General features: G+C 65.5%; 97 protein-coding genes and 1 pseudogene (2 of these 98 running past the window's edge). 61 read left to right on the top strand and 37 right to left on the bottom strand.

The genetic code is table 11. The features are described 5' to 3' along the window. The 7 genes and pseudogenes from ACQR0Z_RS30945 to ACQR0Z_RS30915 form a co-directional block, all read right to left on the bottom strand. On the bottom strand, window positions 1–267 hold the 5' end (the start) of the coding sequence (locus ACQR0Z_RS30945) for a helix-turn-helix domain-containing protein (protein ID WP_434876874.1). Its footprint begins 642 nt before the window's first position; the window shows 267 of its 909 coding nt (coding positions 1–267); the start codon lies at window positions 265–267; its stop codon lies off the left edge, out of view. A 37-nt stretch (window positions 268–304) separates the two neighbouring features. Next, entirely contained in the window at window positions 305–1,291 is a 987-nt protein-coding gene (locus ACQR0Z_RS30940) for an RNA polymerase factor sigma-32 (protein ID WP_434921155.1), read from the bottom strand. Window positions 1,292–1,534: 243 nt separating this feature from the next. After that, a complete protein-coding gene (locus ACQR0Z_RS30935; protein WP_434921154.1) occupies window positions 1,535–2,671 on the bottom strand; it encodes an oxalate decarboxylase family bicupin in 1,137 nt (378 codons plus the stop codon). A gap of 174 nt (window positions 2,672–2,845) precedes the next feature. Further along, on the bottom strand, window positions 2,846–3,286 hold the full coding sequence (locus ACQR0Z_RS30930) for a fluoride efflux transporter FluC (RefSeq protein ID WP_434921153.1): 441 nt from the start codon (window positions 3,284–3,286) through the stop codon (window positions 2,846–2,848). A 2-nt stretch (window positions 3,287–3,288) separates the two neighbouring features. After that, window positions 3,289–3,689: pseudogene (gene crcB, locus ACQR0Z_RS30925) on the bottom strand (fluoride efflux transporter CrcB). A 48-nt stretch (window positions 3,690–3,737) separates the two neighbouring features. Then, window positions 3,738–6,923, bottom strand: a complete 3,186-nt coding sequence (locus ACQR0Z_RS30920; RefSeq protein ID WP_434921152.1) for an efflux RND transporter permease subunit — start codon at window positions 6,921–6,923, stop codon at window positions 3,738–3,740. After that, a complete protein-coding gene (locus ACQR0Z_RS30915; RefSeq protein WP_434921151.1) occupies window positions 6,920–8,095 on the bottom strand; it encodes an efflux RND transporter periplasmic adaptor subunit in 1,176 nt (391 codons plus the stop codon). The genes ACQR0Z_RS30920 and ACQR0Z_RS30915 overlap by 4 nt, the downstream gene beginning before the upstream one ends. A gap of 269 nt (window positions 8,096–8,364) precedes the next feature. On the opposite strand from ACQR0Z_RS30915, the gene poxB reads away from it, so the two are divergent. The 7 genes from poxB to ACQR0Z_RS30880 all read left to right on the top strand — a co-directional run bounded on the left by poxB (window position 8,365) and on the right by ACQR0Z_RS30880 (window position 17,501). Continuing rightward, window positions 8,365–10,095: a ubiquinone-dependent pyruvate dehydrogenase gene (gene poxB, locus ACQR0Z_RS30910; protein WP_434921150.1), complete on the top strand. Its 1,731-nt coding sequence runs from the start codon at window positions 8,365–8,367 to the stop codon at window positions 10,093–10,095. Window positions 10,096–10,369: 274 nt separating this feature from the next. Then, window positions 10,370–12,724: an FdhF/YdeP family oxidoreductase gene (locus ACQR0Z_RS30905; protein WP_434921149.1), complete on the top strand. Its 2,355-nt coding sequence runs from the start codon at window positions 10,370–10,372 to the stop codon at window positions 12,722–12,724. Between the two features lie 57 nt (window positions 12,725–12,781). Then, the gene (locus ACQR0Z_RS30900) at window positions 12,782–14,179 is read left to right on the top strand and encodes a cytochrome ubiquinol oxidase subunit I (protein WP_434921148.1); all 1,398 of its coding nucleotides are present in this window, start codon (window positions 12,782–12,784) and stop codon (window positions 14,177–14,179) included. Next, entirely contained in the window at window positions 14,176–15,201 is a 1,026-nt protein-coding gene (locus ACQR0Z_RS30895; RefSeq protein ID WP_434921147.1) for a cytochrome d ubiquinol oxidase subunit II, read from the top strand. The genes ACQR0Z_RS30900 and ACQR0Z_RS30895 overlap by 4 nt, the downstream gene beginning before the upstream one ends. 174 nt (window positions 15,202–15,375) lie before the next feature. Continuing rightward, window positions 15,376–15,747 (top strand): hypothetical protein, encoded by a 372-nt coding sequence (locus ACQR0Z_RS30890; protein WP_434857446.1) that lies wholly within the window; start codon window positions 15,376–15,378, stop codon window positions 15,745–15,747. Between the two features lie 337 nt (window positions 15,748–16,084). Then, window positions 16,085–16,699 (top strand): helix-turn-helix domain-containing protein, encoded by a 615-nt coding sequence (locus ACQR0Z_RS30885; RefSeq protein ID WP_434921146.1) that lies wholly within the window; start codon window positions 16,085–16,087, stop codon window positions 16,697–16,699. A 133-nt stretch (window positions 16,700–16,832) separates the two neighbouring features. Continuing rightward, window positions 16,833–17,501, top strand: a complete 669-nt coding sequence (locus ACQR0Z_RS30880) for a sensor histidine kinase (protein ID WP_434921145.1) — start codon at window positions 16,833–16,835, stop codon at window positions 17,499–17,501. A 362-nt stretch (window positions 17,502–17,863) separates the two neighbouring features. Here ACQR0Z_RS30880 and ACQR0Z_RS30875 read toward each other — a convergent pair whose 3' ends face one another. Further along, window positions 17,864–18,091, bottom strand: coding sequence for a DUF3551 domain-containing protein (locus ACQR0Z_RS30875; protein ID WP_434876886.1), 228 nt, complete (start codon window positions 18,089–18,091; stop codon window positions 17,864–17,866). Window positions 18,092–18,359: 268 nt separating this feature from the next. Between ACQR0Z_RS30875 and ACQR0Z_RS30870 the strand changes: the two genes are divergently transcribed. From ACQR0Z_RS30870 to ACQR0Z_RS30860, 3 genes are read left to right on the top strand one after another with little or no spacing between them, the layout of a single operon-like run. Then, complete coding sequence (locus ACQR0Z_RS30870) at window positions 18,360–20,399, top strand: FUSC family protein (protein ID WP_434921144.1); 2,040 nt, start codon at window positions 18,360–18,362, stop codon at window positions 20,397–20,399. A gap of 12 nt (window positions 20,400–20,411) precedes the next feature. Next, complete coding sequence (locus tag ACQR0Z_RS30865) at window positions 20,412–20,618, top strand: DUF1656 domain-containing protein (protein WP_434857441.1); 207 nt, start codon at window positions 20,412–20,414, stop codon at window positions 20,616–20,618. Beyond that, window positions 20,615–21,556 (top strand): efflux RND transporter periplasmic adaptor subunit, encoded by a 942-nt coding sequence (locus tag ACQR0Z_RS30860; RefSeq protein ID WP_434921143.1) that lies wholly within the window; start codon window positions 20,615–20,617, stop codon window positions 21,554–21,556. The genes ACQR0Z_RS30865 and ACQR0Z_RS30860 overlap by 4 nt, the downstream gene beginning before the upstream one ends. 28 nt (window positions 21,557–21,584) lie before the next feature. Here ACQR0Z_RS30860 and ACQR0Z_RS30855 read toward each other — a convergent pair whose 3' ends face one another. Then, window positions 21,585–22,490: a helix-turn-helix domain-containing protein gene (locus tag ACQR0Z_RS30855; RefSeq protein WP_434921142.1), complete on the bottom strand. Its 906-nt coding sequence runs from the start codon at window positions 22,488–22,490 to the stop codon at window positions 21,585–21,587. 233 nt (window positions 22,491–22,723) lie between these two features. On the opposite strand from ACQR0Z_RS30855, the gene ACQR0Z_RS30850 reads away from it, so the two are divergent. Continuing rightward, window positions 22,724–27,838, top strand: a complete 5,115-nt coding sequence (locus ACQR0Z_RS30850; protein ID WP_434921141.1) for a trifunctional serine/threonine-protein kinase/ATP-binding protein/sensor histidine kinase — start codon at window positions 22,724–22,726, stop codon at window positions 27,836–27,838. A gap of 44 nt (window positions 27,839–27,882) precedes the next feature. Here the strand turns inward: ACQR0Z_RS30850 and ACQR0Z_RS30845 are convergent, their stop codons facing one another. The 5 genes from ACQR0Z_RS30845 to ACQR0Z_RS30825 form a co-directional block, all read right to left on the bottom strand. After that, on the bottom strand, window positions 27,883–28,623 hold the full coding sequence (locus tag ACQR0Z_RS30845; RefSeq protein ID WP_434857437.1) for a DUF1275 family protein: 741 nt from the start codon (window positions 28,621–28,623) through the stop codon (window positions 27,883–27,885). A gap of 22 nt (window positions 28,624–28,645) precedes the next feature. Then, on the bottom strand, window positions 28,646–30,877 hold the full coding sequence (locus tag ACQR0Z_RS30840) for a molybdopterin cofactor-binding domain-containing protein (RefSeq protein WP_434921237.1): 2,232 nt from the start codon (window positions 30,875–30,877) through the stop codon (window positions 28,646–28,648). Beyond that, a complete protein-coding gene (locus tag ACQR0Z_RS30835; protein ID WP_434921140.1) occupies window positions 30,874–31,359 on the bottom strand; it encodes a (2Fe-2S)-binding protein in 486 nt (161 codons plus the stop codon). The genes ACQR0Z_RS30840 and ACQR0Z_RS30835 overlap by 4 nt, the downstream gene beginning before the upstream one ends. Before the next feature lie 11 nt (window positions 31,360–31,370). After that, window positions 31,371–32,498: a c-type cytochrome gene (locus ACQR0Z_RS30830; protein WP_434921139.1), complete on the bottom strand. Its 1,128-nt coding sequence runs from the start codon at window positions 32,496–32,498 to the stop codon at window positions 31,371–31,373. Window positions 32,499–32,779: 281 nt separating this feature from the next. Next, window positions 32,780–34,006: an MFS transporter gene (locus ACQR0Z_RS30825; protein WP_434921138.1), complete on the bottom strand. Its 1,227-nt coding sequence runs from the start codon at window positions 34,004–34,006 to the stop codon at window positions 32,780–32,782. Window positions 34,007–34,083: 77 nt separating this feature from the next. Between ACQR0Z_RS30825 and ACQR0Z_RS30820 the strand changes: the two genes are divergently transcribed. From ACQR0Z_RS30820 to ACQR0Z_RS30810, 3 genes are all read left to right on the top strand, one after another. Then, window positions 34,084–34,473 (top strand): hypothetical protein, encoded by a 390-nt coding sequence (locus ACQR0Z_RS30820; protein WP_434921137.1) that lies wholly within the window; start codon window positions 34,084–34,086, stop codon window positions 34,471–34,473. A 390-nt stretch (window positions 34,474–34,863) separates the two neighbouring features. Then, the gene (locus ACQR0Z_RS30815; RefSeq protein WP_434857432.1) at window positions 34,864–35,067 is read left to right on the top strand and encodes a hypothetical protein; all 204 of its coding nucleotides are present in this window, start codon (window positions 34,864–34,866) and stop codon (window positions 35,065–35,067) included. 31 nt (window positions 35,068–35,098) lie between these two features. Continuing rightward, window positions 35,099–36,037, top strand: coding sequence for a TauD/TfdA dioxygenase family protein (locus ACQR0Z_RS30810; protein ID WP_434876897.1), 939 nt, complete (start codon window positions 35,099–35,101; stop codon window positions 36,035–36,037). A 39-nt stretch (window positions 36,038–36,076) separates the two neighbouring features. Here the strand turns inward: ACQR0Z_RS30810 and ACQR0Z_RS30805 are convergent, their stop codons facing one another. Beyond that, window positions 36,077–36,358 carry a hypothetical protein gene (locus ACQR0Z_RS30805; protein ID WP_434921136.1) on the bottom strand — a complete coding sequence of 94 codons (282 nt, stop codon included), beginning with the start codon at window positions 36,356–36,358 and terminating at the stop codon, window positions 36,077–36,079. A gap of 363 nt (window positions 36,359–36,721) precedes the next feature. On the opposite strand from ACQR0Z_RS30805, the gene ACQR0Z_RS30800 reads away from it, so the two are divergent. From ACQR0Z_RS30800 to ACQR0Z_RS30780, 5 genes are all read left to right on the top strand, one after another. Next, on the top strand, window positions 36,722–37,567 hold the full coding sequence (locus tag ACQR0Z_RS30800) for a CmcJ/NvfI family oxidoreductase (RefSeq protein ID WP_434921135.1): 846 nt from the start codon (window positions 36,722–36,724) through the stop codon (window positions 37,565–37,567). A gap of 152 nt (window positions 37,568–37,719) precedes the next feature. Further along, complete coding sequence (locus tag ACQR0Z_RS30795) at window positions 37,720–38,844, top strand: methionine ABC transporter ATP-binding protein (RefSeq protein ID WP_434921134.1); 1,125 nt, start codon at window positions 37,720–37,722, stop codon at window positions 38,842–38,844. Continuing rightward, complete coding sequence (locus ACQR0Z_RS30790; RefSeq protein WP_315705772.1) at window positions 38,834–39,499, top strand: methionine ABC transporter permease; 666 nt, start codon at window positions 38,834–38,836, stop codon at window positions 39,497–39,499. The genes ACQR0Z_RS30795 and ACQR0Z_RS30790 overlap by 11 nt, the downstream gene beginning before the upstream one ends. Window positions 39,500–39,520: 21 nt before the next feature. Next, the gene (locus ACQR0Z_RS30785; RefSeq protein ID WP_434921236.1) at window positions 39,521–40,333 is read left to right on the top strand and encodes a class II aldolase/adducin family protein; all 813 of its coding nucleotides are present in this window, start codon (window positions 39,521–39,523) and stop codon (window positions 40,331–40,333) included. Window positions 40,334–40,592: 259 nt separating this feature from the next. After that, window positions 40,593–41,369, top strand: a complete 777-nt coding sequence (locus ACQR0Z_RS30780) for a MetQ/NlpA family ABC transporter substrate-binding protein (RefSeq protein WP_434921133.1) — start codon at window positions 40,593–40,595, stop codon at window positions 41,367–41,369. On the opposite strand, the gene ACQR0Z_RS30775 is transcribed toward ACQR0Z_RS30780, so the two are convergent. Next, entirely contained in the window at window positions 41,351–42,775 is a 1,425-nt protein-coding gene (locus tag ACQR0Z_RS30775) for an FAD/NAD(P)-binding protein (RefSeq protein WP_434921132.1), read from the bottom strand. The two genes, ACQR0Z_RS30780 and ACQR0Z_RS30775, sit on opposite strands and share 19 nt — an antisense overlap. Window positions 42,776–43,223: 448 nt before the next feature. On the opposite strand from ACQR0Z_RS30775, the gene ACQR0Z_RS30770 reads away from it, so the two are divergent. The 4 genes from ACQR0Z_RS30770 (at window position 43,224) to ACQR0Z_RS30755 (ending at window position 47,400) form a co-directional block, all read left to right on the top strand. Beyond that, complete coding sequence (locus tag ACQR0Z_RS30770) at window positions 43,224–44,819, top strand: FAD-dependent oxidoreductase (protein WP_434921131.1); 1,596 nt, start codon at window positions 43,224–43,226, stop codon at window positions 44,817–44,819. Continuing rightward, window positions 44,816–45,190: a 4Fe-4S binding protein gene (locus tag ACQR0Z_RS30765; RefSeq protein ID WP_434875627.1), complete on the top strand. Its 375-nt coding sequence runs from the start codon at window positions 44,816–44,818 to the stop codon at window positions 45,188–45,190. Before ACQR0Z_RS30770 ends, ACQR0Z_RS30765 begins: the two co-directional genes overlap by 4 nt. Then, window positions 45,187–46,404 carry an LLM class flavin-dependent oxidoreductase gene (locus ACQR0Z_RS30760; protein WP_434921130.1) on the top strand — a complete coding sequence of 406 codons (1,218 nt, stop codon included), beginning with the start codon at window positions 45,187–45,189 and terminating at the stop codon, window positions 46,402–46,404. The genes ACQR0Z_RS30765 and ACQR0Z_RS30760 overlap by 4 nt, the downstream gene beginning before the upstream one ends. 141 nt (window positions 46,405–46,545) lie before the next feature. Continuing rightward, window positions 46,546–47,400, top strand: coding sequence for an NADPH-dependent oxidoreductase (locus tag ACQR0Z_RS30755; protein ID WP_434875629.1), 855 nt, complete (start codon window positions 46,546–46,548; stop codon window positions 47,398–47,400). Between the two features lie 51 nt (window positions 47,401–47,451). Here the strand turns inward: ACQR0Z_RS30755 and ACQR0Z_RS30750 are convergent, their stop codons facing one another. From ACQR0Z_RS30750 to ACQR0Z_RS30710, 9 genes are all read right to left on the bottom strand, one after another. Further along, window positions 47,452–48,279, bottom strand: coding sequence for a MetQ/NlpA family ABC transporter substrate-binding protein (locus ACQR0Z_RS30750; RefSeq protein ID WP_434857421.1), 828 nt, complete (start codon window positions 48,277–48,279; stop codon window positions 47,452–47,454). An 88-nt stretch (window positions 48,280–48,367) separates the two neighbouring features. Continuing rightward, entirely contained in the window at window positions 48,368–49,711 is a 1,344-nt protein-coding gene (locus tag ACQR0Z_RS30745) for an LLM class flavin-dependent oxidoreductase (protein ID WP_434921129.1), read from the bottom strand. Between the two features lie 54 nt (window positions 49,712–49,765). Next, complete coding sequence (locus ACQR0Z_RS30740) at window positions 49,766–49,990, bottom strand: hypothetical protein (protein WP_434921128.1); 225 nt, start codon at window positions 49,988–49,990, stop codon at window positions 49,766–49,768. A gap of 198 nt (window positions 49,991–50,188) precedes the next feature. Next, window positions 50,189–51,142, bottom strand: a complete 954-nt coding sequence (epsC, locus tag ACQR0Z_RS30735) for a serine O-acetyltransferase EpsC (RefSeq protein ID WP_434921127.1) — start codon at window positions 51,140–51,142, stop codon at window positions 50,189–50,191. A gap of 23 nt (window positions 51,143–51,165) precedes the next feature. Continuing rightward, on the bottom strand, window positions 51,166–51,732 hold the full coding sequence (locus ACQR0Z_RS30730; RefSeq protein WP_434875633.1) for a flavin reductase family protein: 567 nt from the start codon (window positions 51,730–51,732) through the stop codon (window positions 51,166–51,168). Between the two features lie 33 nt (window positions 51,733–51,765). After that, window positions 51,766–52,995, bottom strand: coding sequence for an acyl-CoA dehydrogenase family protein (locus ACQR0Z_RS30725; RefSeq protein WP_434921126.1), 1,230 nt, complete (start codon window positions 52,993–52,995; stop codon window positions 51,766–51,768). 36 nt (window positions 52,996–53,031) lie between these two features. Further along, the gene (locus tag ACQR0Z_RS30720; RefSeq protein ID WP_434921125.1) at window positions 53,032–54,048 is read right to left on the bottom strand and encodes an NrtA/SsuA/CpmA family ABC transporter substrate-binding protein; all 1,017 of its coding nucleotides are present in this window, start codon (window positions 54,046–54,048) and stop codon (window positions 53,032–53,034) included. Window positions 54,049–54,066: 18 nt separating this feature from the next. Beyond that, window positions 54,067–54,786 carry an ABC transporter ATP-binding protein gene (locus ACQR0Z_RS30715; RefSeq protein ID WP_434921124.1) on the bottom strand — a complete coding sequence of 240 codons (720 nt, stop codon included), beginning with the start codon at window positions 54,784–54,786 and terminating at the stop codon, window positions 54,067–54,069. Beyond that, a complete protein-coding gene (locus ACQR0Z_RS30710) occupies window positions 54,783–55,640 on the bottom strand; it encodes an ABC transporter permease subunit (RefSeq protein WP_434921123.1) in 858 nt (285 codons plus the stop codon). The genes ACQR0Z_RS30715 and ACQR0Z_RS30710 overlap by 4 nt, the downstream gene beginning before the upstream one ends. Before the next feature lie 298 nt (window positions 55,641–55,938). Here ACQR0Z_RS30710 and ACQR0Z_RS30705 point away from each other — a divergent pair, with 298 nt between their 5' ends. The 7 genes from ACQR0Z_RS30705 to ACQR0Z_RS30675 all read left to right on the top strand — a co-directional run bounded on the left by ACQR0Z_RS30705 (window position 55,939) and on the right by ACQR0Z_RS30675 (window position 63,392). Beyond that, entirely contained in the window at window positions 55,939–57,033 is a 1,095-nt protein-coding gene (locus ACQR0Z_RS30705; protein ID WP_434921122.1) for an LLM class flavin-dependent oxidoreductase, read from the top strand. Between the two features lie 250 nt (window positions 57,034–57,283). Next, window positions 57,284–58,375 (top strand): ABC transporter substrate-binding protein, encoded by a 1,092-nt coding sequence (locus ACQR0Z_RS30700; RefSeq protein ID WP_434921121.1) that lies wholly within the window; start codon window positions 57,284–57,286, stop codon window positions 58,373–58,375. Next, window positions 58,353–59,366, top strand: coding sequence for an ABC transporter permease (locus ACQR0Z_RS30695; protein WP_434921120.1), 1,014 nt, complete (start codon window positions 58,353–58,355; stop codon window positions 59,364–59,366). The genes ACQR0Z_RS30700 and ACQR0Z_RS30695 overlap by 23 nt, the downstream gene beginning before the upstream one ends. Then, entirely contained in the window at window positions 59,360–60,151 is a 792-nt protein-coding gene (locus tag ACQR0Z_RS30690) for an ABC transporter ATP-binding protein (protein WP_434857409.1), read from the top strand. The genes ACQR0Z_RS30695 and ACQR0Z_RS30690 overlap by 7 nt, the downstream gene beginning before the upstream one ends. Then, window positions 60,145–61,329 (top strand): acyl-CoA dehydrogenase family protein, encoded by a 1,185-nt coding sequence (locus ACQR0Z_RS30685; protein WP_434921119.1) that lies wholly within the window; start codon window positions 60,145–60,147, stop codon window positions 61,327–61,329. Before ACQR0Z_RS30690 ends, ACQR0Z_RS30685 begins: the two co-directional genes overlap by 7 nt. 21 nt (window positions 61,330–61,350) lie before the next feature. Beyond that, window positions 61,351–62,454 (top strand): LLM class flavin-dependent oxidoreductase, encoded by a 1,104-nt coding sequence (locus ACQR0Z_RS30680; protein ID WP_434921118.1) that lies wholly within the window; start codon window positions 61,351–61,353, stop codon window positions 62,452–62,454. Beyond that, the gene (locus ACQR0Z_RS30675; protein WP_434921117.1) at window positions 62,451–63,392 is read left to right on the top strand and encodes an ABC transporter substrate-binding protein; all 942 of its coding nucleotides are present in this window, start codon (window positions 62,451–62,453) and stop codon (window positions 63,390–63,392) included. Before ACQR0Z_RS30680 ends, ACQR0Z_RS30675 begins: the two co-directional genes overlap by 4 nt. Before the next feature lie 325 nt (window positions 63,393–63,717). Here ACQR0Z_RS30675 and ACQR0Z_RS30670 read toward each other — a convergent pair whose 3' ends face one another. Both ACQR0Z_RS30670 and ACQR0Z_RS30665 read right to left on the bottom strand, forming a co-directional pair. Continuing rightward, window positions 63,718–65,106, bottom strand: coding sequence for an NAD(P)/FAD-dependent oxidoreductase (locus tag ACQR0Z_RS30670; RefSeq protein ID WP_434921116.1), 1,389 nt, complete (start codon window positions 65,104–65,106; stop codon window positions 63,718–63,720). Further along, window positions 65,103–65,516, bottom strand: a complete 414-nt coding sequence (locus ACQR0Z_RS30665; RefSeq protein ID WP_434875642.1) for a nuclear transport factor 2 family protein — start codon at window positions 65,514–65,516, stop codon at window positions 65,103–65,105. Before ACQR0Z_RS30665 ends, ACQR0Z_RS30670 begins: the two co-directional genes overlap by 4 nt. A gap of 193 nt (window positions 65,517–65,709) precedes the next feature. On the opposite strand from ACQR0Z_RS30665, the gene ACQR0Z_RS30660 reads away from it, so the two are divergent. Continuing rightward, window positions 65,710–66,504 carry a sulfite exporter TauE/SafE family protein gene (locus tag ACQR0Z_RS30660; protein ID WP_434921115.1) on the top strand — a complete coding sequence of 265 codons (795 nt, stop codon included), beginning with the start codon at window positions 65,710–65,712 and terminating at the stop codon, window positions 66,502–66,504. 4 nt (window positions 66,505–66,508) lie between these two features. On the opposite strand, the gene ACQR0Z_RS30655 is transcribed toward ACQR0Z_RS30660, so the two are convergent. Beyond that, window positions 66,509–68,050 carry a PLP-dependent aminotransferase family protein gene (locus ACQR0Z_RS30655; RefSeq protein ID WP_434921114.1) on the bottom strand — a complete coding sequence of 514 codons (1,542 nt, stop codon included), beginning with the start codon at window positions 68,048–68,050 and terminating at the stop codon, window positions 66,509–66,511. Between the two features lie 215 nt (window positions 68,051–68,265). On the opposite strand from ACQR0Z_RS30655, the gene ACQR0Z_RS30650 reads away from it, so the two are divergent. The 7 genes from ACQR0Z_RS30650 (at window position 68,266) to ACQR0Z_RS30620 (ending at window position 76,464) form a co-directional block, all read left to right on the top strand. After that, complete coding sequence (locus ACQR0Z_RS30650) at window positions 68,266–69,912, top strand: amidohydrolase (protein WP_434921113.1); 1,647 nt, start codon at window positions 68,266–68,268, stop codon at window positions 69,910–69,912. Next, complete coding sequence (locus ACQR0Z_RS30645) at window positions 69,909–70,853, top strand: CobW family GTP-binding protein (RefSeq protein ID WP_434921112.1); 945 nt, start codon at window positions 69,909–69,911, stop codon at window positions 70,851–70,853. The genes ACQR0Z_RS30650 and ACQR0Z_RS30645 overlap by 4 nt, the downstream gene beginning before the upstream one ends. An 81-nt stretch (window positions 70,854–70,934) precedes the next feature. Further along, complete coding sequence (locus ACQR0Z_RS30640) at window positions 70,935–72,530, top strand: ABC transporter substrate-binding protein (RefSeq protein ID WP_434921111.1); 1,596 nt, start codon at window positions 70,935–70,937, stop codon at window positions 72,528–72,530. 49 nt (window positions 72,531–72,579) lie between these two features. Next, window positions 72,580–73,560 (top strand): ABC transporter permease, encoded by a 981-nt coding sequence (locus ACQR0Z_RS30635; RefSeq protein ID WP_434921110.1) that lies wholly within the window; start codon window positions 72,580–72,582, stop codon window positions 73,558–73,560. Next, window positions 73,557–74,462, top strand: coding sequence for an ABC transporter permease (locus ACQR0Z_RS30630; RefSeq protein WP_434921109.1), 906 nt, complete (start codon window positions 73,557–73,559; stop codon window positions 74,460–74,462). Before ACQR0Z_RS30635 ends, ACQR0Z_RS30630 begins: the two co-directional genes overlap by 4 nt. Then, the gene (locus ACQR0Z_RS30625; RefSeq protein WP_434921108.1) at window positions 74,462–75,457 is read left to right on the top strand and encodes an ABC transporter ATP-binding protein; all 996 of its coding nucleotides are present in this window, start codon (window positions 74,462–74,464) and stop codon (window positions 75,455–75,457) included. Before ACQR0Z_RS30630 ends, ACQR0Z_RS30625 begins: the two co-directional genes overlap by 1 nt. Further along, window positions 75,454–76,464: an ABC transporter ATP-binding protein gene (locus ACQR0Z_RS30620; RefSeq protein WP_434921107.1), complete on the top strand. Its 1,011-nt coding sequence runs from the start codon at window positions 75,454–75,456 to the stop codon at window positions 76,462–76,464. Before ACQR0Z_RS30625 ends, ACQR0Z_RS30620 begins: the two co-directional genes overlap by 4 nt. A gap of 168 nt (window positions 76,465–76,632) precedes the next feature. Here the strand turns inward: ACQR0Z_RS30620 and ACQR0Z_RS30615 are convergent, their stop codons facing one another. Next, entirely contained in the window at window positions 76,633–77,562 is a 930-nt protein-coding gene (locus tag ACQR0Z_RS30615) for a 3-hydroxyacyl-CoA dehydrogenase (protein ID WP_434921106.1), read from the bottom strand. Window positions 77,563–77,773: 211 nt separating this feature from the next. On the opposite strand from ACQR0Z_RS30615, the gene ACQR0Z_RS30610 reads away from it, so the two are divergent. The 5 genes from ACQR0Z_RS30610 (at window position 77,774) to ACQR0Z_RS30590 (ending at window position 85,880) form a co-directional block, all read left to right on the top strand. Next, complete coding sequence (locus tag ACQR0Z_RS30610; protein WP_434921105.1) at window positions 77,774–77,926, top strand: hypothetical protein; 153 nt, start codon at window positions 77,774–77,776, stop codon at window positions 77,924–77,926. A gap of 159 nt (window positions 77,927–78,085) precedes the next feature. Further along, the gene (locus ACQR0Z_RS30605; RefSeq protein ID WP_434875654.1) at window positions 78,086–78,766 is read left to right on the top strand and encodes a hypothetical protein; all 681 of its coding nucleotides are present in this window, start codon (window positions 78,086–78,088) and stop codon (window positions 78,764–78,766) included. Window positions 78,767–78,841: 75 nt separating this feature from the next. Continuing rightward, window positions 78,842–80,905, top strand: a complete 2,064-nt coding sequence (locus tag ACQR0Z_RS30600) for a methyl-accepting chemotaxis protein (protein ID WP_434921104.1) — start codon at window positions 78,842–78,844, stop codon at window positions 80,903–80,905. A 795-nt stretch (window positions 80,906–81,700) separates the two neighbouring features. Then, window positions 81,701–84,532, top strand: coding sequence for a DEAD/DEAH box helicase (locus ACQR0Z_RS30595; protein WP_434921235.1), 2,832 nt, complete (start codon window positions 81,701–81,703; stop codon window positions 84,530–84,532). Window positions 84,533–85,010: 478 nt separating this feature from the next. After that, window positions 85,011–85,880 (top strand): hypothetical protein, encoded by an 870-nt coding sequence (locus ACQR0Z_RS30590; protein WP_434921103.1) that lies wholly within the window; start codon window positions 85,011–85,013, stop codon window positions 85,878–85,880. On the opposite strand, the gene ACQR0Z_RS30585 is transcribed toward ACQR0Z_RS30590, so the two are convergent. Next, entirely contained in the window at window positions 85,868–86,719 is an 852-nt protein-coding gene (locus ACQR0Z_RS30585; RefSeq protein ID WP_434921102.1) for a hypothetical protein, read from the bottom strand. The genes ACQR0Z_RS30590 and ACQR0Z_RS30585 overlap by 13 nt on opposite strands. Window positions 86,720–86,857: 138 nt before the next feature. On the opposite strand from ACQR0Z_RS30585, the gene ACQR0Z_RS30580 reads away from it, so the two are divergent. Next, window positions 86,858–87,760: a tyrosine-type recombinase/integrase gene (locus ACQR0Z_RS30580; protein ID WP_434921101.1), complete on the top strand. Its 903-nt coding sequence runs from the start codon at window positions 86,858–86,860 to the stop codon at window positions 87,758–87,760. A gap of 1,045 nt (window positions 87,761–88,805) precedes the next feature. Here the strand turns inward: ACQR0Z_RS30580 and ACQR0Z_RS30575 are convergent. The 4 genes from ACQR0Z_RS30575 to ACQR0Z_RS30560 are packed head-to-tail and all read right to left on the bottom strand — an operon-like array spanning window position 88,806 to window position 94,480. Then, window positions 88,806–90,005, bottom strand: a complete 1,200-nt coding sequence (locus tag ACQR0Z_RS30575) for a 2Fe-2S iron-sulfur cluster-binding protein (RefSeq protein WP_434921100.1) — start codon at window positions 90,003–90,005, stop codon at window positions 88,806–88,808. Then, entirely contained in the window at window positions 90,002–90,832 is an 831-nt protein-coding gene (locus ACQR0Z_RS30570) for an FAD binding domain-containing protein (RefSeq protein ID WP_434921099.1), read from the bottom strand. The genes ACQR0Z_RS30575 and ACQR0Z_RS30570 overlap by 4 nt, the downstream gene beginning before the upstream one ends. After that, window positions 90,829–93,201 carry a xanthine dehydrogenase family protein molybdopterin-binding subunit gene (locus ACQR0Z_RS30565; RefSeq protein ID WP_434921098.1) on the bottom strand — a complete coding sequence of 791 codons (2,373 nt, stop codon included), beginning with the start codon at window positions 93,199–93,201 and terminating at the stop codon, window positions 90,829–90,831. Before ACQR0Z_RS30565 ends, ACQR0Z_RS30570 begins: the two co-directional genes overlap by 4 nt. A 1-nt stretch (window position 93,202) precedes the next feature. Then, window positions 93,203–94,480, bottom strand: coding sequence for an amidohydrolase/deacetylase family metallohydrolase (locus ACQR0Z_RS30560; protein ID WP_434875659.1), 1,278 nt, complete (start codon window positions 94,478–94,480; stop codon window positions 93,203–93,205). 139 nt (window positions 94,481–94,619) lie between these two features. Between ACQR0Z_RS30560 and ACQR0Z_RS30555 the strand changes: the two genes are divergently transcribed. From ACQR0Z_RS30555 to ACQR0Z_RS30510, 10 genes are all read left to right on the top strand, one after another. Further along, window positions 94,620–95,141: a MarR family winged helix-turn-helix transcriptional regulator gene (locus ACQR0Z_RS30555; protein WP_434921234.1), complete on the top strand. Its 522-nt coding sequence runs from the start codon at window positions 94,620–94,622 to the stop codon at window positions 95,139–95,141. 421 nt (window positions 95,142–95,562) lie between these two features. Then, the gene (locus ACQR0Z_RS30550) at window positions 95,563–96,396 is read left to right on the top strand and encodes a nitroreductase family protein (RefSeq protein ID WP_434921097.1); all 834 of its coding nucleotides are present in this window, start codon (window positions 95,563–95,565) and stop codon (window positions 96,394–96,396) included. Between the two features lie 25 nt (window positions 96,397–96,421). After that, entirely contained in the window at window positions 96,422–97,276 is an 855-nt protein-coding gene (locus tag ACQR0Z_RS30545) for a transporter substrate-binding domain-containing protein (protein WP_434921096.1), read from the top strand. Window positions 97,277–97,390: 114 nt separating this feature from the next. After that, window positions 97,391–98,035, top strand: a complete 645-nt coding sequence (locus tag ACQR0Z_RS30540) for an amino acid ABC transporter permease (protein WP_434921095.1) — start codon at window positions 97,391–97,393, stop codon at window positions 98,033–98,035. Beyond that, complete coding sequence (locus tag ACQR0Z_RS30535; RefSeq protein WP_434921094.1) at window positions 98,032–98,688, top strand: amino acid ABC transporter permease; 657 nt, start codon at window positions 98,032–98,034, stop codon at window positions 98,686–98,688. The genes ACQR0Z_RS30540 and ACQR0Z_RS30535 overlap by 4 nt, the downstream gene beginning before the upstream one ends. Before the next feature lie 11 nt (window positions 98,689–98,699). Beyond that, on the top strand, window positions 98,700–99,467 hold the full coding sequence (locus ACQR0Z_RS30530; RefSeq protein WP_434921093.1) for an amino acid ABC transporter ATP-binding protein: 768 nt from the start codon (window positions 98,700–98,702) through the stop codon (window positions 99,465–99,467). Between the two features lie 24 nt (window positions 99,468–99,491). Beyond that, window positions 99,492–99,884: a RidA family protein gene (locus tag ACQR0Z_RS30525; protein ID WP_434921092.1), complete on the top strand. Its 393-nt coding sequence runs from the start codon at window positions 99,492–99,494 to the stop codon at window positions 99,882–99,884. A gap of 11 nt (window positions 99,885–99,895) precedes the next feature. Next, window positions 99,896–100,498 (top strand): DUF1989 domain-containing protein, encoded by a 603-nt coding sequence (locus tag ACQR0Z_RS30520; protein ID WP_434921091.1) that lies wholly within the window; start codon window positions 99,896–99,898, stop codon window positions 100,496–100,498. Then, on the top strand, window positions 100,495–101,304 hold the full coding sequence (locus ACQR0Z_RS30515) for an urea amidolyase associated protein UAAP1 (protein WP_434921090.1): 810 nt from the start codon (window positions 100,495–100,497) through the stop codon (window positions 101,302–101,304). The genes ACQR0Z_RS30520 and ACQR0Z_RS30515 overlap by 4 nt, the downstream gene beginning before the upstream one ends. A 12-nt stretch (window positions 101,305–101,316) precedes the next feature. Then, on the top strand, window positions 101,317–101,958 hold the full coding sequence (locus ACQR0Z_RS30510) for an urea amidolyase associated protein UAAP2 (protein ID WP_434921089.1): 642 nt from the start codon (window positions 101,317–101,319) through the stop codon (window positions 101,956–101,958). A 199-nt stretch (window positions 101,959–102,157) separates the two neighbouring features. On the opposite strand, the gene rutA is transcribed toward ACQR0Z_RS30510, so the two are convergent. The 3 genes from rutA to ACQR0Z_RS30495 form a co-directional block, all read right to left on the bottom strand. Next, window positions 102,158–103,240 carry a pyrimidine utilization protein A gene (gene rutA / locus ACQR0Z_RS30505; protein ID WP_434921088.1) on the bottom strand — a complete coding sequence of 361 codons (1,083 nt, stop codon included), beginning with the start codon at window positions 103,238–103,240 and terminating at the stop codon, window positions 102,158–102,160. Window positions 103,241–103,398: 158 nt separating this feature from the next. Beyond that, window positions 103,399–104,145, bottom strand: coding sequence for a maleate cis-trans isomerase family protein (locus ACQR0Z_RS30500; RefSeq protein ID WP_434875670.1), 747 nt, complete (start codon window positions 104,143–104,145; stop codon window positions 103,399–103,401). A 22-nt stretch (window positions 104,146–104,167) separates the two neighbouring features. Further along, on the bottom strand, window positions 104,168–105,565 hold the full coding sequence (locus ACQR0Z_RS30495; protein WP_434921087.1) for an FAD-dependent oxidoreductase: 1,398 nt from the start codon (window positions 105,563–105,565) through the stop codon (window positions 104,168–104,170). Between the two features lie 400 nt (window positions 105,566–105,965). Here ACQR0Z_RS30495 and ACQR0Z_RS30490 point away from each other — a divergent pair, with 400 nt between their 5' ends. The 7 genes in view from ACQR0Z_RS30490 to ACQR0Z_RS30460 are tightly spaced (at most 31 nt apart) and all read left to right on the top strand, a layout consistent with a single transcriptional unit that may run on beyond the window. Continuing rightward, window positions 105,966–107,342, top strand: a complete 1,377-nt coding sequence (locus ACQR0Z_RS30490) for an MmgE/PrpD family protein (RefSeq protein ID WP_434921086.1) — start codon at window positions 105,966–105,968, stop codon at window positions 107,340–107,342. A 31-nt stretch (window positions 107,343–107,373) separates the two neighbouring features. Beyond that, window positions 107,374–109,038: an ABC transporter substrate-binding protein gene (locus ACQR0Z_RS30485; protein WP_434857373.1), complete on the top strand. Its 1,665-nt coding sequence runs from the start codon at window positions 107,374–107,376 to the stop codon at window positions 109,036–109,038. A 13-nt stretch (window positions 109,039–109,051) separates the two neighbouring features. After that, window positions 109,052–110,056: an ABC transporter permease gene (locus ACQR0Z_RS30480; protein ID WP_434921085.1), complete on the top strand. Its 1,005-nt coding sequence runs from the start codon at window positions 109,052–109,054 to the stop codon at window positions 110,054–110,056. Further along, complete coding sequence (locus tag ACQR0Z_RS30475) at window positions 110,053–110,958, top strand: ABC transporter permease (protein ID WP_434921084.1); 906 nt, start codon at window positions 110,053–110,055, stop codon at window positions 110,956–110,958. The genes ACQR0Z_RS30480 and ACQR0Z_RS30475 overlap by 4 nt, the downstream gene beginning before the upstream one ends. Further along, window positions 110,948–112,732, top strand: coding sequence for a dipeptide ABC transporter ATP-binding protein (locus tag ACQR0Z_RS30470; RefSeq protein ID WP_434921083.1), 1,785 nt, complete (start codon window positions 110,948–110,950; stop codon window positions 112,730–112,732). Before ACQR0Z_RS30475 ends, ACQR0Z_RS30470 begins: the two co-directional genes overlap by 11 nt. Next, a complete protein-coding gene (locus ACQR0Z_RS30465; protein ID WP_434921082.1) occupies window positions 112,723–114,270 on the top strand; it encodes an ABC transporter substrate-binding protein in 1,548 nt (515 codons plus the stop codon). Before ACQR0Z_RS30470 ends, ACQR0Z_RS30465 begins: the two co-directional genes overlap by 10 nt. Before the next feature lie 12 nt (window positions 114,271–114,282). Then, window positions 114,283–114,966, top strand: partial view of an ABC transporter permease gene (locus ACQR0Z_RS30460; RefSeq protein WP_434921081.1) — the 5' portion only. It continues 252 nt past the right edge of the window; only the first 684 of its 936 coding nucleotides appear in the window; the start codon lies at window positions 114,283–114,285; its stop codon lies off the right edge, out of view.

Below are 114,966 nucleotides of genomic sequence, written 5' to 3'. Positions count from 1 at the left end.
CACGCTGTGATTCCGCAGCAGGTTCGTCTGCGGCGTGTTGCGGCCGCCGAGCCAGAGCTCTCCCTTCTGGTAGTCGATCAGCTCCAGCGAGAAGGCATAGCCCTCCTCGGGAGGAACATGCTCGACGAATCCGAAGCCCGGCCCGGCGATCACGCGCGCGACCGTGATGTCGTTGTTCGAGCGTCCCTTCACCAGGAGCGAGCTCACCGAGCTCTGGCCGCGCCAATGCTCGTCCAATCGCGTGCCGTACAGTTCGGCGTTGGTCATCCCGACCCTCTCTGCCGCTCGCCTTCGGGCGGCAAGCTCATATCGTTGCGTGTGCCGCGCCGCTCGCTGGCATCTGGCCGAGCGGCACCGGGAACGCCTTTAACGATCGATGGCCGTCACGCAAGGCCGCCGACGCAGCGCAGGTCCGGCGGGCGGCGGTGGCGACCTTTGCAAACGCCCGTGCTTCGATTTGCCGCGCCCGCTCCGCCGAGATCAACAGCTTCTGGCCGATCGCCTCGAAGCTCGTCGGACGCTCGCCGAGATGCCGCGCCGAGAAGATATAGCGCTCGCGCGCATCGAGCTGCACCAGCGCCTCCTGCAAGGCGCCACGCCGGCGATCGAGCTCGTCGTGGCCCGCTAGGATGGCCTCGGCATTGGGCGTGTCGTCGGCGATCAGGTCCTGCCACTCGCCGCTCTCGTCGAGATCGGACAGCGGCGCATTCAGCGACAGATCGCCGGACAGGCGCTGCTCCATCTCCATCACGTCGCGCAGCGGGACCTCGAGCGTCGTCGAGATCTCCTCCGCCAGCTCCTTCGTCAGGGCGCCGTGGTGCTCGGGCCGGATGCGCCGAAGCTCACCGCGCAGCCGGAAGAACAGCTTCTTCTGTGCCGGCGTGCGGCCGATGCGGACCAGCGACCAGGACCGCACGACATAGTCGTAGATCGCCGACTTGATCCACCAGACGGCGCAGGTCGCAAAGCGCGCGCCACGATCGGGATCGAACTTGTCGAGCGCCATCATCAGCCCGACATTGGCCTCTGCGATCAGGTCGCCAAGCGGGAAACCGTAGCGCCTGTAGTCACGGGCCAGCTTCGCCGCCAGCCGGAGATGGCTCGTGACCAGCGCATCCGCCGCGGCGCGATCGCGCTGCGTCAGCCAGCGCTGCCACAGCCTCGCTTCCTCGTCCTTCTCCAGCATGGGATAGCGCTGGATCGCGCGCATGTAGTCGTGCTCGTCGAAGGACGCGAGGCTGGTGTAGGCCGGTGCAGGGGCAGGAGCAGGGGAGGGAAGTGATGAGGCCATGAGACTCTCCACGGGTGGCGTTGTACTCTGTCGTAGAGGTAGCGAGGCCTTTCCCGAGAGAACATTAAATCTAGGTGTTAGGCGGCCAGCCGGAGTGACAAGGTGTGGCGCGGATCGCGCCGGCTTGCTTCTCATCAAGGGGCCAAATGCCTGTTTTGTGTGCGGCCTTGCCTCGCACAACCGTGCGGAGATGACGCTTGCGCGCAGTCGCCTGCACGCAAGCGGTGGGCCGGGCGGAGGACGTCAGCGCACCACGCCGCGGGGATTCGGATCGAGGGCGGCCATCGCGACGTCATCGAGTTCGAGATGGCCGCGAACCAGGTCCGGCGGGGTCAGCGCCAGCCACTGGTTTAGGGGGACGTCCTTGAACCGCGGCGTGTTGAAGACATTCAACACCCGGACCGGCGTCGTGCCGATGTTCTCGATGTAGTGCGCGAGCGTCTTCGGCACATAACCGACGTCGCCGGCGCGATAGTTGAACGTCCGCGCCTTGGAGGTGGCGTCGAACACCGTCATGCGCGCTTCGCCCTGGATGTAGTACTGCCACTCGTCGGCGTCGGGATGCCAATGGATCTCGCGCAGCGCGCCGGGCTCGAGATCGATGATCAGCGCCGCCATGTTGGTGACCGGAAAATTCCTGACATCGATGACCGTGGTGCGGCCGCCGTCCCACTGTGTCGGCCTGAGGTCCCCGCGGTGGATCGTGAACGGCATTGCGGGCCGGGTCTTCGGCAGCCTGGCGAGCACGTCGTGGAGCGGCGGCGGCACCGGCAGCGGAAAGATGTACTTCTCCTTCGCCGGGAGGTTGGAGAAATGCTGCGCGGCGACTCCGAAGTTCTTGGCGACGACCTCGATCGGCATATGCGCCATCAGCTCGGTAACCAGCAGCGTCTCGTTCTCGGAGAAATTGCCGTCGTCGAACACCAGCAGGAATTCGCAGCCTTCCGCCAGCGCCTGAATGGAGTGAGGCGTGCCGGAGGGAAACAGCCAGATGTCGCCGGCCTCGAGATCGTCGACATAGACCCCGCGATCGGGATCGACGGCGGTGACGCGGCAGTGGCCTTCGAGCACGTAGCCCCACTCGGCCTCCTTGTGCCAATGCAGTTCGCGGACCACGCCGCGGCCGAGCCGCATGTCGACGCCGGCCATGCCCTTGGCCGCCGGCAGTTCGCGCACCGTGACCTCGCGCGCCCAGCCACCCGCTTCCAGACGATTATGCGCCAGGCCGAAGGAGAATTTCAGATTCGGGATCGAGCCGTTGTCGGTCGGCGGCGGACGCAGGATATCCGGGTTCTGCCGGTCGAGCTCAACGTTGCGCGGACCGGGATCGCTTGCGCCGTAAGCGCCGCGAATGGGTTGAAGATCGGCTGATGTCGGCATTGAAATTCTCCGCTGCGGTTCGTCTCGGGGATCGAGGTGCATCGCGCCCTCGTTCGAAAGCGCATGACCGAGATGATGAGAATCGGCGGAGCGCGGTTTTCCGATTGCACGCCCGAGCCTGGAAAGCTCACGGCGCTCGAAGCACGCGGACCTCTTTTCGACGCAGGCGGACGATCAAGACAGCGCGCGGCACTCTTCGACAGCAGCGGGCGGGGTTGGGCGGCTAAATCGTCGGCCAAGTCGATATCCGCATGCGGCTGCCAGCAACGACATCGCGACGACGCCGGACACATAGGCGGCGCCACGACACGCATGATGATCGAGAATGATTATGAACGTCTCCCAGCTCATCAGCGAGCGTGTCGTGTAGCCTCCGCAGAACCCGGCCATGACGAACTGACGTGAGACCTCGCCCCTCGGAAAGGGGCCGCGCGAGTCGGTGAGCACAGCATACAGGGCGATGATGAACGAGCCGGCGACGTTGACGAAGGCCGTCGCCAGGAGGTCGCCGCCCCACAGCTCCGCCATGAGCGACGTCGTGCCGTAGCGTGACAGCGTACCCAGCGCGCCTCCAAGACCCACGGCCATGCAGAGGACGAGGCGCGAGGCCGGCATTGTCACGCTCCTAGACCCGCGACAGCAATCGTGCCGAAATAGCCGACCGCCACCGCGGCCAGACAGAGCACGGTCGATGCAATCACGTTGAGCGCCGCAAGCCCGGTGCGGTGGTCCAAAACGAGATTGACGGTTTGAAGACTGAACGACGAGCGGTGGTGTACCCGCCGAGCACGCCCGTGATGACCAGGTCATGCGTGGAGGCGCCGGCAAACACGCCGCCATGGACGCGCGCCAAAGCAACGACCATGCCGATGAGCAGGGCGCCGGTGACATTGACGACCAGCGTGCCCCAGGGGAACGTCGTGCCCCATCGCAGCGCTATGCCGTCCGACACGATGAAACGGGAGGCTCCGCCGATGGCGCCGCCGAGGCCGACGAGAAGATACGCCTCGATCGGGATTGTCTGCACGCGCGTTGATCCTCGATCGGGGACGACTTTTTGACGGCCCTAGGACGCGACGGCTTGCTTGAGCCTGCCAGGCTCCGGCGTGTCATCGCCCCCTGGGATTGCCTGTGCCGGAGCAGACTCTGCGCCGGCATCGGGCCGGCTTGGCGTCGATGGGCGCAGCCGGCTTAGCCAATCGCCGAGGGCATCGAGATAAAGGTAGACCACCGGCGTCGTGTACAGCGTCAGGATTTGCGACAGCAGGAGGCCGCCGACGATGGTATAGCCCAGCGGCTGACGCAGCTCCGATCCGGTCCCGGTCCCGAGCATCAAGGGCAGGCCACCGAGCAGCGCCGCCGTCGTCGTCATCAGGATCGGCCGGAAGCGCAAGGTGCAGGCCTGATAGATCGCGTCCGGTGCCGACAGTCCCTGGGTGCGCCGGACATCGAGCGCGAAGTCGACCAGCATGATGCCGTTCTTCTTGACGATTCCGATCAGCAGGATGATGCCGATCAAGGCGATCACGCTGAGGTCCATCTTCACCGCCATCAGCAGCAGCAGCGCGCCGATGCCCGCCGACGGCAAGGTCGAGAGAATGGTGATCGGGTGAATCAGGCTCTCATAGAGCACGCCGAGGATGATGTAGATGACGATCAGCGCGACGCCGATCAGCAGCGGCGTGCCGGACAGCGACATCTGAAACGCCTGGGCATTGCCCTGGAATGAGGTCGCTAGCGACCTTGGCTTTCCCGACGCCTGCTCGAACGCCTTGATCGCCGCGACCGCGTCGCCGAGCGCCACACCCGGTTTCAGATTGAAGGAGAGCGTGACCGAGGGAAACATGCTCTGGTGATTGACGAGGATCGCAGACGGCACGATCTTGCTCTTCACCAAGGTGCTGAGCGGCACCTGCTGTCCGCCGGACGATGGCAGGTAGATCTGATTCAGCGCGTCGGGGCCATATTGGAAGCGCGGATCGACCTCCAGGATCACGTGATACTGGTTCAGCGATGTGAACATGGTGGAGACGATGCGCTGGCCGAAGGCGTCGTTCAGCGTATTGTCGATCGTCGACGGCAGGATGCCGTAGCTCGACGCCACCTCGCGATCCACCGTAACATCGAGACGCGGCCCGGCATTGCCCTGATCGCTGGCGACGTCGGTGATCCCCGGGATCTGCTTCAGTCGGTCGAGATAGATCGACGCCCAATGGGCCAGCTCGGCCGAGTCCGCATCGGTGAGCGTGTACTGATACTGCGTCTTGGAGAGACGCGCGCCGATGGTGATGTCCTGTGCCGACTGCATGTAGAGCGCGATGCCCTGGATGCGCGCGAGCTCCGGCTTGAGCCGGGCGATGATCTGGTCGGCGCTGACGCCGCGCTCGGCGCGCGGTTTCAGGATTACGAAGAAGCGACCCTGGTTCAGGGTTGCGGTCGGTCCTCCCGGACCGATGTAGCTCGCGACCGATTGCACCGCCGGATCCTTCAACAGAACGCCGGCGATCGCCTGCTGGCGCTCCGACATGGCCGGAAACGAGATGTCCTGAGATGCTTCGGTGATGCCTACGATCTGGCCGGTGTCTTCCTGCGGAAAGAAGCCCTTCGGGATCGCGGTGTAGAGATAGAGGGTCAGCGCAATGGTCGAGAGCATCACCAGCAGCGTCGAGAGACGATGCCGGAGCACGACATTCAAGCCGCGCGCATACAGCGCCAGGAGAGAATCGAACGCCCGTTCGGACAGCAGATAGAGCCGTCCGTGCCGCGTGCGGCTCTCATCTTTCAACAGGCGCGCGCACATCATCGGGGTCAGCGTCAGGGAGATGACGAGCGACAGGATTAGCGAGGCGGTGATGGTGACGGCGAACTCCTGGAACAGCTTGCCGACATAGCCGCCCATCAGAAACAACGGAATGAAAACGGCGATCAGAGACAGCGTGATGGAGATGATGGTGAAGCCGATTTCGGCCGATCCCTTGACGGCCGCCTCCATCGGAGAAAGTCCGTTCTCGATATGGCGGACGATGTTCTCGATCACCACGACGGCATCGTCCACGACGAAGCCCACCGCGATCGACAGTGCCATCAGCGAAAGATTGTCCAGGCTGTAGCCGAGCACGTAGAGGATTGCGAACGTGCCGACCAGCGACAGCGGCACGGTCACCGCGGGAATGACGGTGGCCCAGAGGTTGCGCAGGAACAGGAAGATGACCATGACGACGAGGCCGATGGTCAAAAGCAGGGTATGCTGCACGTCCGAGACCGCGGCGCGGATGGTCAGCGTCCGGTCGGCGGCGACCGAGACCTTGATGGCCGGAGGCAGCGAGGCCTGAAGCTGCGGCAACAGCGTCTTGATCCGGTCGACGGTCTCGATGACGTTGGCGCCGGGCACGCGCTGAATGGCCAGGATGATCGCGCGATCCCTGTTGTACCAGCCGGCGAGCAGATCGTTCTCGGGCCCTGCCACGGCCTTGCCTATGTCGCGGATTCGCACCGGTGCGCCGTTGCGATAGGCGATGATCAGCGAGTCATATTGCTCCGGCTTGAGCAGCTGGTCGTTGGTGTTGAGCGTATAGGTGACGCGGGGGCTGTTGAGGGTGCCCTTCGGCAGGTCGACATTGGCGCCGGCGATAACGCTCCGAACGTCCTCGAGCGCCAGGCCACGGGCCGCCAGCGCTTCGGGATTGACCTGGATGCGGATGGCCGGCTTCTGCTGGCCGCCAAGACCGACCAGGCCGACGCCCGGGATCTGCGAGATCTTCGGCAGCAGGATGTTCTCGGCATAGGCATCGACGGTGGTGAGCGGCAGCGAGTCCGACGTCAGCGCGAGCAGCATGACGGGCGTCTCCGCCGGGTTCACCTTCCGGATCGTCGGCGGATAGGGAATGTTCTGCGGCAGGAATGGACTTGCGGCGTTGATGGCCGCCAGCACGTCCACCGCGGCGCTGTCCACGGTGCGAGAGAGGTCGAACTGCACGATCAGCTGGGCCACGCCGAGCGCGCTCGACGACGTCAGTTGAACAACGCCCGGGATCTGGCTGAGTTGCTGCTCCAGCGGCGTTGCGATCGACGAGGCGATCGTCTGCGGATCGGCGCCTGGGAGCTGGGCAGAGATCTGGATGGTCGGGTAGTTGACGTTCGGCAGCGCGCCGACCGGCAGCAGCCTGTAGGTGGAAAGCCCGCATAACAGCAGGCCCAGCATCAAGAGCGACGTCGCGATCGGCCGGCTGATGAAAGGGGCTGAGAGGTTCATGGAAGGGCATCCTGGACCGCGCTCTGCAGTTCGGCTTCGCGCGCGGCCTTGCCGTGCAATGGCTGCACGGCGCTGCCGTCCTTGAGACGGGATTGCCCGTCGACCACGACCGTCTCATCGCCCGAAAGGCCGCTGTCGATCAGCGCCTGGCCCTGGCTGATCTGGGTGACCGTGACGGGGCGCAACTGAGCCGTGCCCGAGGCTGTGACGACATAGACGTAGGAACCGCTCGGACCTTGCTGCACGGCGGAGCCGGCGACGGTGAGGCTGTTCTTCCGCGTCGTCAGCAGCAGATTGACGGTGACCAATTGGCCTGGCCATAGGCGGTGCTGCGCATTTGGAAACTCGGCCTTCAGCTCGACGGTGCCGGTCCCCTGCGCGATCTGGTTGTTCACCAGCAGCAGCTTTCCTTCGTCGAGCCTGGTCTTGCCGTCCTGGCTGTCGGCGATGACCTTCAGCGGACCCTGGGCCATCTGACCCTGGATCTGCGGCAGATCAGTCTCGGGAAGCGCGAAAGTGACGGAGATCGGCTCGATCTGGGTCACGACGACCAGTCCGTTGGGATCAGTCGGATGGATGATGTTGCCGACGTCGATCTGCCGCAGGCCGGTGATGCCGGGGATTGCCGACGTCAGTCGCGTATAGCCGAGCTGGATGCTGGCCTGGTCGATGAGCGCCTGGTCCGCCTTCACCGTTGCCTGCAGCTGCGCGACCTGCGTCTGTTGATTTTCGAGCAGCTGTGCCGTGGCAAAGCCCTTGTCGCCTAGCTCAGTGTCGCGCTTGAGATTGGCCAAGGCATTGGTGAGCTGCGCAGCGTCGCGGTCGCGATTGGCGCTGAGCTGAGCGATCTCCGCCTGATACGGACGCGGATCGATCTGCGCCAGAAGCTGACCTGCCTTGACGAATTGTCCCTCCGTGAAGTTGATCCCGGTGAGCTGGCCCTGGATCTGGCTGCGGACCACATCGGTGTTGTCAGCGACGACGGTCCCGATGCCGCGCAGATAGATCGGCACGTCGTCGCGGGCGACCTTGGCTGCGATCACCGGCACCGGAGCGGGCGGCACGGCGACAACGGCGGATGCGCCAAGTGAGTCGCCGGATGTCGCGAACCACAGGCCTCCACCCGTTGCTGAGGCGGCCAGCACCGCGGCGATTATGATCGTATTGCGCATGGTCAGGATGTCCTTGAGCTAGAGGCCGGCTGTTGCGGCCTCTTCCTATGCGTGAGAGCTGGATCGAGAGGTGAAGCGGCGGCGTCAGGCGACGTTTCGAGAACGCACGGTGCGGGGGGGCCAGATGTTCTACGAGGGGGCAGCCGGTTCGAACGCCGAGAAAGAGGGCTTGGGAAATCGCGACGGACTTTCCACCTGCCGACAGGTTCGGCCCCAGGCGATGCCGCCGAAGGCCAACGACGTCATGACCAGTCGAAGGAGCAGGGCGCATGCCCAATGTTGCGGATCGTATTGTCGAAACTCTTCACACGGCCGGAGTCCGGCGCATCTTCGGCGTGGTCGGAGACAGCCTCAACGGGCTGACGGAAGCGCTGCGCGAGCACGGCGGAATCCAATGGGTGCATGTCCGCCACGAAGAGGTTGCGGCCTTCGCTGCGGCCGGTGAATCCCAGGTCACCGGAGAGCTCGCCGTCTGCGCGGGCTCCTGCGGCCCGGGGAATCTGCACCTGATCAACGGCCTCTACGATGCGCAGCGGACACGGACGCCGGTGCTGGCCATCGCGGCGCAGATCCCTTCGGCGGAGATCGGCGGCGGCTACTTCCAGGAGACGCATCCGCAGAACCTGTTTCGCGAATGCAGCGTGTACTGCGAGCTGGTGTCCGACCCCGGGCAGTTCGACTACGTCATGGAGAACGCGATCCGCGCGGCGGTGGGTCGCCGCGGCGTCGCCGTCGTGGTCATACCGGGCGATGTCGCGTTGCGTGAAGCGTCCAAGCGGCGCGTGTCGCCGGCTGCGGGCCTGCTGCCGCCGGCGCCGCTGGTGACGCCCGCCGAGCAGGAGCTCGACGCGCTCGCCACGCTGCTGAACGACGCCGGCAAGGTCACGCTGTTCTGCGGCCGCGGCTGCGCCGGCGCGCATGCTCCGTTGATGGCGCTGGCGGAAGCCCTCAAGAGCCCGATCGTGCACGCGCTCGGCGGCAAGGACTATGTCGAATACGACAACCCCTACGACGTCGGTATGACCGGGTTCATCGGCTTCCCCTCGGGCTATCAAGCGATGCATGCCTGCGACGTGCTGCTGATGCTGGGAACGGACTTTCCCTACAAGCAATTCCTGCCGAGCCACGTGCGCATCGCGCAGGTCGACATCCGCGCCGAAAACCTCGGCCGTCGCTGCAAGCTGGAGCTCGGCCTGGTCGGCGGTGTCCGCGAGACCATCGAGGCCCTGCTGCCGAAGCTGGTCACGAAGACCGACCGCGGTCACCTCGACCATAGCGTCGCCCACTACGTCGCCTCCCGAAAAGGCCTCGACGAGTTGGCGAAGGGGACACCCGGCCGCAGGCCGATCCATCCGCAATATCTCGCGAAGCTGATCAGCGACACCGCCGCCGAGGATGCAGTGTTCAGCTTCGACGTGGGAACGCCGACGATCTGGGCGGCGCGTTACCTGAAGATGAATGGTCGCCGCCGCCTCGTCGGCTCGCTCGTGCATGGCTCGATGGCCAATGCGCTGCCGCAGGCGATCGGCGTGCAGGCGGCTCAGCCGGATCGCCAGGTGATCTCGCTGTCCGGCGACGGCGGTTTCACCATGCTGATGGGAGACCTGATCACGCTGAAGCAGATGAAGCTGCCGGTGAAGGTCATCATCTTCAACAACGGCGTCCTCGGCTTCGTCGCGCTGGAAATGAAGGCTGCGGGCTTCGTCGAGCTCGGCACGGATCTGGAAAATCCCGACTTCGCGGCGATGGCGCGCGCGATGGGAATTCATGGCGTGCGGGTCGAGGATCCCGACGAGCTGCCAGCCTGTCTCGCCGAGGTCCTTGCGCATGACGGTCCCGCGGTCCTGGACGTCGTCACGGCCAAGCAGGAGCTGTCGATGCCTCCGACCATCGGCGCCGAGCAGGTCAAGGGCTTCAGCCTGTGGCTGATCCGTGCGGTGATGAGCGGGCGCGGCGACGAAGTGATCGATCTCGCCAAGCAGAACCTGTTGCCCCGCTAGACGGCTACGTCCGCACGAGGAGGACGCGCCATCGTTCGAGCGGCGCGTCTTCGTCTGTCCGGGGCTCGAGCCTCGGGCCGATGCGATGCTCGGACAAGCGGTTCGCAAGACATCATGCGAAATGAAAACGCATCCGCCGCGAGATCTCCATCTGACGAGAGGCGGGCAACGCGTGGAAGCGCCCGCGATGGCGAGGTGTCCAGTCCGGCGAACGAAATGATGGCGCAGCCGTCATGCGCTCGCCGGCCCGTCGACAAATGTGCGGAGGCCGACCATGATGAAGCAGCGCCCGGATGGAATTCGCGACTACGAGGATCCCGCGGGAGGATGGGGCGCACTGAAGGCGCTGGCCTCGGCTCTCAAGCAGCAGCAGCTTCTCGTCGAGGGCATTCCGACGCTCCTGAAGCAGAACCAGCCGGGCGGCTTCGACTGTCCCGGCTGTGCCTGGCCGGATCCGAAGCACACTTCCGCGTTCGAGTTCTGCGAGAACGGCGCCAAAGCGGTGACCTGGGAGTCCACGCCCAAGCGCGTGGGCCCCGACTTCTTTGCGCAGCATACGCTCGCGTCGCTGTGGACGCGCTCGGACTACTGGCTCGAGGACCAGGGGCGGCTGACGCATCCGCTGCGCTACGACGCCGCGACGGATCGCTACGAACCGGTCGCGTGGCAGGCCGCGTTCGACGATATCGCCGGCAGGCTCAATGCGCTCGACCATCCCGACCAGCTCGAGCTCTATACGTCGGGACGGGCCTCGAACGAGGCGGCCTTCCTGTTCCAGCTGTTCGGCCGGCAGTTCGGGACCAACAACTTTCCGGATTGTTCGAACATGTGCCATGAGCCGACCTCGGTCGGCCTTCCGCGCTCGATCGGTGTCGGCAAGGGCACGGTCACCCTCGACGACTTCGACAAGGCCGAGCTCATCATCTCGATCGGGCACAATCCCGGCACCAATCATCCGCGGATGATGACGCCGCTGCGCAACGCCTCGCGTCGCGGCGCCAAGATCATCGTGCTCAATCCGCTGCGCGAACGGGCGCTGGAGCGCTTCGAGGCGCCGCAGGCGCCGATCGAGATGGCAACGACCTCGTCGACGCCGATCGCCTCGCGCTATCTCCAAGTCAAGGTCGGAGGCGACGCCGCTGCCCTGAAGGGGATTTGCAAGGCGCTGGTCGCCAAGGACGAGGCGGCACGCGCCGCGGATCGGGCGTCGTTGCTCGATCACCCGTTCATCGCCGGCCACACCGCCGGGTTCGAGGCGTTCTCCGCCGATCTCGCAAGTTGCAGCTGGGGCGCGATCGAGCGCGCCAGCGGATTGTCACGCGCCGATCTCGAGGCGATCGCGGACGACTACGCCGCCTCGAACAGCACGATCGTCTGCTACGGCATGGGAATCACCCAGCACGTCACCGGTACTGCCAACGTGCAGCAGATCGCCAATCTGCTGCTGCTGAAGGGCAATATCGGCAAGCCGGGTGCGGGGATCTGTCCGCTGCGCGGACATTCCAACGTCCAGGGCGATCGCACCGTCGGCATCACCGAGCGGCCTTCGACCGAATTCCTCGATCGCCTCCGGGACGTGTTCGGCTTCGAGCCGCCGCGCGCCTTCGGCCATTCGGTGGTCGACAGCATCGCCGCGATGCGCGAGGGCCGCGCCAAGGCGGTGATCTGTCTGGGGGGTAATCTGGCGATGGCCGCATCCGACCCGCAGGCCTGCTTCAAGGGATTCCGCCAGCTCGACCTCGCGGTGCACCTCGCGACCAAGCTCAATCGCACGCATCTGCTGGCCGCGAGGGCGACCTATCTCTTCCCGGTGCTCGGCCGAACCGACAACGACCTCCAGGTGTCCGGCCGCCAGGCGCTCACCGTCGAGGACTCGATGTCGATGGTGCACGCCTCGCGTGGCTTTCTCACCCCGCCCAGCGACCAGGTGCGCTCCGAACCGGCGATCCTTGCCGGCATTGCCAAGGCGACCCTCGCGGGCAGGTCGCGCGTCGACTGGGAGGCGCTCGCCGGCAACTACGATCTGATCCGCGATGCGATCGAGCAGGTGTTCCCGGAGTTCGAGGCCTACAACGATCGCATCCGCAAACCCGGTGGATTTCAGCTGCCGAATGCAGCGGCGATGCGGATCTGGAACACGCCCAACGGCAGGGCAAATTTCGCGATATTCGCCGGTGTCGAGGAGGACGCGACCAGTGCGGATCCCGAAGTGCTGCGGCTCACCTCGCTGCGTGCGCACGATCAGTACAACACGACCATCTATGGCCTCAACGACCGTTACCGCGGCGTGTTCGGCCGTCGCGACGTGCTGTTCGCGAACCCGCGGGAACTGGAGCGGCTCGGCTTCGTGGAGGGCGATGTGGTCGACGTGGTCACCGCGCTCGACTTCGCACGGCCCGATCGCATCGTGCAGGGATTGACCCTCGTCAGCCACGATCTGCCCGACGGATGCTGTGCGTCCTACTACCCCGAGATCCAGCCGCTGGTGGCGCTCGAATTCCGCGATCCCGACTGCCTGACGCCGTCCTACAAATCGATCCCCGTCAAGATCATGAGGGCCCAGGCGCCGCTGGCAGGGGATCGCGCCGTGACGCGCGACGGCATCGTCGGCCGCCGTCCCGACCCATGAAGACGCGGCGCCTGCGCTCCGTTCCCTCCTTCTCGCATGAACTGAACAGGATCAAACATGGATCAGTTGCTTCTCTCACGGCTGCAGTTCGCGTTTACGATCGGCTATCACATCCTGTGGCCGGCCTTCACGATCGGGATCGCGTGGTTCATCGTCGTCTTGAGCGCGCTGTGGCTGCGCACGCACAATCCCGTCTATCGGCATCTGGTGCGGTTCTGGACCAAGGTGTTCGCGCTCGCCTTCGGCATGGGCGTGGTCACCGGCGTCGTCATCTCCTATCAGCTCGGGCTGAACTGGTCCGGCTACGCGCGGGCGACGGCCGACGTGATCGGACCATTGTTCGTGCTGGAGGTGCTCACGGCCTTCTTCCTCGAAGCCGGATTCATCGGCGTGATGCTCTATGGCGAGGAGAGGGTCGGGGAGAAGCTGCACTTCGCGGCCTGCCTGATCGTCGCGATCGGCACGGTGATTTCAGCATTCTGGATCGTGTCGGCGAATTCCTGGATGCAGACGCCGACCGCCTTCACGCTCGCCTCCGACGGCCGCTTCGTCGCGACCGACTTCTGGGGCGTGGTGCTGAACCCGTCGATGCCGTACCGGCTAGCGCATATGCTCACGGCGAGCTTCATCACCGGCGGCTTCGTCGTGGTCGGCGTATCCGCGTTCTGGCTCTGGCGGGGGCGTCCCGCCGATCAGCCGGCGGCTCGCAAGGCCTTTTCGGTGTGCCTCGGCCTGATGGCGGTGCTCGTTCCCGCGCAGATGCTGATCGGCGACCAGCATGGCCTGAACACCCGCAAATATCAGCCGATGAAGCTCGCCGCCATCGAGGCGCGCTGGGAGACGGCGCGGCGCGTCCCGATCAACGTCATCGCCTGGCCGGATGAGAAGGCCGAGCGCAACGAATACGCGCTCGAGATTCCGCTGCTCGGCAGTCTCATCCTGACGCATTCGCTGGATGGCGAGGTCAAGGGATTGAAGGAGGTGCCGGCATCGGAGCGCCCGCCCGTGCTTCCTGTATTTCTGGCGTTCCGGGTCATGGTCGGCTGCGGCATGCTGCTGCTCGCCGTCGCCTTCACCGGACTCTATCTGCGCTGGCGCGGACGGCTGTTCACAGCGCGCTGGTACCAATATGTCTGCATGGGCTGCATTCCGCTCGGTTTCATCGCCACGCTTGCCGGCTGGGTGGTCACGGAGGTCGGACGGCAGCCCTATGTGATCTACGGCCAGTTCCGCACGGCCCAGGCGGTGTCGCCGATCGCGACCGGCGCCGTCGCAAGCTCGATGGCGATCGCCTTCGTCCTCTACAATCTGCTGCTGCTCGGCTTCTTCTGGTACGCGGGCCGGCTGGCCTGGCGGGGCCCGATGAGCGGATTGCCGACACATCCGGCCGTGCCATTGGCGACGGTGGCCGCGGCGCTCGGACAGCTTCCTCGAACCGCTGAAGGTGCGAAATGAGCATGCTCTCCAACTTCGACTTTGCCGCGTTCTTCGCGGTCAGCGCGGCGGTCGTGATCGGCCTCTACGTGGTGCTGGATGGCGTCGACCTCGGCGTTGGCATCCTGTTTCCCTTTGCGCCGCGCGCCTCCGATCGCGACGTGATGATGTCGACGCTCGAACCGTTCTGGGACGGCAACGAGACCTGGCTGGTGCTCGGCGGCATGGTGCTGCTGGCCGCATTTCCCCTTGCATTTGCGATCCTGCTCCCGGCCTTCTACGTGCCGCTGTGCCTGATGCTGTTCGGGCTGGTGATCCGCGGCGTCGCGTTCGAATTCCGCTCTCAGGGTGGCCGGCTGGAAGTCGTCTGGTCGGCGACCTTCGCGGTCGGCTCGTTCATCGCCGCGTTCTGCCAGGGAGCCGTGCTCGGCGCCTTCGTCGGACGCAGCATCACGGTGTCGAATGGCGCGTTCGCGGGCGGGCCGTTCGACTGGCTCGGACTGTTTTCGATTGCGACCGGGCTCGGGGTGGTCGCTGCCTACGGCCTGCTGGGGGCTTGCTGGCTGGTCTGGAAGACCGGCGGGTCGACGCAGAATTTCGGCCGGGAATTGATGCTGCCGACGTTGGTGGGCTCCGGCGCCGCCATTCTGCTCATCAGCCTTTGGACGCCGTTCGCGAAGCCGGAGATTGCCGGGCGCTGGTTTGCGTGGCCGAATCTCCTGTGGCTGGCGCCGCTGCCGATCATTGCGGTGGTCACCTGGTTCGGCGTCCTGCTGACGCGCTGGAGCGAGCGCGAATGGGCGCCGCTGGCGCTGTCGTTGCTGCTGTTCGTCACCTCGCTCGCCGGGCTCGGCGCCAGCGTGTGGCCGGAGGCCATCCCGGGCGTGATGACCATCTGGCAGGCCTCCTCGATGCAACGGACGCAGCACATCGTCGCGGGCGCCATCGTCGTGATCCTGCCGGTCATTCTGGCCTATATCGGCTACGGCTATTGGCTGTTTCGCGGCAAGAGCAAGCCGTCGCCGGATTTCCCGCAGAGCTGAGATCGTGCTGACATCGAAATTCAACACGTTCGTGGAAGATGATCGGTCGGTTCTCGTCGAACTGACTGATCGTCTTGATCACGACACGCGCGAACGGCCGTGGCAACACCCACTCAAGGGAGGCACCCGGCCAGCGGCCGCGGCCCCGTCTTTAGCCAAACAAGGAGTTTCGCTGTGACCCGGACAGTGACCATCGCTGCAATTCTGATCGTGTCCATCGCCGAATCTGGTCCGGCGCCGGCCAGCCAATGTGCCGGCTCGATTGCGATGCTGCAGTCGAACATCGACGCGGCCATCGAGGCGCGCTCGCTGACGCAGCCGTGGCGACCGGAGAGCCTGTCGGCCCTGCGCGGCCATCAGCCGACGCCACGGTCTCTGGCCGTTGCAGAAGACGATCCTGGACTGGTGCAGGCGCTCGGCGCGCTAAATCGCGCGCGCGATGCCGATCGTGCCGGCGACATCAATCGATGCAATCGCGAGATCGCGAGCGTGAGTGCAGCCCTGCGGCACAATGTCGACATGCCGACCGCGGGCTCGAGCCGTTAAGCCTTCGCATACCTGCGTATGATGTCGGCTCGGCCTTGTTCTCCATATAGGACGGATACGCACGTGCGACGTGTGACCGTCAATGTGGAGGTCAGTGTTGTCGTATCCGTCTTGGCAGGTCGCCGACGAATCAGGTCCCGGCAGGGCGGGTTGCGTCCAGCATCGAGCCGAAGCCCCTGATCAGCCGGACCATGAGCGGGCATCCGCGCCGTCTCAGAAGGTCGATTTCAAGAGCATCGCCGCATCGATCAGTATCGTCACCGGCGTAGATGCCGCAGCCACGGCGGCTGCGCAGGGATGGCGACACCGTGCTGCGAACGGCGGCCAAGAGACTCTCTTGAGCTTCCCGGATGTCGCGCATCGATCCTCCCACGACGGCCACCGCGTCTCCGCCGATCAAGATCCGGTCGCGACCAGACTCTCGGAGGCGCTCGCGGCCGCGGAGCGCGACCCCTCGGAGTTCTCTGCGCTCTATGCCGACGCGGTTCGGCTCGTCGCCATGGTCCGTCTCCTCAGCATCGACGGGCAAGTCGAGCCGATCCAGCAGCTGCGGCCGCCGGGGAGCGCCGGGCTTCCGAAATGGCGCCTCAGGCGGGTCTGCGATTACATTGCCGCGCATCTCGGAGAGAAAGTGACATTGGTCGACATGGCGGCTGCGGCGCGATTGAGCAGGATGCATTTCGCTGCGCTGTTCCTCAAGTCGACCGGCATGCGACCGCATCAATATCTCCTGCAGCGGCGCATTGCTGCGGCAAAGGACCTTCTCAAGGAGACAGAGCTGCCGATCGTCCAGGTCGCGATCCAAGTCGGCTTCCAGACGCAGGCGCACTTCACCACCGTGTTCAAGAAGGTCACGGGCGCGACACCGGCAAAATGGCGGGACGCCGTGACGCTGCATGGCTTGGGGGATGAGCGGGGCGCTGCGCCTGTTGAGAACAGCTTGGGCAGCTGAGCCTGTCTCTGCCGGCAAGCTGCAAGCGGCGTCGGCCAGCGTGCGAGTGAAAGGAGCTGATTTAACACCAGAGTACAGTGTCGGTTGCCGGATCGGATTGGCATAGTCGTGCCACCCATGTGGAGATAGGCAAATGATCTACGAGCGTCCGGTCGACAATTGCATGTCGAAGCTCCCGATGCCTCTGTTCGCTTCCGAAGCGAACGCCGAAAGTCATCACCGCATCGCCAACAGTCTTCAGCTGGTGGCGTCCATGATCTCGCTGGAGAGCACGCAGATCCATGATGACCGGGCGCGGCACAGCTTGAAGATGGCGGGCGTGAGAATCCAGGCGATCGCAGGCGTGCATCGCAGGCTCTATTCCGCCCCCGAAGTCGACTGCCTCGACCTCGCCAGCTACCTGACGTCCTTAATCGAGGAGCTCGGGCCTCTCTGCCTGCCGTCTCTGAATTCGGGGAAGCTGGTCGCCGATCTGCGTCCCGTGACAGTCAGACCGGAAACGGCGACGAGCCTTGGCCTCATCGTTGCCGAGGCTGTCGTGAATGCCTGCAAGTACGCCTACAGTGACGGCCGACGGGGCGATATCGTGATTCAGGTCACCCGCGCGACGGCCGATCACGGCCGCTTGTCGATCAGCGATACTGGGCGTGGCATGCCGGCCGGCGCTCGCGCGTTGACCTCCGGCTTTGGCGGCCGGGTGATCGACCTAGCGGCGGAGCGGATCGGTGCCAGCATCTGTTATGAGGACAATCGGCCTGGAACACGGCTCGTTGTCCAGTTTCCGGCTCATCCTCCCATCTGACCTTCGCCGCGGTGGTGAGACCCTACGACGCGGCGCGGCGGATCAGTCCGAGAGGCAGGTGTTTGGAGACATGCGAACCGGCGTCGATGTGCGGGCCCGGGCGATGCGCTGAGGCCGAGGTTTGCTTCGGAAAATAAAAGTGCAGGCCGGGGAGCAGTCGAGCGACGTTGCTGAACCAGGATCAGGCATTGCGCATATCTGGCGGCTCGGTGAAATAGTCGAGACGACTTCGGCGCCGCGGCAAATGAGCCATTGCTGAGATCAGCTCGGCCGATTTGACAATCGCCCGGATTGGGCTCGGGCATACAAGGAAAGCGGGAGCGCCGATGAGCTCGGCGCGTCCCGGATGCGTCTCGAGTGGCTCAGTGCGCCGTCGCCGGATGGGCCTTGGCGAACAGCAGATCCGGATTGGCGGTGCATTCTCCACCGGCGCCCGACGCGCTCGCCCGGCACTGCGCCAGCGTCTGGTACTCGCACTCGAGGCTGTTCGCCGAACCGTAGTCGACGCACCATTTGTTGGACGCAGCGGAGGCCGCAGTCGCCGTCAACATTCCGACGCCCACAATCGACAACACCAAGAGCTTCTTCATCGTTCGATCCTCGTGCAACCGGCAACCATTTGCCGTGCCGTATCACTTGCGTGGCGGTCTCGCTTATCGTTTTCAAATGTCATGACAGTCTTCGAATTCGAACGGCCGGGCAGGCAAACGAAGGTTTGTCCAGCCTCTCCTCAGCCATGGCCGCAAGGGAGCTCCGTTCATCGTTCTCGTGAAGCGATGTCGGTAAACCTTGGTATGATGGAGGTCGTTCGTCCCTGAAGCCATGTGGATTGCGTTCAGCGTCAGGGGTGCGCCCGATATGACTGCATCGTATGAAGACGGTCGCGGTGGTCGACTGAATTGGCGGGGCTTGCGGAACGCAACGCTGGCGTGGTTTCAACCGCTTGGGCCGCGGATCCTGTTCGGTCTGCGCCTGGCTGCGTCGGTCTGTTTGGCTCTGTTCATCACCTATTATCTCGAGCTGCAGAATGCGTTCTGGGCTGCAACGACGGCTGCCATCGTCTGCCAGCCGAATCTTGGTGCCTCCATTCAGAAGGGACGTTTTCGAGCGATCGGCTCCGGCATCGGCGCCGTGGTCATCGTGGCGCTGCTTGCGATCTGTCCTCAGCAGCGCGAGCCGATGCTGTTGCTGCTGGCCGTATTCTGCGGCGCATGCGCGGCGGCGGCAACCCTGCTGCGCAATCTGGCTGCCTACGCCGCCGCCTTGGCGGGCATCACCGGCGCGGTCATCTTCGCCGACACCGTGACCGATCCATCCTCCGCCGCATTCCTGGCCATCGTCCGCGTCGGAGAGATCTGTATCGGCGTGGGCGCCGCGTGTCTTGTGGCCCTGCTGACTGATCGTGGGACTGCGGGACGGCTCCTCTCTCAGACCGTCTCTCGAATCTCGGTGAAGCTGTTTCGCGGCTTCTCCGCGGATGTTGCGTCCGGGTCGGTGACAGGGAGAGGGCGTGCCGAACGCATCGAGATCGCGCGGCAGCTGGGTCCCTTGAACCTTGCGATCGACGCGGCGGTGGGGGAGCAGTCGCTCGTTGGCGATCGCGGCCAGCTGCGCAGGATTCCGATGAAGCTGCTGGATGCGCTGACGAACTGGCGCAACGCCGCCCACGGTCACGACGAAGCTGCATCGATGGTCGGCCGGGGAGAGCTCCTGGAGGTGCTCGGGACAATTGACACCGCGCGGCTCGAAAGCGATCCGGCTGGATTGCGAAGGGACTGCCAGGCCGCCCTTGCTGAGATCGACGGGTTGCGCAACCGCCATGCCGTGAGTGCATCGCTGTCGGACGCAGCGGCAGCCATCCTGCGGAGCCTCGAGGCGTCAGCCGATGGCGTGCTGGCAAGAGGCTCGCTGATCGGAACGGGGCGCGCAGGCTGGCCGGCTTTTCCGGTGATCGCCGATCCGCTTCCGGCTCTCGTCAACGGCGCCCGGACCGCGGCGGCCGTGATGTGCACCGCCTGGTTCTGGGTGGTCACGGCGTGGCCCTCGGGTCCGTTCGCGATCGTTTTCGCCGTGATCGCGACGTTGATCTTTGCGTCGTTCGGAGACTTGGCGCGCGATCTCGCACGGGACTATACGATCGGGGTCACGCTGATGGCCGTCGTGGGTGGCGTGCTCTATTTCGGAGTGTTGCCCGCTTTCTCCAGTTTCGCCGCGCTGATCAGTGTGTTGTCGGTGCTGTTCGTCTGGCTTGGCGCGATGCAGGCGGGACAGTGGCATAGCGTTGTCTTCCTTGCGATGACGATCTCGTCGCTGCCGCTGCTCGGAGTCGGCAATCCGATCGTCTACGACGCGGCCGCATACTTCAATCTCGCGCTGGCGATCGTGACGGGGAGTGCGGTGGGCGCGCTGTTCTTTGTCGCGATGCCTGTCATACCACCAGTGGTTCGCGCGCGGCGGCTCATCGCTCTGTCGGCGCGAGACCTTCGTCGTCTGATGGCCGGCGCGTGGACGCCGGATCGACGCCGCTGGACCGCGATCATGGCGCGACGCATCGAGGTGCTTCCACTGCAAGCCGCGGTGGAGGATGCCGCTGACCTGCTTGCGCTCTATGCGGTGGGCCGGGCAGCCTTGCGGCTGGAGCAGGCGGCCCCGGACGTCCGCACACAGCGAGCGGTTCGGACCGCGCTGAAGGCGTTCGCCGAGGGCCGGCCATTCGCGGCGCGATCCATGCTCGTGTCATGGTGTCGCGAGAACCGGGCCGTCGACGCTACGAATGACGAAGCGCGGATCGTGTGCCAATCGGACGCCGCTGTCATCATCGATGCGATCGACAATCATGCAGGATTGCTGGCGGAGCCGCTCCGCTTCTGGCAGCTCCCCGGCACGGCGTTCAAGTGAGGTTCAGACGAGATGTATCGGGAGATCAATCTGTTCGGCGTCTACTTCGCGCCGTTTGTTGGGATGCTGCTGCTCGCCTGGGTGGCGACCCTGCCGCTCAGCTTTCTCGGAGCGCGGCTGCGAATGAATCGGCTGGTCTGGCATCCCGGCCTCTTCAACCTATCCATCTACGTGATCGTCCTCTCCGCCATCGTGGTCGTCTCAGGAGCGTTGCAATGACCGCCGTTGATGCTCAGCAGAAGCGTCGGACGCTGCCGAAGCAGCTCCTGTCGGTTCTGGTCACGCTCAGCACGGTTGCTGTTGCCGCCTATGCGGCGTGGATGATGTGGCAGGCCTACATGGCGGCGCCATGGACGCGCGACGGCACGGTCCGGGCATACGTCATCGCGGTGACCCCGCAGGTCTCGGGCCGGATCGCGGAGCTCGACGTTAAGGCGGCGCAGTCCGTGCGCAAGGGTGATGTCTTGATGAAGATCGATCCGGCCGACTTTGAAATTGCGCTGGCGAGCGCGGAAGCAACCGTGGCCAGCGCGAAGGCCGATCTCGACAACAAGCAGGCCGAGGCCGAGCGGCGCGCCCGCCTGACCTCGCTGGCTGTCTCGAAGGAGGAGCAGCAGATCTATACGGCGGCGGCCGACATGGCGGCTGCGACCTACCGTCAGGCCCTCAGCAACCGGGACAAGGCGCGCCTGGCGCTCAGTCGCACCGTGATCGTCTCGCCTGTCGATGGATACGTCACCAACCTGGTTATTCAGCCGGGTGATTACGCGACGAGCGGCCAGCGCGCGCTGTCGGTCGTCGACAAGGACAGCTTCTGGGTTGATGCCTATCTCGAGGAGACGCTGCTGCGCAGAGTTCGGGTCGGCGATAAAGCGCGCGTCGCCCTGATGGCCTATCCCGAACCGCTGGCGGGATCCGTCGTCGGCATCGAGCGGGGGATCGCCGTCCCCAACGCCGAGTCCGATCCATCCGGCCTCGCGACCGTCAATCCTGTGTTTACCTGGGTACGTCTGGCTCAGCGGGTCCCGGTTCGGATCGCGCTCGACAATGTCCCTCCATCGGTTGTGCTGGCCGCTGGCCTGACCGCGACGGTTTCGATCGATCCGAGCAGCGCTCCCGCAGGAGCAGATCTAGTTGTCCCGTCTGCGTCGAAATAGAATGACATCGTCAGCTTAGAGCTGACGCTCAGATGCGGGCGCGATGACGAAACTCCCCCGGCGCGACGCCGACGTGACGACGAAAGGCTCGTGAAAAAGTTGCCTGCGACGAGAAGCGGCAGACATGCGCGATCGTCGCCAGAGGCAGGTCGCTGCGCTTCAGCAGATCGAGTGCATGATCGAGTCTGCGTTCACTGATGAAGCGGTACGGCGGTGTTCCGGTTGCTTCTCGGAACGCCCGGGCAAAATGGTGCTTGCTCAGGCAGGCCACGTCCGACAGCTTGGAGAGCGAGATATCTTGGTCGATGTTGGCCTGAATGTAGTCCAGGACCCGCGTCAGTCTGACGTCGTCGAGCTTGCCGTGTCCGCTGCCGTGATCGAGGTCCAATCGAGGGCCGTCGCTGGAATAGCTCGTGATGAGATGGGCGACCAGAGATTGTGTGAGACATTCGACGAGCAGCTTTCCACCACTGCTTTCCTCTTGAGCCTCGCGATAGATCCGCAGGCAGATCTGCCGCACCAGTTCGTCGTTGACATCGGCAAGATAGGCGACACTCGCCGGCGTTAGCGATCTCGAGCTCAGTTCTGACAAACTCTCGAACTGGGACTTTGCCAGAAAAATGTGCAGCACCTCCGGAAGATGCTCAGTGATCCTGATCGAATCCTCGGTGACGCCGATGGGGCAGAACCACAATGTCCCGGATCGCGCGGCCGTCTTCTGAAAGCTGCCACCGGCGCGACGCTCCACCCGTCCCGACGCAGAGCCTGCAATCGCCAGGGTGATTTCCATCTCATCAGGGATCGGAGCCGGTATGTCGCACGCAGGATGACTGCGAACCTGGAGGCCAACCCCTTGCCAACCGCGCCCTTCGGACGACAGCAGAAGGTCTGCAGCAGGGAATTTCCGGTCTCCGAACGCCTCAAGTCCCGGCATCTGGTCTAGCTCCACATCGTCGATCCGCGTTCGCAATGCCCTGCAATGTGGGCCGGGCCGGTCGCCGGATCAAGGATATCAATTCTGGCAAAAACTTCGCTGGTTCATGCAAAGACCCGGCCAGGTGGCTGATATAGGCCTGAACATCAGGTCAACGTCAGCGGTGAGATCCAAGCTTGGCAACGTGCAAGACGACATGTCAGGCCAAAACGCCCGCCGAGGACGTATCCGGCTTGGCCAGTCTCTACGAGGCTATCGATGGCCGTTGGTGGTCCGACCTTGCCCTGACGTTTGCCGGTCAGGCCGAGGGAATCGAGACCTATTTCGCCGCGGATAAAGCGGGGGAAAGGTGGCGCGTCCGGAGTGCGGCGGCCGGGACGTCGGCAGGCACGCGTTTGGAGCGCGAGGCGGCCATTGCAGCCCGGATTGGTGGCGACGCGGCCGAGCGACCTGCCTATGTCGGCCATCGAGACAAGATCGTCCTGGTCTATCCCGCCGATGTGTATCACACGCTGGCGGACACTCCTCCGGGAGAGGTCCCGTTCGATCGATTTCTTGGGATTGCCGAACGCGCGGCAATCTCGCTGATGCGGGTTCACGCGTCCGACATTGTTCACGGCGCTCTCGAGCCGGCCAAAGTACTGATTGATGAGCAGGGCGGGGTGCGTTTCGCGGATTTCGGACGGGCGCATGTGTCGGGACAGGAGCTTGCATCCGACGTCCCCGAGTTCGCCGGGACCAATTTCCGATACGCGGCACCTGAGCAGACCAGACGCGAACGGCCTGTCATTGACCAGCGCAGCGATCTGTACGCCCTCGGCGCAATCCTCTACGAATTCCTGGTTGGTCGTCCTCCCTTGCTTGCCGGGAGCATCGCCGAGTGGCTCCATGCCCATGTCGCCATCACCGTGCCGGCGCCGAGCCTGGTTCGGGCGGGGATTCCGCCCGTCATCGATCAGGTTCTGCTCAAGCTGTTGGCAAAGGAGCCGAGCCGGCGATATCAATCCGCCGAAGAGCTTCGGGCCGATGTCGCGGGCATCATTGCGTCGAAGACGAGGGCAGGGCGCGACGGCGTCTACCGCAGCCCTGAAGCGACGTTCGCAGTCAGGGAACGGCTCGCTGAGTCTCTCGTCGGCCGCCGCGCGGAAGTCGAGCGCCTCGCGCAGTCGTTCCGCAACGTTCGGCAATCCGGCAGAACCGAGATAGTGTTGTTGTCGGGGGCTCCGGGAACGGGGAAATCGTCTCTCGTCAGCCATCTGCTGAAGAGCTTGGACCGGAATGACGCCATCAGCGCTACGGGAAAAGGAGACCCGCTGCGCAAGGCGATCCCGTACGCGCCCATCGTCCAGGCGTTGCGTTCGGCTTTGGAAAGTCTCCATTCGCATGATCAGCACGTTCGAAATGCCGTGCACAGCCGCCTCGCCGAGGTGCCCGGCTGCAGCCGGTTGTTGGCCGATCTCATTCCGGATGTCGAGCTCGTGCAGGGCGGAAGCCAGCCACTCCCCGAGGTGCCAGCTCATCTCGCGCAGGTTCGAACGACGCGGATCCTGCGCGAAACGTTCGGTGCCATTGCTTCGGCACAGGTGCCGCTCATCCTGTTCTTCGACGATTTGCAGTGGTTCGATGGCGCCAGTCTGGACCTCGCAAAGGCGATGCTCGGTGCGAATTCCGCGCCCATCTTGCTGATCTGCAGTTGCCGCAGCGACGATGGTGTCGACCGTCTGTGGCGAGATTTGTCCGATGAAGCCATGGTTTCGGGTATTCCCTGCACCGACATCCGTTTGTCCTCTCTGGCGCCGGTCGAGACTGCCGAACTGGTCGCTTTTGCCTTGGGCCAGGCTGTTGATCGGATCGGAGAGCTGTCGGCAATCATCCATCGCGAGACCAAGGGCAGCCCGTTCTACATCAGCCAGCTCTTGCACAAATTCACCGACGAGCAGGTCATCGCATTCGACCCGAGACGGCGGGAATGGGGATGGGATCAGGCCCGCCTTCTTCAAGGCTGTACCGTCGTGGAATTCATGGCGCGGCGCCTCTCGGCCTTGCCGGAGCGTGAGCGCCATTTGCTTCGAACGCTCGCCTTTCTGGGCAGGCATGCGTCGATCGGTGTTCTCTCCGCCCTGATGGCGACGTCCCATGACGAGACCCTTCAGCTGGCAGAGAAGCTCATGCAGGCCAATCTGCTGGCTCGCGGCGGGGACCACCTCACCTTCTCGCATGACCGCGTTCGTGAGGCCGCTTACTCGCTCATCGACGACGAGAGTCGGCCGATCGAGCACCTGCGCATTGCTCGCCATTTCCTCGCTCATCGTGACTGCGGCTCCGACCTGACGCTCGACATCGCATCGCAGATCGAACGCGCCGATCGAAGCCGGTTGGAACATGGCGAGCGTCTTGCGTTCGCCCGCGTGCTGCTGGCCGCGGCCCGTCACTCGCGCTCCACGGGAGCAGTGGACCAGGCCTTGCGATTTCTCGACGTCGCTGCCGACCTGCGATCGGATGGCGGCGCGACGGATCCCGAGTTTCCGGCATTCGCCACGGAGTGGCTGCGCTGCGACTGCCTGCTTGCGCTCGCCCGTGTCGAGGACGCCCTGGAGGGACTCGACATCTTGCTGGATGTCGCCGTCACGCCCGTGGAAATCGCCGACACCTATCGTCTGCGGGCGTTGGCCCTGATCATCAGGTCGCAATATAATCAGGCGATCGAGGCCGCATTGCTCGGCCTCTCGGCGATCGGTATTGCCATCGAGCGTCTGCCTGCTCTGGATGATCTGGAGCGGCTCTATCAAGCCTGCTGCGTGCGGCTGCAAGAACTCACCCCCAATGGATTTCTGGCTCTCCCCGACGCCTCCGACGAGGTTGCGCGCACCGCACTTCCCCTGCTGTCGACGCTGATCTCCTCGTCCTTCGTGCCGGGTGACCTGCGCTTTCTTCACGTTCTCAAGATCGTGGAAGTCACCTTGAACCATGGCGTTACGCCGGAATCGGCCTATGGCCTCGCATGGTTCGGCGTCTACGGTGCGCATCACTTCGCGGCTTACGAGCAGGGATTGCTCTGGGCTGAAACGGCCTGCCGGATGGTCGAACGGGAAGGCTACGAAGCGCAGCGAACTGCCGCGCTCCTTGCGCTCGACCAGGTCAGCGTCTGGACCAAGCCGATGCGCTTTGCGCTCGATCGGGCCCGCGACGGCGTCCGTGTGGGGCAGGCTGCGGGCGATCTGGGGATGGCGTGCTACGCGCGCAATCATGTCGCCTCCAATCTCCTCGTGGTCGGTGAACCGCTCCCGGCCGTTCGGGCCGAGATCACGGAGGGACTGAGATACACGAGCGAGATAGGATACAGGGATATCGAGCTCATCCTGGACGCCCAGATGCGCCTCGCCACTGCGCTGCTGACGGGCGAAAATGACCGTCAGCGAGGTCCTGACGACGCCTCCGCCGCGTCAGTCATTACCCAATTCTGGGTGCATCATTACGCCGGCGTCACGGCATTCCTGTTCAATCGAGATGGCGCTGCGCTGCGCCATCTCGAAATGGCGATGGATCTATCCTGGTCCGCGCCGGCTCACATCGATACGGCGCAGTGCTGCTTCTTCTTCGCGCTGGCGTCGTGCCGATCGATCGCGGGCGGCCGGCCGGTCGACGACAAGGTGGCGCGCCTCGATGCGGCCCGCGCGCGCTTTGCTGCCTGGGCGCGATTGAACCCGGATACGTTCGAGAGCAAGTCGCTTCTGCTCGAAGCCGAGGCTGCGCGGCTGAGCGGCGACGGCGCGGCCGCGCAGAAATTGTACGAGCAGGCGGCCCGTGCCGCCGAGAAGACCGGCTTCATCCATGACCAGGCGCTGGCTCATGAACTGGCGGGGCAATATTATCTGGAGGCGGGTCTGTCTGCTCCGGCCCAGGGGTGCCTGATCGCTGCGGAGGCTTGCTACCGACAATGGGGGGCGACCGGCAAGGCCACCCATCTCGCGGTTCGCTTTCCGCAGAGGTCGGAGAGAACCAGCCTGTCGGAGGACGCCGTCAGCCAGCGGGAGCTCGATCTCGCGGCTCTGACGGCGGCGGCGCAGACCCTGGCCGAGGAGGTCGGACTCGAGCAGGTGCTGCGCACCTTGATGCGCAGCATGATCATCCATGCAGGCGCGCAGTTCGGGCTGTTTCTGCTGGTTCAGGACGGCGTGCCGGGCATCGAGGCCTCGGCGTGGGTGGAGAACCAGGGCATCCGGGTCGATCTCTACAGCGCCGTTCCGTCCGACGATGATCTTCCGATCTCGCTGCTGACATCCGTCATGAGGACGAAAAAAGCGGTCACCTTTGCGGACGTGTCCACGGATGCTCCCGAGCTCGACGCTCCCGGGCCGCGCCATCGCGGCGCCCGCTCGCTGGCCTGCATTCCCTTCATCAAGCGGGGTGATCTCGTCGGCGTGCTGTATCTGGAGAACTCTCTCTCCGCCAACGTCTTCACGCCGAGCCGGACCGCCATGCTGGAGGTGCTTGCGGCGCAGGCTGCGATCTCGCTCGATGCGGCAAGGCTGTATCGCAACCTGATCGACGAAAACAGACGGCGGGCCGAGGCGGAGTTTGAATTGCGCGAGGCCCGCGCGGAGCTGGGGCGGACCTCGCAGATGACGGCGCTCGGCAGCTTCGCCGCTTCGATCGTTCACGAGATCAATCAGCCGATCGCCAGCATCATCACGCAGACCGAGGCGGCGCTGCGGTGGCTGAACAGGGACACGCCTGATATCGCGGAGGTGACCCAAGGGCTGATCAGGATCAGGAATTCCGGCCGCCGTACCGCCGACATCGTGAAATCGCTGCGATCGCTGGGCAAGCAGGCGCCGGCCACGTTCTCGCCGATCTCCCTGGAGGAGGTCGTGGAGGAAGTCGTGCGGCTGATCGCAGATGATCTCGACGCCGGTCACGTGAAAATCATGGTCGAGCTCGCCGAGCAGCGGCGCACCATTTCCGCCGACCGCGTTCAGCTTCAGCAGGTCATCTTCAACCTCGTGACGAATGCGATCCACGCGATGGCGGAGACCGAGCAGGCCGTCCGCCGCGTGGTGATCAGGACCGTCGCCGCCGATGATGGCACGGTGCGACTCTCGATCGAGGACAGTGGCTGCGGCATGTCGGACGAGATCAGGAGCAAGATCTTCGATCCGTTCTTCACGACCAAGACGACCGGAATGGGCGTCGGATTGGCGATCTGCCGTTCGATCGTGGAACTGCATCGGGGAACGATCGGCGTTCGATCCACGCTCGGACAGGGAAGCACGTTCGACATCAGCATCCCCGTTGCGGAGGAGCCCGTCGCGTCCCGAACGGGACGCGAAGATGATCGCGTATCGTGACGCCGCCGCGAGTCCTGAACAGCATCGATCTCGCGCGCGGCCGATCATCGACCGACGGCGTCGGCCCAGAGCAGGGGATGAATGGTCAGCACGGCAGCCAGTGCGACGGGCAGGACCCATGCCCACTCCCGCATCAGCGGCATCGCCAGCGCGGCCACCAGACAGCCGGTCAGAAAGCCGCCCAGCAGATGCAGAGCCCGCCTCAGCCGGCCATCGTCCGCGCGCGTCAGGGGATGTCCGTTCGTGAGCGCGTCCATCAGGCCCAGGACGACGTTGGCGAGATTTCCGGTCATGACCGCGGTCGACACCGCCTGAGGCAGCGCCAGCCGGAGCAGCGCATATTGCGAAGCCATGGCGGCGACCGCGAGCAGTACGGCGATCCCCGCAACCGGGCTCTGCGGTGCTGCCGAAAGCCGACCCGTTACGCAGAGCAGCAACACTGCGGCGAGCAGGCCGGTCTGCAGGCCGAGCAGCAATCTCACGAGCGAGACGCCGCGGCGCTTTGAAAGCCGGGCGATGAGCCAGAGGAGTGCCAGGGCGCTCGCGAACATGGGAAGCGCCGCGAGCTGCGCCCAATAGACGGGACCGCCGTCGACGGCCGCCGCGCTCGCGACCACCAAATTGCCGGTGATATGTGCGGTGAAGACGTGGCCGAGCATGAAGAAGCCGGTGAGATCGACCATGCCGGCGATGACGCTCAAGGCCGGCGGCAGCAAGTCTTCGAGGCATCGTCGCGCTGCAATGTCGGAATCGCCAGGTGCGGAAGCTGTGGGCTTGGCGATCACGAAAGATCTCCCGCAACGTCTCTCATGATGCGTTCATGGCCTCTCTGATGCGCGCGGCGGTCAGCGGCAGGTGGTAGAGTCTCCGTCCGATGGCGTCGCGGACCGCATTGGCGAGGGCAGCACCGGTCGGGCCTTGCGCAGCTTCGGCAATGCCGAGAAAGGGCGCGCCAGGCTGATCGATGATGTGGACGTCGATCGTGCCGGGGACGCTGGCGAAACGCATCACGGGGTAGGCCGACCAATCGATCGACGTGACCCGCGTCCGGTCGAAGCTGACCTGCTCGAACAGCGTCCAGCTCGCGGATTGGATGATCCCGCCCTCGATCTGGTTGCGTACGCCGTTGGGATTGACGACCTCGCCGGTGTCGACCGCTGCGATCACGCGCGCGATGCTGATGACGCCCGTCTGGTCGTCGACGGCGATCTCCAACGCAATGGCGCAATAGGCTTCGAGGTTCTTGTATTGAGCAAAGCCGAAGCCGTAGCCGACGCCTCGTTTCAGCGCAGGCCGCGTCGACCAGCCGAACTCGTCGGCGGCTCTTTCGATGACGGCACGGCCGCGCGCGTTGTCGAGATGCAAGAGCCGGAAGGCGACGGGATCGTGGCCGGCGGCGCGCGCGAGATCGTCCATCGTGCTTTCGATCGCGACCACGTTGAGATAGCCACCCAGCGAGCGCATCGACGAACTACGAAGCGGCATCTCCGGGAGGAAATGGCTCACGACCCTTGCATTGGGGAGCTTGTACAGCGGGATCGCGTTTCGATCGCCGCCGCCTTCCGGTTGCGCGAGCGCGACCGGAGGCGCCGGCGGAAACGGGTTCGCGATGTCGCGGGCCGCCAGCAACGTTCCGGCAGGACCCGGCCGCATCATGTGCGATTGGCTCCAGACCTCGTGGTGCCAGTCGCTGATCATCCCATCCTGGCCGACGGCAGCGCGCAGCTTCGTCACCATGCCCGGACCGAATGGCTCCCAGGAATGCTCCTGCTCCCGCATCCACTGGACGCGAATGGCGCGGCCCGGCAGCGCGACGGCGAGCAGGGCGGCGTCAGCCGCCACATCGTCCGCGCCGCTATGGCCGTAGCAACCGGCGCCTTCGGCATGAATGCAGCGCACTTTGTCCGGCGACAGCCGCAGCAGTTCGGCAATCGCCTTGCGAAGCGGAAACACGCCCTGCGTATGCGTCCAGATCGTTAACTTGTCATCTTGCGTTTGGGCGACGGCACAGGACGGACCGATCGATCCATGCGCGAGATAGGGGCGGGTAAATGTCGCTTCGATCGCGTGCCCGGCTTCGCCATGTTGCCCCTGGTCGAGGATGACGGTGTCTTCCGACGGCAGGGCTATCAACGTGGTGGCAAGTCTTTCTTGATCCGGCAACGTCGCTGTTTCCCGCCACGTCGCGTGAGTGGCCAGCACGCGCATGGCCTGGACCGCCGTCCATTCCTGCTCGGCCACGACGGCGAGAAAATTGCTGTCGCGGACCACCTTCACCATTCCAGCCATCTGCTGGAGCGCCGAATTGTCGACGCGCTCCAGAATGGCCCCCGGACTTGGTGGCCTGATCACCCGCCCGTGCAACATGCCGGGCAAGCGCATGTCCTGGACATAGGCCGCTCCGCCCGTGACCTTGGCGGGGATATCGACGCGATGCACCGGACGTCCCATGACCTTGAAGTCCGCGGTTGCGGTGAGCTTCGAGCTTGGCGCGGCGCTGACTTCGAGGAGATGATCGCTGACGAGGTTGCCATAGGACAGGCGAGCTCCGTTGCTGCCGACCACCGCGCCATTCTCGGCGTGGAGCATGGCCCGATCGACATCGAGGCGCCGGGCCGCTTCGCCGATGAGTATCTCGCGAACTTGCGCCGCCGCGTTGCGGATGGCTGTGCCCGAATCCTGAACCGAATGGCTGGCTGCCGTATAACCCTCGTCCGCGGTCAGGCCGGTATCGGCCGTGACCAGCTTGAGTGCGCTCGGCTCGACCTTGAACTCCTCCGCAGCGATCTGCAGCAGCGCCGTCTTCAGCCCTTGTCCGAGTTCGGCCTTGCCGGTCAGGATCGTGATATCGCCGGTTGCATCGATACGGATCCAGGCATCGAGCCGCGGTGTGCCGGCCAGGCTGCCGGGCAAGGATGGTTTTGGCGGAGCAGCGGACGTTGCCGTTTGGCTCCAGGCCCGTCTGGAGGCAATGCTGAAGGACAGAACCAGCGCGCCGGCGCCGGCCAAGACATCGCGGCGTGTGACGATCGTGCTCATGGCGCGACGTCCGCCGTCGTCGAGGTCGCAACCGCCTTGGCGGCACGCTGGATGGCTCGCAGGATCCGCATGTGCGTTCCGCAGCGGCACAGATTGGGTTGGAGCTCTTCGCGGATCAACGCGTCGGACACCACGGGCACTTTGTCGAGAAGCGCCTTGGCCCGCATCATCATGCCGGGGATGCAATAACCGCACTGCGCCGCCTGCTCGTCGATGAAGGCCTTCTGGAGCGGGCCGGGATGCTCGACGGTCCCGAGACCTTCGAGCGTCGTGACCTCGCGGTCGGCCGCCAGCATCACCGGCGTGATGCAGGAGAAGATCGCATCGCCGTCGAGGATCACGGTGCAGGCGCCGCATTGACCGAGGCCACAGCCATATTTGGCGGCATTCAGGCCGAGCTCATCGCGCAGCACGTAGAGCAGCGGCGTATCCGGCGAGGATCTGATGTCGCGCGGCGTACCATTCAGCGTGATTGTGAGCATGGCGATACCCCTCATCGATCCGAGTTGAGTCTTTGGGCCCTGGCTTTCCGCTGTTCGGCAATAGCCGTTCGAACGGTGTCGTCGACGTCGGCCCAGGGCGCGGCGGTGGTGAAGCTGCTGCGGAGATAGCGCGCGAGGTCGGAGATCTGCCCCGCGCTCATCGCGCTCGAGAAGCTCGGCATGATCGGACCGGCCGTGCCGTTCGAGGCAGGAATTCCGCTCAGGATGATGTTGATCAGATTGTCCGGGCTGTCGTCCGTGATCGCGGTCGACAGTGAAAGCCGGATCGCACCCAAGGGGAGGGGGCGGTCGCTGGCGTGACAGGACGCGCACGCAGTCGCGTAGATGCCGGCTCCATCTGCCGTGCCGGCCACGGGCGTGGGCGCCTGGGAGCCCGCGGATTGCGGGACAATTCCTGGGCCCTGCTCAGGCAATGGTTGAGCCGGTTGGGCGTTTGCTTCAGCGGCTTCAGGCTTCGACAGCGAGGCCATGTAACGGGCCATGGCAATGATGTCCTGCTGAGAAACTTGAGCGAGGTTCGCGACCACGGGGGCCATAGGTCCGCGGGCGACGCCGTGAAGCGGGTGAAAACCACGCGACAGATATTGCGCAAGCGCTGCTTCATTCCACGGCGTTGGCGCTTGAGAGGCTGCGCCGAGGGCGTAGGCCCGCCAGCCCTCGGCTTCGCCGCCCGCAAACGCACGCGACGTCTTCTCGGCTCCCATCACGTTTCGTGGCGTGTGGCAGCCGCCGCAATGGCCGAGCCCTTCAACGAGATACTTCCCGCGATTCCAAAGCTGGTCACGCGATGGGGCGGGCTCGAAGCGGCCGCGATCGAGAAACAGCAGCTTCCATCCCGCGAGGACGAGGCGGACATTGATTGGAAACGGCAAGGCGTTGGGCGGAGGCGTCGACGTCACGGGCTCGCGCGACATGAAGAAGGCATAGAGCGCCCGAACGTCGTCATCGGAGATCAACGTGAAATGATCGTAGGGGAATGCCGGGTAAAGGTGCCGTCCTTCGCGATCGACGCCCTCACGGAGAGCTCGCGCGAACGCGGCCTCCGACCACTGCCCGATACCTGTCTCCGGATCGGGGGTGATGTTCGTCGAGTAGATCGTTCCGAACGGCGTGGGCATCGCGAGGCTGCCGGCAAAAGTGCGGCCGCCGGGCGCGGTATGGCAGGTCTGACAATCGCCGAGCAGGGCGAGCTCGGCGCCCCTTCTGACAAGTGCCTGGTCGAACGTGGCCGGAGCCGGCGGCGTGATCGGTGCAAGAGCCGGCTGCCACGCATAGAACAGAGCGGCTCCAGCTCCGACGATGCCGATCGCCGCTGCTGCGATGACAACACGCGCCCTTCTCATGCGACGTCGCCTTCCTTGATCGAGCTCGGGGAGTGCCGGTCAGCTGAAGTCATCCGTCAGACCTCGCTGCGCCCTTTGATCGGAGCGCCGCTCGTCCCGGCCTTCCGGCGAAGGAAATTCCTGGCCTGCGCCGCTGTCGCCAATCCGGCGAGCACCAGTCCGAGCATCGCGACGGCGGGCCAACCGCCGGATTGCCAGGCAGCCGTCACAGCCGCGGAGCCGAATGCGCCGCCCAGGAACATGCAGCCCATCAGCGCGGTGTTCAGCCGGCCGCGCGCCTCGGGCCTCAAGGCGAAGACGATATGCTGGTTGCCGACCAAGGCCGTCTGCATCGCCAGATCGAGCAGGATGACGCCGACGACCAGGCCCGTCAGCGACGACCAGAGGCCGAACACCGCCCAGGAGACCAGCGTCAGGATCGCGCCGCCGAGAACGGCGAAGGACGGACCTCGCTGATCAGCAAAGCGCCCGGCCAGCGGAGCAGCGAGGATGCCAATGGCGCCGACGATCCCGAACAGGCCAGCGACATCGGCCCCGAGCCCGAACGGAGGGGCCTGCAGCCGGAAGGCAAGCACGGTCCAGAACGCAGTGAAGGCGGCAAAGATCAAGCCTTGCGTCACGGCGGCAAGCCGCAGCTCCGGAAACTCGCGCCACAGATGACCGATCGAGTTGAGGAGCTGCAGATATCCGAGCTTCGAAGCGGCGGGGCTGTGCGGAAGCGTCAACGCCATGAGGCCTCCCGCGCCGAGCGCCAGGGGGACGCCGAGCCAGAACATCTCGCGCCAGCCGGCATGCGTCGCGACCAGGCCGGCAAGGGTGCGGCTCAGCAGGATGCCGGTCAGGATGCCGGCGAGAATGGTGCCGACCGTGCTGCCGCGGCGCTCCGGGGCCGCCAGATGCGCTGCCAGGGGAACGATCTGCTGCGCGACGGTCGAGAACAGGCCGACGGCAAGCGAAGCGAGCACGACGAGCAAGGCGTTCGGCGCGATCGCGGCGAGGACCAGCGAGGCGGCCAGGAAGGCGAATTGCATGATGATCAGCCGGCGGCGCTCGACGATGTCTCCGAGCGGGACCAGCAGGAACAGTCCGGCGGCGTAGCCGAGCTGCGTCGCTGTCGGGATCAGCCCGGCAAGACGGCCGGGCAACTCGGCTTCGATCAACGCCAGCATCGGCTGATTGTAGTAGATGTTGGCGACGGCGATGCCGGCGGCGCTCGCCATGGCAAACATCAAGCCTGTGGACATGCCCGGGGAGAACGACGTCTTGGCCGATGCCTGGCTCATTGCGATTGACCTTCCAGCGCGATAGCTATGGGCCATCAAGTATCGCAAGCCGCGCGCGAGCGTAGACACCTCAAAGTATGATTGAAGCTCGGCGCGATTTGATTGTTGCTTGCGAGCCCATCGCGATCTGGACGCAGGCGGCGGGAGCGAATCCGAAATGTGCAAAGTCGCCTCGCGGCGTGCTTCCGCGTCCGAGCTTTGCTCTCATCTGGTGCAGGCCAATTCTGCAATCCAGCGTGGTCAAGTCGGCGCTGGCACCAATGGCTACCCACGGCATCAGAGGCCGCCGCGGCCTGAGCGGGGTGTCGCTCAACACACTTGTTCTGTTCAACGCGCTGCCCTCTGCCTGCATCGTGGCGCGGCTCCTGGGTGGTGACCACCGCGTCGCGGCCGGCATCATCAGCTTTCAGACGCTGGTTGCCGCGTTGACCATGCCGCTGTTTCTCGCGCTCACGACCTGGCAGTAGAAGGTCCCACGGTGCGGGTTATCCGTCGCATCCTGCATCTATGCGTTGCAAATGGGTTGCAATCCGATTTCGCGCCGCTCTGAATGATTATTCGCGTCGATCTGTGTCGCCATGAAACAAATGGCGCGCGGCGCTCTGATCTTTGAATGCCCATTTCATTTGACCAAAACGCATCCTGCGCAGATATTCAGCGCCGTCATCGCTCAACCGGGACTCGCCAAGATGAGAATGAGATCCGCAGCTCGCCGCCTGGTGCGCAAGCGCCTCGCCGGACGCTGCTTCTCGGCGGCGACCGGGGCCTGTTGCTGATCGCTGCAGCCGAATTCACCTCAATCATCGATTTGCAGATCCGACAGGAGCGCCGCTGCGCAAGGCGGCGAATGATCAGTCATGCCGACAGCCTTTGTCATCGAAGTCTTCAACCGGACCGCGGGCATCGTCACGGCCGACGAGCGCGGCTTCAGCTTCTTCTCGTCCGAGCGCGCGTTCGACAGCCTGGAAGGGCAGTCCTTCACATCGGCGCGCGATGCCGAGCGCGCAGCCCGTGCGCTCGTCACCAGCGGTGGCGGGCGGCTGCGCCGCGGCTCCGTCTAACTCATCCCATCGCCATCGAAGGATATCGCTCATGAGCTTCTACAGGGACTTCAACGACAAGCTCGCCATCCAGGCCTGGAACGGCCGGAAGCGCGAACCCTATGAGACGATCGAGGTCAGGCAACTCGGTCCGACGGTCGGCGCTGAGATCGGCGGGGTCGATCTTTCCAAGGATGTGCCGGAGGCGCAGTTCGCGGAGATCCACCGCGCGCTCGACGAAAATCTGGCGATCGTGTTTCGCGATCAGGACATCTCCAAGGAGGACCACAAGCGCTTCGCGCGCCGCTTCGGCAAGTCGCTGCATCGGCACGAACTGGCGGCAACGCGTTTCCGTCATGATGGGCCATTCGATCCGGAATTCCTGTCGTGGAAGACCGACGCCAATTCGCGCTTCACCGCCGGCGACGGCTGGCACCCGGACGTCTCCTGCGACCCGAGCCCGATCGCGGTCTCGCTGCTGCGGGTGACCAAGACGCCGCCGCTCGGCGGCGACACCGCCTTCGCCAACATGTATCTCGCCTATGAATTCCTGTCGGATCCGATCAAGCACCTGCTCGACGGCCTGACCGCGATCCATGACGGCTCCCTGGCCTGGACCGCCGGCTACGGCGCCAAGCCCGATCCCGGCAAGACCTATCCTCAGTCAGAGCATCCGGTGGTCGTGACCCATCCGCGCACCGGCCGCAAACTCCTTTACGTCAACGCGTCCTTCACCTCGCACATCGTGCAGCTGACGCGTCGGGAGAGTGACGCGCTGCTGCAGCTCTTGTTCCGCCATGTCGAAAGCCAGCTTGCGCTGCAGACCCGCGTGCAGTGGCAGCCCAACTCGCTGCTCGTGTGGGATAATTGGGCGAGCCAGCATCATGCCGTGTGGGACTACTATCCCGAGGAGCGCTGGGGTGAGCGGGTGTCGGTGGTGACCGGCGAGAGCCCGCGGGCACGGCTCGATCTCAGCGAGGCTGCGGAGTAGGGCGTTCGCGCCGCGGCGAGAGCGATCTCTCCCGCGGCGTCAGCCCGGGCCGAGATGAACCAGGAGCAGGCGACAGACCGCGTCGTCGGCCAACTCGTCGGCGCGGTCGAGATAGATCGCCGTCTCGCCATGGGTCGCCTCGCGCAGCGCGAGCCGTTCTGCCTGCGCGGGACGTTTGAGCCGGCAGAAAGAGTCGATTGCCCGCAGCAAGGCCGGTGATCGCACCACGCTCTGCGCCGCGATGTGATCCCTCGCGGCAAACACGAAGGCCGGGTACGGGCCCAGGTCGATGGCGAAGACCTGCGAAGCTGCGGCTGACATTTGCGTCGGATGGGTGCTGTTGGTCGGGAGCGCGTTGCAATATCGATCAGTGTAGGAGCAGGGTGAAGGTCGTCAATGAAATGGGACAGGCGAATTTCGGTGTGATCGTGCAACAATTTGCTGCTGGGTCGACGCGACCGCCGGCAGAGTCTCGGTTGCGGCCATGTCATGCCAGCCATGCCCTCGCGTGGGAGGCGGCGAGCGGAAGAAAACGACGGTTGCAAGCTTCAATCGGTGGGCAAGCTCCTTCTACGCCGGGCCGCCTCGGAAGCAGAACCGTTGCTATTTCGAGCATCGACTTGTTCTGTCCGCCGGCGCCGATCAAGCTCCATGCAATCGCATGAAATTGCCCGGAGACGTCCCATGAGCCTGGTCGAGAGAAAGATCGAAGCGCTGCCCTTCGTGCTCGCCGAGCTGAACTATCTGGCGCCTATTGCGTCCAAGCCGCGGACCTACGCGTTCGATCCGCCACCGGGCGAGCCGAAATCCACGGCGCTGCCGGAGCCGCACCGGGTGCCGGTGTTCGACGGCCGCCCGATCGCGTCATCCTTCTCGCTCGACCGCGAGGGCTTTGGGCTGGTGCGGCACCCGACCTTCGTGCGCGATTTCACCAACGAAAAGGAAGTCCGCTCCGTCTACTACCCGGCGGCGGAGGCCTTCATTCGCGCGACGTTGCGCGCCGATCGTGTCGTCATCTTCGATCACACCGTGCGCAAGCGCGTGCCCGGCGCCGCCGATGTCCGCGATGGCGGGCCGCGGCAGCCGGCGACGCGCGTCCATGTCGACCAGACCGTGACATCGGGCGTCAATCGGGTGCGCGAGCACCTTGGTGACGAGGCTGACGCGCTGCTGCGAGGGCGGGTCCAGGTCATCAATCTCTGGCGCCCGATCATCGGCCCGCTCCGCGACAGCCCGCTCGCGATGTGCGATGGCACCACCGTCGCGCCGGAGGATCTCGTCGCCTCCGATCTGATCTATCCGAACCGCAACGGCGAGACCTATTCGGTCACATACAATCCGGCGCATCGCTGGTTCTATTTTCCGGAGATGACGGTGGACGAGGCGCTGCTGCTGAAATGCTACGATTCGGCGACAGACGGCCGCACGCGGTTCGGACCGCATACCGCCTTCGTCGATCCGACCACACCTGCGGATGCCACGCCGCGCGAGAGCATCGAGCTGCGGACGCTGGTGTTCCATGACAGCTGAGAATGCATCGGGGAGCATGATGTTTCACGACGCGCCATCGCTCGAGAAGCTTCGTCCATGACTTCAGGCATTTCTGAAATTGCGTCGGGGCTTGTCGCGGGCGATGGTGAGCTGAATGCGTGCGCTGCAGCACGTCAAGTCAAGGTCCTCTCATGAATGCCCACTCGTCCCTCGCTGTCGCCGAGCCGATCCGGCCGGTGGAAGCGGTCGTGCCCGAAGCAGCCGTCGCTGCGCCGATGGTCCGTTTCGAGGCGCTCTCCAAGACCTATCCCGCCTATCGCGACAAGCCGGCCGTCGCGGCGCTCAAGGAGATCGATTTCGCGATCGCGCGCGGCTCGATCACCGGCGTGATCGGGCGCTCCGGCGCCGGCAAGTCGAGCCTGGTACGGCTGATCAACGGACTGGAGAAGCCGAGCACGGGCCGCGTCATCGTCGATGGGCGCGAGATCTCGGCGCTGAGCGGACAGCAGCTTCGGCTGGCGCAGCGCTCGATCGGGATGATCTTCCAGCACTTCAATCTGCTGTCCTCGCGCACCGCCGCCGACAACATCGCGCTGCCGCTCGAGATCGCCGGCTGGACGAAGGCCGATATTCGGACGCGGGTCGGCGAACTGCTCGAGCTGGTCGACATCGCCGACAAGCACGACCGCTATCCGTCGGAGCTGTCCGGTGGGCAGAAGCAGCGCATCGGCATTGCGCGCGCGCTGGCGACGCGGCCGGACGTGCTGTTGTCGGACGAGGCGACCTCGGCGCTCGATCCGCAGACGACGCGCGCGATCCTCGACCTGCTCGCCAACATCAACCGCGAGCTCGGCGTCACCATTGTCCTCATCACCCACGAGATGTCGGTGGTCCGCCAGCTCGCCAAGGAGGTGGTCGTGATCGATGACGGGCGCGTGGTCGAGCGCGGCCATGTCGCCGACATCTTCACCCATCCGAAGCATCCGACGACGCAGGCCTTCCTGGCCGAAGCGCTCGGCGATGCCGTTCCGGTGTCGCTGGCGAGCCGGCTCGTGCAGGAGCCGACGGGAATCGGGCAGGCGGTCATTCGCGTGCAGGTGCGCGGCACGGATGCCGGCGACACCTTGGTCGCGCAGCTCGCCCGCGAGCTGTCGATCGACGTCGCGCTGCTGTCGGCGCGCATCGATGAGATCGGCGGTCAGCATGTCGGCTCGCTGATCCTCGGCATCCCCGGTGGCGAGGCTGCGGCGCGGCAGACGCTCGCTTATCTCTCTCAACAACAGTTCGCAGCGGAGCGTCTCGGCTATGTCGCCTGAGCTCATCAACCTGATCGTCCAGGCCACCGGCGAGAGCCTGTTCATGGTATCGACCGCGGCGCTGGTCGCGACCGCCCTCGGTCTGCCGCTCGGCATCTTCCTGGCGACCAGCCGCAAGGGCGAGCTGTTCGCAGCGCCCGCCGTCAATGCGGCGCTTGGCGTCGTCGTCAATGCGACGCGCTCGACGCCCTTCATCATCCTCGTCGTCGCGATCATCCCGTTCACGCGGCTCGTGGCCGGCACCTCGATCGGCTCGGGGGCTGCGATCGTGCCGCTGACCGTCGCAGCGACGCCGTTCATTGCACGGCTGGTCGAGGCGGCCATCCGCGAGGTCGATGCCGGCCTGATCGAGACCGCGTCCTCGTTCGGCGCGACGCCGCTGCAGATCGTGTTCAAGGTGCTGATCCCGGAGGCGCTGCCCGGCCTCGTGCTGGCGCTGACGCTCGCGGTGGTCAGCCTGCTCGGCTACTCCGCGATGGTCGGCGCCGTCGGCGGCGGCGGCCTCGGCGATCTCGGCATCCGCTACGGCTATCAGCGCTTCATGCCGGAGATGATGCTGGCCGTGGTGGTCGTGCTGATCGCACTGGTGCAGACCGTGCAGACGGTCGGCGATCACCTTGCGCGCCGGCTCAATCGGCGCTTGAGGCAGCGCTGAGCTGACGCAGACACGGTTTCAATCGACAAAGCCGAGCAGGAGGAAACGACCATGAACGAGATCGTCGAACGCCCCAGGAAGTTTGCGCTGGTCGAACGTGCGCCCGCAGCCACCTTCGAGGAGGAGCGGCTGCATCGCAAGCAGCGCCTGGCCGCGACCTTCCGGCTGTTTGCGCGCTACGGCTTCGATCAGGGTCTGGCGGGCCACGTCACCGGGCGCGATCCGGAATTCCCCGACCGGTTCTGGATCAATCCGCTGTCGACGCATTTCAGCCAGATCAAGGTTTCCGACCTGCAGCTCGTCGATCACGACGGCAACATCCTGATCGGCAACAAGCCGATCAACCAGGCCGGCTTCGTCATCCATTCCGCGATCCACGCCGCTCATCCGCACGTGATCGCCGCCGCGCATACCCATTCGACCTATGGCAAGGCGTTTTCCGCGCTCGGAAAGCTGCTCGATCCGCTGACGCAGGATTCCTGCGTCTTCTACAACGATCACGTGCTGTTCGATCCATTCACCGGCGTCGTGCTCGATGCCGAGGAGGGCAGGAAGATCGCGGCCGCGCTAGGCACCAAGAAGGCTGCCATCCTGCAGAACCACGGCCTGCTGACGGTCGGCCCGACCATCGAGGCGACGGCGTGGTGGTATATCGCGATGGACAATGCCGCACGCACGCAGTTGCTGGCCGAGGCCGCGGGGCCCACAAAACCCATTCCGCACGAGATCGCCAAGCACACGGCGGGGCAGGTCGGTACCCACAAGGGCGGCTATTTCAGCTTCCAGCCGCTGTGGGACTGGATCACGGCGCAGGAGCCGGATCTGTTCAACTGAGTGAGGGCGCGTAGCCCGCATGAACGTCAGCGACATGCGGGGTCTCCTCGGCAGCTTGTGCGACCCCGGATGTCGCTGACGCTCATCCGGGCTACGCGGGGATAGAACAAATCGATCGGCAAGGAGCCGAATAAAGAACATTCGTACACAAACATTGATGTCGGAAGCGCGTCCATTGTTTTGTTCGCAGCTGCGATTGATCCTTTGCGGCACCAGGGCTAGTCACCAGCGGAACTCTTTTGTTTGGTTGGAGACTTGAATGTTACGTTTCGTTGTCGCCTTGGCCGCCTTGCTGTCCGTCGCGCTTCCCGCGCAGGCCGAAACCATCCGCGTCGGTGTCACCGCCGGCCCGCATGCGGAGATCATCGATGTCGTGAAGAAGGTCGCCGCCGAGCGCGGACTCGACATCAAGGTCGTCGAGTTCACCGACTACGTGATTCCGAACCAGGCGCTGGCGTTGAAGGATCTCGAGGCGAACTCGTTCCAGCACGAGCCCTATCTGAAGAACCAGATCTCCAAGACCGGCTGGAAGATCGTCAAGGTCGCCACCACCATCGCCTCGCCGCAGGGCGTCTACTCGCAGAAGTACAAGACGCTCGCCGAGCTTCCCGAGGGGGCCAAGGTCGCGATCGCAAATGATCCGTCGAACGGCGCGCGCGGGCTGATGATCTTGGCGCTGCATGGCGTGATCAAGCTGAAGGATCCGAGCAACGTCGCCGCGACGGTGGCGGACATCACCGACAATCCCAAGAAGCTGAAATTCGTCGAGCTCGACGCCGCGCAGCTGCCGCGCGCGCTGGCCGACGTCGACCTCGTCTCGATCAATAACAACTACGCCGTCCAGGCCGGGCTCAATCCCGCCAAGGACGCGATCGCGCGCGAGAATGCGGAAGGGCCCTGGGTCAACATCCTCGCGGTGCGCGAAGAGGACAAGGACAAGCCCTGGGTCAAGCAGCTGATCGAGGCCTACCACTCCGAGCCGGTCAAGGCATTCCTCGACACCCGCTTCAAGGGCACCTACATCGCCACCTGGTGATCCCTGGCTGCGGCCAGCGCCGGCGCATCGACCTTCGGCACGGTGATCTGGCGGGCCTGCAACAGCCGGCCCGCCAGATCGGCACATTGGCTGCGGATGTCGGGGATCGCGATGATCTCCCAGAACGCGGCCCGCGTCAGCGGGCCGATCGCGAACAGCCGCTGCGAGGGCGTGCCATCGGCGCCGACGATGGCACAATCGGCCGTGACCTCGATGCCGATCCGCAAGGGATCGCAGCGCGCCAGCCCCTGGTCGAACAGGCTGCGGACTGCGGGATTGGCGGTGGCGCGGGGATCCTTCACGATGCCCGTGCAGTCGATGACGGCGCCGACCTCGAGCGTCTCGATCTCGCTGCGGCCGCGCCGGCGATAATGCGCGCGGGCGCCTTGCGTGCCGCCGTCAATCTTGACGAGCTTGGCCGCAGCGATGCGGAGCTGGCGGTCTTCGATCGCCTTGGTGATGCGCGCCTCGACCTCGGGCGCCATGCGGTGGCGATGCACGTCCCACCACGCCCGCGCATGCTCCAGGAAGCTGCGCTTGGACGCCAGCGGCAGGTCCTGCCAAAGCCGGTGGCTGAACGGCCTCACGGCATCGATGACGGCGCGCCAGTCGCCGCCCTCGGCGACGTGGGCCTTGATCCGCTCCCGGAACCAGCGCAGCAGGACGCTGCCGCGGGCGCCGAACGGCACCTCGTCCTCGCTGATCCTGCAGGGGCTGATGCGACGATGACCCTTGGCCATGAGGCCACGGCGCGAGATCGCGAGGATCGGTCCGCGATGGCCCTCGCGCAGCAGGGACAGCACGTAGTCCGCCATCGTCAGGCCGGCGCCGAGAATGAGCACCGCCGAGTCGCGGCTGAAGCCGGGAACGGACGGGTTGATCCAGGGATCGGCATGCCAGGCCGAGCGCGGGATCGCGGCATCGTGGCCGGTGGCGAACACCGCGACCTCGCCGAGCTGGCGCGTGCCGTCGGCGAGGCTGACGGTGACGCCGTCGCGGCCTTCGCTGACGGCCACGCATTCGCCCTGGATGATGGCAAGCCGCCGCGCACCGTTCTCGGCCGCGAGGTGCGGCGCGATCAGGCTGGCGATGTAGTCGCCATAGAGCCGGCGGGGCACGAAGCAGAACGGATCGGGACAGAGCTGAAGGCCATGTTCGTGGGTCGATAGCCAGCGCCAGAAATGGTCGGGATCATCCGGCAGCGCGCTCATATTGGCGGCGCGGACGTTGAGCAAATGATCGGCATTCCCGGTGTGATAGGCGAGCCCGCGGCCGACTTCCGAACGCTTCTCGATCAGGGTGACGCGGACATCGGATTCCGGGCGTTGCAGCAGCTGATAAGCCAGAAGCACGCCGGATGCGCCGCCGCCGACGATGATGATGTGTCGTTCCGGAAAACGGCTCATGCAGAGATGCCTTTTCTCTCGCGCGCGGACGATGCGTAACGTTCATAATCTAGCACGTAAACCGGCGGCCGGATTCGGAAAGACAAATCTTCCAAGTCTCGGCATGTTCCGGTCGAATTTGTTCCAGGAAAGTGCGGATTGTTGTCGCAAGTATGTCGTCATGAACGACGGCACATGAGAATTGTCATAAGCGCCGACTGGAAGGCCGGGCGACGACAGGGCCGGGAACGCGCAACCGAATTCTTCTCCGATCACGGATCGCGGCGAGAACAGAGCGTTCGAAAATCGCGCAATTCTGAAATTGCCAGCGGCGGTTCACTGGATGACCATGCCCGTACATGTGCGTCGTTTGCGCGCAGGGCTGCGGAGTTCGGACCATGATTGTGCGAGCGATACTGACAAGACCAACGGGAGCGCGAAGCTTGCGGGTGACGCGTCGGATCGCCTCGTGACAGCTAACGTGACTGATCCACTCGTGCTCACCGCCGATGTGCTCGTGATCGGCGGCGGCATGGCCGGCGCCTGGGCTGCGATCTCGGCCGCGCGTGCCGGCGCGCAGGTGATCCTCGTCGACAAGGGCTATTGCGGCGCCAGCGGCGTCACGGCTGCGGCCGGCCCGGGCCATTGGTGGGTGCCGCCTGGTGCGCGCGCGCAGGCCGTCAGCCAGCGTGTCGTCGCCGGTCTCGGACTCGGCGAGGCCCCATGGATGCACGCGATCATCGACGAGACCTGGCGCACGCTGCCGACGCTCGCGAGCCATTATGCGTTCGGCGTCGATGACGATGGGCAGACCAATTATCGCGCCGTTCGTGGCCCCGAATACATGCGGGCGCTGCGCGCCGTCGCGCGGGAGAGTGGCGTCACCATCCTCGACCATTCGCCGGTGCTGGAGCTGCTGGCGCGCGGTGACGGCACGATCGGCGGCGCACGAGGCCTTCGCCGTCAGGACGGCGACCGGCCCTATCAGATCGCGGCGGGTGCGACCGTGCTGGCCGCCGGCGGCACCAGCTTTCTCTCGCACCTGCTGGGATCGCGCACCAACACCGGCGACGGCTATCTGCTGGCCGCGGAAGCAGGCGCTGATCTCTCGGGCATGGAGTTCACCGCCGCTTACACGATCGCGCCGGCGCATTCGACGATGACGCGCAGCATGGCCTATGCGTTCGCGACCTATTACGACGCGGACGGCCGCGAGCTCGATCTGCCGTTCGGACCGCACCAGACGATCGGGCTGGCGAGAGCGCTGCTCGGGGGTCCCGTGTTCTGCTCGCTGCATCGGCTGCCCGACGACATCAAGGCCCGGCTGCATACGATCTCGCCGAACGTGCCGCTGGTGTTCGATCGCTGGGGCATCGATCCCTGGCGTGATCGCTTCGAGGTCACGCTGCACAATGACGGCACGATCCGCGGGCTCGGCGGCGTCAGGGTCGACGATGTCGATGGCCGCACGTCGGTGCCCGGGCTGTTCGTCGCCGGCGACAATGCCTCGCGGGAGAAGGTGGCCGGTGCGATCTCCGGCGGCGGCAACATCAATTCGGCCTGGGCGCTGACCTCCGGCGTCCTTGCAGGACAGGCCGCCGCGCGGCTGGCGCGCAGCATCGGTGCGAAGTCCTCGCTCTTGACGCCGCTTGGGCAGGCCGGCCTGCGGCCGCACTTGCGGACCCGTGCGCTCGATCACGACGCCATCAGGGCCGGCGTTCGCGCCGAGATGCATCCCTTCGACAAGAACCTGTTCCGCAAGGAGTCGACGCTGGCGGCGTCGCAGCGCGCGCTCGATGGTCTCTGGCGCGAGATCTCCGACCATGCGGGAAACGATCCGCTGCGCTCGCGCGAGACGGCGGCCCTGGTCGCCACGGCACGCTGGTCGGTCGCGACCGCGCGCCGCCGGACCGAGAGCAGGGGCCTGCATCGCAGGATCGATCATTCCGGCCTCGACCCCAGCCTGGCGGTGCGGCTCGTCAGCCGGGGCCTCGATCGCATCGAGGTCGCAGCCGATACGCGCCCCACGGTGGAAGCTCCGATCGCACTGGAAGCCGCGTCATGATCGAGCTCATCCTTGCCGATCGCTGCACGGATTGCGGCGCCTGCGTCGAAGCGTGCCCGACCAATGTGCTCGACCGCGCATCGCCGGGACCGCCGCTGCTGGCACGGGTGGAGGACTGCCAGACCTGCTTCATGTGCGAGCTGTATTGCCGGGCGGATGCGATCTACGTCGCGCCTGATTGCGACCGCCGCCTCGCGATCACGCCGGAGGAGGCGGTGGCCTCGGGGCGGCTGGGCCAATATCGCAAGCATTCCGGCTGGGACGAATGGGCCGGGCAGTTTCCCAACGAGCAATGGCTGATGGAAACGGTCTTTCGCCGCGCCGGCGAGGCCGCGCGCGCAGCCGAGACGGACGACACGAGGACAGCATGACGATCATCACCCACCGGCCGGGCGCCCTGGTCGGCCTCGACGGCTTTCCGGGACCGGCCGACCGCCCGGACAGCCCGTTGTCGCAGGCGCTGCAGCAGCCGCTGCTGCTCGGCCTGTTCCTGCCGATCCAGGCCGGCGGCTGGAGCGCCTCGACCTTGCCGCGCACGACGTCATGGCATTTCGACTACAACCGCGACCTGGTGCTGGCGGCGGAGAACCTCGGCTTCGATCTGGTGTTCGCGCTGTCGCAATGGCTGCCGAAGGGCGGCTATGGCGGCGTGTTCACGGGCGAGGCGCTCGACTCCTTCATGACCACGGCCGCGCTGACGAGCCTGACCAAGCGGATCATCCTGATCTCGACCCTCCACGTGCTCTACGGTCCGATGCACCCGCTGCATCTGGCCAAGTATGGCGCGACGCTCGACCACATCTCCAATGGCCGCTGGGGCATCAATGTCGTGACCGGCCATCGTGCCGCCGAGCACGAGGCGTTCGGCCGGAGCCGGATCGATCACGACCGCCGCTACGAGCTCGCGGCCGAGTTTCTCGAAGTACTGCAGCGGCTGTGGGGCGACACCGAGAACTACTCGTTCTCCGGCCAGTCGTCCTGGAAGCTCAACGGCGCCTTCGTGACGCCGAAGCCGCGCTTCGGCCGGCCGGTGCTGGTCAACGCCACCGGCTCCGATGCCGGCATCGCCTTTGCCGCGCGCTATTCCGACATCGTCTTCATCACCAGTCCGGCCGGCTCGAGCTTCGAGAGCGCGATCCCTGCGCTGCCGGCGCATACCGCGCGGGTCAAGCAGGCGGCGCGCGACATCGGCCGCGAGGTGCGCACCCTGCTCAATCCGATGGTGATCTGCCGCGAGACCGAGCGCGAGACCTGGGCCTATCACGACGCCATCGTCGCCCATGCCGACCCGGTCGGCGACTTCCATCGGCTGGACAGCGACGCCCATGCCTGGCGCGGCCGCGTCGGCGTCGATGCGCCCAAGCGCCGGGCGATCGGCGGCAACATCGAGGTGATCGGCACGCCGGAGCAGGTGGTCGAGCAGTTCGTGCAGCTCAAGAAGGCGGGTGTCGACGGCCTGCAGCTGTCGTTCTACGACTTCAAGCCGGATCTCGAGGTCTTCGGCCGCCGCGTACTGCCGCTGATGGAGCAGGCGGGCCTGCGCCAACCGGTGATTGATCCCACTGCGGCGCAGGCGGCGGAGTAGCAGGGCCTTTCGACATCGCGCGCATGATCCGCCGGGGGATTGCCGTTGTCCTCGGGGTCGGCTTTGCTGGGCGTCGACGCGCACGCAACTATCGAACATCGGCCGTGACAATGGCGTACCGGCCGGCATGGGGACTGAGGAATGACGATCATCGAAACGAGGGCACCGATTACTCCGAGCGACGACATCACCGCGGCGCTGCGCAAGCGCTACGGCGCTGACATCCCCGCCATCGCGTCCGGCGCCGAGGAGATCCTCGGGCAGCTCCTGGCGCACCGCTCGATCCGCAGCTACCGCCCCGATCCGGTGCCGCCGCACACCGTGGAGACGCTGGTGGCTGCCGCGCAGTCGGCGGCGTCGTCGTCGAACCTGCAGACCTGGAGCGTCGTCGCAATCGAGGACCCCGCGCGCAAGCAGCGCCTGTCGGAATTCGTGGGCAACCAGAAGCACGTCCGCGAGGCGCCGCTGTTCCTGGTCTGGCTCGCCGATCTGTCGCGCGCCGAGCGGCTGGCGCGGCGGGAAGGGCGCCCCGATGACGGCATCCATTTCCTGGAGACGCTGTTCGTCGCGATCATCGATGCAGCGCTCGCCGCGCAGAATGCCGTGGTCGCTCTTGAGGCGCTCGGGCTCGGCTCTGTCTATATCGGCGCGATCCGCAACCGTCCGCAGGCGGTGGCCGAGGAGCTCGGCCTGCCGCCGAACGTGCTAGCCGTGTTCGGCCTCTGCGTCGGCTATGCCGATCTGGCGGCCGGCGAGGACGTCAAGCCGCGGCTGCGACAGGGCGTGGTTCTGCATCGCGAGCGCTATGCGCCGACCGACGAGATCCACGGCATCGCCGCCTATGACGAGACCTTGCGCGCGTTCCAGACCAGCCAGGGCGTGGCGCCCGTCGGCTGGCGTGACACGGTGCTCAACCGGCTCGGCTCGGCGAAGGCGCTCAACGGCCGCGACAGACTGGCCGAGGCGCTGCGCGCGCTCGGCTTCGGCCTGAAGTAGCTGCGGACCCGGAGAGATCGGCGGCGGCCCGGGACGGACCACCGCGATGGCTCACTTCATGTAGTCGGGCAGTGTGAAGCCGTCATAGAAGCGGTCGGCCAGGATGGCGGCCTTGAAGCCTGGTGACTTGTAGCCGTCCACGATGTCCTTGGCCCAGGCGGTCTCGGCATTGCCGCGCTTGACGGCGACGACATTGATGTAGGGCGTGGTCATCTTCTCCAGCGCGAACGCGTTGGTCAGCTTCAGGCCGCTGAAGATCGCGAAATTGCCCTGGATGGCGGCAAAGTCGACGTCGTCGAGTGCGCGCGGCGCCTGCGCCGCCTCGAGCGGGACAATCTTGATGCCGCCGGGGTTCTTGATGACGTCGAGCTCGGTGACGTCGATCGGCTTGGAATCGCGGATCTCGATCAGGCCGAGATCGCGCAGGATCCACAGCGCGCGCTGCAGGTTGACCGGATCATTGGGCACCGCGATCTTCGCGCCCTGGCCGATCTTGGTGCCGAGCGGATGCTTCTTGGAATAGATCCCCATCGGCGGCGTCGGCACGTGCACGATGCCGGTGAGGTCGGTCTTCTGCCGCTCGTTGTAGGAGTTCAGAAAGATCGTGTGCTGCATGACATTGGCGTCGATCTCGCTCTTGAACACGGCATTGTTGGCCTCGAGCCCGGTCGAGAACTCGACATAGCGGATCTGGTAGCCCTTCTTCTGCAATTCGGGCGCGACGCCGATCTTGAACTCGTCGATGTAGGGGCCGGGTACGAAGCCGACCTTGAGCTCCTTCTTCTCGGAGGCTTGGGCCAGCGCGCCGCTGCTGGCGGCGATCGAGAGAAGGGAGGCGGCGAGCAGGCCGACGAATTGCGATCTGGTGATGTGATGCATGTGACTTCCAAGGCTTGATATGGCTTGAACCAAACGAAAGGCGGCGCGGGCGCCCGGCTCGGCGTCCGCGCCGCCCGTGAAACGGCGCTCAGGCGATCGCCTGGACCGGATGGCTGTAGAGGCTGGCGGGTCGATCCAACCCGTAGTGCTCGCGCAACGTCCGGCCCGTGTACTCCGTGCGGAACAGGCCGCGCTTGCGCAGGATCGGCACGACGTGCTCAGCGAACAGGTCGAAGCCGCCGGGCAGCCAGGGCGGCATCACGTTGAAGCCGTCGGCGGCGCCGTTCTCGAACCATGCCTGGATGTTGTCGGCGATCTTCTCCGGCGTGCCGGCGATCACCCAATGGCCGCGGGCGCCGGCGAGGCGCTGGATCAGCTGACGGATCGTCGGCTTCTCGCGGTCGACGATGTCGACGACGAGCTTGAAGCGGCTGGCGACGCCGCGCGCGCCGTCGGTCTCGATCAGATGGCGTGGGAATGGCCCGTCGAGATCGAAGCCTGAGAGATCGAGCCCGAGCATCTGGCGCAACTGCACCAGCGAGTATTCGGGCTGGATCAGATCGTTGAACTCCTCCTGCAGCCGGTCGGCTTCGTCCTGGGTCGAGCCGATGAAGGGGCTGATGCCGGGCAGGATCTTGACGTGATCGGGATTGCGGTCGAGCGCGCGCGCCTGATGCTTGATGTCGGCATAGAACTCCTGCGCGCTGGCCAGCGTCTGGTGCGCGGTGAAGATGGCCTCGGCAAAGCGCGCGGCGAAGGCGCGGCCGTCCTCGGACGAGCCGGCCTGGACATAGACCGGTCGACCCTGCGGCGAGCGCGGCACGTTCAGCGGCCCGCGCACGCGGAAGTATTTGCCGACATGATTGAGCGGATGGACCTTGTCGGTGTCGGCGAAGATGCCGGACGCGGGGTCATTGACCACGGCGTCGTCCTCCCAACTGTCCCACAGCGCGGTGACGACATCCAAGAATTCCTTGGCGCGCTCGTAGCGCTCGTGATGTGGAGGGTGCTCCGGCAGGCCGAAATTCTGCGCGGCCTGCGCCGCACTGGTGGTGACGATGTTCCAGCCGGCGCGGCCGCCGCTGAGATGATCGAGCGAAGCGAACAGGCGGGCGAGATTGTAGGGCTCGTGATAGGTGGTGGATGCCGTGCCGATCAGGCCGATATGGCTGGTGGCGGCGGCGATCGCCGATAGCCAGGTGATCGGCTCGAAGCGGAAGCGCTGCGCGTAGCGGACATTGTCGGCGAGCGCCGGACCATCGGCAAAGAAGATCGCGTCGAACTTGGCATGCTCCGCCGTTCGCGCCAGCTGCTGGTAATAGCCGATATCGAGCGCGCGGCTGGCGGATGATCCCTTGTAGCGCCATGCCGCCTCGTGATGGCCGCCCGGATAGATGAAGAGATTGAGGTTCAGTTGACGACGCTGGCTCATGGGGCGCTCGTGGGCTGGATTGTCGGGGAGGCGGAGCGATCGCTTGGAGAATGGCTATCGCGGCGTGTCGGGCACAACGCGGCTCGGCGATTGCGGCCACCGCAGGCGTCGCGCGAGCTCGACGGCAACACGGCCGATGCCTGCGCCGAGATCGCGACCGCGCAGGTCAAGCTCGCAAAGCAACGGGCTCGTCTCGGCACGCGTGCTGTCGCGGAGCACATCGCTGCAACCCGTGGGCGGATCCTGGTGCAGGCTGATCATGGCGAGAGGGTCGAACATCACGGCATCCGTCGAGGCGCGACCATCACGGCATCGTTGATGCAGGCCGCGCGAATGCGAAAATCTAGCTTTTGTAGGACGATGCTGTCGATGAAATGGATTTGCATTGTTGTCCGCGGCACGAGCATGAATCCGTCGTGCTCATCAGCAACCGGGGATCGCCATTTCGATCGCCCGTTCCAGCAGATCCACGTCTGCTCAGGAGGTCTGCAGGTTCGGTCCGCCAACCTTGTTGCGGAGCGTGGCCTGGGTGACGACGCTGTTGGGCGGAACATCATGCGTCAGCCAGACATTGCCGCCGATCGTCGATCCCTGGCCGATCGTGATGCGGCCGAGGATGGTGGCGCCGGCATAGATCACGACGTCGTCCTCGACGATCGGATGACGGGCGTCGCCCTTGATGAGCGTGCCGTCCTCCTCGGTCGGGAAGTGACGGGCGCCCAGCGTGACCGCCTGGTAGATCCGGACATTGTCGCCGATCACGGCCGTCTCGCCGATGACGACGCCGGTGCCGTGATCGATGAAGAAGCCGGAGCCGATGCGAGCCCCCGGATGGATGTCGATGCCGGTCCTGGTATGGGCGATCTCGGCGATCAGCCGCGACACCAGGCGTGCACCGAGACCGTAGAGAAGGTGGGCCAGCCGATGATGGATGATCGCCGTCATGCCGGGATAGCCGATCAGGATCTCCGGAAAGCTCTTGGCGGCGGGATCGCCGACGAAGGCGGCGCGCAAGTCGCTGATCAGGATGCCGCGCAGCGCGGGCAATTCTTTCGCGAAGCTGTGGGTCAGTTCGATTGCCTCGGGCTGACGAAATCCAGGGATCAGCTCGTCGCCGACGAACAAGGCGGCGCGGTGGATCTGGTCGGACAGTAGGTCGAGGCCGACGCTCAGCCGGTGGCCGACGAAATAGTCGATGTTCTCGCTATCGAGGTCGTACTGGCCATAGTGTCGCGGAAACAGCGCCTCGGTCAGGGCGGCGACGACCTGCGCCAGCTTCTCGCGCGAGGGCGGCCGGTGGATGACACCGTCCTTCCGGATGCTGTGCGTCTCCTCGCGCGACACGCGCAGCTCCGCCACCAGCCGACCGAGGCCCCAGCGTTCGCCCGCCGGGGCCGGCGTCTCTGCGCCGGAGCCTGGACGATGTCTCATACCGTCTCCCCCATGCTGCGCCGTCACCGCACATGCGCCGGCGGTACGCCGACCTCGGCGAGCAGGTCGAGATCGGCATTGCGGTCGACCTCGACATACTGCTCGTTCCAGTACAGCAGGCTCGACAGCCGCGGCGCCAGCTCGATCGTGTCGGGACGTCCGACGATGATCGCATGGTCGTAGCGCTCGATGATCTCGTCGACCTCGCAGGCGATCGCCGCCTGCGCATGCTGCAGCACCGGCACACCACCCGCATGGCGCGACCACTCGACGCCCTCGAATTTCTGCCGCCCGGCGAGATGCGGACTGCTGAAGCGGTCGGCGAGCGTGAGCTGGTCGGAACTGAGAACGTTGATGCCGAACCAGCCGTCACGGACGATCAGGGGAAAGGCCGACGTTTGCCGGCCGAGATTGATCATCAGCCGCGGCGGCTCGACCGAGAGCGAGACCAGCGAGGCCGTGGTGACGCCGGTGATGTCGTCGCCGCGGCCGGCGGTTACGATGCTGACGCCGGCGGCGACGCGGCGCAGCGCCGAGTAGAAGTGCGGGGGAGTGGACGCCGTCAGGAGATGCAGTCCATGCTTGCTCATCCGTCGCCTCCTTCAGGGGGCTGCGCCTGCCGGTCAGAAGAATCCCTTGGCCGGAAGCGGCGTGCCGTTGATCAGATACTGTCCGATCGCCCGCTCTTTGTAGGTGACCGGATTGTGTGACGACAGCGTGCGCGCATTGCGCCAGTGGCGGTCGAAATTGGTGGCCTTCTTGGTCGACGACGCGCCGCCGACGTCGAAGATGAGCCCGCCATTGCGGATGGCGGCGTCGTCGGCGACGATCTTGGCTTGCGCCGACAGCAGTGCGGCCCGATGCGCAAGCGCTTCGGCGTCGGCGCGGCCCGCGTCGAATGCCTCGGTAGCGGCGTCGAGCGCCTCGGCGGCGACGAGCACCACCGTTTCCGCGGCGTGCGCGGACGCCGCGATCTGGCCGATCGTCTGCTGCAGCAACGGATCCTCGGTCGGCTTCTCGTGCGGCGCGTAGTAGAAGGTGCGCTTGCGCGAGCGGACCAGCGCGATCGCATCGCGCAGGGCCGCGCGGCTGATGCCGGCGACGGCCGCGGTCAAGAACAGCTGCGCGAACGTGTTGGAGTAGGGCACGCCGTAGCCGATGTCGGGCGCGTCGAACACGATCTCCTGCCGCTTGACCCGGACGTTGCGGAAATGGGTGGTGCCGGTGGCTGTCAGTCGCTGGCCCATGCCGTCCCAGTCGTCGATCAGCTCGATTCCGGCGCGGTCTAGCGGCAGGATGGTCGCGCCGGGACGCCCGCTGGGATCAGCCGCGCGCACCAGGACCAGATCTGAGTAGAGCGTGCCGGTGCTGTAGTACTTGGTTCCGTTCAGCAGATAATCATCGCCATCGGGCGTGAAGGTGGTGTCCGGCGTGATGTTACCGACCTGCGGACTGTCGAGCTCGGTGGTTGCGAGGCCGATGATCGCGCCGGCCGCGACGCGCTGCTGCCACTCCCGCGCCTGGTCGTCGCGGGGGATGCGGACGAGACGCTCGACCACGCTGAAATGATTGCGCAGGATATGCGCGACATTGGCGTCGGCCTCGGCAAGCCGGACCACGATCTCGAACAGGCCGCGGATCGTGCTTCCGGCACCGCCGGCGGCCACGGGCAGGCGCAGCGCGCCGAGCCGCGCCTGCTTGATCATCGCGATCTGCTGGTGCGGCAGGATGCGCTCGCGCTCCCGCTCCGACTCACCATCCGCGATGGCGGCGAGCAGCTGATCGAGCGTCTCTGCCGCCAACGGCAGCGACGTGTCGGCGATGAGAGTCTTGGTCGAGACCGGCTTGTTCATGACGAGTCCAGGCGATTGAGTGGGAACGATCGGTGCTCAGCGCTGCGGCGCCGGGTCTTCGATTGGAGCGAGATGATCGGCAACCTTGACCGGCTCAGGCAGCACCTTGCGCTCGACCAGCCAGTCGGCCGCCTTCTGAAGGTCCGTGACGAACTGCTTGTCGTTGACCGAGAAATAGCGGTACTTGCGGTTCAACGCGATGAACTGGTCACGCACCTGGTCGCTGTATTTGCCGGCCTTCTGCGCGATGTATTCGGCATCCTTGCTGTTTTCCGAGATCCATTTGCCCTCGGCGCGGAACGCGTCGTTGACGGCCCGCACCAAAGCCGGGTTCTCGGTCGCGAATTTGCGAGTCGTCAGATAGGACGTGTAGTCGATCTGGAATTCGAGATCGCGCCCCTCCAGGAAGATGTCGTGGGCCTTGTAGTCGAGCCGGGCGATGTCGACGCCCGGGCTCCACATCGACCAGGCATCGACCTTGCCGGAGGCGAGCGCGGGTGCTGCATCCGGCGGGTTGAGATAGACGAACTTGACCTTGGAGCGGTCGACCTTGTGCTTCTCGAGCGCTGCGACCAGCAGGAATTCACCGAGGCCGGATCGGTTCACGGCGACCGACTTGCCGACGAGGTCCTCGACCTTGTTGATGCCGGAATCGTCGCGGGCGATGATCGCGGTGGTGCGCGGCTCGTAGACGACGAATTGGGTGAACACCAGCGGCGAGCCGGCGATGATGGCGGCGAGCGCCGGCGTCGTCGAGCCGCCGAAGGAGAAGTCGGCGGTGCCGCCGGTGACGGCCTGCAGCGTCGGGGCATGGTTCGGGAACGGCCCGAGCCACTCCACCTTGATGCCGTCCTTGGCGAGCAGCTTCTCGAGTTCGCCACGCTCCTTGGCGATCAGGTTGAGGCCGGAGAGTCCCCAGGTCAGCCGCACGGTGTCAGTGACACGGCCGGGCGCAGCCCAGGCGTCATCGGTCAGCGTGAGGCCGGCGAGCGCGCCGATGCCGAACGCGGCAGTGCCCAGGAAATGGCGGCGGGACAGGTCATCCGAAGACATGGTCGATCCTTGAGGAAATCAGGTGTGAAGGAGGGGGTTGAGCACGCCGAGTTCGGCCAGCAGGTCGCTGCGCGCGACCTCGCCACCGGCGGCGGTACGATGCTCGAAGGCGATCCGGCCGTCGCGCATCACCAGGATGCGGTCGGCGAGCGCGATCGCTTCGTCGACGTCGTGGGTGACCAGCAGCACGCCGGGACGATGAGTGGCGACGAGCTCGCGCACCAGCGCATGCATGCGGATGCGCGTCAGCGCATCGAGCGCGGCGAATGGTTCATCGAGCAGCAGCAGCTCCGGCTGCTGCACCAGCGCGCGGGCGAGCGCGACGCGCTGTGCCTGGCCACCGGAGAGGTTGCGCGGCCAGTCGTCGAGACGGTCGCCGAGGCCCACCTCGGCAAGCGCGGCGGCCGCGCGCTGGCGCGCATCGGGCACGTCGAGGCCGAGCGCCACGTTGCGCCAGAGGCTGTCCCACGGCAGCAGGCGGTGCTCCTGAAACACCACGGCAGGACGCTTTGGCGCGATGATCCGGCCGGCCTGGATCGGGTCGAGCCCGGCGAGGGCGCGCAGCAAGGTCGTCTTGCCGCAGCCGCTTTCGCCGAGCAGCGCGACGAACTCGCCGCGCTCGATGCGCAGATCGAGGCCCTCGATCACGATGCGCTCGCCATAGGCGCGGCGCAGGCCGTTGACGATCACCGCCGGCGCGGGGGCGCCCTGCAGCGGCGGCGCGAACTGGATCGTCATCGGGCAGCTCCATAGTTCGGATGCCATGCCAGCAGACGCCGCTCCAGCCAGCGCGCGATCAAATCGGCGCCGACGCCGATCAGGGCGTAGATCACGATCGTCAGCACGATCACGTCGGTGCGCAGGAATTCGCGCGCGTCCATCGCCAGGAAGCCGAGGCCGGACTGCGCGCCGATGGTCTCGGCCACGACGAGCGCGAGCCAGGCGGTCGCCAGCGCATAGCGGACACCGGTGAGGATCGAGGGCAGGGCGCCGGGCAGGATGATGCGTCGGATCAGCTGCAGGGTCGACAATGCCTGGACGCGGCCGAGCTCGAGCAGCTTCGGATCGACCTGGCGGATGCCGAGCGTGGTGTTGATGTAGATCGGGAAGGTCACGCCGAGCGCGACCAGGAAGACCTTCTCGGCCTCGCCGACCCCGAGCCAGACGATCACCAGCGGCAGCACGGCCAGGAACGGAATCGCGCGGATCATCTGGATGCTGCGGTCGATCAGCGCCTCCGCGATCCGCGAAAAGCCGACGAGAATGCCGAGCGCGAAACCGACTGCTCCGCCGATCGCAAAGCCGGCAGCGGCGCGCAGTAGGCTGACGCCGAGATCGTTCAGCAGGGTGCCCTGTGTGGTCAGCTTGAAGGCGGTGCGGACGACCTTGCTGGGCGCCGGCAGGACTTGCGGCGACAGATAGCCGCCCTGCGCCGCCGCTTCCCAGATCAAGATCAGCAGAACCGGCGCGAGCCACGACAGCGCCTGCAGCGCCAAGGGACTCAGCGCGCGGTTTTGCCCGGTGCCGGGGCGCGCGCCACTGGTGGCCTGCGGCAGCTCGATCGTTCCGGCCGCTTGTTCGAGATTGCTCAAGAGTGCGTCGTCCTCGCGCTATCATGGCTCCGCGGATCGCGATCGCGCCGCGGAGGTATCTAAATCGATGCGCGCAGGTGGCGGCGTGACGCAGCCTCGTTGCGCGCCGGCAAACTGTCCCACGAAACAAGGCTGATCGAAATAGAGCCGTTTTCCAATTCTTGTTGCATTGGGAGGTTTTCGATTTCCTGCGCGGGTGAAAAGCGGCAAGAACTTCTTTTCCGGATTTGTTAGTACGTGGGCTGATGACCGCGCATCGCAGAGAGGCGACGCGCGACGCTGATCGTGAGGCTCGACCATGACACATCCGCTTCGCTTCGGGATTTGGGCCCTGGTGCATGGCCCGCGGGCCGCGCATCAGGATCCGGAAGAGCCGTATGATGCCTCCTGGGAGCGCAATCGCGATCTCGTGCTACAGGCCGAGGCGCTGGGATTCGATTCGACGCTGGTCGCCCAGCACACCATCAATCCGCATCAGGAGGATCTCGATCAGTTGGAGGCCTGGAGCGCAGCCGCTGCGCTTGCGGCGCTGACCAGCCGGATCGAGATCATCACTGCGATCAAGCCGTATCTTTATCATCCCGTCGTGCTCGCCAAGATGGCGCTCGGCATCGAGAACATCAGCCGCGGACGGTTCGCGATCAATCTCGTCAACGCCTGGAATAGACCCGAATTGGAGCGCGCCGGCATCGGCTTCGCCGAGCACGATGAGCGCTACGCCTATGGCCGCGAATGGATCCACGTAGTGTCGCGGCTGCTGCAGGGCGAGCGGCTGACCCACAAGGGCCGCTATTTCGATGTGCAGGACTACGCGCTGCGGCCGAAGGACCTCTATCGCGCGAGGCCACGGATCTATGTCGGCGGTGAATCGGAGCCGGCGCGCGCGCTGGTCGCCGATCACGGCGATGTCTGGTTCATCAACGGACAGCCGCTCGATGACGTTGCCAGCCTGATCCGCGATGTCGCGGCGCGGCCGAGGGGCGCGGCGCCGCCGCTCCGTTTCGGCCTCTCGGCGTTCGTGATCGCGCGGCCGACCGCCGCCGAAGCGGAGGCCGCTCATCAGCGGTTGCTGCGTCTCGCCGAGAAGGATGCGCCGATGAAGGCCATCCAAAAGGCAAACACCGATCCCAAGGTCGTGATGATGCAGACCATGCAGAAGAGCGCGCGTGTCGGCAGCAATGGCGGCACCGCGGCTGGGCTGGTCGGCAACTACGAGGAGGTGGCCGATCGCATCATCGACTTCCACGCTGCCGGAATCGAGCTGTTCATGCTGCAGTTCCAGCCGTTCGAGGCGGAGATGACGCGGTTCGCCGAGGAGGTGATTCCGCGTGTCCGGCAGCGGCAGCGTAATCTCGGTCTGGGGAATCCCGAGTCCGGTCGTCGCGTGGGATGATGTCGCCCGCAAGGTGCGCAGAAGAACTGATTGCTTTGCGAAGCTCGTCTCGTGGGGACATTATCGCTCGCTGCCACCCCACATTCGAAATTCCATTTCATTGACGATGTGCAGTCGCGAACGCATCATCCGTTCATCATTGGGGCGCTGACGACAGCGCAGGTTTAACGACACATCGATGCATTCCGCTAAGGGAGTGCGGGCGCTGCACGCCCGCGCAACGGCGGAGCTTTGTCGGCAGGAGAGGGCGATGGACAACACGGACAACATGGGCGCAGTCACCCGGCGTCGGCTGCTTCAGGCGGGGGCCGGTGCCGCTTTGGTGGCGCCATTCGGCGGCTTGGCCGCGCAGGCGCTATCGCTGCGGGCCGCCCCGGAGATCGATCTGTCGCAGTTTCCGATCTGCCGGACGGCGGCCGAGGCGCCGGCTCTCACCGGCGCGCCGCGCAAGCTGAAGCTGTCCTGGAATGCCGGTGCGGTCTGCCTGACGCCGGTGCCGGTGGCGATCGACCAGGGCTTCTTCAAGAAGTACAATCTCGACGTCGAGCTGATCAACTACTCCGGCTCGACCGATCAGCTGCTCGAGGCGATCGCAACCGGCAAGAGCGATGCCGGGCTCGGCATGGCGCTGCGCTGGCTGAAGCCGCTGGAGCAGGGCTTCGACGTCAAGATCGCCGCGGGCACCCATGGCGGCTGCATGCGGGTGCTGGCGCGCACGGATTCCGGGATCAAGACGCTCGCCGATCTCAAGGGCAAGGCGGTCGCGGTCGGCGATCTCGGCGGTCCGGACAAGAACTTCTTCTCGATCCAGCTGGCGCGGCTCGGGATCGATCCGGTGAAGGACGTCGATTGGCGCGTCTATCCCGGCGCGGTGGTCAACGTCGCCGCCGACAAGGGCGAGACGCAGGCGTTCCTCGCCTCCGATCCGCTCGCTTATCTCTGGCTCAAGGATCCCGCCTATCGCGAGGTCGCCTCCAATCTCGACGGCGAGTATCAGAACCGCGTCTGCTGCATCCTCGGGCTGCGCGGCAGCCTGGTGCGCGAGGAGCCGCAGGTCGGCCGCGCCATCACGCAGGCGCTGCTCGATGCCGCGATGTTCACGGCGCAGAACCCGGTCGAGGCGGCGAAGTCGTTCCAGCCCTATGCGCCGAAGCAGGCGACGCTGGCCGATCTCGAAGGCATGGTGCGCTACCACACCCATCATCATCATCCGCATGGTCAGCCGCTCAAGCAGGAGCTGAAGGCCTATGCCGACGACCTCAAGGTCGTCTCCGTCTTCAAGCCGAGCACCGACACCAGCAAATTCGCCGAGCGCATCTATGTCGACATTTTCGCTGTCTGAGGTTGCCAACGGCGAGAGCGCACGGAGCAGCGCGCTTGCCGACAAGCTCCGCGACATCGCGCCCGGCATTGCTGCGGCGCTCGCCTGGGCCGCCTTCGGCGCATCGTGCCTCGTTCGTGAGGACGTCGGCGACTGGTCGCGCACCAGGGATCTCGCGATCGCGGCCTTCGTGATCGCCGGGCTCGTGCTCGTCGCGAGCGTTGCGGCTGCGCAGCTCGGCCGCGCCGGCTCGGCGTTGCGCAAGCGCAGCCCGTGGCTGCTCGCGCTCGGCGTGTTCCTGACGCTGTGGGAGCTCGCCACTGCCAAATACGCCTGGTTGCCGCTGCCGTTCTTCCCGCCGCCGCAGGCGATCATCGAGGTCTACACCGACGATCTGCCGAAACTGCTCGACAGCGTCGTCGCCTCGATCAAGCTGCAGCTCGGCGGCTATCTGATCGGCGCGGCCACCGGCTTCATCACCGGCGTGTCGATCGGCTGGTCGACGCGGATCGGCTATTGGGTGCATCCGGTGCTGCGCTTCATCGGGCCGCTGCCGGCGACCGCCTGGCTGCCGATCGCGTTCTTCGCGTTTCCGACCAGCTGGAGCGCGTCGACCTTCCTGATTGCGCTCGCCACCGGCTTCCCTGTGACGGTGCTGACCTGGTCCGGCGTCGCCAGCGTGCCATCAGCCTACTACGATGTGGCACGCACGCTCGGCGCCAGGCCATGGTTCCTTGTGCTGAAGGTCGCGATCCCCGCAGCCTTGCCGCATGTCTTCGTCGGGCTGTTCATGGGCCTCGGCGCCTCGTTCGCGGTGCTCGTCGTTGCCGAGATGATCGGCGTCAAGGCAGGACTCGGCTGGTACCTGCAATGGGCGCAGGGCTGGGCCGCCTATTCCAACATGTATGCCGCGCTGCTGGTGATGTCGCTGCTGTGCTCCGGCGCGATCACCTTGCTGTTCAAGACCCGTGACCGCGTGCTGGTCTGGCAGAAGGGAGTCGTCAAATGGTAGCCGCTGCCGTGGCCGTCCGGGCGCAAGTTCCTGGTGCTGCGATCGACATCGCCCATGTGGACCATGCCTTCGATATCGACGGTGCCGAGCTGAAGGTGCTCGATGACGTCAGCCTGATCGTCGAGCCCGGCGAGTTCGTCGCGCTGCTTGGTCCCTCCGGCTGCGGCAAGTCGACCCTGCTGCGCCTGATCGCCGGCCTCGACAAGCCGCGCAGCGGCAGCCTGCGCGAGGACGAGGTCAGCATCAGGGGGCCGCACCCGTCTCGCGTCGTCGTGTTCCAGGATCCGACGCTGTTTCCCTGGCGCACGGTGTGGGACAATGTCGCGCTCGGCCTTGAAGCGCAGGGCATCCTGAAGAAGCAACGTCATCGCGTCGATGCCGCGCTCGATCTCGTCGGCCTCACCGACTTCAAGAACGCCTATCCGCATCAGCTCTCCGGCGGCATGGCGCAGCGCGTCGCGCTGGCGCGGGCGCTGGTCAACGATCCCAAGGTGCTGGTGCTCGACGAGCCGCTCGGCAAGCTCGATTCGCTGACCCGCATCGCGATGCAGGCGGAGCTGGTGGCGCTGTGGCAGCGCAAGGGGTTTACGACCCTCCTCGTCACCCACGACGTCGAGGAGGCGCTGGTGCTCGCCAACCGCGTCATCGTGCTCAGCGATCGTCCCGCGCGCATCAAGGCCGACATCGTCGTGGACCGGCCGTATCCGCGGCATCGCGGCGATCCGCATCTCGCCGATCTGCGCCGGCAGATTCTTGGTCTCCTCGGGTTGGAAGCGACATGGTAGCCGTCATCGAAAGCCTCGCGCCACGCCAGACCGGCGCTGACAACGAGGACGAACTGATCGCACGCGCGCTGCGGCTGGTTCCTGTGTTCGCCGAACGCGCGCCGGCGCATGATCGCGACCGCAGCTTTCCGTTCCAGAACTTCACGGATCTGTTCGAGGCGGGTCTGCTGTCGCTGACCGTGCCGACGGCGTTGGGCGGACACGGTGCGGGCGCGGGCCTCACGGCGCGCGTGCTCGGAATCATTGCCGAGGCCGATCCGTCGACGGCGCTGGTGCTGGCGATGCATTACATCCAGCACTTCGTCATGGCGCGGAGCCAAGAATATCCGCCGCGGCTGGCCCGCAAGCTCCAGCGGGACTCGGTCGAGCGCGGCGCGCTGATCAACACCTTCCGCGTCGAGCCCGCGCTCGGCTCGCCGTCGCGCGGCGGCCTGCCTGAGACGATCGCGCGGCGCACCGAGACCGGCTGGCGGCTGAGCGGCCACAAGATCTATTCGACCGGCGCGCCGATCCTGTCCTGGTACTCGGTGTGGGCCAAGACCGACGAGGCCGAGCCGCGGCTCGGACTGTTCCTGGTCCAGGCCGGGCTCCCCGGAATCAACATCGTGGAGACGTGGGACCATCTCGGCCTGCGCGCCAGCGGCAGCCACGACGTCGTGTTCGAGGACGTCGTGATCCCGCTCGATCACGAGATCGAGTTGCGCAAGCCCGCGGACTGGCGGGTGCAGAACCCGACCCAGGCACTGGTTCATGCCGCCTTCGTCGGTGCCATCTATGACGGCGTCGCGCGCGCGGCGCGCAACTGGATCGTCGACTTCCTCAGGACGCGGACGCCGTCGAGCCTCGGCGCGCCGCTGTCGACCTTGGCCCGCGCGCAGGAGGTGCTCGGCGCGATCGAGGCGCGGCTACAGGTCAATTCACGCCTGATCGAGAGCGCCGCGCGCGACTTCGACGAAGGCCGGGTGGTCAGCCCGGTCGAGGGCAACATCATCAAGCTCACCGTCACCAACAATGCGGTGGCGGCGGTCGAGGATGCGCTGTCGCTGTCGAGCAATCACGGCCTCAGCCGTACCAATCCGCTGGAGCGGCATTATCGCGACGTGCTGTGCGGCCGCGTCCACACCCCGCAGGACGACGCCACCCGCATTGCCGCCGGCCGTCAGGCGCTGGGACTCTAGGAACACAAGGAGACAGGACAGATGTCCGAGATCGAATTCATCGGCTTCATTTCCAACAACAACTCGTCCGAGATCATCGTCCGCCAGGGGCCGGTGCTCGATCCCGTTCACATCGAGACGGTGGCCAAGGCGCATGAGAATGCCGGCTTCGACCGCGCGCTCCTGGCGTTCCACTCGACCTCGCCGGACAGTTTGCAGGTGGCCCAGCACGTGCTCGGCGTCACCTCGCGGCTCAACGTGCTGATCGCGCAGCGGCCGGGCTTCACCTCGCCGACGCTGCTGGCGCGCCAGTTCGCAGTACTCGACCAGTTCTCCAAGGGGCGCGTCGCGCTGCACGTCATCACCGGCGGCAACGCCAATGAGCTGCGCCAGGACGGCAACACGCTCGACGACAAGAGCGAGCGCTACGCCCGGACCAGCGAGTTCCTCGACATCGTCCGCGCCGAATGGACCAGCGAGAAGCCGTTCAGCTACGCCGGCAAGTACTACCAGGTCGAGAACGCGTTCGCGCAGGTCAAGCCGTATCGTAAGGAGGGCATCCGGATCTATTTCGGCGGCGCCTCGGATGCGGCGATCGACGTCGCGGGCAAGCATGCCGACACCTATGCGCTGTGGGGCGAGTCCTACGCGCAGGTGCGCGAGCAGGTCGCCCGCGTCAGCGCGGCGGCGGCGAAGCACGGCCGTCCGGCGCCGCGCTTCTCGCTGTCGGTGCGGCCGATCCTCGCCGACACCGAGGAGAAGGCCTGGGCAAGGGCGCAGGACATCCTGGAGCGCGCCACCGCGCTGCAGCACCAGACGGGCTACCGCAAGCCGGCTGATGGCCACGCCACCGACGGCGCCAAGCGCTTGCTGGCGATCGCCGAGCAGGGCAAGCGCGTCGACAAGCGGCTGTGGACCGAGATCGCCAAGCTCACCGGCGCCAACAGCAACACCACGGCGCTGGTCGGCACGCCGGAGCAGGTGGCGGAAGTGTTCGGCGACTATTACGATCTCGGCATCAGTCATTTCCTGATCCGTGGCTTCGATCCGCTGATCGATGCCATCGATTACGGGCGCGCGCTGATCCCGGCGACGCGCGCGCTGATTGCGGGCCGCCAGCGTGCCAAGGGAGTGGCGGCGGAATGAAGCGCGTACTCATTGCCGCGGGCTTGCTGTTCGCATTCACTGCATCCGCGCTTGCGCAGGCCAGCTTGCGCGTCGGTGACCAGAAGGGCAATGCGCGCGCCGTCATGGAGGCGGCGGGCGTCCTCAAGGATGTGCCCTACACGATCGAGTGGAAGGAGTTCGTCGCCGCGGCGCCGTTGCTGGAGGCGCTCAGCGCCGGCGCGATCGAGACCGGCCTCGTTGGCGATGCGCCCTTCACCTTCGCGGCGGCCTCCGGCGTGCCCGTGAAGGCGATCGCCGCGATCCGCCAGACCCAGGAAGGGCTGGCGATGCTGGTGCCCGAGAACTCGGCCATCAAGAGCTTCGACGATCTCAAGGGCAAGAAGATCGCCACCGGCCGTGGCTCGATCGGACATCAGCTCGTTCTTGCCGCGCTGGAATCCCGGGGCTGGACCACCAATGACATCCAGCTCGTGTTTCTGCTGCCCTCCGATGCCAAGGTCGCCTACACCCAGGGCTCGGTCGACGCATGGTCGACGTGGGAGCCCTATGTCAGCCAGGAGGAGGTGCTGTTCAAGTCCCGCCGCGTCATCACCGGCGAGGGGCTGACGCCGGGCCTCAGCTTCCAGGTCGCCACCCCCACTGCGATCAAGGACAAGCGCGCTGCATTGGAGGATTTCGTCCAGCGCCTGACGGCCGCGCGCGCCTGGTCGCTCGGCAATGTCGAAAGCTACGCCGAGACCTGGGGCCGCCTGATGAACATTCCGCCCGCCGTGCCGCTCAATTGGCTGAAGCGCGCCAAGGTGCGCATCGTGCCGGTCGACGACGCCGTCGTCGCCGACGAGCAGAAGACCATCGACCTCTACACCCGCACCGGCCTCATCAAGGAGCGGCTCGATGCGACGGCGATTCTCGACCGGTCATTCACCGCGGCGATCGCAAAGGGTGCGGGGCTCTGAGCTGCCGTCTCGTACGCGCCATGGGGCTGACGAGCATGGTCCGCTCGCGGTGATCTTACGGTCAGCTTTCACAAGCTTCACGGCTGATGGTGCCATACCAGCAAAGCCGTGAGGCGGCTCGTGCGCAGCGTCTTCGCCTTGGTCTCGAGTGTGCCGTCTTTGTCAGACTCTCCCCTGCAACGACCAGGCGCGCACAGGGCGGCCCGGTCGCCTGGCGGCCGGTCGAGCGATGGGCGCAAGGCCGAGCGGAGTCTGGCTGCCCCCCTCAGCATCGTTAGGTGTCAACTGCTGCGGCGCCCGCCGGATCTTGCCGAGCGGCAGGGGCTCAATTTGCCTCGTCGCGCAGATGATACCAGCGGTAGAGCATCCGCTGTCCGATGCGTCGGAATGGCGCGAACGGGTGCGTCGGCAACGGCGAGGTGAAGATCGGCAGGTCCTGTGCCTTGAAGGATTGGCCTGCGATCATCTGCGCCATGCGGCGGCCGGCCTGGGCCGAATAGGACACGCCGTTGCCGCCATAGCCGAGCGCATAGACCAGCTTCGCCCGGGGATCGGGGCGCACGATGCGCGGCATCATGTCGTGGCTGACATCGACCCAGCCCCACCAGGAGTAATCGATCTCGATGCCGTTGAGTGCGGGGAATTTGCGATGCAGGCCGTCGACCAGAAGCTGGAGGTGGCGGTCATGCGTGGCGTCGGCGCCAGTGATGGCGCTGCGGCTGCCGATCTGAACCCGGTCGTCCGGCAGCAGCCGGTAGTAGAAGCGCAAGGTGCGGGTGTCCGTGATGACCTGCCGCGTCTTGAAGCCGGTCGCCGCAAGTTCGGCCGCCGTGAGCGGGCGCGTGACCAGTGAGTTCGACAGGATCGGCATGCAGCGGCCGGACAATTCCGGCGTCAGCCCAAGCGAGGTATAGGCGCCGGTGGCGATGCCGACGCCGTTGACGCTGACGGCGCCGCCGGGCGTATGCAGCACGAATTTGCCGTTGCGCTGCTCGATGCGCGTCACCGGACTCGCGGTATGAACCCGCACGCCGAGCGCGCGCGCCATCTGCAGATAGCCGAAGGCGAGCTTGGCCGGATGCACGCCGGTTCCGAGCGGCTCGTGCACCGCGCCGACGGCCTCGGCCTCGTTGACGAAGTCGCTCGCCAGTTCCGCACGCGAGATCACGCGCGAGGCGTAGCCGAACACGTCATTGAGCACCTTCGATTCAGCCGCGATCTTGTCGAGATTGCGCTGGCGGTGAGCAATGTAGAGATGACCGCCGCGTTGCGGCTCGACATCGACAGGGCTCGACCGCACCAGCTCCTCGAAGGTCTCGAAACCCTCGGTGACCTCGGCATGCATGCGCTTGGCGACGTCGAGCCCCCAGCGCTTGATCCATTGCGAGCGGGTCAGCCGGCCCGAGGCATTCTGGGCCTGGCCGCCATTGCGCGTGCTGCAGCCCCAGGCCACGCGATTGGCCTCGAGCACGATCGCCTTGATGCCGTGCTCACGCGCCAGGAAGATCGCGCAGGCGAGACCGGTATAGCCCGAGCCGATGATGGCGACGTCGGCCGTCGTGTCGGTCGTGATCGGACCGTCGCTCTCCGGCGGCGTGCCGGCGGTGGCGATCCAGTAGGTCGGAGCGTAGTCGCGATTGCGACCGGGGCCGTCGGCGACCAGCGGGTCGTAGTGCGGGTCATAGGCGGCCGTTGGCAGGGCATGCATGTTCATCGCGCGGCACTCCCGCCCGCGGCCGGCTGCGGCGGCCGGTCCTTGCGGAAGGCGCTCTTGGTGCAGATCTTGTCGCCGCGGAAGCCGAACAGGTCGCAGCCCTGCACCTCGATGTGCCGGCCATCCGGCGCCGTCGCGCGGAAGATCCATTCGGACAGGCCCCGATCGCCAAACACCGCATGGCGCGTGCACTCCCAGCTGACGTCGGGCATGCCGCCCCAGGTCGCCTCGAACGCGGCGCGCACATCGGCCGCGCCGCTGATGCGCCGGCCGCAGCTGTCGGGGCCTGCGGCCGCGTCGAAGATGATGTCATCGGTCATGCAGGCCATCACGCCCGCGCCATCGTGTCGGTTGAAGGCGGCGAACAGCGTGGCGAGCAGTTCGCTGCGGACGGTTTCGAGATCGGCCATGTCATGTCCTCCGCGGCTGGAGCTTGGCTCGCATGTGCCATGCCGGCGGCTGGAGGCCCTAGAACCAGAGCGGGCGAGCTCTGTAGCCAGAACTGGCCCGGTGGTCGGGCGCGGCTGGCCCTTTCCCGACCATGGCGATCCTGCTGACTGGGCGCATGACGCCGTCTTTTTGTCCTTACATCACACCTTGACGATGGCCCTGCAGGAACTGGCCGTCGCGGTCCATGACATCGCCGCCACCTCGCTGCCGAGCGCCCCACTGGTGCTCGCCGCGGCGCTGTCGATCTTTGCCGCGGCGCTGGTGCGCGGCTTCACGGGGTTTGGTTTTGCGCTGACGGCCGTGCCGCTGCTCGGCCTGTTCATGCCGCCCACGCAATCGGTGCCAGTCGCGGTGTGCCTGCAGCTTCTGATAGGACTCGGCGATCTGCCGCGCGCCTCGCGGGTCTGCGATTGGCCATCGCTGCGCTGGCTGATCCTCGGTGGCGTGATCGGCTCGCCGATCGGCGCGCTGGTGCTCAGCGTGGTCTCGGCATCGGCGGCACGCCTCCTGATTGCCCTGATCACGGTCGGCGCGGTCGTGCTGCTGAATACGGGGTTTCGTTTGACGGCCGCGCCGGCGCGCTGGATCACGGCGCTGGTCGGTCTCACCGCCGGTTTGTTCAATGGCCTTGCGGGCATGCCCGGACCGCCGGTGATCGTCTACTACAATTCGGGCGCATTCGGCCGGATTGCCGCGCGTGCCTCAATGATGGTGTTCTTCCTGGTCTCCTCGATCGTCGGCACGGCCAGCCTGGCATGGTTCGATCTGCTCGATCTGCATATCGCGGTGCTGACTGCGCTCGGCATCCCGGTGATGCTGGTCGGCACCTGGCTCGGCGATCTCGGCTTTCATCGCGGCAGCGACACGCTGCATCGCCGGGTGTCGATGGCGAGTCTCGCGGTCGTCGCACTCGGCAGTGCGCTCAAGGGGCTGAGCGACCTGCTGTAGCCGCTCAGGTGGCTTGCGACGATGTGTACTGGGCGAAGATCTGGCCGAGCTTGGCGATCCCCGGCGCGATCCGGTCGGTGCGGATCGAGGAGAAGCCGAGACGGAAGCAGTTGCGTGTCGCCTCCGGGCTGATGGAGAACACGTCGCCGGGCTCGATGACGACGCCTTCGGCGCGCGCCACCTCCGACAGACGCACCGCGTCCGTTCCTGCAGGGCAGGTGATCCAGTAGCTGGTGCTGCCCGGTCCGCGCGACCAGCTGCAGCCCGGCAGCGCTTGCGGCAGCAGCGAATCGAGCAGGGTGGCGCGTTCCAGCAGCACGCGGCCGACCTGCTGCAGATGCGAGCGGTAGTGCCCGAGGCCGATGAACAAGGCCGCGACGCGCTGGTTGTTCAGCGGCGGATGGCGCAGCATCAGCCGGCGCAGCGCGCGCAACTCGCGGATGACGGGCGCGGGCGCCACGACGTAGCCGAGCCGCAGGCCGGGCGCCAAGGCTTTCGACAGGCTGCCGACATAGAGCACGATCTGGTCGCGATCCAGGCTCATCAGCGGCGGCAGGCTGCTGCCCTCCGGCATCAGCTCGCTTTCGTAATCATCCTCGATCAGGACGATGTCGCGTTCGCGCGCGACTTTGAGAATCTCCTCGCGCCGTGTTCGCGACATCGCGGTCGTGGTCGGGCACTGGTGGCTCGCGGTGACATAGGCCAGCGCGCAGCGCGCGAACGCGTCGTCAGGCACCAGGCCCTGATCGTCGAGCCGAAGCGGCACGACCCGCGATGTCATCATGCCGAAGATGTTGCGCGCGTCCGGATAGCCGGGGTCTTCGATGCCGATCGGAGTGTCGGGCTGCAGAAACAGCTTCGCAATCAAATACAGGGCGTGCTGTGCTCCGATCGTGAGCATGATCTCGTCGGCGCGGGCGCGAATGCCGCGGCGCGGCAACACCTGCCGCTGCAATTGTTCGATCAGCGCCGGATCGTCGCCGTCGATCATATCGCGCGCCCAGTTGTTGATCTCGGGCACGCTGAGCGCCGCGCGCGCGCTTTCACGCCAGTCGTTGGTCGGAAACAGGCTCGGGTCGAACTGACCGAAGATGAAGGGATAGGGATAGGTCTGCCAGTCGAGCGGCTTCACGATGTTGCGCAGCGCCGACGGCTGCAGCGCGAACCGCTCGGTCCAGCGGCGGCTGTAGACCTCCGTCGCGGGCTGCTGGGCTTCGCCGATATGCTTGGGCAGGCCGGCCACGAAGTAACCGCTACGCTCGCGCGAGACCAGGAAGTTCTGATCGACGAGCTGCTCATAGGCGATGACGATGGTATTGCGGGACACCTTGAGCAGCGCGGCGAGATCGCGGCTGGACGGCATGCGAACGCCGAGCGGCAGACGACCATCCTCAATCGCTGTTACGATCATCTGTCGGATCTGAAGTTGCAGGAAAGTGCCGCCGCGGTCCAGGCCGTCAAACAAGGAGACCCAGAACAGGAGGTCGTGAATCGGAACTGTTGGCCGGTCCGCTTCGGATCGCAGCAAGGGCGCGAATTTTGCCATCGAGGTATTTGGTCCCAACCCTGTGAGCTGCTGAAATTAAAGCAAAAACCGCGCCATGGCGGAAAGTCTGCGGCCCCGTTTCGCATGGGCTGGCTCCATTTGTGCATGGCATCTGGCGCTGGCCTGGACTCGTCCGACACCGCAGGTTTCAACAGATGGCTCTTGGTCAAACGGGTCCTGGTCAAACGGGTCCTGGGAAGTTGAAGGAGTTCGCGGTGAGCTCAGATACCGTCGTCTACGTCGCCCGCAGAATCGTGACGATGAATCCGTCGCGACCCCATGCGACGCACGTTGCGGTGCGAGAGGGGCGGATCGTCGCGGCCGGCAGTGAAGCTGAGATCGCTCAGTTCGTCCCGCAGGGCGGGATCGACATGCGCTTCCGCGACAAGGTGCTGCTACCAGGGTTCGTCGAAGGTCATAGCCACATCATGGAAGGCATGATGTGGTCGCTGCCCTATGTCGGCGCGTTCGAACGGCGCTCGCCGGAGGGCAGTGCGGTGGCCGGCGTGCCTGATATCGATGCGATCGTCGCACGGCTCCGCGAGGCCGAAGCCGCGATGACCGATCCGAACGCGACGCTGTTCGCCTGGGGTTTCGATCCGCTGCATATCGGCGGCGAGAAGCTGACGCGCGAAGCGCTGGACCGGGTCTCGACGACGCGGCCGATCATGGTGATCCACGCCAGCTTCCATATCAGCGTGGTCAACACGCTGGTGCTGGAGCGCACCCAGCTCCTGCATGCCACCGACATCTCCGGTGTCGTCGCCGGAGCCGACGGCCGGGCCAGCGGCGAGCTGCAAGGCATCGCGGCACGGCTGCGGGCGTTCCGTCTGGTGGGCAATCCGCTGTCGGAGCTGCTGACAATGTCGGACGTGCAGCGCTACGCGTCGTCGGCCTGCGTGCAGGGCGTCACCACGATCACCGATCTGCACAACGATCTCACCGAGAACACGCTCGATCTCTACCGCGCGGCGACGCAGCAGGCGGAGTTCGGCGTACGCCTGGTGCCGGCGCTGGCCTCGGCGACGCATCCTCCGGACAAGGCGATCGAGAAGATCGTTGGCTTGCGCGAGTCCGGCAACGACAAGCTGCATTACGGCATCGTCAAGCTGGTCGTCGACGGCTCGATCCAGGGCTTTACGGCGCGCTTGCGCTGGCCCGGTTATCACAACGGCGCGCCGAACGGCCTGTGGTACATCGCGCCGGACGAGCTGCCGCGGCTGGTCGATCTGTACCACAGGGCGGGCATCCAGCTTCACATCCACACCAATGGCGACGAGGCGACCGAGCTTGCTCTGGACGCGGTGGAGAAGGCGCAGACCGCTCACCCGCGGCCGGATCATCGCCACACCCTGCAGCACTGCCAGATGGCCGACGCGGCGCAATTCCGCCGCATGAAGGCGCTCGGCATGTGCGTCAACCTGTTTGCCAATCATGTCTTCTACTGGGGCGATTCCCACTACGAGCTTACGATGGGACCGGAGCGGGCGAACCGCCTCGATGCGACCGGCACGGCGCAGCGGATCGGCGTTCCCTTCTCGATCCATTCCGATGCGCCGGTCACGCCGCTGTCGCCGCTGTTCACCGCGTGGTGCGCCGTGAACCGCGTGACCTCGTCGGGCCGCAAGCTCGGCGCCGAGACCGAGGCGCTGAGCGTGGAGCAGGCGCTGAACGCCATCACGATCGGCGCGGCCTACACGCTCAAGCTCGACCATCTCATCGGCAGCATCGAGGCCGGCAAGTATGCTGACTTCGCGGTCCTCGAGCAGGATCCATTGACGGTCGCGCCGGAGGCCCTGAAGGACGTTCCGGTGTGGGGCACGGTGGTCGGCGGCGTCGTCAAGGAGGCGCCGCGCGCATGACGGCATCAGCGCCCATTCCGTTCACCGTGATCGGCGGCTTTCTCGGCGCCGGAAAGACGACGCTGCTCAACCGCCTGCTGTCCGCCAGCACGGAGCGTTGCGCGGTGCTGGTGAACGATTTCGGCGAGATCAACGTCGATGCGGCTTTGATCCGCAGCCACGACGGCACGACGATGTCGCTCACCAATGGCTGCGTCTGCTGCAGCATCGGGACGGGCTTTCTCGACACGCTGGCGCGGCTGCTCGACGATGTCGGGCGCTTCGATCGCGTCGTGATCGAAGCCAGCGGCGTCGGCGATCCCTGGCGTATCGCCGAGATCGCGCTGGTCGAGCCGTCGCTGCGGCTCGACGGCGTCGTCGTGCTGGCCGATGCAACCCGCATCGCGACACAGTGCGAGGACCGGCATGTCGGCGAGACCATCCGCAACCAGTTCGCCAGATGCGACGTCGTGCTGCTGAGCAAATGCGACCTCGCCAGCGAGAGCCAGCGCGAGGCGGCGTGCGCCGTCATCGGCGCCATCCGTCCGGATGTGCCGATCGAACCATTGTCGTCCCTGAGTCCCGTGCAGCAGGTCGTTTTCGGACGAGGGCGGCTCGCGCGATTCCGCGCCGAGCCGGTGGCGGAAACGGTGGATCATGAGAGCGATTTCCGTCGCTGGACCTATCGGCGCGCCGGCCGTTTCGATCGCGACAGGCTGGCGGCCGCGGTGCACGACCTGCCGGGCCAGTTGCTGCGGCTGAAGGGAATTTGCCGGGTCGACGGCGACGACCGGGCGCAGGTGTTCCAACTGGTGTCGCGCAACTGGTCGCTGACGCCGGCGGATGATGCTGCGCCGGCTGCGGCCGAGACCATCACGCTCGCCGGCGTGGGTACCGCGAATTTGCCATCGGATCACGAACTCGACGCGATCCTCGACCGCGCCCTGACCGCTGCGGCGTGATGCGATGACAGCAGAGCACATCGGACCACCAAGCGACTTTCTCATCATCCACCCTGTCGTAAATCAGGAAGCGGGATAGCCATGTTGATCAGACGACATTTCGTGCTCGGAGCTCTCGGTCTCGTCGCGGCCACGACCGCCTCGCCCGCGGCGCAGGCTCAGTCATCCAGCGGCAACACCTTGGTGGTCGCGACCACGCAGGTGCCACGGCATTTCAACGGCGCCGTGCAGTCGGGCATGGCGACGGCGATGCCGACCGCGCAGATCTTCGCCAGCCCGCTGCGCTATGACGACAAGTGGAATCCGCAGCCCTATCTGGCGCAGTCGTGGGAGGTCGCGCCTGACGGATTGTCCGTCACGCTGCACCTGGTGAAGGATGCCGTCTTCCACGACGGCCACCCCTTGACGTCGGAGGACGTCGCCTTCTCGATCATGGCGATCAAGGCCAATCATCCGTTCCAGACGATGCTGGCGGCGGTCGACAAGGTCGAGACGCCCGATCCCGCGACCGCGATCCTTCGCCTGAAGAACCCGAGCCCGTCGCTGCTCCTGGCGATGTCGCCGGCGCTGATGCCGATCCTGCCCAAGCACATCTATGGCGATGGCCAGGACCTCAAGACCCACCCGGCCAATCTGAAGCCGATCGGCTCCGGGCCGTTCAAGTTGACCGAATACAAGCAGGGCGAATACTACACGCTGGAGAAGTTCGACAAGTTCTTCATCCCCGGGCGGCCCAAGCTCGACAAGATCGTGGTCAGACTGGTGTCGGATCAGAACGCGGCCGTGGTCTCGCTGGAGCGCGGCGACTTCAGCGCGTTTCCCTTCATCGCCGGCGCCCGCGACATCGATCGGCTGCAGAAGTCACCCAACCTGGTCGTGACCGACAAGGGCATGGCCGGCGTCGGCCCGCTCAACTGGCTCGCATTCAACACAAAGAAGAAGCCGCTCGACGACGTCCGCGTGCGCCAGGCCATCGCCTATGCGGCCAACCGCGACTTCATCGTCTCCAAGCTGATGGGCGGCAAGGCCACGCCAGCGCTGGGGCCGATCGCGCCGGATTCGCCGCTCGCCGAAGCGGCCGTCGAACCCTACAAGGTGGACTACGCCAAATCGGCGGCGTTGCTGGATGCCGCGGGCTACGCCAAGGGGGCGGACGGCTCGCGCTTTTCGCTGACCATCGACTACATTCCGGGCGGCGACGAGCAGCAGCGCAACGTCGCCGAGTACATGCGCTCGCAGCTCAAGCGGGTCGGCATCAATCTCGAGGTGCGCGCCGCGCCTGATTTTCCCACCTGGGCACAGCGCGTCTCGAACTTCGACTTCGACCTGACCATGGACACCGTCTACAACTGGGGCGACCCGGTGATCGGCGTCAACCGCACCTATCTGACGTCGAACATCCGCAAGGGCATCATCTGGTCGAACACGCAGCAATACTCCAATCCGAAGGTGGATGAGCTGTTGCAGGCGGCGGCGGTCGAAACCTCACCCGAGAAGCGCAAGGCGCTGTACTCGGAGTTCCAGAAGATCGTCGTCTCGGATGTGCCGATCTACTTCATCAATGTCAGCCCGTACTACAATGCGTTCGCCAAGGGGCTCGGCAATCTCCCGAACTCGATCTGGGGCATGATGTCGCCGCTCGACGAGCTGTACTGGGAAACGCCGCCGAAGACCTGAGGCGGGTCTGACATCGGTTCGCGAGAGCCACGAGGAGACGTGCTGCATCATGGCATTCGCCACCCATCTGGCCCGGCAGATCATCAATGCGGTCGCCCTGCTGATCGCCGTGCTGGTGCTCAACTTCTGCCTGATCCACCTTGCTCCCGGCGATCCCGTCCAGGTGATCGCCGGCGAGATGGGCGGCGCGTCGGCCGATGTCGTTGCGGCGCTGCGCGCCAAATACGGCCTCGACCAGAGCCTGTTGCAGCAGCTCTCGATCTATCTCGGCAACGTCGCGATGGGCGACTTCGGCTACTCCTACTACTTCAACCAGCCCGTGCTCGGCCTGATCCTGCAGCGGCTGCCGGCGACGCTGTATCTGACCTTGTGCGCGCTGTCCGCCGCACTCGCGATCGGGACCTTGCTCGGGGTGGTCAGCGCCCGGCGGCCGAACGGCTTGTTCAGCCACGCCGTCACGGTGGTCTCACTGGCGGGCTATGCGGCGCCGATCTTCTGGACCGGGCTGCTGTTGCTGCTGCTGTTCGGTTCGGTCTGGCCGATCCTTCCCGTGGTCGGCATGGCCGACGTGGTCAATCCGAAGTACGGGGTCGCCTATATGCTCGACGTCGCCCGCCATCTGGTGCTGCCGTCGCTGACGCTCGCACTCGTGTTCATCGCGCAATACAGCCGGCTGGCGCGCGTCAACATGATCGAGGCGCTGTCGGCCGACTATGTCAGAACCGCCCGCGCCAAGGGGCTGCCGGAGTGGCTGGTGGTTGGCAAACACGCGCTGCGCAACACGCTGATCCCGATCGTGACCGTCGCCGGCCATCAGTTCGGCAACCTGTTCGCCGGCGCCGTGCTGGTCGAGACCGTGTTCAGCTGGCCCGGCATGGGCCGGCTGGTGTTCGATTCCATTCTGCGGCGCGACTATCCGACCTTGATGGCCGTGCTGTTCTTCTCTGCGCTGATGGTGATGACCGCCAATATCCTGACCGATGTGGTCTACCGCCTCGTTGACCCGCGAATCCGGACGGGGCGGCGATGACGGTGATCGAGAGCACCGCGCCGCTGCCGACGTCGCCGGCCGATCTGCCCACGCGGGCCGCCGCCTCGCCGGGACGTCTGGCGCTACGGCAATTCATGAAGAGCCCGTCCGGCGTCGCCGGCGCCTGCATGCTGATTCTGATCATTCTGGTGGCCGTGGTCGGGCCATCGCTCTATCCGGTGGATCCGCTCGATCTCGTCGGCGCGCCGTTCATGCCGCCCGATGCCGATGCCTGGTTCGGCACCGACTATCTCGGCCGCGACGTGCTGGCCGGACTGATTTACGGCGGTCGCGCCACGCTCGCGGTCGGCGCCGTCGCCGCGCTCATCACGATCGCGATCGGCCTCGTCATCGGCGCGGTCGGCGGCTACTTCGGCGGCGCGATCGATGCCATCATGGTCAAGATCACCGAGTTCTTCCAGATCCTGCCGCCCTTGCTGTTCGCGATGGTGCTGGTGACGCTGTTCGGGCCGAAGCTGACCACCATCACGCTCGCGATCGGCGGCGTGAGCTGGACCTCGGTGGCGCGGCTGACGCGGGCGGAATTCATGCGGCTGCGCGACCTCGACTTCGTCAAGGCGTCGCGCGCGGCGGGCGCCTCCAATGCGAACCTGATCCTGCGCGTGCTGCTGCCGAATGCGCTGCCCGCGGTGATCGTGTCGGCGACGCTGGCGATCGGCGTCGCGATCCTGTTCGAGGGCGGCCTGAGCTTCCTGGGCCTGGGCGACCCGAACGTCATGAGCTGGGGACTGATGCTGGGCCAGAACCGCAACTACATTCTCGACGCCTGGTGGGCGGTGATGTTCCCGGGAGCGGCGATCTTCCTCGCGGTACTCGCAATCAGCCTGGTCGGCGACGGCCTCAACGATGCGATCAACCCGCGCCTGCGGCGGAGGTCGTGATGGGTGCGCTGCTCGAAGTCGATGATCTCAACGTCAGCATGCGCAACGGGGCCGGCCGCCTCGTCCCCGTGATCGAGAACCTGTCGTTCACGGTCGCGCTGGGGCAGACCCTGGCGCTGGTCGGCGAATCCGGCTGCGGCAAGAGCATGACGGCGCTGGCGCTGATGCGGCTGCTGCCGGAGGATTTCGTCATTACCTCGGGCCGCATCATGCTGGAGGGCAGGGATCTGCTGGCTCTGTCGCCGAAGGAGATGCGGAGCCTGCGCGGCAGCGCCATGTCGATGATCTTCCAGGAGCCGATGACGGCGCTCAATCCGCTGTTCACGGTCGGCGACCAGATCGGCGAGGTGTTGCGCTGGCACGAGGGGCTCGATCGCGCCACCGGGCGCAAGCGCGCTATCGAGCTCTTGCGCGCGGTGCAGATTCCGGCCGCAGAGCAGCGGGTCGACGCCTATCCGCACCAGCTGTCGGGAGGCATGCGCCAGCGCGTGATGATCGCGATGGCGCTGGCCGGGCGGCCGAAGCTGCTGATCGCCGACGAGCCGACCACGGCGCTCGACGTGACCGTGCAGGCGCAGATCTTCGATCTGCTGGCCGAGCTGCAACGCAGCACTGGGACGGCGATCCTGCTGATCACCCACGATCTCGGCGCGGTCGCCGAGCTCGCCGACGAGATGCTCGTGCTCTATGCCGGACGCTGCATCGAGGCGGGGGCGTCGGATGCAATCGTGGCGGCGCCGCGTCATCCCTATACGCGGGGCCTGCTCAACTGCGTTCCGCACCTCGCCCTTGGGGAGCCGCCAAAGCCCTGGGTCGATCTCGGCGAGATCCCCGGCATGGTGCCGCCGCTCGGCGCGCGCGGCGCCGATTGCGCCTTCCTTGCAAGATGTGCGCAGGCTTGCGACGTCTGCCGCGCGAAGCCGCAGCCCGCGCTCGAGCCGATTGCGCCTGATCACGCCGTGTCCTGCTGGCGCAAGACGGAGCTCGTGGCATGAGCATGGCCGAAGCGATCCGCGGCACAGGCCCCCGCGAGGTGCTGCTCGACGTCAACGACCTCGTCGTGCACTTTCCGGCCGGGCGCCGCAACGGCAAGCCGTCATTCGTGCATGCGGTCGACGGCGTCAGCTTCCGCGTTCGTCGCGGCACCACCTTCGGCATCGTCGGCGAGAGCGGCTCGGGCAAATCGACCACCGCGCAGGCCGTGATGCGACTGGTGCCGACGACATCCGGCCAGATCGTCTTCGGCAACCGCGACATCGCGGGCCTCACCGGCCGGCCCTTGCGCGAGGTGCGGCGGCATCTGCAGATCGTGTTCCAGGATCCGTTCTCGGCGCTCAATCCGCGGCGCCGCGCGGGCGATCAGATCCGCGAGCCGCTCGACCTGCTCGGGATCGGAACGCGCAGCGAACGCGACGAGCGGGTGCGCAGGCTGCTGGCCGAGGTCGGCCTGCCGCCGCAGGCCGCCGACCTGTATCCGCACCAGTTCTCCGGCGGCCAGCGTCAGCGGCTGTGCATCGCGCGGGCGATGGCGCCCGAACCCGACCTGATCGTCTGCGACGAGGCGGTGTCCGCGCTCGACGTCGCGATCCAGGCGCAGATTCTGAACCTCTTGAAGCGGCTGCAGCGCGAGCGCGATCTCACCTACATCTTCATCTCGCACGATCTCGGCGTGATCCAGAAATTCTGCGACGAGGTCGCGGTGATGTATCTCGGCAAGATCGTCGAGCAGGCGCCGGCCGCCGACATCTTCGCCGCGCCCCGTCATCCCTACACCTGGTCGCTGATCGCCGCCGCCGCGCCGCCCGGACCGCTGCGAGATGATCTCAAGCGCCGTTATCTGGTCAAGGGCGATCCGCCGAGCCCGGTCGATCCGCCGCCCGGCTGCCGCTTCGCGCAGCGCTGTCCGGCCGCGATCGATGTCTGCTCGCAGCGTCTCCCGGTGCTGGATGCGATGGGACCAGACCATTATGTCGCGTGTCATCGTGCCGCCGAACTGGCTTGACGCGGACGCACTGCGAGCGCGTCATGCCGTGCATGTGCACCGACCGTAGCGTATTGCAGCCGGCATGTCGTGCTGACGCTGCGATCAGCGCGTCGCAGATGAAAAGCCATAACGCTCAGCGCGGGAAGCCCTGGGGCTTCGCCCGATCTTCACGAGCGCTGCGCCCTGTCAGATCTTTCGAGCGATCTCTGCGTAGGCGATGCCGGTGAGGTTGCCTTGGCCGAACAGCAGGCTCTGCAGGTCCGAGCCGTCGAGCCTGGCGACGTACAGGGAGCCTGCGAAATCCGTGACGAACATGCGGTCATTCGGCAGGTCGAGCGTGAGTCCGATCCCTTCGTTCAAGTGGCGCACCACGATCTCCGGCTCAGCGGGCTTGTTGTCGATCGAGGCGCGGTTGACGGTGTTGCCGCGCGGGGCTTCGCCACGATCCGTCCAGTAGAGCAGACGACGCCCGTGATCGAGTTCGAGATCGATCGGCTCGGACAGGCCATCAAAGAAGACTTCGATGTCCGACCGGGCCGATGCGCTCTCGCCCTTGGGAATGTCCAGGCCTGCCCGGTAGATGACACCGAGACCGCCGTTCTCCGGGCCCTTTTGCGTCCAATACATCCGGTTGGTCTCGTCGTCGATCGCGATGCCGACGCACCATCGCGTCAGATCGGGCTGCCGGAGCTCGGACGACCCTCTGTCCACCAGCGTTTCGATCGCGGAGCCGTCCATGTTGGCGCGCATGACCTTCATGCCCTCGCGGTCACACCAATAGAGTTTGCGGTCGCGCCGATGCAGGATGATCTGCTTCGGTGTGTGCGTATGCCCCTGCGGCACGATCATGGTGCGGTTTCCGCCATCCAGGTCGGCGCGTTCGATCGAGCCATCATCGAGGTTCGGAACGCCCATATTGGTCCAATAGATGTGGCCCGCATCCAGGTCGAGGGCGATGCCGTCCGGAAGACGGCAGTCTGTGACGATCGTCTCGCGGCCCGATCCGTCGATGTTCATCGTGTGAATCTTGCCCGCGCTGAGCTCGAGAACAAACAAGCGGGGAACGATCATCGTCGCATGATCATTCGGCGAGGTCGTCGCGGCTGAAACAGTCATGTTGCTCTCCTTTGAGGCAGAGCTCCCTGCCTGGATTTCCGTCCATGATCTTGAATGGGATTGCAGACGCTGGTCAGATCTTGCCAGCGCGACGAGCGTTCGAACGTGGCATCGTCCGGGGCAGGTGCGCGGAGCCTGACAAAGTCAGGTGTCGTCGGGAGATGGTTCGGAGCAGTGCCGTCGACGCTGCAGCGAGCGCTCGGTTCGCATCATGTCCGCGCTGCGCGTGCCGATGGATGCAGGCATTGCATCGTCATCCATCGGCTCATTCGCCCGCTTTTTGCTTCACTGCGCGATCAGCACGCAAGTGATCGTTTCGGCTGACGATCATCGGCGAATGCAGCAGGCATGCGTTCGCATGTGACGTGCCATGCGCTCTCACACCTGCGCGAGCGCCGTCACTTAAACGTGTCTTAAGGGGTATCCAGATAGTCAGGTCAGCATGCGTAGTTCAACGAGACGACAAGGCGACAAGATGCGGAATGCGATGGGACGGCGTCAGTTTTTGTGCGGGTGTTGCGCCGTGCTGGGCGCCCAGGTCATTGGCGCCGCCGTGCTGCCGGGACGCGCGAATGCGGCAGGCGAGCCCGAGATCGTGCCGATCGAGTTCGCGAGCTTCCACGATCAGACCTTCAAGAACGAATATCTGCAGTTCATGAACGTCACGATTCCGGCCGGAGGCATGGCGGCCTATCACAGCCACACCAGGGATTTCGCGCAGGTCTATCTCGCCGTCTCGAATGCGGAGGGGACGCCGCTCGGCGGCAAGCCGCTGATCGTGCCCCGCAAGGTCGGCGAGGTGCTGTTCACCAACTACACGAAGAAGCCGGGCGTCCACCAGGTCGTCAATGTGGGCGACGGCGACTTCCGGATTGCGGGCTTCGAGCTGTTCGACTCCGAGCCGGGCCGCTTCACGCCGGCCGCGCGTCCCGAGCCCTATGTCACGGTCATGGACAACCATCGCCTTCAGGCCTGGCGATTGATCCTGCAGCCTGGCCAAACCGCGCCGGCGATGCGTCAGGCCGCGCCGGGCGTGCGGATCGTGGTGCAGGGTGGCGAACTCATCGAGGGCCGCGAAGGCAAGCCGGATCACAAGCTGAACCTGAAGTTCGGCGATTTCGCCTGGCAGGACATCGGGCCGGCGCGGACGATCCGGAATACGGGCAAGTCGACCATCGAGCTGGTGGAATTCGAACTGAAGTAGAGCAGGGCCTTTCGCGATGGTGCGCTCGGCGCGCCATCGTGATCGGGGTGTCCTGGGGAATGGGGAGTCGAGGACGTGTCCATCAAGCGGACGGGAATTGCTATCGCGGCGTTGATGTCGGGCGTCATCGTCCTGACATCGGGCCTTCAACTCAGCGAGCGCTGGGGCGCCTATCAGAACGCCATCGCGGCGCACGCCCTCGAGACGCGGCTGGCGGCCGGCTTCGAGGCGGTGGGAGCACTGACTGTCGAACGCGGTCCCGTCAATCGCGCCCTGAGCGGCAAATCTCCGGCTGATGGTGCCGTGCTGAAGGAGTTCGCCGACAATCGCCGCACCAGCGACGAGGCGATGGCCAAGCTGGCTGTGCTCGCGCGCGACGACGCTGATCTGTCGCAGCGGGTCCAGGCGGCCGTGGCGAAGATCGCCGCCGTGCGCAATGAAGCGGCCGCCAACTGGAGCAAGCCGCTGGCCGAGCGCGGAAGCGGCATCGCCGCCAAGGCGATGCGCGACTACGCCGATGCGATGGCGAGCCTGAACCAGCTGCTCGAAAGCGGCATCAAGGAGACGATGCTGCTGAGCACAACGGCCGGCAATCTGCTCGACGTTGCCCAGAAAGGCTGGGTGATCCGGCAGACGGCAGGCCAGGTGTCGCTGCTGATTTCAGGGCTTGTCACGGCGGGCCGGCCGGCTTCTCCGGCGGAACGGGACGAACTGAATTTTGCGACGGGGCAGATGGCGCAGCTGTGGGCCGAAATCCTCGACCGCGGCGACGACACCCATGCGCCCAAGGCGACGCGCGCGAGCGTCGGTGCGGCGCGCGAGCGTTATTTCGGCGCGGATAAGACGCTGCGCGAGGGGCTGATCAAGGCGGCCTTCAATGCCACGCCTTACGAGGTGTCGATCGACGATTGGCGCAGGCAGGCCACGGCCGCGAACGCGTCGCTGCTGGGCATTCGCGACGCCGCCTTGCGCGATGCGCAGGCTGTCGCCGAGCAGGATGAGGCCGATGGATTGAAGGGTATCCTGTTTGCCGGCGCAGCCATCCTGTTCGTGCTGGGATTGTCGGCGGCGTCGTCCATCCTGCTGGTGCGCCATCTGCTCGATCCGATCGCGAAGCTGTCGGAGGTGATGACCCGGCTGGCGCGGAACGACGAGGCCGAGGTGCCGTTCGCCACGCGCAAGGACGAGATCGGCGGCATGGCGCAATCCGTTCAGGTCTTCAAGGAGGCCATGCTCACCACCAACCGGCTGGCCGGCGAGCAGGCCGCCGAGCGCGTCGTCAAGGAAAAGCGCGCGGCGCGTCTCGAAGGCCTGGTGCGCGATTTCGAGGCCAAGGCCGGCGCCATGGTTGCGCAGCTCGCCTCGGGCGCGACCGAACTGGAGACGACGGCGCGGTCGATGTCCTCGACCGCGACGCAGACCAAGGGGCAGGCGACCACGGTGGCTACTGCCGCCGAAGAGGCAAGCATGGGCGCCAGCACGGTCGCCTCCGCGGCGGAGGAACTGACGGCCTCGATCACCGAGATCAGCCGCCAGGTCGCGCAGTCCTCGATGATCACCGGCCGTGCCGTGGCCGATGCCCAGCGCACCGACAAGATCGTGCAGACGCTCGCCGAGGGCGCCGAGAAGATCGGCGAGGTCGTCACCCTGATCCAGGCGATCGCCGCCCAGACCAATCTGCTCGCGCTGAACGCGACGATCGAGGCGGCGCGGGCCGGCGAAGCCGGGCGCGGCTTTGCGGTGGTCGCTTCCGAGGTGAAGATGCTGGCGACCCAGACGGCGTCGGCGACGGCGGATATCGGCGGGCAGATCTCGCAGATCCAGGCCGCCACCAAGGAAGCCGTCGACGCCATCCGCGGCATTGCCGGGACCATCGAGGAGGTCTCCTCGATCTCGCACGCGATTGCATCGGCTGTCGATGCGCAGGGCGTGGCGACCGGGGAGATCGCCCGCAACGTTCAGCAGACCTCGCAGTCGGTCAAGGACGTGACGGCGACGATCAGCGGCGTGAGCAAGGCGGCGACCGAAACCGGCATCGCCGCGAGCGAAGTGTTGAACGCGGCCGACGGACTGTCGCGGCAGGCCGAGCAACTGAAGACCGAGGTCGGCAGCTTCGTCGAGGAGGTCCGCGCCGCCTGATCGGGGCGGCCTGGCGCGTCCCATGCGACTGCGGCGCGCGCCGCCGAACTACTCAAATGTGTCGTCGGGCAACACCGCCACCTTCTCGCGCATCTCGGCTTGCTGAAGAGGGACGTTGCGCGATCGTCACGCGCGTCGAGCCTGGCTATGGCGCGCATTCCCGGTGATGAGGTCATGTGCCGCATGAACTTTCCCGGTTCGGGACATGTCTCTGACCTTCCCGAGGCGGGATAGGGATCTGGTGCGCCTGCGCGGAGCGCTTTGAGATCTTGGTGCCCTCGACGATCCGAATCCGCTAATTGTCGTCAGATTCGCCGGACGTTCGTCCCGGCATCCTCAACGACACACGAGCCACCATCTTTGCCCTCAGTTCTTCGTAATCCCCGCAGCTCGGTGCAGCGGAAGACGCCCTCACCAAAGCACGCCGCATCACGAACGAAGCCGGTTCCGCGCAAGACGATATCGGGTGCGCCAAAGAAGGTGGCAGCCGCGAAGCCTGCCGTGTCCTCCGCGTCGCCTCTGGGGCTCTTGGCGCTGCACCTGGTGGCCGAGTGGCAAGCGAAGGGGCGAAGCGGACTTGCGTTTCTCGCCAAGAACGAGCGCCGCGCCGAGCGATTGGCGTCCATCATTCAGGTTCTCGATCCCGCCTGCGACGTGCTCGTCTATCCACGGCTGAACACCCTGCCGTTCGATCTGCTCGAGCCGTCGCGTGACATCGCGGGCCGGCGAAGTTCCGTGTTGAGGCGTCTCGCGCGGGCGAAGAAGCCTCTGCTGATCACGACCGTGGAGGCGATCATGGAGCGCGTGCCGCGGCCGGCGGACTGGTCGGGAAGTGGCATGCTGCTGCGGGTCGGCGAAAGCTACTCCGAACAGCATTTTGAAGCTCGCTTTGCGGCGCTCGGATATGACTCGGACGACAGCCCGGATTATCCCGGCGGCGTGCTGTTTCACGGCAACACGTTCGAGATCTTCCCGGCCGGGGCGCGTGGCCCTTTCAGGGTCGAGCATTCAGGCGGGAGGATACGACGGATTGCCACCTTCAATCCGTTGGATCAGGAAGTGATCTCCGAGTTCAAGGAGCTCCAGATCGATCCGATGTCCGAGCGGCTGGCGTTCAAGGAACGAGCTCGGAACAAGGCCAGTCTGTTCGAGTACTGCACGCGGGCCAAGTGGATCGCCGATGCGGAGCTCCCCAAGCATGCGGACATCTGGCTGAGCACGATCGAGGAAGCGGCTCCCCGTGCCGAGCGTGATCGTGCCTATGTGAGCCGCCGCGAATGGGAGCAGACGGCCAAGAGAATTGCGTTGCTGTCGCCCACGGCGCCATACCGAGCGACGCCGGAGTTCTTCAAGGAGGCCACGCCCCGGAAGGCGCTGCGCGCCTTCATCGAGGAAGCCCGGCGGGGTGATGCACGCCTCGTGTTTGCCGCGGCGGCCGAGTCGGATCTGCGGCTGATGGCCGCCATGAGCGGAGTCAAAGCCGAAGGCGCCGTTGATTGGGCGCAGGCAATTGCGAGAGGCAGGCGGGAAGCAGCCTTGCTGGCCGGCTTCGACGCCGGCTTCGTCGTTCCCGGGCGGAAGCCAATTGTTGTCATCACCGCCTCCGACGTTCTCGGCAGTAGAGCGCATCAGCCGCAGCCTGCGAACTGGGCCTGGACACCCGGCTTCGAAACCGCAGATCTGCCCGAGGCCGGATCGGTCGTCGTGCATCTGCAACGTGGGTTGGCCCGGCTCGGCGGATTGCGGGCGATGGGCGCCGCCGGTGTCTCCGCGCGCGAGATGGTCCGCCTGGTGTTCGCCGGAACTGATGCGGTCCTCGTGCCCCTTGCGGAGCTGGCCCTGATCTGGCCTTACGCGGCTGAACTCGGCAACACCTCGCTCGACAAGGCCGACGGCAGTTCGTGGCGGCCGCGGCGCGCCGCCGCCGAGACCGAGATTCACATCGTCGCCAAGGAACTTGCCAAGCAGATCAGCCAGCGGCGCCGGCGGCCGGCTCCGAAGCTCGTGCCGCGGCCCGCGAGCTACGAGCAATTCGTCGCGCGCTTCCCGTATTTCACCACGCCGGACCAGGCGCAGGCCATCCGCGAGGTTCTGGATGATCTGGCATCGGGGCATCCGATGGACCGGATCGTCTGCGGTGACGTCGGCTTCGGCAAGACCGAGGTGGCGTTGCGCGCGGCCGCGGCGACAGTTCTGGCCGGCAAGCAGGTCGCGATCGTCGTCCCGACGACGGTGTTGGCGCGACAGCACGTCGAGACGTTCCGCAAGCGCTTTGCGGCGCTCGGCATCGAGGTCGGAAATCTTTCCCGTATCGCTTCGACGGCCGAAGCGCGCAAGGTGCGCGAGGGCTTGAAGAGCGGTGAGCTGAAAGTGGTCGTCGGCACGCTTTCGCTGGCGTCGAAGGACGTCAAGTTCGCTGACCTCGGGCTCGTCATCATCGACGAGGAGCAGCATTTCGGCGCGGCCGACAAGGCCATGCTGTCGAGCCTCAACAAGAACGGTCACAGGCTCTGGATGAGCGCGACGCCCATCCCGCGCACGCTGGCGGCCGGTCTGACCGGCCTGCGCGACCTCAGCGTGATCGCGACGCCGCCCGTGCATCGTGTGCCCGTGGTGACCAAGGTCGCGCCGCTGTCGGATATCGCGATCACCACCGCCCTGGGGCGCGAGCATCGCCGCAACGGCCAGAGCTTCGTGATCTGTCCGCGGATCCAGGACCTGGATCCCATGCGGGCCCGCATTCACATGCTGGCGCCGGAGCTTCGGATCATCACGATTCACGGCAAGCTGCCTGCGGATGAGATCGACGAGCGGCTGATGGCGTTCGTCGAAGGCAAGGCCGACGTCCTGCTCGCGACCAACATCGTCGAAAGTGGCCTCGACATACCGCGGGCGAACACGATCGTCGTGTGCTGGCCGGAAAAATTTGGCCTGGCGCAATTGCATCAGCTCCGCGGGCGAGTCGGTCGCGGCGGCATCCGGGCATTCGCGCATTTCCTGACCGAGGGCGGCTCGGACCGATCGGAGCAGCGGCTCTCCGTGCTCGAGGAACTGAATCGTCCGGGCGCGGGCTTTGCCATCAGCGCGCGCGATCTCGACCTCCGCGGGAGCGGCGACATGCTGTCGGATCGCCAGTCCGGTCACGTGCAGGTATTTGGTCCGACACTCTATGGTCATCTGCTGACCTTGGCGCTGGAAGGCGATCGCGACGGGATGTCGGCCCTCTGGGTCCCGGAGCTGAACCTGCCGATCGCCGAGCTGCTTCCCTCGGACTACGTGCAGTCGGAGGCGGTCAGGCTCGAGATCTATGCGCGGGTGGCCCGGTGTAGGACTGACGATGAGCTGGAAGATATCGAGGATGAAACGCAGCGTCGGTTCGGAACGTTGCCGCCTGCGGCCAGCAATTTCTTCGCCATTGCCAGGCTCAGGATGAGGTGCAGAGAGCGCGGAATCATGCGCCTCGACGTAGGGCCGGAAGCAATCGCGGCCACGCTGCTGCCGGGACGAATCCGGAGGTCGTGCTCACGGCTGCTGCAGCGCGACGGCAATCGGGTCATCCATTGCGACCAGAGTGCCAGACCGGTGCTGCAGAAGGTCGAGCGGTTTCTTGATCTCCTGGACGAATAGGGGAGCCATACGCCGCGCAAATTCCGGCCGCCAGTCTCAGAGCGCTCAGGCCAGCCGGCGCGGGTCATGGGTGAAGTACGAGCTTCTAGACGCCGAGCGGATCGCCCTCATCGGATAATCGGTCGCGTGTGTGGGGCGCGGTCATCCGATGCGCGTATTCCCGCTTTCTCCGCGGGTGTGCCGTCGGTCCTGAAAGATGTGGGATCGCGGGGTCGTGAATTTGCAAGAGAGAGGTCTTTGACAGCGGATTGGCGGTTACCGGGTATTCTTGGACCTGCTCGGTCACATCTTCCCGACTGGAAACTATCGTCGGTCTCCCTTGGTCGATGTCCCGGACCGTAGGGCCGCCTGCGAGGCACGCCGCCGCCCACCTCACCAAACCTCCGCGTCCGGGATTCAAAATTATAGGTTGAGGGATTGTTTTTTGCTCTCCAGCCGATAGCATGCTCGGCATTTCAACGAAACATAACTCGGAATTATGTCACTCCAAACAGAATTGCTGTGGAAGCCCTTGCTAGAGGCTGCGGCTCAAACGATTGTTGGCGCCATCGGCGGCTATATGTTCACTGCTGCAATAAAGCGGGCAACCCGACATTCCACATTCGATGGCCCAATGGATCTTTGGCGACGTGGCTTGCACGAGAGAATAATCGGCGACGGTGATAAGCTGATACTTCAGGGGATTATCTCTCCCTACTCCCAGTTGTTCCCAGGTGATCCAATGCTGAACGCTACTCGCTACAACAAGCTTTACAGCTTCCAAGGAAAGATAAGTAATGAAGAATTTCAGGCTATGGAGTTCTTCGCTGGCTCTGATGCGGCACTGCGAATCGGAAGCCTGAATGGCGAAACTCTTGTTGGCCTCTACGCCCGCTACGGCTTCATCGGCGAAGGGCTTGTTGGTGTCGTTCCAACAAAGATCTTACTCGACTCGATTCCGGACTTTTTTCATCGGAATTATTTCGGCGCGAATGCTACCATATACGGGCGCCTCGCTAAATGTCCTGCCCAGCACGGTTACGTTGCGCAAAGTATTGCACGCAAGTCCGGAATCGATATCGATATCTCTAGTTATAAGGACATATACTACCTTCAAATCAACAAGATCGTTGTCGCAACGCGGCCAGATCAAAAGACGTGCACCTTACTGGGGTCGGGTTGGGCGGTGACCGAAAGCAGTGCTGATCAATACTTGATACAATACGGATATTTAAGTGAGTCTGCGGAGCGAAAAGCCTGCAATTCTCGCATATTGGACTCTCGCGCATGGAAGCGGGCCAAAGTCTTCTATGACGACCTAAGCGCCCCCTCGAATGAGTTCTCTTTCCGGCGCAATTACATCGCATAGGCTTTCTCGCGCCTAAGGTAAGGCGGAAGATAAAGATAGTGCGGAAGAAATTGCGGATTGTAGTACTCTAGAGCCGCGTTAGATCCGGGCCTACGCCAAGAGCGTTGAACCAGATTTCTTGTTGTTCGCAACTCTTGCGAGATGTGCTTGCCGCCCCAGCAGGCAAGCAAATGAAGGACTCCTGGATATTCTGGAACAGCAATCAATGAGAGTGCGTAGGAGCCAAGGTGGGACAGTTCAGTCAATGTTTCTTCGCGGTGTCGTTCCTCAAAGATATGCCTGTATATGACATCGGCGCAAGCGCCCTGTGGCGAAACGTGGTCCATCATCAACTTGAAGGGTGATGCGCTGGACCTCCTAAACTCGGCCAAAACATCAAAGCAATCATTTATCACCAAGTCGTACTTCTCTTCGGACCGTATCAGGTATTCTAGTGCATCATCATTCACATGAGTGAACCTTGCGTCATTCATGACCGCTCGTGCATGGCCGTAATGTCTCGCCATCAGGTCAAGGACTGCCGGATCATGATCGATGAGTGTGCAGCGCCTAACTGTAGGATAGAGAAGTGCTTGCGAGGCAGCAAAGAGTGAGCCGCCCCCTAGTATCAATACGTTTCGCACCTCACGAATAAATGCTGAGGGAATGTGTACCAATGCTTCATGATAAAGGGACGACCAGCGCTCTACGTGTTGTACTTCCTTATTTATTACGAGGATCTTCCCGAGATTATTATGTCGATACAACTCAATGCGCTGTACATGGCTCTCGATTGCCTCAATCCGTTCTAGATTTGTAAAGTTGACCGCAAGGTCGACTCTTTCCCGGAAGCTGCTCATAATTCCGAGTTATGTGCCGTCCTGAGCGCGCAGCCGCGAAATTGGCAGCTCAGGAATTAACCAACTCAGCCGGTACAACTCTACGGCGCTGACATCGCTCTCCGTGCGAACGTAAAGTGCGGACGTCGGAGGAGTGACATGCGCGTCGGCGTTGCTGTTGATGAATTTCTGCGATACTGCGCGGTCGAAAGGCAGCTTTCTCCGCATACGATCGAGGCCTACACGGCAGACCTCAAGGAGTTTGGCCGGTATCTCCGGGAAGATCCGCTCGTATCATCCATCAATGAGGAGACTCTCGCAGGATATCTTGTCGATCTGCTGGAGAGTAGGAAATTGGCGTTTGGGACGGTCCGGTGTCGCTTCGCATGTCTGCGGGCCTTCGTACGGCGGTTGGCTAAGGCGGGAAGCCTTACCGATCCATTCGCAAAGTGGCAGCTCCAGCTTCCTAAGCGCAAGAGACTCCCCCGATCCCTATCTCGGCCAGAGGTATCGATGCTCCTGGCCAGCTTTGCGGTGTCGAAAGCGGCGGGAAAAAGGGCATCTCACACGTTTGTCGCCGCGCGGTTGATGATTGCGACAGGCATACGCGTGGGCGAGCTATGCAGGATATCGGCGCAAGATGTCGTGTCCGATGGGGGGGCGATCCGGATCTACGGAAAGGGGGCGCGGGAGCGGATCGTGTATATATCCGATTCGTCACTCCGAGCTGACCTCGTTGAGATCGTCGCTTGTCATCGCGAACAGGGGCGTCTGGCCGGAAGTCTGTTTCTCAATCGCCGGGGCGCGCCTCTCAGACCTCAATCGATGCGGCTGGTGCTGCGCCGCCAATACGAGCAAAAGAACGGGCGCCGAATTACGCCGCATATGCTCAGACACACCGCGGCGACGCTTCTCATGGAACGCGGGGTCGACATACGGTTCGTTCAGCGTCTACTCGGTCACTCGAGTATAGCGACGACCGAGATTTACACGCACGTCTCTGACGAAGCGTTGAGATCCACGCTAGAACGGGCCGATGTCCTCGCGCAGGTGGCTGCCTGAGGTGTCGGTCTATGCTGCTTGCAAGAGCGAGAGTGCAGGCGGCTTGGCTGTGACGAGTTGGAGGCGGCGAGCAACGATGCAGGTAGCTCGTTGCTCGACGGGCACTATGGACGCTGGCACCGCAGGAATCGCGTAAGTGCATTGTTGCGCCTGCGTTTGAGACTGCCGACCGTTTGGCGTGCTCCGGTCGGGCAGACGACATTGAACCCCTCGCCGTGAGCAGCCCGCTGAGGGCGGGTGTCTCGAAGGGTGAGGCCCAAGCTGCGGCCTCATGTTTCGAGACGCGCCGCCTTTGGCAGTCGTCGTGGAGAAGCTGCGGAGCACGGCGCGCCTCACCATGTCGATCAGGCGCCGAAGGCGGCGCTCCACGTGGGATCATGAGCACGCCGATCGTTCAACTGATCATCCGCCCGACGGGCAACCCGCGCATGCCCCGCATGCGCGGTTTGCCCGTCGTGCCAGTTTGCCGCGGTCTCATCCCTTGCATCGTCGGGCAAATCACCTCCACATTCTCGGACATCCCGGCTCGCTGAAGAGGGACGTTTCGCGATCGTCATGAAGCGTCGAGCCGGAGAGGCGACGGGCGCGTTGCTCTGCAGCCGGGTGTCACAGCCCGTGCCGACGAACGGAGCGAGGCGACGGCGAAGTGGTGTGGTCCTGGTCTCCCGACGCTGAGACCAAGCCGGTGGTGATGATCCGCTGGCGACGGGGGCAAGACAGCCGGTCCCCGGGGAGAGCGCCTATAAGCCGCAAAACCGCCGCGCAGGGAAGGCCGGATATTGGGCTGAACCTGTGGTTCTGCCGCGTGCTTGTTTGCTGCACGCGGACCGCGGGTGTCAGTCGATACCCGGTCTTCCCTGCGCCTCTTCATTGGAGGAAGAGGTCGATCGATGGCAAAGCTCGGGCGGATCTCGCCGCGAGACGGCGAAGGCATGCCTGCTGTTTGAAACGTAGAGACAGGTGCCGTTACCATGTGTCGCGCGGGTGTTCGGCGCTGATGTCACGGCTGGTCGTGAGACAGGCAGTTCGCTGGCGCGCGGCGCTCTCATGGCCCGCGCAGGCGCTGGGCCAAGCCGGTGAGGCGTTGGCGCGCGACGTCGAGCAGCAGGGCCAGCGCGTTGAGGCGCTGCGGCTCTGTCGTCTCGGTCAGGCCCGCCGTGCCGTTGAGATGCTGCTCGCAGTTCTGTGCGAATGTCGTCGTGAGGCGCGATGCCAGATCGCGCACCAGCCCGTCGCGCGCGATCTGCGCGAGCGGACCGGACAGGCTGTAGCCGATTGCGAGATCGACGCGGGTCCCCCGTCCGTCGTCGATCGCGACCATGCGCCAGGCGATCTGCCCGGAGGTCGAGGTGCGGCTCCGTTGGTCGCGTCCCGTACCGATCAGCCGACCCGACAAATCAGCAGCGTTGCGGTCGATCCGCGCGGAGCCGCGAAAGGCGGCCGACAGCGGACCGATGGCGACCCTGATCTCGCCTTCGATGCGATCCGGAGCCGGGATGTCCGTGATGGTCGCGCCGGGAAAGCAGGCGGCCAGGGTCTTGGGTTGGCCGAACAGCGCGAAGACCTGCGCGGGCGCCGCCTTCACAGTGAACGACGCATCGAAGCTCCTGGCGGGCATGACTTCGGGAGGATCGAGCGAAGCCAGCGCCGCGCCGCGCGGGAGCTTTGTGTCCTTTGCCGCTGGCCGCGCGGGCGAGACCGCGATGGCGATGGCGCCAGGCTGCGATCCCACCGGGCCGAGCGATGTCCGACCCGCGCCGGTCACGGCCGCGATGCCGCGCTGCCGTCGCGCGGCAATGACGGCGCTGATCGCGCGCACGATCCCGGCATAACCGGTGCAGCGGCAGAGATTGCCGCTCAAGCCGACGCGGATGGCCTGCTCGTCGGCGTGATCGAGGCGCAGCACGAGGTCGCGCGCCGACATGATCATGCCGGGCGTGCAGTAGCCGCATTGCAGGGCATGCTCGCGCGTGAAGGCGTCGCGCAGCTCGGCTGCGATCTCGTCCTCGTCCAGGCCTTCGATGGTTGTGACCGTGGCGCCATCGCAGGCCACGGCGAGCGTAATGCAGGAGCGGGCCGGAGCCCCGTCGAGCAGCAAGGTGCAGGCGCCGCAGACGCCATGCTCGCAGCCGAGATGCGCGCCCGTCAGATCGAGCTGGTCACGCAGGGCGTCGGCGAGATGGGTGCGGGGTTCGATGCTGGCTTCGGCCGCGCGGCCGTTGACGGTGAGTTGGATCGTCGTCATGCGGCTGTCTCCGCGATCGCCCGCGCGAGCACGCTCAGGTGGATGTGGCGGACGGCCGGATCGGTCACGCCGGCCTGCATCAGCAGGCGGCTGGCGAGGTCGCGATCGAAGCGTTCTCGGAAATCGGTGATTCCTCCGCCGAACAGGGATGAATCGTCGATGAAGATCGGCGCGGTGTCGATGGCGCCGATGACGACGCGACTGCGTGCCAGATCCGGCTCGATCAGGACCGCGGCCATCGCATGAGCGAATTCTCCGGGCTTGCGACAGGCCTTGGCGTAGCCGAAGCGGGCCGTGGGCGAGAGCGAGGGCAGGCGGATGGCAGTGACGAGCTCGCCGGGACGCAGCGCGGTCTGCAGCGCGCCCCGGATGAACTCCGCGACCGCGAGTTCACGTTGGCCGTCGGCGCTCGTCAGCTTCACGCTGGCGCCGAGCGCCGCGAGCGTGGTGACCCAATCGGCAGCCGGATCGGCATGGCTGAGAGAGCCCCCGATGGTGCCGCGGTTGCGCACGGCGCGATAGGCGATGCCGCGGGCGATCCGCGGCAGCACGCCATGGGTGACGTCGGGAATTCGTCCATCCTCGATATCGGCATGGGTGACGCAAGCGCCGATCACGAGAGCCTCGCCATCGCGCTCCACGGCGCGAAGCTCGGCAAGGCCGGCGATGTCGACGATGCGCGGCGGCTGTACCAGGCGCAGATTGAGCATCGGGCCGAGCGACTGGCCGCCGGCCATGATCCGGGCTTCGCCATCAGCGTCTGCGAGCAGAGCGAGCGCGTCGCTCACGCTGCGAGGGCGCTCATAGGCGAAGGATGCGGCCTTCACGTCGCGCTCGCCTGTTTCGCGGCGAGCACCGCGGCGACGATGCGGCGCGGCGACAGCGGCGATTGCATCAGCTCCGCGCCGAGCGGCCGCAGCGCGTCGTTGACGGCATTGGCGATCGCGGCCGGCGGCGCGATCGCGCCGCCTTCGCCGATGCCCTTGACGCCGAACATCGTATAGGGCGACGGGGTCTCCATGTGAAACAGGCGCGGCGCAGGAACTTCGGTCGGACCCGGCAGCAAATAGTCGGCCAGCGTCGTCGCCAGCGGCTGCGCGGCCTCGTCGAACGGCATCTCCTCGTACAGCGCGGTGCCGATGCCCTGCGCGAGACCGCCGAGAATCTGGCCGTCGACGATCATCGGATTGACGAGAACGCCGCCGTCCTCGACGATGACGTAGTCGAGCAGCTCAACCTCGCCGAGATCCGGATCGACCGCGACCGTCACCGCATGCGCCGCATAGGAGAAGGTGCCGCTGTCGCGCACCGGCTTGTAGCCGCCGGTGACCTCGAGCCCGGAGGGATCGACATCGTTGGGCAGATCCTGCGGCCGGCGGTACCAGGTGTGGGCGATCTCGGCGAGGCCGACGCTACCGTTCGGCCCGCAGACGCGACCGTCGCGCCAGGTGACCGCCTCTGGCGCAAGCTGCAGCAGCTTGGCGCCGATGCGCGTGGCGCGCGCGACGAGCTGTTCGCAGGCCGTGCCCACGGCGCCGCCGGCCATCACCATCGACCGCGAACCCCAGGTGCCGGTGGAGTAGGGCGTCATCGCGGTGTCGCCGAGGATGACACGGATCTTGTCGGGCTCGACGCCGAGGATCTCGTGCGCGACCTGGGCCAGCGTCGTCTCCAGCCCCTGGCCGTGGGAATGCACGCCGACGCGCAGCTCGAGCCCGCCGTCGGGCGTCAGGCGTGCCGTGGCCTGCTCATGGCCGGGCACCATCGGGATGCCCCAGCCGGCATAGACCGAGGTGCCATGCGCAGCCTGCTCGCAATAGATCGAGACGCCGGTGCCGATCCGCCGGCCGTCCGGCTCGCCGCGCTGCTGGCGCACGCGCACGGCGGGGACATCGATCGCCGCCAAAGCCCGCTGCAGCGCGCCGGGATAGTCGCCGCTATCGAAATGCTTGTTGGTGATGTTGTCGAACGGCATGTCCTGCGGCTGCACCAGATTGCGCAGCCGGACCTCGCCGGGCTCGAGCCCGGCCTCGGCCGCGACGGCGTCGAGCAGCAGCTCGAGCGCGAAGCAGACGCCGGTGCGGGCGACGCCGCGATAGGGCAGGATCGGGCATTTGTTGGTCGCGACCGAGTAGGTGCGGCAGCGATAGGCCGGCATCCGATATGGGCCCGGCAGGATGCTCGCGATCTGCGCCGCTTCGAGGCAGGCCGAGAATGGATAGGACGAGTAGGCGCCGGAATCCACGATCGCCTCGCAGTCGATGCCGCGCAGGCGGCCGTCGCGATCGGCATAGACCGTGATCTGGTAGGCGTGCTCGCGGCAATTCGCGCTCGCGCTCAGATGCTCGCGCCGGTCCTCGAGCCAGCGTACCGTCATGCCCTTGTGAAGGGCGAGCCAGCTGAGGCAGACCTCCTCGGGCAGCAGGATGCCCTTGTGGCCGAAGCCGCCGCCGATATCCGGCGCGATGATGCGGATGCGGCCCTGCTCGATGCCGAGGCAGTCGGACAGGCCATTGCGCACGATGTGCGGCATCTGCGATCCCGTGTGCAGCGTCAGCTGATCGAGCCGGTGATCGAAGGTGGCGACGACACCGCGCCCTTCCAGCGGTGCCATGCACTGGCGTGCGGTCGTGATCTCGCGCGTCACCTTGATCGGCGCGTCCAACGCCGCGCTGATGTCGACCTCGAAATTGGTCTCCAGGAAGACGTTGTCGCCCCAATGCTCATGCACCAGCGCGCTGCCGGCCGCGCGCGCCAGCCGCATGTCGTGCACCGCCGGCAGTGGCTCCAGGTCGAGCTCGACCGCCGCTGCGATGTCCTCGGCTTCGGCGCGGCTGCGCGCGACGCAAATCGCCACGAGCTCGCCGACATGGCGCACCTTGCCGGTGGCCAGCACCGGCTGCTCGGAGACCTTGAAGCCGGGCAGGCCGGAGACAGCGCGGATCGGCTTGATGCCTACGAGGTCATCAGCCGTGAACACGACGTCGCGATACGCGGCGGGAATATGGATCGCCTTGATCCTCGCATGCGCCACCGGGCTGCGCACGAAGGCCACGTCCTTCAATCCCGGCAGTCTGATGTCGGCGACGTATTGACCGCGGCCGCGCAGAAAACGGTCGTCCTCCTTGCGCGGCAGCCGCGCGCCGACGCCACGCGGCGCGGCCTGTTGCGAGACGGTCGGCGCCGCGTGGGTCACGTCAGGCCGCGACCGCTGCGGGCAGGATCGGCGCCGTCGCATCGTGACGGACGCCGGCGCGCAGGCAGAACACCGGCTGCAGCAGTTTCTCGGCGATCACCTCGGTCTTCTCATTGTCGCGCAGCACGAAGCGGCCCTGCTGCTCCCGGAGCACACTCACATCGGCCGCCATCCCCGGCCGCAGCGCGCCGATCTGATCCGACAGGCCGAGCATTGCGGCGGGGTTCGACGTGACCATCGGCACGACCTGCTCGAGCGTCAGACCGAGCGCCACCAGCGAGCTCATCGCCTGCACCAGGCTGAACTTGGCCTGGCCGGCAAACGGGTGGTTCTCGTCATCGGCAGGTTCGTCCGGCGTGCCCGCGGGCGCCGGCACATGCGTGTTGTAGCCGTGGATGTCGGCGCCGAGCGTATGCGGCACGATGCCGGCGTCGATCGCCTTGCGCGCCAGCCGGTAGGAGAAGTGACTGCCGTGACCGACGTCGACCTTGAGCCCGCGATCGAGCGCGGCCTGGATCACCGGATGCACCTCGCCCTTGGTATTGACGAAGCCGCCGGGATGGCGCGTGAACGGATGCGCCAGCACGTCGCCCGGACGCAGCAGCGGGATCACACGCTCCAGGATCGTGTCGACGTCCTCGCCATTGGTGCCGCTCGCGGGCAGGCCCCAGAGCTGGCCGAAATGGACATAGACAGGGAGTTCGGCGCGGCGGCCGATCTCGGCGGCCATCTCGATGACGCGGATGCCCCAGCGAGCGAAACCGCCGATCTCGGCATGCGCCTTGATGCCGCGCACGAGGTCGCGGTTGGCGACCGCGGATTTCACGGTCGCGTCGATGTCGACACAGTCGGGGCGATAGAGGTCAGGGTAGTAGTGGCCTTCGAGGCCGCCGACCAGATAGGCCGACAGGAACGCATAGACGCGCGATTGCGCGGGCTCGGCGACGAAGTGCCGGAAGCCGGGCAGGGTCATGCAGGACGGGCCGCCCTGGTCGATGAGGCTGGTGACGCCCGACTGCACGCCGACCATGTCCGCATTCATGCCGAAGCGGCCGGTGACGTATTGATAGACATGGGCGTGGGTGTCGATCAGTCCCGGGAGAACGAGCTGGCCGGTGACGTCGACGACGTCCTTGGCGCTCGATGGCAGAATGTCGGACTGGACGGCTGCGATGCGGCCGTCGCGGATGGCGACGTCTCTCAAGCCATCGACGCCGGAGGCGGGGTCAATGACGCGGCCGCCGCGCAGCAGCAGGTCGAACGAGGCGCTCACGGACATGCAAGCTCTCCTTATCCGGGCTGTTTGTTTGTCCCGGTCAAAGCCGTCCCCGACAGGCCGGCGCGGATCGTGCGCCGACCGATTTACGAAGCATACTTCGCATTACATCAAGATCCGTGCCATAGACAGCTTCAAATTGATGCAGCATGACCAGCGCTTATGCGGGAGCCGTTCGATGGCTGGAAGGAATAAGACGAATGCAGATGTGTCGTGGCCGCTCGAGGAGCGCCCGGGTTATCTGATCCGGCGGCTGCACCAGATCCACGTCGCGCTGTTCCAGGAGAAATGTGCGGCCTATGAGATCACGCCGTTGCAGTACAGCCTGTTGACGGCGCTGGCGAAACGGGGAACGGCAGACCAGACCGCGCTGGCGCAGGACATCGTCCTCGACCGGACCACTACGACCGGTGCGTTGAAGCGGTTGCAGGCGCGCGGCTTGGTCGATCGCAGCGTCGGGCCGCACGACCGGCGCTCACGGACCTGTCGTTTGACCCGCTCCGGCGCGGCATTACTGCGCAAGATCGAGCGACCGGCGCGGGCGGCGCATCTCGCGACGGTTGCGGATCTGACCAAGGCCGATCAGAAGCGGTTCATTGCCATGATGCAGGCGATTGTTGCGGCGCAGGAGCAAAGGCTGGACGCGACACGCTTGCCGGACTGACCGCATCGCGCTCCGATTAGATAATGGGCATGGTGCTGCCCGAAAAGCAGCGCGTCGCCGGTGCGCGGTATCCAGTCAGGGCGAGGGCGCCCGCAACTACGAAGCATGCTCCGCATTTCGCGCTGCGGCGTTTTGTCTGCAAACAGCGCTGTTGGCTGCTCAATTTCAACTGATGTCTTCAGGGAAGCGAGTGCGCGGACGGTGCGCTGCGCCGAGCTCTGCGAATTCTGGCATGTCCCTTGCTGACATCCCCTAGCAGCTGCGCAGAAGTCGCGGCGAGATGAATCCGGGCGGCGACATCGATGTCGCGGCGCATGGAGTGGGCGATGCGATGTCTGCCGCGGCGGTCTCCGCCGATCTCTGCTCTGTCCGACGGCCGTCGTTGGACGCGTGCTGCGCGTGATGAAAGAAAGGCGCCGTGATGTCCGAGCATGCTGATGCGATCGCGACGCGCTTCGGAGACGGCGGGCCGGATGGCGGCGACACCAAAGCCAGTGAATTCCTGCGCGGCGTGCTGTCGCGCAAGACGGTCCGCCGCTACAGCGACCGGATGCCGGAAGAGGGGCTGCTCGACCTGCTCGTCGCCAGCGCGCTGAGCGCCTCGGCCAAGTCGGACTTCCAGCAGGCCTCGGTGATGCGCCTGCGCGATGCCGACAAGCGTGCCGCGATCGGCAGGCTGTTTCCAAGCATGCCCTGGATCGGGGTGTCGCCGGTGTTCTTCGTGTTCCTCGGCGATGCGCGGCGGCTGCAGCGCATCGGTGAACTCCGCGGCAAGCCCGTCAAGAACGGAACGCTGGAGGGCTTCTTCAACGCCTCGGTGGACGCTGCGCTGGCGCTGCAGACGATGATCCTGTGCGCGGAGTCGGTGGGTATCGGCACCTGTCCGATCAGCGTGATCCGCAACGAGATCGATACCGTGGCCAAGGTGCTGGAACTGCCCGACATGGTGTTCCCGGTCGCCGGGCTGTGCCTCGGTTATCCCGCGGCAGAGGGGCATGTCAGCCTGCGGCTGCCGCGCAGCATCACCACGCATCTCGATCGCTATGGCGACGATGCGCTGCCGGCGGCGCTCGACGATTACGACCGGCGGCGTCATGCCCGGCATGCGATCCCGAAAGACCAGCAGCGCGGCAACGCCGAGTTCGGCGAGGCCGAGTTCTACGGCTGGTCCGAGGACAAGGCGCGCCAGGCGGCCAAGGCGGAAGGCGCAGCCTTTCCGCCCTATCTGCGCGCGCACGGCTTCAGCTTCGACTGACCAGTTTCATATGAGGAGATGCGAGATGACCAAGCCTTCGTTTTCCCGCTTTCAGGCGCCGTCGCGGCGCCTCGCGTTGGCGCTGCTGGCGGCCGCGCTGACCTTGCCGGCCGCGTTCAGCGCGAAGGCGGGCAGCCTGGATGAGATCAAGAAACGCGGCCTGATCGTCGCCACCGAGGACGATTTTCGCCCGTTCGAGTTCGTCAAGGACGGCAAGCCGACCGGCTTCGACAACGAGATGATCGAGGACCTGCGCAAATATGCGCCGTTCGAAATCAAGCAGCAGATCCTGCCCTGGACCGGCATCCTGGCCGGCGTCTCGACCGGAAAGTACGATGTCGCGATCACCGCGGCGATCATCACCAAGGAGCGCAAGAAGTCGCTCGACTTCACCAGCCCGATCGCCGACGCGACGCACTATTACGTCAAGCGCAAGGACGACAAGAGCATCAACGCCATCAAGGATCTCAGCGGCAAGACTGTCGGCGTCCAGGCGGGAAGTGCGCTGCTCGGCCGTCTGCCCGAGCTGAAGGACATGTTGGAGAAAGAGGGCGGCAAGCTCGGCAAGGTCGTCGAGTACACCTCCTATCCCGAGGCCTATCAGGATCTCGCGCTCGGACGCGTCGACTACGTCGTCAACACCATCATCAACATCAAGGCGCTGGTCGCGGAGAAGCCGAACGTGTTCGCGGTCGGCCAGCCCGTCTCCGGCAAGTCGTATCCCGCCTGGGCAGTCGCCAAGGGCAATACCGAGCTGGTGGAATTCCTGAATGGCTTCATTGCCAAGCAGAAGGAATCCGGCCGCTTCGCCGAGCTGCAGAAGAAGTGGTTCGGCGAGGCGTTCCCGGATCTGCCGGTCACGTTCGAGCCGGAATTCTGAAGCGACTGACGAGGTACAGCTGATGTGCGGGTGGCGATCGCTGCGCACCGGTCCGCTTGACGGCATGACGATGTTCGGCGGGGCGTGGGCGACGGGCGGTACGGACGGACAGCGATGAGCGCAGCCGACGTCCTCGCCATCCTGCAGGGCGCCGTCGTGACGGTGACGCTGTCCTTAGTCGGCATCCTGATCGGACTTCCTATCGGACTTGGCCTGGCGCTGCTGCGCTGGGCCAACGTCCCCGTCATCGCCCGCGTGGTCGCCGTCTACGTCTCGGTGCTGCGCGCGACGCCGCTGGTGACCCTGCTGCTGCTCCTGTTCTTCGCGCTGCCCAATGTCGGGATCGCGATCGGCCCGGTGTCGGCGGCGATCCTGGCGCTGGTCATGAACACTTCGGCGTTCAACTGCGAGGTCTGGCGCGCCGCGCTGATGAACTTCCCCAGGGAGCAATACGAGGCCGCGCAGTCCGTCGGCATGCATGCGAGCCTGCGGTTCCGCCGTATCGTGCTGCCGCAGATCGTGCGGGTCAGTCTTCCCGGGCTCGTCAACGAGATGTCGCTGCTGATCAAGGTCACGCCGGTGCTGGCGGTGGTCGGTGTCGTCGACATCACCCGCGCGGCGGTGCGGATCGGCGCCGAGACCTATGAGCCGCTGCCGCCGTTCCTGGTGGCGATCGCTATGTATGCGCCGATCGTGTTCGCGCTCGTTTCCCTGCAGCGCTTTATCGAGCGGCGCCAGCTCGCAGCCGAGGCGGCATGATCAGGGATTTCGCCATCGTCTGGAGCGAGCGTGATCTGCTGCTGAGCGGGCTCGGCAACACGACGATCCTCTCGGTGCTGTCGGCCATCGCAGGCCTCGGCATCGCCTTCGTACTGACGCCGGCGCTGATGTCGAAGCGGCGCTGGCTGGCACTCACCGTGCGCGTGTTCGTTGACGGCATGCGCTGCGTGCCGTTCCTGCTGTTCGCCTACATCGTCTATTACGGCCTGCCGTCGTTCGGCATCCGCCTCGACAATTGGAGCTCGGGGCTGGTGGCGCTGACCGTCTATCACGCCGCGTATCTCGCCGAGATCCTGCGCGGCGCCTGGGCGGCGCAGCCGCGCGAGCCGATCGAGGCCGGTGTCGCCTTCGGCTTCTCGGGGCCGCGTCTGTTCCGGCGCATCATTTTGCCGCCGCTGCTGCTCGCCGCGGGTCCGGTGATCGGCAACCAGATGATCCAGATCGTCAAGGACAGCGCCTTTCTCACCATCATCGCGCTGCCTGAGCTGACGCATGCCGCAAGCTCGATCCAGTCGCGCCACTATGTGCCGTTCGCCGCCTTCATTACCGCCGTGTTCCTCTATTGGGGCCTTTGCCTCGTGATCGAGGCGGGGGTCAGCGGCATCGACCGGCTGGCCGCGGCGCGGCGCTGAGGGAGGTTGGAATGACCGACGACATGCCCGTGCTCGACGTCGCCGGCATCTCCAAGCGCTTCGGCGACCTCGAGGTGCTCACCGACATCAGCTTCACGGTGACGCGTGGCGAGACGGTCTGCGTGCTCGGGCCGTCCGGCTCCGGCAAATCGACTCTGCTTCGCTGCATCAACTGGCTGGAGCGGCCCGATGCCGGCCAGATCTATCTCAATGGCGACCGTATCGGCGTCAACAATGGCGGCGTCGTGATGTCGGATCGCGAGCTGTCGCGGGTCCGCACGCGGATCGGCATGGTGTTCCAGCATTTCGCGCTGTGGCCGCATCTGACGGTCCTGCAAAATTTGATCGAGGCGCCGGTGCAAGTACAGAAGCGATCTGCGGCCGAGGTGCGCGAGGAGGCGATGGCGCTGCTCGCCAAGGTCGGGCTTTCCGACAAGGCCGATGTGTTTCCGGCGCGGCTCTCCGGCGGGCAGAAGCAGCGCGTCGGCATTGCGCGCGCGCTGGCGATGAAGCCGGACGTGCTGCTGTTCGACGAACCGACCAGCGCGCTCGACCCAGAGCTGGTCGGCGAGGTGCTGCTGGTGATGCGCGAGCTCGCCCGCGAGGGCCGCACCATGGTGATCGTGACCCATGAGATGGGCTTTGCCCGCGACGCCGCCACCCGCATCCTGTTCATGGATCGCGGCCGCGTCGTCGAGACCGGGCCGCCGGAGCGCTTCTTCGTCAGCCCGGACACCGAGCGCGCGCGCCAGTTCATCCAGCGCTACGCCGCAGGCTAGCGAAGAGATCAGCGAGGACACGCCATGGACCCGATCTATCATCTGCTTCCCGACGCGCCGAAGCCGGTCACGCCCTACAGCCATGCGGTGCAGGCCGGTCCGTTCCTGTTCGTCACCGGCCAGCTCGCGACCGATCCCGATGACGATTCGCTGCCGCTCCCGGAGGGCATCGAGGCACAGACCCGCAAGGTGATGGACAACCTTGCGCGGGTGCTGAAGGGCTGCGGCATGAGCTTCGCCAACGTCGTGTTCGCCCGCATCTATCTAACCGATTTCAAGCGCGACTACGCGCCGATGAACGCGATCTTCTCCAGCCATTTTAACGATGCGCACCGGCCGGGCCGGACCACGATCGGCGTCTGCGATCTGGCGCGCGGCGGCATCGTCGAGATCGACTTGGTCGCCTACAAGCCCTGAGGGAGAGTGCTATGCAGCCGATCGAGATTCCCGCGCGGCGCGGCAAGGCGGCGTTCGTTGCGGCCGGCCAGGTCGTCACCGTGATCAACACCAATGGTGAGCAGGTGGTCGACACCTGGGCCTTCAATCGCGCCGACCTCTCCGAGTTCATGTCCAACGAGCATACACGCGCGCATTCGCTGCATCTGGTGCCGCGGCCGGGCGACGTGCTCCGCACCAACATGCGCCGGCCGATCCTGACGATGATCGAGGACACCTCGGGCGGCATTCACGACACCCTGATCGCCGCCTGCGACCGCTATCGCTACGCGTTTCTCGGACACGAGGGCTATCACTACAATTGCACCGACAATCTGTTCGCCGGCATGGCCGAGCTCGGCCTGACGCCGCCGGAGGTGCCGAGCCCGCTCAATCTGTTCATGAACATTCCGTGGGACGCCCAGGGCACGCTCGGCTTCGCCGCGCCGCCGCGTCCCGTGCCCGGCGGCCATGTGCGCCTGCGTGCGGAGATGGATCTTGTGATCGCGTTCTCCGCCTGTCCGCAAGACATCCTGCCGATCAATGGCAAGGCCGGACAGCCTGTGGAAGCGCATTTCACGGTGACATCGGCATGAGTGCGCAGAACAAGGCCGAGCGCGCCGAGGCCAACCGCCGCCGTTACGAGGAGTTGCGTGCGGCTGGGCAGGAGCTGAAGCAGTTGCCGCCGCTGACGGCGCCGGACGGTGCGCCCATTGCTCCCGATGCGGTCATTTCGACCGAGCAGGTGCCGCCCGGATGGCACACGACGGTGCGGCTGTCGCGTGGCGAGGGCCTGCGCATCTCGGATGATCGCGGACGTTCCAGCGTTTCGCTGCTGGCCTGGCGGACCGAAGATCCATGCGAGCGGATCAACTGCGCCGACACCGTGAAGGTGCAATGGAGCGCGGCGCTGTCGAAGGGCAGGATGATCCTCTCCGATATGGGGCGCGTGCTGCTGTCGGTGATCGAGGACAGTTCGGGTGCCCATGATCTTCTGGTCGGCGGATCCACGGCGGACTCGACGCTCGCGGCGTACGGCGAAGTCACTCGCAATACCCAGGCCAATTTCATCTCGGCCGCGGCCAAGATCGGGCTGGGCCTGCGCGACATCCCGCCCTGCGTGACGTTCTTCGCGCCGGTGACGACCGATGCGGCCGGGCGGTTCGTCTGGCACCCCTCGCGCAAGCGGCCCGGCGACTTCGTCGATCTTCGCGCCGAGATGAACCTGATGGTCGCGGTGTCGAACTGCGCTCATCCTCTCGATCCCGCGCGTCCCGCGGCGCCGGCGCCGGTCACGCTGATCCGGCATCGGCTGCCGCAGCCGGCTTTTGACGATGTCTGCCGTACGGCATCTCCAGAAGCGCTGCGCGCCTACGCCTTCACCGATCGACTGTTCGTCTGAGGGGGCGCGTTGATGTCTGAGACCGATACGGACCAACCGATCTATGCCTTTGACATTCCCGCCGAGCAGCCTTGGTCGCGCGTGCTCAAGAAAGGCCAGACGCTGCGCATCATCGACAGCGAAGGCGAGCAGGCGGTGGACGCGCTGATGTATGTCGCTGCAGACACCGCCGAGCGCTACAGCGCGCAGGATACGCTGCGCGTCCAGGGCTCTGCCTATCTCGAGCTCGGTACGAAGCTGATGTCCAACCGTGGACGGGTCATGGCGCGGATCACTGCCGACACCTGCGGCCGCCATGATACCTCGGCAGGCTGCTGCTCCTGCGAGAGCAACGCCGTGCGTTTCGGCGAGGCGACGCGCTATCTCCATGCCTGCCGGGAGAACTTCATCCTCGAGCTGTCGCGCCATGGCCTGACCAAGCGCGATATCGTCTCCAACCTGAATTTCTTCATGAACGTGCCGATCGAGCCCTCAGGCAATTTTACCGTGCTGGATGGTCCGTCGGCGCCGGGCAACTTCGTCGACGTGACCGCCGAGATGGACGTCCTGTTCGTGATCTCGAACTGTCCACAGGTCAACAATCCCTGCAACGGCTTCGATCCGACCCCGATCCGCGTGGAAATCAGGGAGGCGGCTGCGCCAGCGACTCCATGATCGAGCTTGATCCAGCCTCACCACGATTAGTCGATCTCAATTGCCGTGAGCGCGCGGAATGACGGTGCAGGCGCTGCGAGTTCGCGAAGCCGCGCCCGCTCTCTTGAACGTGGAGGGATGTTTGGGTGCGGAATGTCAGGGACGTTCCGAGAGTTAGGTCCGCGCCGGCGGCGAGGCTCGCCGGCGCCATCGACCCGGATCAGGCCGCGCGGGCCAGGCGATCCTTGCGCGACTGCATCAGGGGCTGAATATGTTGGCCGAACGTATCGATTCCCGCGATGAAGTCGTCGAAGGTCAGCATCAGCCCCTTTGTCCCCGGCACCGTGGCGGCCTCGTCGAGCAGCTTCGCGACGGTGGCATAGGAGCCGACGATGGTGCCCATGTTGAAGTTGACGGCCTGCTCAGGCAGGTTGATCGTCTTGGCGGTCGAGGAGTCGGCAGCCGACTGATCCTTCGAACCCTGATCGGCCATCCAGGCCAGCGCGTCGACGTCGACGCCGTCCTTGTAGGATTGCCACTTCGCTATCGCGGCGTCGTCGGTCTCGTCGGCAATGACCATGAACAGCACATAGGCGCCGACGTCGCGCCCGGACTTGGCGACGGCCTCCAGAAGCTGCGTGTTGGTCTTGGCATGTGCGGTCGGCGTATTCACGCCGCTGCCAAGCACGAAATTATAGTCGGCATATTGCGCGGCGAACGCCATTCCGGTCGGGCTCTGTCCGGCCGCGACGATCTCGATCTTGTGCTCCGGCATCGGCTTCATGTGGCAGTCGGACATCTGGAAGTGCTTGCCCTTGAGATCCGATGTGCCGGTGGTCCAGAGATCCTGCATGACCTGGACGTATTCGGTCGAGTAGCCGTAGCGGTAACCGAAATAATCGTCGCCGGGCCACAGGCCCATCTGCTCGTATTCCGCCTTGGCCCATCCCGAGACGATGTTGATGCCGAAGCGTCCGCCTGAAATGGAATCGATTGTCGTGGCCATGCGAGCGACGATCGCGGGCGGCAGTGTGAGCACCGCGGTCGACGCGAACAGCTTGATCTTGGTGGTCACGGCGGCGAGGCCCGCCATCAGGGTGAAGCTTTCGAGATTGTAGTCCCAGAACTCGCTCTTGCCGCCGAAGCCGCGCAGCTTGATCATCGAGAGCGCGAACTCGAAATTATAGGCCTCGGCCCGCTGGACGATTTCCTTGTTGAGTTCGAAGGTCGGCTTGTACTGCGGGGATGCGGTCGAGATCAGCCAGCCATTGTTGCCGATCGGGATGAAGACGCCGAGATCCATTGCAGTCGCTCCTGGTTACGGAAGAGATCGATTGGCTCGCCGGCAAGCGCCTCGCCGGCTGATAGTCTGCTAGCAAACACGATGCCAGATATTGGCGATGCCGGAAGATGCGGCCACGGCGCGCGATCGGCAGGCGTCGTGGCCGGGAGAGCCATGGGTCAATGCTCTTCCAGCAGGCGACCGAGACCGGAGATCCTGTCGGTAATGCCGTTCTGCCGCAGGGCGTGCCAATACGTCGCGGTGTTGATCGCGATCACCGGCTTGTCGAGCCAGAACTCGGCGATCGCGGCGAGCCGGATCATGCTGAGATTGGTACCGACCTGAACGATGGCGTCGACATCGTCGCCATTGAGCTCGATCAGTCGGTCGCGCAGTGTATCCTCTGGAACCTCGGCGATGCCGGTCCAGCTCGGGCATTTCAGGCAGATGTCGCGCACCACCGTGTAGCCGGCCTCGGTGAAATAGGTCCGCACCTGATCATTGGCGACCGGATAATACGGCGTCAGGAACGCGATGCGCTTGCCTGCGCCGTAAGCCTTGAGCGCCGCCGTGCAGGCGTGCGAGCCGATGCTGATGCCGACGCCGCTTTCGCGCTCCACCTTGGCCTGGAACGCATCCGCGCCTTTGATGCCGCCATAGAAGGTGATGGCCGACATGCCCATCACGAGATAATCCGGCGAGCAGGTCATGACGCTTTTCACGGCATCGACCACGTTGTCCGAGATGATGCTCGTACCCGCCATGAAGGTTTCGTTGCTGACGGCGTGCGAGTTCGGCGTGTAGATGCGGCTGTAATGGTTGGTGACGCCGGCAGGGCGCATCGCTTCGAAATCAGGCTGGACCACCGTGTTGGTCGACGGGCCCAGCACGCCGAACTTCTTGCGCCAACCGAGAACATCACGCATCGCTTGTTCCTTATGATGCTTGTTATGCCTGTCGGGCTGCGGCCTGGCCGGCCAGCCGCCCGAGCGTCACCGCCATGCACAGGCCGGCGGCCGGGAGATAACCCCAGACGCCGGGGCCGGAAATGCTGCGCGCGGTGCCGCCGCCGGCAAACAGATTGGGCATCGGTGATCCGTCGGCGCGCAGCACGCGCGCGGTGTCGTCGACGACCAGGCCGCCCTGGGTATGAAACAAGGCGCCGGTCACCTTGGCCGCAAAGTAAGGGCCTTCGCCGCTCAGCGGAGGATTGCGGCGGAAGTCGCGGCCGAACGGATCCTCCGCCTCGCCGTTCGCGCAGGCGATGGCGTGGGCGAGGGTCGCCTGCAGCGCGGCCGCGGGAACGCCGATCAGTTGCGCGAGACTTGCCGCATCGGGCGCGGACTTGACCATGCCGAGCTTGGTGAGGGCCTGGTACTCCGGCCAGCGCAAATTGCTCTGTCGCAGCCGCTCGTCATAGACCACCCAGGCGACGCCGTTCGGCTGCGCCAGCACCTGCTTCGATTGGCCGGAAATGTCGAACAGTTCGTTGGAGAAGCGCGTGCCGGTCAGGTTGACCTGGATGCCGCCTTCCATGATCAGGTTGTAGTTGACCAGCACGCCCGATTCGATCGAGAGCGCGCCATAGCCCTGGAACGCAGCCATGTCGGCAGTGGCCGCGCCGAGCTCCATGCCCCATTGAATGCCTTCGCCGTCATCGCCCTCGTGCCCGAAATAGGGGCTGTCGCCCATCTCAGGGATGAAGCGTCGCACCATCTCGCGATTGGCGCCGAAGCCGCAGGTCGCCAGGACCAATGCTGCGCAGCCGATGGTTTCGCGGGTGCCGTCCGGACGCAGAAGACCGACACCGAGCACGCGATCCCTGTCGTCGGCGTAGACGTCGACGACATGCGCGTTCGTCGTCAGCGACACCCGTCCTTCGCCGGCGCGGATCAGGCGACCGAGCAATTCCGTTCCGCTGCGGGATGGCAGCCCGTGCAGCCGCGGCACCGAGTGGCCGAAATCCGTGCGCCAGGCGAGCTCGACATCGAAAGGGAAATCATGATCGGCCATCAGCCAGTCGATCGTGGGGCCGGACTCGCGGGCGATGGTTCGGGCCAACCGCTCATCGGTCTGCCCGCGCGTCTTCGTCATGATATCGGCAAACATCGCCTCGGCGCTGTCGCTGACGCCCTTGTCCTTCTGTGCCCGCGTCGCGGCCGCGCAGATGAAGCCCTGCGCCATGCTGGTCGTGCCGGTCGGGCTCGCGTCGCGTTCGAGCACCATGACATCCGCGCCTGCATCGGCAGCGGCGAGTGCGGCGGTCATGCCGGTTGCGCCGGCTCCAACCACGAGCACCGGCACCGACGCGTCGAAGCTCATGGCATGGGTGCGGATGACCGGCATTGAAAATCCTCTGATCGGGCGGCGAAGCCTGGTCGTGGACGGACCGACCTCGCTGTCGGTAACCAGTGCAAGATTGTATGCACTGTTGTTCAAGTCCGTCAACGCCTTCGACTACTCATCACGAGCAATCATCCGTCGCGTTTCAGAAAATGGCTTTCCTATAGGTGTTTTGCGATCGTGATGCGGCGATTGCTGTACTAATGGGCAGGTTGCCTACGCCGTTGCACAGAAAAAGTGTATGCAATCTTTTCGAGGGCGGTGTTAGCCTGACGGCCAGACGGCAGCGATGGGGGCTGGTCTTGAGGCGGATCTTTCAACTGGTCGGCTTACGCAAATGGCGGTCTCAGCCCGCACCTGGCGCGCCGGTCTCCGCGCCACGTGCTTGCGCGCCGAGCGTCGCATGAGCGGCAGCACTGCGCTGGTTGCCTCCGAGCGCTTCGCGCTTCATGTGGTCGCGACGCGTTTTGCTCAGTTGACCTCTGACGCGATCGCCCAGGCCAAGGTTTTCATTCTCGATACGATTGGGGTCGGCATCGCGGGCTCGTCGGCCGCCGGTGCCGATCAGCTCGCTGCGGCTTCGGCTGGGTGGGGCGAGGGGAGCGAAGCGGTCGTCTGGGGGCGCCGCATGCGCGCGCCGGCCTCGATGGCGGCGTTCCTCAATGGATTTCAGGTTCATTGCCAGGAATATGACTGCGTCCATGAGCGCGCGGTGCTGCATCCGATGGCGACCCTGCTTCCGGCTGCGCTCGCTTATGCGGACCGAAGGGGCGGCGTATCCGGGCGCGAACTGATCGCCGCCGTCGCGGTCGGCATCGACGTTGCGGCCGGTCTCGGTGTCGCCTCCCGCTCAGCGTTGACATTCTTTCGGCCGGCCACATCCGGTGGATTTGGCGCGACCGCAGCGGTCGCGCGCCTCGCCGGCCTCGATGCCGAGGCCACCTGCAATGCGTTCGGCGTTCAGTATGGCCAGACCAGTGGCACGATGCAGGCGCATGTCGAGGGCAGCATCGTGCTGCCGATGCAGATCGCCTTCAATGCACGGGCCGCGCTGCAAAGCTGCGATCTCGCCGCGGTCGGACTCGTTGGTCCCCGCGATGTGTTCGAAGGACCGTTCGGCTATCTCAAGCTGTTCGAAGGGCGCTGGGATCTGGAGCCGACCTTGGAGGGTCTCGGGCGCGACTGGCTGGTCAGCGAGCTCAGCCACAAGCCTTTTCCGGCCGGACGGGCCACCCACGGTGGGATCGAGGGCCTGATCGCGTTGCGTCGTGAACACGGCTTCACGGCCGCCGACGTCGAGTCCGTGCGCGTCATCGGTCCCTCCTTGATCAAGCGGCTTTGCGGACGTCCGGACGTGCCGGCGCCGAATGCCAACTACGCGCGCCTGTGCATGCAATTCATTGCGGCCAAGGCGCTGCTGCACGGCACGGTCGATCTCGCGCATTATCGCGGCGCCGAGCTGACGGACGCCGCGACGCATGACGTCGCCGCCCGCGTCACGATGGAAGCCAACGACAATCCGGATCCGAACGCGCTGGTGCCGCAGGAGATCGTGGTGACGCTCAGGAGCGGCGAGGTGCTGCGCCGGCGCTGCGAGGTGATGCTGGCCCATCCGTCACGGCGGCTGTCGCGCGATCAGCATCTGACGAAGTTCCGCCGCTGTCTGGAGTTCGCGCAGGTGCCGCTGCATCCAGAGTCCGGTGACCGGCTGATCGACATGGTCGATCGGCTCGAAGACGTCGAGGACGTCCGGGCGCTGACCGCGCTGCTGATGCAATGAGCCGGGGATGAAGAGAACAGGAGAACGAGGGATGCGGACGATCTGGGCTGGGCTGACGATGCTGGCGCTCGCGGCAACACCGGCTGTAGCCGAAAGCCAGCTGCTGTTCCTGGCCGAGGACGTCCCAGCCGGGCTGGACTATGACGGCCCGTCGGTTTCGACCAACACCTCGCAGACCGGATTCATCAATCTGTCCGAGCCTTACATCTATTACCCCTATGGCCCGGCCAACAGCGAAGGCATCCGCACGCTCGACTACTCCAAATATGAGGGGCGCCTGGTCGAGAGCTGGGAGTTCGACGAGCCGAGCCTGACCTGGACCTTCCATCTGCGCAAGGGCGTCAAGAGCTGCGCCGGCAACGAGTTCACGGCAGACGACGTGCTCTACACCTTTGCGCGCGCAAAATCGGTCAGCGGCAAGGCGCCGATCGGCTGGTTCCTGGCCAATCTCGCCTCGGTCTCAGGCTTCACGCGCGACGTCTTCAAGCCCGGGGCGGACAAGAGCCTGGGCGATGCGGTCACCAAGGTCGACGACTACACCGTGCGCATCAAGCAGTCGTCGCCGAACCGCCTGTTCCAGATGGTGATGACGATCTATTCGACCTATCCTTACGACAGCAAGGAGATGAAGAAGCACGCCACCGAGGCCGACCCGTGGGCGCATGACTACGTCAACACCCAGAACGTGCCGTCCTTCGGGGCCTACTGCCTGGAGCGCTGGACCAAGGATGACGAGTTCGTCCTGGTCGCCAACCCGAACTATTACCGCGGCAAGCCGGCGATCGATCGCGTCGTCATCAAGAAGGTGCCGCAGAGCTCGAACCGGACGCTGGCGCTGCGCAGCGGCAGCGCGCAGTTGACCCAGCGCCTGACGGCGCGCGAGTTCAATGGCCTGCGCAAGGCCAACGGCGTCAAGGTCGCCGGCATCTTCGGTAACGAGGTTCTGATCCTCAACCTGAACTTCAAGACGCCGCCGTTCGATAACCCGAAGCTGCGTCAGGCGATCGCCTATGCGATGCCGTATCAGCAGATCACCAATGTCGGCTATTCCGGCGCGGCCCAGCACATGGACGGTCACTTCTCGCGGGCGCTGAATGCCTATGTGAAGCCGTCGACGCAATACGACACCGACCTCGCCAAGGCCAAGCAGCTGCTGGCCGAGGCCGGCTATCCCGAAGGCAAGGGGCTGGAGGCATACCCCGACGCGTTCAAGCTCGCCTTCGTCGCCGAGCGCGAGTCGCTGCTGGGGCCGATCGCCACCGTGATCCAGTCGTCGCTGAAGGATATCGGCCTTCCGGTCCAGCTCGATCCCTTGCCGCAGACGCAGATGAGCGACCGTCGAATCGTCAAGAAGGATCTGCCGATGGGTCTGTCCGATCAGGAAAAGCCCGTCGGACCCGACGTCGGCTACGCGACGATGCTGTTCTTCGTGTCGACCGCCGCGGGCGGCGTCAACAACCTCGCCAATTATTCGAGCCCGGACGTCGACAAGCTGTTCAGCGAGGCCAAGAGCGAGGTCGACGACGCGAAGCGCCGCCAGATCCTGACCCAGATCCAGGAGCGGCTGCAGACGGATCTCGCCTGGGTGCCGCTGGTCGAGACCAAGACGGAGTGGGCCTTTTCCAGCAAGCTGTCCGGCGTCACCTGGCACCCGGAGAACTCGATCCACTTCATCGATCTGCAACTGCAGAACTGACGGAGCCGGTCGCGTGATCCCGTTCGTCGCCCGGCGGTTGGCCGTCGCCATGCTGCAGCTGGTCGGGCTGCTGCTCGTGGTGTTCTTTGCGATCCGCATGTTGCCGGCGGATCCGGTGGCGCGGCTCGTCGGCATGAACGCGACGCGCGAGGCGTATCTGTCGTCCCAGCATGCGCTCGGGCTGGACAGACCCGTGCTCGAGCAGCTCCTGAGCTATGCGGCCGGCGTCGCGCGTGGCGATTTCGGCCGCTCCTGGGTGAGCGGCGCGCCTGTCATGCAGGACATCCGCAATGTCCTGCCGGTCACCATCGAACTGATCACGATCAGCTTCGTGCTCGCGTTTCTATTGTCCGTGCCGCTCGGCATGCTCTGCGCACTGCGCCCCGGCGGCGTTGCTGACAGCGCGACCTTCACCTACAGCCTGTTCGCCGGCTCGCAGCCGGAGTTCTGGTGGGGGCTTCTGTTCATCTACGTGTTCTTCGCCGTGCTGGGCTGGGCGCCGGCGCCGCTCGGCCGGATCGATCCGATGATGACGCCGCCGGCGGCGGTCACCGGATTCATCACCATCGACTCGCTGCTCGCCGGCAACATGACGGCGCTGCGCGATGCGCTCCACCATCTGGCGCTGCCGATCGCCACCAAGGTGTTCGTGCTCTCAGGCCCGATCATCAAGATGGTCCGGCAGAACATGGTCCGCGTGCTCGGCGCCGACTACATCCTCTATGCCCGCGCCTCCGGACTGCCGCCGTGGCGGATCGCGCTGGTCGCGCTGAAGAACGCGCTGGTTCCGGCGCTGACGCTGCTCGGCGTGCTCTATGGTTACATTCTCGGCGGCGCGGTGCTGATCGAGACGGTGTTCTCGCTCGGCGGAATCGGTCAATACGCCGTGCGATCCGTGCTCGCGTTCGACTATCCGGCGATCCAGGCGGTCGTACTGGTGATCGCCGCGATCTCGCTGTTCGTCTATCTCGCGCTCGATGTGGTGCATGCCTGGATCGATCCGAGGCTCGCGGCATGACCGAGTTGATCGACACGGCCGACATCGGCCAGCGAATCGTAGAAAAGCGAAGACCATCGTGGCTGTTCGGCTTCGGAACGGCGCTTGTGCTGTTGTCGCTGTTCCTGATGGTGGCGGGCCCGTGGCTCGCGCCCTACGATCCGAGCCGGCCGACGATGGAGGTGAGCGAGCCGCCGCCGGAGCTCGCGAGCGTTCCCGGATTGATGTGGAGCGCCTTGCGCGGCGCGCCGCATCCGCCGATCCATTGGTTCGGCACCGACGCCACCGGCCTCGACGTCTTCTCGCGGGTAATCGCCGCGCCGCGCACCGACGTGGCGATCGCGGTCGGCGCCAATCTCGCGTCGCTGATCATCGGCAGCCTGCTCGGCCTCCTCGCCGGCTTCGCGCGGTCATGGATCGCGGTGACGGTGATGCGGCTGTCGGACCTGATCCAGGCGTTTCCGGTCTTCATCACCGGCATGATCCTGGTGACCCTGGCCGGCCGCAGCAACAGCACGATCATCGTCACGCTCGCCTTCCTCTACACGCCGATCTATGTGCGCCTGACCCGCGCGGAGGTGCTGGCGCAACGCGCCCGCGGCTTCGTCGATGCCTCGCGCGCGCTCGGCAAGAGCGAGTTGTTCATCGCGCTGCGCCACGTGTTGCCCAATGCGTTGGCGCCATCGTTGATCCAGGCCTCGGTCACGATCGGTTTCGCGATCCTGATGACCGCCGGCCTCAGCTTCGTGGGCGCCGGGGTGCGGCCGCCGTCGCCGGAGTGGGGGCTGATGATCGCCGCCAGCGCCAATGACCTGATCCAGGGCGAATGGTGGTCGTCGCTCTTCCCGGGTCTCGCGATCTCGCTGACGGTGTTCGGCTATGCCGCCTTCGGCAACGGTCTGGAGCGCATCTATGCCGAATGAGACCGCGGTCATCGATGTCAGGGGGCTGACCGTCGCCTACGGCGCGCGTGCCGCGATCTCGGACTTCGCGCTGACCATCGCCCCTGGCGAGGTGGTCGGCCTGACCGGCGATTCCGGCAGCGGCAAGTCGACGCTCGCCTTGGCGCTGCTCGGCCTGACCCGCGGCAACGGCCGCATCGTCAGCGGCCAGATCATGATGCAGGGCACCGATCTGCTCGCGCTCGATGAAGCCGAGCGCCGCGAGTGGCGCGGCCGTGACATCGGACTGATCGTGCAAAATCCGCGCAGCGCGCTCAGCCCGCTGCACCAGGTCGGCAGCCAGATCGCCGACGTCTATCGCTCGCACCATCCGGTGTCTGCGCGGCAGGCCGAAGCGCATGCGGTCGCGATGCTGCGCAATCTCGGCCTCAATGATCCCGAGCGACGCGCCAAGGCCTATCCGCACGAGATCAGCGGCGGCATGGCGCAGCGGGTGCTGATCGCGATGGCGCTTGGATCGGGGCCGCGGCTGGTGGTCGCGGACGAGCCGACCAGCGGTCTCGACGTGACGATCCAGGCGCAGTTCCTCGACGAAATGTGGCGCTCGGTGCGCGAGGCCGGATCGGCGGCGCTGCTGATGACCCAGGATCTCGGCATCATCGCCAACTACTGCGACCGCGTGATCGTGCTGCAGGACGGACGCAAGGTCGAGGACGCGCCGACGGCTTCGTTCTACGCCGCGCCGCGCGACGACTACAGCCGCTCGATCCTGGCGCGCCGCAAGGAGGCAACGGTGCGCGCCGCAGCAGTCACGCCGCTGCTCAGCATCAGCGGTCTGCGCAAGACGTTCCCGCTGCGCGACAGCGACAAGCGGGTGCAGGCCGTCGATGACGTCAGCTTCACGGTCGGCCGTGGCGAGACGCTCGGCCTGGTCGGCGAGAGCGGCTCCGGCAAGACGACGGTCGGGCGCGCCATCCTGCGGCTCGTCGAGCCGGATGCCGGAGAGATCGATTTCAGCGGCCGCTCGCTCAGCCGCGCCTCCCCACGCGAGTTGCGGCTGCTTCGGCGCAAGATGCAGATCGTGTTCCAGGATCCGCTCGACTCGCTCGATCCGCGCTGGACGGTTGCCGATCTCCTCGCCGAGGCGATCGAGCCGAAAGCGGACCGCACGCGCATCAACGAATTGCTGGAACTGGTCGGCCTGTCGCCCGAGACGGCGCGGCTCAAGCCGCGCGCCCTGAGCGCCGGAGCGCAGCAGCGGGTCAACATCGCGCGCGCGGTTGCGGTCGAACCCGACCTGATCGTGCTGGACGAGCCGACCTCGGCGTTGACGCCGCTGGCGCGGCTCGCGATCATTAGACTGCTGCGCAGCCTGCAGGAGCGGCTCGGCGTCTCCTATGTGTTCATCTCGCACGATCTCAACACCGTCGAGGAGATGAGCCATCGCGTCGCCGTGATGTATCTCGGCCAGATCGTCGAGATCGGCACCCGCGAGCAGATCTTCCGCCGCCCGCTGCATCCGTATTCGAAGGCGCTGCTGGCGGCGCATCTCGTGGCCGACTCCAGCCATCGCCGTGTCGACCGGACCGACATCGAGGCGCTGAGCGGCGAAATTCCGAGCCCGATCGATCTGCCGCGCGGCTGCTATCTCGCCGGGCGCTGCCCGGTCGCGCTGCCGTCCTGCAGCGGCCAGCCGCAGCCGCTGCTCGCCGCGCCCGATGGGCGGCTGGTGCGCTGCGCGCCGGCCATCGCCAACGTCCTGCCAGCATCCCTCAAGGAGGCCTCATGCATCTGACGCGCCGTTCATTCGTGGCCGGTGGCGCCGCTACCATCGCCGGCGTCTCGCTGTTCGATCCCGATCTGGCCCTGGCGGCCGACAGGACGCTGACGATCGCGCTGCCCAACAATCCCTCGACGCTCGATCCGATCCAGATCTCCAATCATGACGCGATGGCGATCACCAACGCCGTGTTCGAGAACCTGCTCGAGATCGACCTCGACGGCAAAGTCGTGCCGTCGCTGGCGCGTGCCATGCCGGAGATCTCCGACGACCAGACCGTGTTCAAGTTCGACCTGCGCGACGACGTCGTGTTTCACGACGGCTCGCCGTTCAGCGCCGAGGACGTCAAATACTCCTACGAATACATGCTGGACCCGAAGAACAAATCGGTCCGCCGCTCGCTGTTCGCGCCGATCCAGGAGATCGTGATCGAGAGCCCGACCCGGATCGTGTTCAAGATGAAATCGCCGTACCGGCCGTGGTTTCAGTACATGACCAAGTTCATGGGGATCTTTCCCAAGGGCAGTCGCGAGAAGCTCGGCGACAACGGCTTCAAGACCGCGCCGGTCGGCGTGGGCACGGGGCCGGGGGCCTTCGTCGCCTGGAAGCAGAACGATTATGTCGAGTTGAAGCGGCACGACAAATATTGGCGCAAGGGAGTTCCTGTATGGGACCGCCTGGTCGCGAGGATCGTGCCGGAGGACGCCACCCGCGTCGCCTATCTGATGACGAACCAGGCTCAGATCATCAGCGCGCCGCCGCCGCACGAGTTCGAGCGGCTCAAGACGGTGCCGGGCATCGCGACCGGCAGCAAGGTCGCCGTCGGCGGCATGTGGTTCCTGCAGACCAACACCAAGCGGGCGCCGTTCGACGATGTGAATTTCCGCAAGGCCGTCTCCTGCGCCATCGATCGCCGGAAGATCGCCCGCGAGGTGTTCTATGGGCTGATGGACCCGAGCGCGGTGCCGGCGCCGACCAACGTCTCCTATTTCAATGCCGAGGCCGACAAGGCGGTGGGATACGACCCGGCGAAAGCGCGGGATTACCTGTCGCGCTCCAAATACGCAGGGAATGCCGAGTTCGAGCTGCTGGTGCCGTCGACGCCCTATCTGTTCGACCAGTCGGAAGCCGCGATCGTGATCCAGTCGCAGCTCGCCGAGGTCGGCATCAAGATGAAGATCACGGCCATGGAGATGCCGCAGATCCTGTCGCGCGCCATGGCGGGCACGCAGGTCGCCTCGGCGCTGCCGCTGATGGGACCGAGCGATCCGACCTTCATCATGCAGATCTGCTACACGGCCGATCAGATCATGTCGAAATCGTCGGGCTGGACCAGCCCGGCGCTCGATGACGCCATCAAGGAGAGCTACAAATACCAGGATCCGGCGCATCTCGACCCGCTGTTTAAGAAGATGCAGGTGATCCTGGCCGAGGACTGTCCCAACGTCTGGCTTGGTTTCGTCGGCGTCGCGAATGCCTGGCGCGCCGACATCAAGGACTTCGTGCCGAACACGGGTCTCACGATCTGGACCCGCGACGTCAAGATGAGCTGAGCGGTCGGGATCGTGATCGCCATCGCATACCGCATCATGGGCGCGATCGTGACGCTGGCAGGCGTCAGCCTGGTGCTGTTCGTGCTCGTCCATACGATCCCGGTATCTCCGGCGCGCGTGGTGCTCGGCGCCGATGCCTCCGAGGCTGACATCGCCGAGTTCGACCGGGATCACGGGCTCGACCGGCCGCTGTGGAAGCAATACGCGTCGTGGATCGGCGGCGTGGCGCGCGGCGATTTCGGCAACTCCGTGATCGACGACACGCCCATTTCGAGCCAGATCGCCGATACGTTTCCGGTCACCTTCGAGCTCGTCGTGCTCGGCTTCGCGTTCTCGCTCGCGACGGCCATTCCCCTGGGCGTTCTCTCCGCGCTCTATGAGGGGCGGGCGATCGATCAGGTCGCGCGGGTGCTGTCGGTCGCGGGCGTGTCGATCCCGAGCTTCTGGCTGGGGCTGATGCTGATCGCATGGGGCGCGGTGGCGCTGCGCTGGTTTCCCGCCGGCGGCTACGTGCCCTGGCGGGACGGGGTCGTCGCGCATCTGCAGTCGATGACCTTGCCGGCGATTGCGCTCGGCATCTACTACGTCGCCATCATCAGCCGGATGACGCGCTCGGCCGTGGCCGATGTGTTGAGGGCCGACCACGTCCGGGTGGCGCAGGCGATGGGACTGCCGCGGCGCCGCATCCTGGTCTAC

This window comes from Bradyrhizobium sp. HKCCYLS3077 (assembly GCF_051167555.1).
GTDB lineage: Bacteria > Pseudomonadota > Alphaproteobacteria > Rhizobiales > Xanthobacteraceae > Bradyrhizobium.
The sequence above is the reverse complement of the archived record's forward strand: the minus strand, read 5'-3'. Positions and strand labels throughout refer to the sequence as shown.

Bases quoted from the DNA above. Each gene is read 5' to 3' on its own strand.
- ACQR0Z_RS30700 (WP_434921121.1), top strand. From the start codon at position 57,284: ATGGACAACACGGACAACATGGGCGCAGTCACCCGGCGTCGGCTGCTT.
- ACQR0Z_RS30680 (WP_434921118.1), top strand. From the start codon at position 61,351: ATGTCCGAGATCGAATTCATCGGCTTCATTTCCAACAACAACTCGTCC.
- ACQR0Z_RS30545 (WP_434921096.1), top strand. From the start codon at position 96,422: ATGACCAAGCCTTCGTTTTCCCGCTTTCAGGCGCCGTCGCGGCGCCTC.
- ACQR0Z_RS30835 (WP_434921140.1), bottom strand. From the start codon at position 31,359: ATGCTCACAATCACGCTGAATGGTACGCCGCGCGACATCAGATCCTCG.
- ACQR0Z_RS30920 (WP_434921152.1), bottom strand. From the start codon at position 6,923: ATGAACCTCTCAGCCCCTTTCATCAGCCGGCCGATCGCGACGTCGCTC.
- ACQR0Z_RS30520 (WP_434921091.1), top strand. From the start codon at position 99,896: ATGCAGCCGATCGAGATTCCCGCGCGGCGCGGCAAGGCGGCGTTCGTT.
- ACQR0Z_RS30875 (WP_434876886.1), bottom strand. From the start codon at position 18,091: ATGAAGAAGCTCTTGGTGTTGTCGATTGTGGGCGTCGGAATGTTGACG.
- ACQR0Z_RS30705 (WP_434921122.1), top strand. From the start codon at position 55,939: ATGACACATCCGCTTCGCTTCGGGATTTGGGCCCTGGTGCATGGCCCG.
- epsC (WP_434921127.1), bottom strand. From the start codon at position 51,142: ATGAGACATCGTCCAGGCTCCGGCGCAGAGACGCCGGCCCCGGCGGGC.
- rutA (WP_434921088.1), bottom strand. From the start codon at position 103,240: ATGGATCTCGGCGTCTTCATCCCGATCGGCAACAATGGCTGGCTGATC.
- ACQR0Z_RS30860 (WP_434921143.1), top strand. From the start codon at position 20,615: ATGACCGCCGTTGATGCTCAGCAGAAGCGTCGGACGCTGCCGAAGCAG.
- ACQR0Z_RS30940 (WP_434921155.1), bottom strand. From the start codon at position 1,291: ATGGCCTCATCACTTCCCTCCCCTGCTCCTGCCCCTGCACCGGCCTAC.
- ACQR0Z_RS30580 (WP_434921101.1), top strand. From the start codon at position 86,858: ATGCGCGTCGGCGTTGCTGTTGATGAATTTCTGCGATACTGCGCGGTC.
- ACQR0Z_RS30630 (WP_434921109.1), top strand. From the start codon at position 73,557: ATGACGGTGATCGAGAGCACCGCGCCGCTGCCGACGTCGCCGGCCGAT.
- ACQR0Z_RS30560 (WP_434875659.1), bottom strand. From the start codon at position 94,480: ATGTCCGTGAGCGCCTCGTTCGACCTGCTGCTGCGCGGCGGCCGCGTC.
- ACQR0Z_RS30495 (WP_434921087.1), bottom strand. From the start codon at position 105,565: ATGCCGGTCATCCGCACCCATGCCATGAGCTTCGACGCGTCGGTGCCG.
- ACQR0Z_RS30750 (WP_434857421.1), bottom strand. From the start codon at position 48,279: ATGCATCACATCACCAGATCGCAATTCGTCGGCCTGCTCGCCGCCTCC.
- ACQR0Z_RS30895 (WP_434921147.1), top strand. From the start codon at position 14,176: ATGAGCATGCTCTCCAACTTCGACTTTGCCGCGTTCTTCGCGGTCAGC.
- ACQR0Z_RS30695 (WP_434921120.1), top strand. From the start codon at position 58,353: ATGTCGACATTTTCGCTGTCTGAGGTTGCCAACGGCGAGAGCGCACGG.
- ACQR0Z_RS30465 (WP_434921082.1), top strand. From the start codon at position 112,723: ATGCATCTGACGCGCCGTTCATTCGTGGCCGGTGGCGCCGCTACCATC.
- ACQR0Z_RS30720 (WP_434921125.1), bottom strand. From the start codon at position 54,048: ATGTCTTCGGATGACCTGTCCCGCCGCCATTTCCTGGGCACTGCCGCG.
- ACQR0Z_RS30540 (WP_434921095.1), top strand. From the start codon at position 97,391: ATGAGCGCAGCCGACGTCCTCGCCATCCTGCAGGGCGCCGTCGTGACG.
- ACQR0Z_RS30510 (WP_434921089.1), top strand. From the start codon at position 101,317: ATGTCTGAGACCGATACGGACCAACCGATCTATGCCTTTGACATTCCC.
- ACQR0Z_RS30780 (WP_434921133.1), top strand. From the start codon at position 40,593: ATGTTACGTTTCGTTGTCGCCTTGGCCGCCTTGCTGTCCGTCGCGCTT.
- ACQR0Z_RS30515 (WP_434921090.1), top strand. From the start codon at position 100,495: ATGAGTGCGCAGAACAAGGCCGAGCGCGCCGAGGCCAACCGCCGCCGT.
- ACQR0Z_RS30485 (WP_434857373.1), top strand. From the start codon at position 107,374: ATGCGGACGATCTGGGCTGGGCTGACGATGCTGGCGCTCGCGGCAACA.
- ACQR0Z_RS30865 (WP_434857441.1), top strand. From the start codon at position 20,412: ATGTATCGGGAGATCAATCTGTTCGGCGTCTACTTCGCGCCGTTTGTT.
- ACQR0Z_RS30615 (WP_434921106.1), bottom strand. From the start codon at position 77,562: ATGACTGTTTCAGCCGCGACGACCTCGCCGAATGATCATGCGACGATG.
- ACQR0Z_RS30470 (WP_434921083.1), top strand. From the start codon at position 110,948: ATGCCGAATGAGACCGCGGTCATCGATGTCAGGGGGCTGACCGTCGCC.
- ACQR0Z_RS30670 (WP_434921116.1), bottom strand. From the start codon at position 65,106: ATGAACATGCATGCCCTGCCAACGGCCGCCTATGACCCGCACTACGAC.
- ACQR0Z_RS30765 (WP_434875627.1), top strand. From the start codon at position 44,816: ATGATCGAGCTCATCCTTGCCGATCGCTGCACGGATTGCGGCGCCTGC.
- ACQR0Z_RS30915 (WP_434921151.1), bottom strand. From the start codon at position 8,095: ATGCGCAATACGATCATAATCGCCGCGGTGCTGGCCGCCTCAGCAACG.
- ACQR0Z_RS30535 (WP_434921094.1), top strand. From the start codon at position 98,032: ATGATCAGGGATTTCGCCATCGTCTGGAGCGAGCGTGATCTGCTGCTG.
- ACQR0Z_RS30775 (WP_434921132.1), bottom strand. From the start codon at position 42,775: ATGAGCCGTTTTCCGGAACGACACATCATCATCGTCGGCGGCGGCGCA.
- ACQR0Z_RS30840 (WP_434921237.1), bottom strand. From the start codon at position 30,877: ATGAGCACGATCGTCACACGCCGCGATGTCTTGGCCGGCGCCGGCGCG.
- ACQR0Z_RS30880 (WP_434921145.1), top strand. From the start codon at position 16,833: ATGATCTACGAGCGTCCGGTCGACAATTGCATGTCGAAGCTCCCGATG.
- ACQR0Z_RS30595 (WP_434921235.1), top strand. From the start codon at position 81,701: ATGGAGCGCGTGCCGCGGCCGGCGGACTGGTCGGGAAGTGGCATGCTG.
- ACQR0Z_RS30585 (WP_434921102.1), bottom strand. From the start codon at position 86,719: ATGAGCAGCTTCCGGGAAAGAGTCGACCTTGCGGTCAACTTTACAAAT.
- ACQR0Z_RS30525 (WP_434921092.1), top strand. From the start codon at position 99,492: ATGGACCCGATCTATCATCTGCTTCCCGACGCGCCGAAGCCGGTCACG.
- ACQR0Z_RS30640 (WP_434921111.1), top strand. From the start codon at position 70,935: ATGTTGATCAGACGACATTTCGTGCTCGGAGCTCTCGGTCTCGTCGCG.
- ACQR0Z_RS30870 (WP_434921144.1), top strand. From the start codon at position 18,360: ATGACTGCATCGTATGAAGACGGTCGCGGTGGTCGACTGAATTGGCGG.
- ACQR0Z_RS30930 (WP_434921153.1), bottom strand. From the start codon at position 3,286: ATGCCGGCCTCGCGCCTCGTCCTCTGCATGGCCGTGGGTCTTGGAGGC.
- ACQR0Z_RS30715 (WP_434921124.1), bottom strand. From the start codon at position 54,786: ATGACGATCCAGTTCGCGCCGCCGCTGCAGGGCGCCCCCGCGCCGGCG.
- ACQR0Z_RS30645 (WP_434921112.1), top strand. From the start codon at position 69,909: ATGACGGCATCAGCGCCCATTCCGTTCACCGTGATCGGCGGCTTTCTC.
- ACQR0Z_RS30655 (WP_434921114.1), bottom strand. From the start codon at position 68,050: ATGGCAAAATTCGCGCCCTTGCTGCGATCCGAAGCGGACCGGCCAACA.
- ACQR0Z_RS30825 (WP_434921138.1), bottom strand. From the start codon at position 34,006: ATGAGCCAGGCATCGGCCAAGACGTCGTTCTCCCCGGGCATGTCCACA.
- ACQR0Z_RS30815 (WP_434857432.1), top strand. From the start codon at position 34,864: ATGCCGACAGCCTTTGTCATCGAAGTCTTCAACCGGACCGCGGGCATC.
- ACQR0Z_RS30830 (WP_434921139.1), bottom strand. From the start codon at position 32,498: ATGCCCACGCCGTTCGGAACGATCTACTCGACGAACATCACCCCCGAT.
- ACQR0Z_RS30800 (WP_434921135.1), top strand. From the start codon at position 36,722: ATGAGCCTGGTCGAGAGAAAGATCGAAGCGCTGCCCTTCGTGCTCGCC.
- ACQR0Z_RS30475 (WP_434921084.1), top strand. From the start codon at position 110,053: ATGACCGAGTTGATCGACACGGCCGACATCGGCCAGCGAATCGTAGAA.
- ACQR0Z_RS30755 (WP_434875629.1), top strand. From the start codon at position 46,546: ATGACGATCATCGAAACGAGGGCACCGATTACTCCGAGCGACGACATC.
- ACQR0Z_RS30610 (WP_434921105.1), top strand. From the start codon at position 77,774: ATGTCCGCGCTGCGCGTGCCGATGGATGCAGGCATTGCATCGTCATCC.
- ACQR0Z_RS30760 (WP_434921130.1), top strand. From the start codon at position 45,187: ATGACGATCATCACCCACCGGCCGGGCGCCCTGGTCGGCCTCGACGGC.
- ACQR0Z_RS30900 (WP_434921148.1), top strand. From the start codon at position 12,782: ATGGATCAGTTGCTTCTCTCACGGCTGCAGTTCGCGTTTACGATCGGC.
- ACQR0Z_RS30935 (WP_434921154.1), bottom strand. From the start codon at position 2,671: ATGCCGACATCAGCCGATCTTCAACCCATTCGCGGCGCTTACGGCGCA.
- ACQR0Z_RS30575 (WP_434921100.1), bottom strand. From the start codon at position 90,005: ATGACGACGATCCAACTCACCGTCAACGGCCGCGCGGCCGAAGCCAGC.
- ACQR0Z_RS30555 (WP_434921234.1), top strand. From the start codon at position 94,620: ATGCAGCATGACCAGCGCTTATGCGGGAGCCGTTCGATGGCTGGAAGG.
- ACQR0Z_RS30725 (WP_434921126.1), bottom strand. From the start codon at position 52,995: ATGAACAAGCCGGTCTCGACCAAGACTCTCATCGCCGACACGTCGCTG.
- ACQR0Z_RS30790 (WP_315705772.1), top strand. From the start codon at position 38,834: ATGTCGCCTGAGCTCATCAACCTGATCGTCCAGGCCACCGGCGAGAGC.
- ACQR0Z_RS30745 (WP_434921129.1), bottom strand. From the start codon at position 49,711: ATGAGCCAGCGTCGTCAACTGAACCTCAATCTCTTCATCTATCCGGGC.
- ACQR0Z_RS30665 (WP_434875642.1), bottom strand. From the start codon at position 65,516: ATGGCCGATCTCGAAACCGTCCGCAGCGAACTGCTCGCCACGCTGTTC.
- poxB (WP_434921150.1), top strand. From the start codon at position 8,365: ATGCCCAATGTTGCGGATCGTATTGTCGAAACTCTTCACACGGCCGGA.
- ACQR0Z_RS30590 (WP_434921103.1), top strand. From the start codon at position 85,011: ATGTCACTCCAAACAGAATTGCTGTGGAAGCCCTTGCTAGAGGCTGCG.
- ACQR0Z_RS30730 (WP_434875633.1), bottom strand. From the start codon at position 51,732: ATGAGCAAGCATGGACTGCATCTCCTGACGGCGTCCACTCCCCCGCAC.
- ACQR0Z_RS30490 (WP_434921086.1), top strand. From the start codon at position 105,966: ATGAGCGGCAGCACTGCGCTGGTTGCCTCCGAGCGCTTCGCGCTTCAT.
- ACQR0Z_RS30530 (WP_434921093.1), top strand. From the start codon at position 98,700: ATGACCGACGACATGCCCGTGCTCGACGTCGCCGGCATCTCCAAGCGC.
- ACQR0Z_RS30660 (WP_434921115.1), top strand. From the start codon at position 65,710: ATGGCCCTGCAGGAACTGGCCGTCGCGGTCCATGACATCGCCGCCACC.
- ACQR0Z_RS30810 (WP_434876897.1), top strand. From the start codon at position 35,099: ATGAGCTTCTACAGGGACTTCAACGACAAGCTCGCCATCCAGGCCTGG.
- ACQR0Z_RS30550 (WP_434921097.1), top strand. From the start codon at position 95,563: ATGTCCGAGCATGCTGATGCGATCGCGACGCGCTTCGGAGACGGCGGG.
- ACQR0Z_RS30620 (WP_434921107.1), top strand. From the start codon at position 75,454: ATGAGCATGGCCGAAGCGATCCGCGGCACAGGCCCCCGCGAGGTGCTG.
- ACQR0Z_RS30690 (WP_434857409.1), top strand. From the start codon at position 59,360: ATGGTAGCCGCTGCCGTGGCCGTCCGGGCGCAAGTTCCTGGTGCTGCG.
- ACQR0Z_RS30635 (WP_434921110.1), top strand. From the start codon at position 72,580: ATGGCATTCGCCACCCATCTGGCCCGGCAGATCATCAATGCGGTCGCC.
- ACQR0Z_RS30625 (WP_434921108.1), top strand. From the start codon at position 74,462: ATGGGTGCGCTGCTCGAAGTCGATGATCTCAACGTCAGCATGCGCAAC.
- ACQR0Z_RS30905 (WP_434921149.1), top strand. From the start codon at position 10,370: ATGATGAAGCAGCGCCCGGATGGAATTCGCGACTACGAGGATCCCGCG.
- ACQR0Z_RS30855 (WP_434921142.1), bottom strand. From the start codon at position 22,490: ATGCCGGGACTTGAGGCGTTCGGAGACCGGAAATTCCCTGCTGCAGAC.
- ACQR0Z_RS30685 (WP_434921119.1), top strand. From the start codon at position 60,145: ATGGTAGCCGTCATCGAAAGCCTCGCGCCACGCCAGACCGGCGCTGAC.
- ACQR0Z_RS30805 (WP_434921136.1), bottom strand. From the start codon at position 36,358: ATGTCAGCCGCAGCTTCGCAGGTCTTCGCCATCGACCTGGGCCCGTAC.
- ACQR0Z_RS30740 (WP_434921128.1), bottom strand. From the start codon at position 49,990: ATGTTCGACCCTCTCGCCATGATCAGCCTGCACCAGGATCCGCCCACG.
- ACQR0Z_RS30500 (WP_434875670.1), bottom strand. From the start codon at position 104,145: ATGCGTGATGTTCTCGGTTGGCGCAAGAAGTTCGGCGTGCTGGGCCCG.
- ACQR0Z_RS30795 (WP_434921134.1), top strand. From the start codon at position 37,720: ATGAATGCCCACTCGTCCCTCGCTGTCGCCGAGCCGATCCGGCCGGTG.
- ACQR0Z_RS30820 (WP_434921137.1), top strand. From the start codon at position 34,084: ATGATTGAAGCTCGGCGCGATTTGATTGTTGCTTGCGAGCCCATCGCG.
- ACQR0Z_RS30675 (WP_434921117.1), top strand. From the start codon at position 62,451: ATGAAGCGCGTACTCATTGCCGCGGGCTTGCTGTTCGCATTCACTGCA.